Source organism: Staphylococcus simiae (assembly GCF_017357005.1).
Taxonomy (GTDB): domain Bacteria; phylum Bacillota; class Bacilli; order Staphylococcales; family Staphylococcaceae; genus Staphylococcus; species Staphylococcus simiae_A.
Map to the genome: position 1 here is coordinate 2,422,201 of NZ_CP071589.1, position 115,343 is coordinate 2,537,543.

Annotated in this window: 96 protein-coding genes, 3 pseudogenes and 1 riboswitch (2 of these 100 only partly in view); of the genes and pseudogenes, 30 read left to right on the forward strand and 69 right to left on the reverse strand. The window is 33.2% G+C overall.

The window, feature by feature from the left end; all coding sequences use genetic code 11:
- The 5 genes from ptsG to cidR all read right to left on the reverse strand — a co-directional run.
- Positions 1-874, reverse strand: the 5' end (the start) of a protein-coding gene (gene ptsG / locus J3R86_RS11240) for a glucose-specific PTS transporter subunit IIBC (protein WP_207517369.1). Its footprint begins 1,193 nt before the window's first position; the window shows 874 of its 2,067 coding nt (coding positions 1-874); it begins with the start codon at positions 872-874; the stop codon falls past the left edge of the window.
- A gap of 221 nt (positions 875-1,095) precedes the next feature.
- Positions 1,096-2,835, reverse strand: a complete 1,740-nt coding sequence (locus tag J3R86_RS11245) for a pyruvate oxidase (protein ID WP_207517370.1) — start codon at positions 2,833-2,835, stop codon at positions 1,096-1,098.
- A 46-nt stretch (positions 2,836-2,881) separates the two neighbouring features.
- Positions 2,882-3,571, reverse strand: a complete 690-nt coding sequence (locus J3R86_RS11250; RefSeq protein ID WP_207517371.1) for an LrgB family protein — start codon at positions 3,569-3,571, stop codon at positions 2,882-2,884.
- Positions 3,564-3,959, reverse strand: coding sequence for a CidA/LrgA family protein (locus J3R86_RS11255; RefSeq protein ID WP_207517372.1), 396 nt, complete (start codon positions 3,957-3,959; stop codon positions 3,564-3,566). Before J3R86_RS11255 ends, J3R86_RS11250 begins: the two co-directional genes overlap by 8 nt.
- A gap of 283 nt (positions 3,960-4,242) precedes the next feature.
- Positions 4,243-5,121, reverse strand: coding sequence for a cidABC operon transcriptional activator CidR (gene cidR / locus J3R86_RS11260; RefSeq protein WP_207517373.1), 879 nt, complete (start codon positions 5,119-5,121; stop codon positions 4,243-4,245).
- A gap of 163 nt (positions 5,122-5,284) precedes the next feature.
- Here cidR and J3R86_RS11265 point away from each other — a divergent pair, with 163 nt between their 5' ends.
- A complete protein-coding gene (locus J3R86_RS11265) occupies positions 5,285-5,503 on the forward strand; it encodes a sterile alpha motif-like domain-containing protein (RefSeq protein ID WP_207517374.1) in 219 nt (72 codons plus the stop codon).
- A 741-nt stretch (positions 5,504-6,244) separates the two neighbouring features.
- A complete protein-coding gene (locus tag J3R86_RS11270) occupies positions 6,245-6,676 on the forward strand; it encodes a CHAP domain-containing protein (RefSeq protein WP_207517375.1) in 432 nt (143 codons plus the stop codon).
- Positions 6,677-7,113: 437 nt separating this feature from the next.
- Here J3R86_RS11270 and J3R86_RS11275 read toward each other — a convergent pair whose 3' ends face one another.
- Complete coding sequence (locus J3R86_RS11275; RefSeq protein ID WP_207517376.1) at positions 7,114-8,388, reverse strand: hydroxymethylglutaryl-CoA reductase, degradative; 1,275 nt, start codon at positions 8,386-8,388, stop codon at positions 7,114-7,116.
- A gap of 233 nt (positions 8,389-8,621) precedes the next feature.
- Between J3R86_RS11275 and J3R86_RS11280 the strand changes: the two genes are divergently transcribed.
- On the forward strand, positions 8,622-9,788 hold the full coding sequence (locus J3R86_RS11280) for a hydroxymethylglutaryl-CoA synthase (RefSeq protein WP_207517377.1): 1,167 nt from the start codon (positions 8,622-8,624) through the stop codon (positions 9,786-9,788).
- A 252-nt stretch (positions 9,789-10,040) separates the two neighbouring features.
- Here J3R86_RS11280 and J3R86_RS11285 read toward each other — a convergent pair whose 3' ends face one another.
- A complete protein-coding gene (locus J3R86_RS11285; RefSeq protein WP_207517378.1) occupies positions 10,041-10,565 on the reverse strand; it encodes a methylated-DNA--[protein]-cysteine S-methyltransferase in 525 nt (174 codons plus the stop codon).
- A gap of 94 nt (positions 10,566-10,659) precedes the next feature.
- Between J3R86_RS11285 and J3R86_RS11290 the strand changes: the two genes are divergently transcribed.
- On the forward strand, positions 10,660-10,998 hold the full coding sequence (locus J3R86_RS11290; protein ID WP_002461894.1) for a YrhK family protein: 339 nt from the start codon (positions 10,660-10,662) through the stop codon (positions 10,996-10,998).
- Between the two features lie 81 nt (positions 10,999-11,079).
- Here the strand turns inward: J3R86_RS11290 and J3R86_RS11295 are convergent, their stop codons facing one another.
- On the reverse strand, positions 11,080-12,030 hold the full coding sequence (locus J3R86_RS11295) for a CorA metal ion transporter family protein (RefSeq protein WP_207517379.1): 951 nt from the start codon (positions 12,028-12,030) through the stop codon (positions 11,080-11,082).
- Between the two features lie 189 nt (positions 12,031-12,219).
- On the opposite strand from J3R86_RS11295, the gene J3R86_RS11300 reads away from it, so the two are divergent.
- A complete protein-coding gene (locus J3R86_RS11300) occupies positions 12,220-14,319 on the forward strand; it encodes an AAA family ATPase (RefSeq protein ID WP_207517380.1) in 2,100 nt (699 codons plus the stop codon).
- 51 nt (positions 14,320-14,370) lie between these two features.
- On the opposite strand, the gene J3R86_RS11305 is transcribed toward J3R86_RS11300, so the two are convergent.
- From J3R86_RS11305 to farE, 4 genes and pseudogenes are all read right to left on the reverse strand, one after another.
- Positions 14,371-14,553, reverse strand: a complete 183-nt coding sequence (locus J3R86_RS11305; protein WP_207517381.1) for a FeoB-associated Cys-rich membrane protein — start codon at positions 14,551-14,553, stop codon at positions 14,371-14,373.
- A gap of 12 nt (positions 14,554-14,565) precedes the next feature.
- A pseudogene (gene feoB, locus J3R86_RS11310) lies at positions 14,566-16,559 on the reverse strand (ferrous iron transport protein B).
- Positions 16,560-16,569: 10 nt separating this feature from the next.
- Positions 16,570-16,797 (reverse strand): FeoA family protein, encoded by a 228-nt coding sequence (locus J3R86_RS11315; RefSeq protein WP_207517382.1) that lies wholly within the window; start codon positions 16,795-16,797, stop codon positions 16,570-16,572.
- Positions 16,798-16,995: 198 nt separating this feature from the next.
- Positions 16,996-19,494 (reverse strand): MMPL family transporter, encoded by a 2,499-nt coding sequence (farE, locus tag J3R86_RS11320; protein WP_207517383.1) that lies wholly within the window; start codon positions 19,492-19,494, stop codon positions 16,996-16,998.
- A 141-nt stretch (positions 19,495-19,635) separates the two neighbouring features.
- Between farE and J3R86_RS11325 the strand changes: the two genes are divergently transcribed.
- Positions 19,636-20,187 (forward strand): TetR/AcrR family transcriptional regulator, encoded by a 552-nt coding sequence (locus tag J3R86_RS11325; RefSeq protein ID WP_207517384.1) that lies wholly within the window; start codon positions 19,636-19,638, stop codon positions 20,185-20,187.
- Between the two features lie 202 nt (positions 20,188-20,389).
- Here the strand turns inward: J3R86_RS11325 and pruA are convergent, their stop codons facing one another.
- Positions 20,390-21,934 (reverse strand): L-glutamate gamma-semialdehyde dehydrogenase, encoded by a 1,545-nt coding sequence (gene pruA / locus J3R86_RS11330; RefSeq protein WP_207517385.1) that lies wholly within the window; start codon positions 21,932-21,934, stop codon positions 20,390-20,392.
- Positions 21,935-22,220: 286 nt separating this feature from the next.
- On the opposite strand from pruA, the gene J3R86_RS11335 reads away from it, so the two are divergent.
- The gene (locus J3R86_RS11335; RefSeq protein WP_207517386.1) at positions 22,221-23,288 is read left to right on the forward strand and encodes an acyltransferase family protein; all 1,068 of its coding nucleotides are present in this window, start codon (positions 22,221-22,223) and stop codon (positions 23,286-23,288) included.
- Positions 23,289-23,481: 193 nt separating this feature from the next.
- Here J3R86_RS11335 and J3R86_RS11340 read toward each other — a convergent pair whose 3' ends face one another.
- The gene (locus J3R86_RS11340; RefSeq protein ID WP_207517387.1) at positions 23,482-24,048 is read right to left on the reverse strand and encodes a sugar O-acetyltransferase; all 567 of its coding nucleotides are present in this window, start codon (positions 24,046-24,048) and stop codon (positions 23,482-23,484) included.
- A 288-nt stretch (positions 24,049-24,336) separates the two neighbouring features.
- On the opposite strand from J3R86_RS11340, the gene J3R86_RS11345 reads away from it, so the two are divergent.
- The 3 genes from J3R86_RS11345 to copZ all read left to right on the forward strand — a co-directional run bounded on the left by J3R86_RS11345 (position 24,337) and on the right by copZ (position 27,863).
- Entirely contained in the window at positions 24,337-24,528 is a 192-nt protein-coding gene (locus J3R86_RS11345) for a hypothetical protein (protein WP_002464173.1), read from the forward strand.
- Positions 24,529-24,936: 408 nt separating this feature from the next.
- Positions 24,937-27,327: a heavy metal translocating P-type ATPase gene (locus J3R86_RS11350; protein ID WP_207517388.1), complete on the forward strand. Its 2,391-nt coding sequence runs from the start codon at positions 24,937-24,939 to the stop codon at positions 27,325-27,327.
- Between the two features lie 329 nt (positions 27,328-27,656).
- Complete coding sequence (copZ, locus tag J3R86_RS11355) at positions 27,657-27,863, forward strand: copper chaperone CopZ (RefSeq protein ID WP_207517389.1); 207 nt, start codon at positions 27,657-27,659, stop codon at positions 27,861-27,863.
- Positions 27,864-27,962: 99 nt separating this feature from the next.
- Here the strand turns inward: copZ and J3R86_RS11360 are convergent, their stop codons facing one another.
- The 11 genes from J3R86_RS11360 to J3R86_RS11410 form a co-directional block, all read right to left on the reverse strand.
- Positions 27,963-28,961, reverse strand: coding sequence for a D-lactate dehydrogenase (locus tag J3R86_RS11360; RefSeq protein ID WP_207517390.1), 999 nt, complete (start codon positions 28,959-28,961; stop codon positions 27,963-27,965).
- 21 nt (positions 28,962-28,982) lie between these two features.
- Positions 28,983-30,140: an aminotransferase class I/II-fold pyridoxal phosphate-dependent enzyme gene (locus tag J3R86_RS11365; RefSeq protein ID WP_207518557.1), complete on the reverse strand. Its 1,158-nt coding sequence runs from the start codon at positions 30,138-30,140 to the stop codon at positions 28,983-28,985.
- 313 nt (positions 30,141-30,453) lie between these two features.
- Positions 30,454-31,959 (reverse strand): phytoene desaturase family protein, encoded by a 1,506-nt coding sequence (locus J3R86_RS11370; protein WP_207517391.1) that lies wholly within the window; start codon positions 31,957-31,959, stop codon positions 30,454-30,456.
- Between the two features lie 14 nt (positions 31,960-31,973).
- Positions 31,974-32,834, reverse strand: coding sequence for a phytoene/squalene synthase family protein (locus J3R86_RS11375; RefSeq protein WP_207517392.1), 861 nt, complete (start codon positions 32,832-32,834; stop codon positions 31,974-31,976).
- 28 nt (positions 32,835-32,862) lie between these two features.
- Positions 32,863-33,978, reverse strand: a complete 1,116-nt coding sequence (locus J3R86_RS11380; protein WP_207517393.1) for a glycosyltransferase family 2 protein — start codon at positions 33,976-33,978, stop codon at positions 32,863-32,865.
- A gap of 5 nt (positions 33,979-33,983) precedes the next feature.
- On the reverse strand, positions 33,984-35,474 hold the full coding sequence (locus J3R86_RS11385; RefSeq protein WP_207517394.1) for a phytoene desaturase family protein: 1,491 nt from the start codon (positions 35,472-35,474) through the stop codon (positions 33,984-33,986).
- A 2-nt stretch (positions 35,475-35,476) separates the two neighbouring features.
- Entirely contained in the window at positions 35,477-35,965 is a 489-nt protein-coding gene (locus J3R86_RS11390; RefSeq protein WP_207517395.1) for a glycosyl-4,4'-diaponeurosporenoate acyltransferase CrtO family protein, read from the reverse strand.
- Positions 35,966-36,290: 325 nt separating this feature from the next.
- The gene (locus J3R86_RS11395; RefSeq protein ID WP_207517396.1) at positions 36,291-37,139 is read right to left on the reverse strand and encodes a CHAP domain-containing protein; all 849 of its coding nucleotides are present in this window, start codon (positions 37,137-37,139) and stop codon (positions 36,291-36,293) included.
- Between the two features lie 363 nt (positions 37,140-37,502).
- Entirely contained in the window at positions 37,503-39,320 is a 1,818-nt protein-coding gene (locus J3R86_RS11400; protein WP_207517397.1) for an acyltransferase family protein, read from the reverse strand.
- 279 nt (positions 39,321-39,599) lie between these two features.
- On the reverse strand, positions 39,600-40,355 hold the full coding sequence (locus J3R86_RS11405) for a transglycosylase SLT domain-containing protein (RefSeq protein ID WP_207517398.1): 756 nt from the start codon (positions 40,353-40,355) through the stop codon (positions 39,600-39,602).
- Between the two features lie 602 nt (positions 40,356-40,957).
- Positions 40,958-42,013, reverse strand: a complete 1,056-nt coding sequence (locus J3R86_RS11410; protein WP_207517399.1) for a PTS sugar transporter subunit IIC — start codon at positions 42,011-42,013, stop codon at positions 40,958-40,960.
- A 467-nt stretch (positions 42,014-42,480) separates the two neighbouring features.
- Here J3R86_RS11410 and J3R86_RS11415 point away from each other — a divergent pair, with 467 nt between their 5' ends.
- From J3R86_RS11415 to J3R86_RS11425, 3 genes are all read left to right on the forward strand, one after another.
- The gene (locus J3R86_RS11415) at positions 42,481-43,050 is read left to right on the forward strand and encodes a TetR/AcrR family transcriptional regulator (RefSeq protein ID WP_207517400.1); all 570 of its coding nucleotides are present in this window, start codon (positions 42,481-42,483) and stop codon (positions 43,048-43,050) included.
- Between the two features lie 258 nt (positions 43,051-43,308).
- Positions 43,309-44,250: an LLM class oxidoreductase gene (locus tag J3R86_RS11420; RefSeq protein ID WP_207517401.1), complete on the forward strand. Its 942-nt coding sequence runs from the start codon at positions 43,309-43,311 to the stop codon at positions 44,248-44,250.
- Between the two features lie 14 nt (positions 44,251-44,264).
- Positions 44,265-44,495: a DUF896 domain-containing protein gene (locus tag J3R86_RS11425; RefSeq protein WP_207517402.1), complete on the forward strand. Its 231-nt coding sequence runs from the start codon at positions 44,265-44,267 to the stop codon at positions 44,493-44,495.
- A gap of 79 nt (positions 44,496-44,574) precedes the next feature.
- Here J3R86_RS11425 and J3R86_RS11430 read toward each other — a convergent pair whose 3' ends face one another.
- The 3 genes from J3R86_RS11430 to J3R86_RS11440 are packed head-to-tail and all read right to left on the reverse strand — an operon-like array spanning position 44,575 to position 46,098.
- Positions 44,575-44,952 carry a VOC family protein gene (locus J3R86_RS11430; RefSeq protein WP_207518558.1) on the reverse strand — a complete coding sequence of 126 codons (378 nt, stop codon included), beginning with the start codon at positions 44,950-44,952 and terminating at the stop codon, positions 44,575-44,577.
- Between the two features lie 14 nt (positions 44,953-44,966).
- Positions 44,967-45,782 (reverse strand): NmrA/HSCARG family protein, encoded by an 816-nt coding sequence (locus tag J3R86_RS11435; protein WP_207517403.1) that lies wholly within the window; start codon positions 45,780-45,782, stop codon positions 44,967-44,969.
- A gap of 16 nt (positions 45,783-45,798) precedes the next feature.
- Positions 45,799-46,098, reverse strand: coding sequence for a DUF2316 family protein (locus J3R86_RS11440; RefSeq protein ID WP_207517404.1), 300 nt, complete (start codon positions 46,096-46,098; stop codon positions 45,799-45,801).
- Between the two features lie 134 nt (positions 46,099-46,232).
- On the opposite strand from J3R86_RS11440, the gene J3R86_RS11445 reads away from it, so the two are divergent.
- The 6 genes from J3R86_RS11445 to J3R86_RS11470 all read left to right on the forward strand — a co-directional run bounded on the left by J3R86_RS11445 (position 46,233) and on the right by J3R86_RS11470 (position 51,473).
- Positions 46,233-46,793 (forward strand): TetR/AcrR family transcriptional regulator, encoded by a 561-nt coding sequence (locus J3R86_RS11445; protein WP_207517405.1) that lies wholly within the window; start codon positions 46,233-46,235, stop codon positions 46,791-46,793.
- On the forward strand, positions 46,786-47,490 hold the full coding sequence (locus tag J3R86_RS11450; protein ID WP_207517406.1) for an SDR family NAD(P)-dependent oxidoreductase: 705 nt from the start codon (positions 46,786-46,788) through the stop codon (positions 47,488-47,490). Before J3R86_RS11445 ends, J3R86_RS11450 begins: the two co-directional genes overlap by 8 nt.
- A 441-nt stretch (positions 47,491-47,931) precedes the next feature.
- Positions 47,932-48,933, forward strand: coding sequence for an amidohydrolase family protein (locus J3R86_RS11455; protein ID WP_207517407.1), 1,002 nt, complete (start codon positions 47,932-47,934; stop codon positions 48,931-48,933).
- 28 nt (positions 48,934-48,961) lie between these two features.
- Complete coding sequence (locus J3R86_RS11460) at positions 48,962-49,798, forward strand: alpha/beta fold hydrolase (RefSeq protein ID WP_207517408.1); 837 nt, start codon at positions 48,962-48,964, stop codon at positions 49,796-49,798.
- Positions 49,799-49,884: 86 nt separating this feature from the next.
- A complete protein-coding gene (locus J3R86_RS11465) occupies positions 49,885-50,499 on the forward strand; it encodes a nuclear transport factor 2 family protein (RefSeq protein ID WP_207517409.1) in 615 nt (204 codons plus the stop codon).
- 71 nt (positions 50,500-50,570) lie between these two features.
- A complete protein-coding gene (locus J3R86_RS11470; protein WP_207517410.1) occupies positions 50,571-51,473 on the forward strand; it encodes an amidohydrolase family protein in 903 nt (300 codons plus the stop codon).
- 67 nt (positions 51,474-51,540) lie between these two features.
- Here J3R86_RS11470 and ltrA read toward each other — a convergent pair whose 3' ends face one another.
- Together ltrA and J3R86_RS11480 are read right to left on the reverse strand one after the other, a co-directional pair.
- Positions 51,541-52,827, reverse strand: a complete 1,287-nt coding sequence (gene ltrA, locus J3R86_RS11475) for a group II intron reverse transcriptase/maturase (RefSeq protein WP_207518488.1) — start codon at positions 52,825-52,827, stop codon at positions 51,541-51,543.
- A gap of 789 nt (positions 52,828-53,616) precedes the next feature.
- Positions 53,617-54,477, reverse strand: a complete 861-nt coding sequence (locus J3R86_RS11480) for a fructosamine kinase family protein (RefSeq protein ID WP_207517411.1) — start codon at positions 54,475-54,477, stop codon at positions 53,617-53,619.
- Positions 54,478-54,694: 217 nt separating this feature from the next.
- On the opposite strand from J3R86_RS11480, the gene J3R86_RS11485 reads away from it, so the two are divergent.
- Positions 54,695-55,765, forward strand: coding sequence for a quinone-dependent dihydroorotate dehydrogenase (locus J3R86_RS11485; RefSeq protein WP_207517412.1), 1,071 nt, complete (start codon positions 54,695-54,697; stop codon positions 55,763-55,765).
- Between the two features lie 82 nt (positions 55,766-55,847).
- Positions 55,848-56,123 carry a hypothetical protein gene (locus tag J3R86_RS11490; RefSeq protein ID WP_207517413.1) on the forward strand — a complete coding sequence of 92 codons (276 nt, stop codon included), beginning with the start codon at positions 55,848-55,850 and terminating at the stop codon, positions 56,121-56,123.
- Positions 56,124-56,296: 173 nt separating this feature from the next.
- Here the strand turns inward: J3R86_RS11490 and J3R86_RS11495 are convergent, their stop codons facing one another.
- Together J3R86_RS11495 and J3R86_RS11500 are read right to left on the reverse strand one after the other, a co-directional pair.
- Positions 56,297-57,019 (reverse strand): epoxyqueuosine reductase QueH, encoded by a 723-nt coding sequence (locus tag J3R86_RS11495; protein WP_207517414.1) that lies wholly within the window; start codon positions 57,017-57,019, stop codon positions 56,297-56,299.
- Between the two features lie 77 nt (positions 57,020-57,096).
- The gene (locus tag J3R86_RS11500) at positions 57,097-57,576 is read right to left on the reverse strand and encodes a hypothetical protein (protein WP_207517415.1); all 480 of its coding nucleotides are present in this window, start codon (positions 57,574-57,576) and stop codon (positions 57,097-57,099) included.
- 215 nt (positions 57,577-57,791) lie between these two features.
- Here J3R86_RS11500 and J3R86_RS11505 point away from each other — a divergent pair, with 215 nt between their 5' ends.
- Complete coding sequence (locus tag J3R86_RS11505) at positions 57,792-58,238, forward strand: VOC family protein (protein ID WP_207517416.1); 447 nt, start codon at positions 57,792-57,794, stop codon at positions 58,236-58,238.
- A 157-nt stretch (positions 58,239-58,395) separates the two neighbouring features.
- On the opposite strand, the gene panD is transcribed toward J3R86_RS11505, so the two are convergent.
- Genes panD through panB form a run of 3 tightly spaced genes read right to left on the reverse strand, consistent with a single transcriptional unit; the run spans position 58,396 to position 60,444 of the window.
- Positions 58,396-58,779 (reverse strand): aspartate 1-decarboxylase, encoded by a 384-nt coding sequence (gene panD, locus J3R86_RS11510; protein WP_207517417.1) that lies wholly within the window; start codon positions 58,777-58,779, stop codon positions 58,396-58,398.
- On the reverse strand, positions 58,779-59,633 hold the full coding sequence (panC, locus tag J3R86_RS11515; RefSeq protein ID WP_207517418.1) for a pantoate--beta-alanine ligase: 855 nt from the start codon (positions 59,631-59,633) through the stop codon (positions 58,779-58,781). The genes panD and panC overlap by 1 nt, the downstream gene beginning before the upstream one ends.
- Positions 59,626-60,444, reverse strand: a complete 819-nt coding sequence (gene panB / locus J3R86_RS11520; protein ID WP_207517419.1) for a 3-methyl-2-oxobutanoate hydroxymethyltransferase — start codon at positions 60,442-60,444, stop codon at positions 59,626-59,628. Before panB ends, panC begins: the two co-directional genes overlap by 8 nt.
- Positions 60,445-60,516: 72 nt before the next feature.
- On the opposite strand from panB, the gene J3R86_RS11525 reads away from it, so the two are divergent.
- A complete protein-coding gene (locus tag J3R86_RS11525) occupies positions 60,517-61,386 on the forward strand; it encodes an oxidoreductase (RefSeq protein WP_207517420.1) in 870 nt (289 codons plus the stop codon).
- Between the two features lie 137 nt (positions 61,387-61,523).
- Complete coding sequence (locus tag J3R86_RS11530) at positions 61,524-61,619, forward strand: type I toxin-antitoxin system Fst family toxin (protein WP_207517421.1); 96 nt, start codon at positions 61,524-61,526, stop codon at positions 61,617-61,619.
- A 200-nt stretch (positions 61,620-61,819) separates the two neighbouring features.
- Here J3R86_RS11530 and budA read toward each other — a convergent pair whose 3' ends face one another.
- On the reverse strand, positions 61,820-62,524 hold the full coding sequence (budA, locus tag J3R86_RS11535) for an acetolactate decarboxylase (RefSeq protein WP_207517422.1): 705 nt from the start codon (positions 62,522-62,524) through the stop codon (positions 61,820-61,822).
- A gap of 264 nt (positions 62,525-62,788) precedes the next feature.
- Entirely contained in the window at positions 62,789-63,748 is a 960-nt protein-coding gene (locus J3R86_RS11540; protein WP_207517423.1) for an L-lactate dehydrogenase, read from the reverse strand.
- A gap of 543 nt (positions 63,749-64,291) precedes the next feature.
- On the opposite strand from J3R86_RS11540, the gene J3R86_RS11545 reads away from it, so the two are divergent.
- The gene (locus J3R86_RS11545; protein WP_207517424.1) at positions 64,292-65,740 is read left to right on the forward strand and encodes an APC family permease; all 1,449 of its coding nucleotides are present in this window, start codon (positions 64,292-64,294) and stop codon (positions 65,738-65,740) included.
- Between the two features lie 442 nt (positions 65,741-66,182).
- On the opposite strand, the gene J3R86_RS11550 is transcribed toward J3R86_RS11545, so the two are convergent.
- Entirely contained in the window at positions 66,183-67,520 is a 1,338-nt protein-coding gene (locus J3R86_RS11550; RefSeq protein ID WP_207517425.1) for an aspartate aminotransferase family protein, read from the reverse strand.
- Between the two features lie 209 nt (positions 67,521-67,729).
- Positions 67,730-68,548, reverse strand: coding sequence for a MetQ/NlpA family ABC transporter substrate-binding protein (locus tag J3R86_RS11555; RefSeq protein WP_207517426.1), 819 nt, complete (start codon positions 68,546-68,548; stop codon positions 67,730-67,732).
- Positions 68,549-68,646: 98 nt separating this feature from the next.
- A riboswitch (SAM riboswitch) is annotated at positions 68,647-68,756 on the reverse strand.
- Positions 68,757-69,068: 312 nt separating this feature from the next.
- On the opposite strand from J3R86_RS11555, the gene J3R86_RS11560 reads away from it, so the two are divergent.
- Both J3R86_RS11560 and J3R86_RS11565 read left to right on the forward strand, forming a co-directional pair.
- Positions 69,069-70,430, forward strand: a complete 1,362-nt coding sequence (locus J3R86_RS11560; protein WP_207517427.1) for an FAD-dependent oxidoreductase — start codon at positions 69,069-69,071, stop codon at positions 70,428-70,430.
- Between the two features lie 300 nt (positions 70,431-70,730).
- The gene (locus J3R86_RS11565; RefSeq protein WP_207517428.1) at positions 70,731-71,165 is read left to right on the forward strand and encodes a hypothetical protein; all 435 of its coding nucleotides are present in this window, start codon (positions 70,731-70,733) and stop codon (positions 71,163-71,165) included.
- A gap of 32 nt (positions 71,166-71,197) precedes the next feature.
- Here J3R86_RS11565 and J3R86_RS11570 read toward each other — a convergent pair whose 3' ends face one another.
- On the reverse strand, positions 71,198-72,154 hold the full coding sequence (locus J3R86_RS11570) for a hypothetical protein (protein WP_207517429.1): 957 nt from the start codon (positions 72,152-72,154) through the stop codon (positions 71,198-71,200).
- A gap of 157 nt (positions 72,155-72,311) precedes the next feature.
- The gene (locus tag J3R86_RS12250; RefSeq protein WP_278249689.1) at positions 72,312-72,443 is read right to left on the reverse strand and encodes a hypothetical protein; all 132 of its coding nucleotides are present in this window, start codon (positions 72,441-72,443) and stop codon (positions 72,312-72,314) included.
- Positions 72,444-72,581: 138 nt separating this feature from the next.
- Here J3R86_RS12250 and J3R86_RS11575 point away from each other — a divergent pair, with 138 nt between their 5' ends.
- The gene (locus J3R86_RS11575) at positions 72,582-73,472 is read left to right on the forward strand and encodes a fructose bisphosphate aldolase (RefSeq protein ID WP_207517430.1); all 891 of its coding nucleotides are present in this window, start codon (positions 72,582-72,584) and stop codon (positions 73,470-73,472) included.
- A 123-nt stretch (positions 73,473-73,595) separates the two neighbouring features.
- On the opposite strand, the gene J3R86_RS11580 is transcribed toward J3R86_RS11575, so the two are convergent.
- The 9 genes from J3R86_RS11580 to betB all read right to left on the reverse strand — a co-directional run bounded on the left by J3R86_RS11580 (position 73,596) and on the right by betB (position 84,055).
- Complete coding sequence (locus J3R86_RS11580; RefSeq protein WP_207517431.1) at positions 73,596-74,189, reverse strand: PadR family transcriptional regulator; 594 nt, start codon at positions 74,187-74,189, stop codon at positions 73,596-73,598.
- Between the two features lie 255 nt (positions 74,190-74,444).
- Positions 74,445-74,759: a YciI family protein gene (locus J3R86_RS11585; RefSeq protein WP_207517432.1), complete on the reverse strand. Its 315-nt coding sequence runs from the start codon at positions 74,757-74,759 to the stop codon at positions 74,445-74,447.
- Positions 74,752-75,624 (reverse strand): class I SAM-dependent methyltransferase, encoded by an 873-nt coding sequence (locus J3R86_RS11590; protein ID WP_207517433.1) that lies wholly within the window; start codon positions 75,622-75,624, stop codon positions 74,752-74,754. The genes J3R86_RS11585 and J3R86_RS11590 overlap by 8 nt, the downstream gene beginning before the upstream one ends.
- Before the next feature lie 157 nt (positions 75,625-75,781).
- Positions 75,782-77,278: an L-lactate dehydrogenase (quinone) gene (gene lqo / locus J3R86_RS11595; RefSeq protein WP_207517434.1), complete on the reverse strand. Its 1,497-nt coding sequence runs from the start codon at positions 77,276-77,278 to the stop codon at positions 75,782-75,784.
- A 356-nt stretch (positions 77,279-77,634) separates the two neighbouring features.
- A complete protein-coding gene (gene mbcS, locus J3R86_RS11600) occupies positions 77,635-79,230 on the reverse strand; it encodes an acyl-CoA synthetase MbcS (RefSeq protein ID WP_207517435.1) in 1,596 nt (531 codons plus the stop codon).
- A gap of 318 nt (positions 79,231-79,548) precedes the next feature.
- Positions 79,549-80,007, reverse strand: coding sequence for an antibiotic biosynthesis monooxygenase family protein (locus tag J3R86_RS11605; protein WP_207518559.1), 459 nt, complete (start codon positions 80,005-80,007; stop codon positions 79,549-79,551).
- A 157-nt stretch (positions 80,008-80,164) separates the two neighbouring features.
- Positions 80,165-80,374: a sterile alpha motif-like domain-containing protein gene (locus J3R86_RS11610; protein ID WP_207518560.1), complete on the reverse strand. Its 210-nt coding sequence runs from the start codon at positions 80,372-80,374 to the stop codon at positions 80,165-80,167.
- A gap of 335 nt (positions 80,375-80,709) precedes the next feature.
- Entirely contained in the window at positions 80,710-82,416 is a 1,707-nt protein-coding gene (gene betA / locus J3R86_RS11615; protein WP_207517436.1) for a choline dehydrogenase, read from the reverse strand.
- A 148-nt stretch (positions 82,417-82,564) separates the two neighbouring features.
- Positions 82,565-84,055: a betaine-aldehyde dehydrogenase gene (betB, locus tag J3R86_RS11620; protein WP_207517437.1), complete on the reverse strand. Its 1,491-nt coding sequence runs from the start codon at positions 84,053-84,055 to the stop codon at positions 82,565-82,567.
- Positions 84,056-84,309: 254 nt separating this feature from the next.
- Between betB and cudC the strand changes: the two genes are divergently transcribed.
- Positions 84,310-84,876, forward strand: a complete 567-nt coding sequence (gene cudC / locus J3R86_RS11625) for a choline uptake/conversion transcriptional regulator CudC (RefSeq protein ID WP_207518561.1) — start codon at positions 84,310-84,312, stop codon at positions 84,874-84,876.
- A 51-nt stretch (positions 84,877-84,927) separates the two neighbouring features.
- Here the strand turns inward: cudC and J3R86_RS11630 are convergent, their stop codons facing one another.
- The 4 genes from J3R86_RS11630 to J3R86_RS11645 all read right to left on the reverse strand — a co-directional run bounded on the left by J3R86_RS11630 (position 84,928) and on the right by J3R86_RS11645 (position 91,196).
- Positions 84,928-86,550 carry a BCCT family transporter gene (locus J3R86_RS11630; protein ID WP_207517438.1) on the reverse strand — a complete coding sequence of 541 codons (1,623 nt, stop codon included), beginning with the start codon at positions 86,548-86,550 and terminating at the stop codon, positions 84,928-84,930.
- A gap of 660 nt (positions 86,551-87,210) precedes the next feature.
- Positions 87,211-87,747 (reverse strand): anaerobic ribonucleoside-triphosphate reductase activating protein, encoded by a 537-nt coding sequence (nrdG, locus tag J3R86_RS11635; protein ID WP_207517439.1) that lies wholly within the window; start codon positions 87,745-87,747, stop codon positions 87,211-87,213.
- Entirely contained in the window at positions 87,747-89,594 is a 1,848-nt protein-coding gene (gene nrdD / locus J3R86_RS11640) for an anaerobic ribonucleoside-triphosphate reductase (protein ID WP_207517440.1), read from the reverse strand. Before nrdD ends, nrdG begins: the two co-directional genes overlap by 1 nt.
- A gap of 231 nt (positions 89,595-89,825) precedes the next feature.
- Positions 89,826-91,196, reverse strand: a complete 1,371-nt coding sequence (locus J3R86_RS11645; protein ID WP_207517441.1) for a CitMHS family transporter — start codon at positions 91,194-91,196, stop codon at positions 89,826-89,828.
- A gap of 334 nt (positions 91,197-91,530) precedes the next feature.
- Here J3R86_RS11645 and J3R86_RS11650 point away from each other — a divergent pair, with 334 nt between their 5' ends.
- Complete coding sequence (locus J3R86_RS11650) at positions 91,531-91,770, forward strand: hypothetical protein (protein WP_207517442.1); 240 nt, start codon at positions 91,531-91,533, stop codon at positions 91,768-91,770.
- Positions 91,771-91,994: 224 nt separating this feature from the next.
- Here J3R86_RS11650 and J3R86_RS11655 read toward each other — a convergent pair whose 3' ends face one another.
- The 15 genes and pseudogenes from J3R86_RS11655 to J3R86_RS11750 all read right to left on the reverse strand — a co-directional run.
- The gene (locus tag J3R86_RS11655) at positions 91,995-92,603 is read right to left on the reverse strand and encodes an NAD(P)-binding protein (protein WP_207517443.1); all 609 of its coding nucleotides are present in this window, start codon (positions 92,601-92,603) and stop codon (positions 91,995-91,997) included.
- 56 nt (positions 92,604-92,659) lie between these two features.
- Positions 92,660-94,558: an assimilatory sulfite reductase (NADPH) flavoprotein subunit gene (locus tag J3R86_RS11660; protein ID WP_207517444.1), complete on the reverse strand. Its 1,899-nt coding sequence runs from the start codon at positions 94,556-94,558 to the stop codon at positions 92,660-92,662.
- A gap of 437 nt (positions 94,559-94,995) precedes the next feature.
- Positions 94,996-95,478: a glutathione peroxidase gene (locus J3R86_RS11665; protein ID WP_207517445.1), complete on the reverse strand. Its 483-nt coding sequence runs from the start codon at positions 95,476-95,478 to the stop codon at positions 94,996-94,998.
- Positions 95,479-96,452: 974 nt separating this feature from the next.
- On the reverse strand, positions 96,453-105,263 hold the full coding sequence (locus J3R86_RS12200) for an SdrD B-like domain-containing protein (protein ID WP_431607787.1): 8,811 nt from the start codon (positions 105,261-105,263) through the stop codon (positions 96,453-96,455).
- Between the two features lie 749 nt (positions 105,264-106,012).
- Positions 106,013-106,178, reverse strand: a pseudogene (locus J3R86_RS12330) (YSIRK-type signal peptide-containing protein); the annotation flags it as partial.
- Positions 106,179-106,485: 307 nt separating this feature from the next.
- Positions 106,486-107,601 carry a 5,10-methylene-tetrahydrofolate dehydrogenase gene (locus J3R86_RS11705; RefSeq protein WP_431607786.1) on the reverse strand — a complete coding sequence of 372 codons (1,116 nt, stop codon included), beginning with the start codon at positions 107,599-107,601 and terminating at the stop codon, positions 106,486-106,488.
- 26 nt (positions 107,602-107,627) lie between these two features.
- The gene (locus J3R86_RS11710; RefSeq protein WP_207517447.1) at positions 107,628-108,758 is read right to left on the reverse strand and encodes a 5,10-methylene-tetrahydrofolate dehydrogenase; all 1,131 of its coding nucleotides are present in this window, start codon (positions 108,756-108,758) and stop codon (positions 107,628-107,630) included.
- A gap of 261 nt (positions 108,759-109,019) precedes the next feature.
- Positions 109,020-109,610, reverse strand: a complete 591-nt coding sequence (locus J3R86_RS11715) for a DUF4064 domain-containing protein (RefSeq protein WP_207517448.1) — start codon at positions 109,608-109,610, stop codon at positions 109,020-109,022.
- 55 nt (positions 109,611-109,665) lie between these two features.
- Positions 109,666-111,660: an FtsX-like permease family protein gene (locus J3R86_RS11720; protein ID WP_207572179.1), complete on the reverse strand. Its 1,995-nt coding sequence runs from the start codon at positions 111,658-111,660 to the stop codon at positions 109,666-109,668.
- A gap of 1 nt (position 111,661) precedes the next feature.
- Positions 111,662-112,410, reverse strand: a pseudogene (locus J3R86_RS11725) (ABC transporter ATP-binding protein).
- 105 nt (positions 112,411-112,515) lie between these two features.
- Positions 112,516-113,406 carry a sensor histidine kinase gene (locus tag J3R86_RS11730; protein WP_207517450.1) on the reverse strand — a complete coding sequence of 297 codons (891 nt, stop codon included), beginning with the start codon at positions 113,404-113,406 and terminating at the stop codon, positions 112,516-112,518.
- A gap of 5 nt (positions 113,407-113,411) precedes the next feature.
- Positions 113,412-114,077 (reverse strand): response regulator transcription factor, encoded by a 666-nt coding sequence (locus J3R86_RS11735; RefSeq protein WP_207517451.1) that lies wholly within the window; start codon positions 114,075-114,077, stop codon positions 113,412-113,414.
- Between the two features lie 56 nt (positions 114,078-114,133).
- The gene (locus J3R86_RS11740; RefSeq protein WP_207518564.1) at positions 114,134-114,376 is read right to left on the reverse strand and encodes a hypothetical protein; all 243 of its coding nucleotides are present in this window, start codon (positions 114,374-114,376) and stop codon (positions 114,134-114,136) included.
- 513 nt (positions 114,377-114,889) lie between these two features.
- Positions 114,890-114,991: an SE2200 family small protein gene (locus tag J3R86_RS11745; RefSeq protein ID WP_207517452.1), complete on the reverse strand. Its 102-nt coding sequence runs from the start codon at positions 114,989-114,991 to the stop codon at positions 114,890-114,892.
- A gap of 121 nt (positions 114,992-115,112) precedes the next feature.
- Positions 115,113-115,343, reverse strand: the 3' portion of a protein-coding gene (locus J3R86_RS11750; RefSeq protein WP_207517453.1) for a MarR family winged helix-turn-helix transcriptional regulator. It continues 225 nt past the right edge of the window; the window shows 231 of its 456 coding nt (coding positions 226-456); the start codon falls outside the window, past its right edge — the gene reads right to left on this strand; it ends in the stop codon at positions 115,113-115,115.

The window sequence follows — 115,343 nt, forward strand, 5'->3', positions numbered from 1 at the left end:
ATGGATATTTACCTGTTGTGAAAGCTCCTGCTGTAAATGGTACACCATCTTTTAATTGTGCCATCCAGATACGTTGGTCACCACGGACTAACTCTCCTGCATGGTTAGTATAATGTCCGAATTCAAACCAGAATGGTGAATAGAAGATATGATGTAATCCAAATGGAATTAATGAACGTTCAATAATACCGAAAATAAATGTTGTTAATGCTAAATTTTTATTTAATAGAAAATTAGATAGACCATTCAACCCCTCTTGAATTGGTGGCCATGCAAAACTTAATACCACACCTGTTACAATAGCTACAGCTGAAGTAACAATTGGTACGAAACGCTTACCTGCAAAGAATCCTAAGAAAGCAGGTAATGTAATATTATAGTATTTGTTATAACACCATGCTGCCAATGCCCCCATGATAATCCCACCGAACACACCAGTTTGCAACGTTGGAATACCTAAAATTAAAGCATTAGCTGGGTCTTTCGCAGCTTGGCTCAATTCTTTAGCGCCTTTAGCATATGAGAAAATATCATCAATTGTTATGTTCAACACTTTACCCATTGTGGCATTCATAATTAAATAACCAACAAATGCTGCTAATGCTGCAACACCATCTCCACCTGCTAATCCAAGTGCAGTCCCGACTGCAAATAGTAACGGCAAGTTATCAAATACAACTTGTCCTGCTGCTTCCATAATTGATGAAATCATCACAATAACATCATTTTGTAACCATGGTGCGATGGCTACTAATTGTTCATTATGCATCGCATTACCAAATGCTAGTAATATACCTGCAGCTGGTAGAATTGCAACTGGTAACATTAATGCTTTACCGATACGTTGCAATTGTCCAAATAATTTCTTAAACATTTTAAACATCCCTCTCATTATTGCTTTCGCTATACAAAAAGCAGGCATGAACAAACAAGACCATATCATGTCACCATGGTTCAATTGTTTGCTCATGCCTGCTTTACCAGTAACACGCAAAGTTATTTTATTTCATAAGTATTATACATATTTAATAAAGCGTTTTCAATAGTTTTTTCAAAAAAATAACTCGGTCACAATGGACCGAGTCACTTTATTTATTATAAGAAACGTTTTGCTGCTACTGAAATTGGTGGAATTTGATCGAAATCTAAATGTTTATCTTCAGTAATAGATCTATAAGCCCATTTACCATAACCAAGTGCTTCTTCATTAACGATTTTACCTGGTAATGGTGCAGCATTTGGATCAACATGTACATCTACGATAGTTGGGACATCTTGTGCAAATGCTTCTTCAATAACTGCGTCTAATTGACTTGGATCTTTAACAGTGTAACCTACGCCACCTGCTGCTTCAGCAAATTTTGCATGATCCATATCAGAGAAGTCAATTGCATATTCTAATTCACCTGCTGCTTGTTGCTCATATTTAATAAATGCTAATTGTTTATTATTTAATACGAATACAGTTAATGGTAAATCATATTGTACTGCAGTTGCAAAGTCTTGCATAACCATTTGGAATGCACCGTCACCAGCAATTGCAATTGCTTGGCGTTTTGGATAAGCAATTTTAGCAGCCATTGCACCAGGTAGGCCACAACCCATTGTACCTAACCAACTTGAAATGATGAATTTGTTATTTACACCCATGTTAAGGTAACGTGTAGACCAAACTGTTGATGTACCAACATCAGCTGAAACAATTGCATCGTCTTTCATAAATTTATTAATAGATGCCATTAAGCGTTCTGGACGTAATGGTTTACTATTATTGTTTTTATCTTGTTCCATCCATTTATCCCATACTGCTTTACGTTCTAATGTTTTATTTAAGAATGGACGTTCAGCAACATGATTGATACTTTCTGTTAATTGATGGAATGCTACTTTACTATCTCCAACAATGCCTACATTAATATTGAAACGGTGTCCAATATTACGTGGGTTCGTATCGATTTGGATTGCTTTAATATTTTTCTTAGGTAGATAGTCAACATATGGGTAGTTTGTACCAGCCATAATTAATAAATCTGCATCTTGAATTGTTTGATAAGATGTTTTTGTACCTATTTTACCTAAGTTACCAATACTATAAGGATGGTCATCAGGTATAATTGTTTTCGCTGGTAATGTATGGATAACAGGAATTTTTGCTGCTTCAACGAATTCACGTAATTCATCTTTAGCATGTTGTGTTCCTACACCAATAATCATTACTGGTTTTTTACTTTTGTTAATTAATTTTGCAGCTTTTTTGATATCTTTAGCTTTAGGTGATACTGCTTTTGGTTTAGTCGTATCTACTGCTCTATTTGTAGTATCTTTAATTTTGTCAGTTAATAAATCATTTGGACAAACAACAACTGCTACACCTTTTTTCTCATAAGCTGTACGAATTGCTTCATTAACAATTTCAAAGACATTATCGCCTTTTTCAATTTGATGATTATAAACTGCAACATCTTCACATAATTTTGTTAAGTTTGTTTCTTGGAATGCTTTGGTACCTAGAGCTGTACTGTTAGTTTGACCTGATAAAATCAATTGAGGTACATTATCCATTTTAGCGTCGTACATACCATTTAATAAGTGTACTAAACCTGGACCACCAATACTTAGAGCTACTCCAATTTTACCAGTCATTTTTGTATAACTTGCAGCTGCTAAACTTGCTACTTCTTCATGACGAACATGATAAAAAGTTAATTGTTCTCTCACTGTACGTAAACTATCAACTACCGCGTCGATAGAATCTCCTGGAATACCATATAAGTGATCAATATCCCATGCTTGTAATGCTTTAACTAACGCTTCGTTTGCTTTAATTTTTGCCATTATTACTAATAGCCTCCCTTTCTTGTTTCCTAGTAACTTTCCCGAATTAATAGAACAACAAAATTAGTATCGGTAATAATACCGAACTAATTACTGCAGTTAAAATCATTCCAATTGAGCTAAATGCACCTGACTCAATGTCCATTTCTAATGCTTTAGCAGTGCCAAAAGCATGTGACGCATTTCCATACGTCAAACCTTTAGCAATTGAAGATTCAAATCTTCCAAAACGTAATAACATTGACCCCAGAATACTACCAATCAAGCCAGTCGTTATAATAAATAAAACTGTTATAGTATCTGTACCACCTAATTCATTCGATACTTCAATACCGACCGCTGCTGTAATTGAACGTGGTAATATTGAAACTATAATATCTTTAGAATAACCAAAGGCTTTCAATGTTAGAAATACTAACATAAAATTAAGTAGCACACCAGTTAACACACTTGCCAAAATAACTGAAACATTACTCTTTATTTTGTGTCGATTCTTATAAAGTGGGTATGCTAAGCACACTACTGTCGCATTTAAAATGTGATTAATCCAGTTGCCACCTTTCATATACCCGTTATAACTAATTCCAAAGATAAGTAATACAAAAATAATACCTAAAGAAGCAATTAATGCTGGATTTAAAAAGGGATTAGGATATTTTTCCTGTAACCTTTTAGCACCATAATATAAAATAACCGTTAATAAAATCATTAAAAATGCTTGTGTTACATCATTCATAAGCATCTAATCCTTTTTGTTGCTTATGCTTAACACACATTTTCTCAGCAACAAATCCTGAAGATAACGCAACTAAACAAGTTCCGACAATAATGACAGCAAAGAATACAATGTAATTTAAAGTAATGTCTGAAGCAACATCCATAATACCCACAACAGATGGTATAAAGAAAAAGACCATTGTCTTTAATAAAAAGTTTGCACCTTCTTCAATCCATGAAAGTTTAACAATCTTGAATTGTAATAGTAGATAAAATAAAAATAGACCAACAATACTGCCAGCAAGGGGAAGATGTAAGAGCTTTTGAGCCTCTGTGCCAATATACGTAATCACTATGATGAGTCCTAGCTGTAAAATGAGTTTGATTATAAATTGGGCTTTATGCAATGACTCCATCCCTTTCTTAAAATATGTCTAAATTGTTACAAATGATTTTTTGTTACAAGCTCTATTATAAGAATTTTCGATCCATTATAAAAATACTCTTTTGTCATGATTTATATTACTTTTTTCTATGGAAACGCTAACTTATATGCACATATGTCATTAATGCATTTAAAATAAAAAACATTCACTTATTTTTATGTGAGACAACGACAGCCTAGGACAAAGAATGACTACTGTTCCACTCCCGTAGCCTCACTTTATATGGATAAGTAAATGTTTATTGTTATGATAATCGTTGTTTTAAAAATTCAATCCATTTCGTCGTTGCATGACTCAATTGTTTATCTTTTTTCCAGACGACACCTAATTCCCAATGTACGTGTGCATCTTCAATACGTAGTAATTTAACATTTTCATTGAGTTGTTGAGAAATTGCTGTTGGTAAAATGCTAATACCTAGTTCATTCGTAACTAAATCTTCAATGACATGCCATTGAGAAATTTGAGCAACCATATTAGGAATAAATCCAACATTTTTAGCATTTTCAATGATCTTGTCATTCAAATAGAAATCTTCATTAAATAAAATGAAATCTTCGCCAGCTAGATCTTCCATCTTAACTGATTCATATTGAGCTAACTTATGAGAGCGACTCACTATTAAACGTAAATCTTCCTTATCTAAAGATGTATAATCAAATATATGGTGGTCAACAGGTAATGTTGTCACACCTATATCAACTTCATCATTTAATATTTGTTGTTCAATTGTCTTACCACCATTTTCAATGAGATTATAAGTCACATGCGGATATAATTGATGAAAGGCACCAAGGATATTAATAATCGTCTTCATATTCATCACCGCTGACATTCCCATATTAATATGACCTGTTTCTAAATCATATAATCGATCCATCTCTACAGGTAAATTATCATACAGCGCCACAATTTCTTTACTTTTATCATAAAAAATTTGACCAGCATCCGTTAAAATTAAATGCCTTTTACTTCTATCAAATAAAGGTGTAGCCATTTCATTTTCAATATCTTTAATTGCTTTACTAATTGTTGGTTGTGCAATATACAATGATTTGGACGCGTTCGTCATGCCACCTTGTTTAACAACTTCTATAAAATATTTCATATGTTTTATATCCATACGTATCACCTTTATTCTTAAAATCCATTTCCTCTATTATACACAACTTTCACTTTATCATTCATCTAACGTTTCCTTGACACTTAATGATAATTCTATGTATTTCGCAATAAAATTTATGGTATGATAATGATGGCTCAATTAAATTATTCGAGGTGAGGACTTGAGCTTTTACGAATTTATGCAAAATTTTCTTGGTGATGACACACCATTAGGTGAATTGGTTGATTGGATTAATCAAGATAACAGTTTTCCTAAAGAAGTGAAGAGCCATAGTGAAATATTGTCATACTTTCGAACAAATCCATGTGCTGAGAACGTTTCAATGTCTCTTATTAAAAGAGCGTTGTCAGTTTTCAACCAATTCACAAATGTACATTGATACATGAATGACATGGAATGATCATCTCTTACATAACGCCTTTATATAAGGGCGTTTTTGTTTTACCTTTTTTAAACCATCACTCACTTCATTGATTACATCCTTTTATAATGGTTCTCTATTGTTTAGGACTGATAAACAAAAATGAATAATTTAAAATAAAAATCATTTTAAAGCCGAGACTCCTGAGGGAGCAGTGCTAGTCGAAGACCGGGGACCCAACATAAATAAACTGATTAATCAGTTTATACAAACAGTGCAAGTTGGGGTAGGCTGAGACAGCATCCTAGGAAGGGACCCAACACAGAAAAACTGGATAACCTGAAATAGGTTTACAGTTTATTAATTCATAATAAACTGCATAAGATTTTCTAGCTATCAAGATAGCAGAAACTCTAACATGCAATGCAGGGACCCGTCATAGAAAAATTTTAAAAATAAAATTTTTACTATAATGTGCAAGACGGGCAAGGTTGGGCATAGCGAGGCTTAAAAATTTAATTTTGTATCAGTCCAATTTGTTAGAGAACCTTTATAATTCATCTACCCTCTCATAAATATTTTGAATTATTCTTGTATTTTTCATGAATTAGTTTATTTATATTACAAATTCACAATATATGTGTCAGCAACGTTACAGTTAGTTGTATTATTGATTGCTCATATTGTATTAACAGCGTTTTCAGCATATGATAATTAACGTTAAATATCGAATAAACATTTGGGGAGAATACAATTATCATGAAATTTAAAACGCTACTTGGTCGTATACTTATTACTGTCGCAATTTTATTTACTGCTAACCTTGCATATCAATCTGTTGAAGAAACACATCAATCACATGCTGCTGTGAATTATTATGGTAAACATCAGTGTACTTGGTGGGCTTACGAAAGACGCGCAAAACTTGGCAAACCTGTTTCTAACCGCTGGGGGAATGCACGTAACTGGTATACAAATGCACGTAAGTCTGGTTATGCTACTGGTCGTACACCACGTAAATATGCAGTAATGCAATCAACAGCTGGTTATTATGGTCATGTTGCAGTTGTTGAACAAGTATATGCTAACGGTAGTATTAAAGTTTCAGAGTATAACTATAGTCGTCCTCTAAATTACAGTACGCGCTACTTAAGTAAAAATGCTGCACGCGGCTACAATTATATCTATTAAATAATATAAAGACTTCAATTCATACATCCTGTCGTTAAGGCTATGAATTGAAGTCTTTTATTGTTACTACAGTCATTTAAATTATCGGTTCTCTCCCAAATTGGACTGATACATAATTATTTTCTTTTTATTTATCAGTCCTAAAAATAGAGAACCAAATTATCTTACTTGTACTACTCGGTATCAAAGTATGTTTACCGTCATTTGTAGCACCAGTAATATAAGCTCATGTCATACTTAATATAATGTGAATAACAGTAACTGTCTGAATTATAAAATAGTAGTACAACAACGGTTGATCATCTTGACCAATCTTGTTGAGGTAAGATTACAACATAATCTCTAGCCTAAATGATTTCTGTTCCATTTCCTTGGCGATTAAGTACAATGTCATTTTCTTTAAACCTTATATTTTATCCCTAAATACTTGAAGACTCCTACTGACGTATTTGTCTTAATATTTCTTCAGCCGTTGCAGTATTAGCTCTTGGCGCTTGCTTTAATGCGTTAGCTACTTGTTCAATTTCTTCACCTTGAGCACCAACAACAATCGCTAATGATTTATATTGTAAACTCATATGACCTTGTTGTATGCCTTCAGATACTAAGGCACGGCATGCTGCAAAATTTTGAGCTAATCCTACTGCTGCTACAACATGTCCTAATTCTTGCGCACTTGTCACATTCAACATTTCAAGAGCAGCTTTAGCGATAGGTAATACTTTAGTTCCCCCACCAACGATAGCTAATGTCATCGGAACTTCTATTGTACCTACCAAGCGTTGTCTTGATTGATCATATTGCCATGTAGCAATACCTCGATATTGACCATCGCGACTTGCATATGCATGAGCACTTGCCTCTGCACCTCTGGTATCATTCCCTGTTGCTAGAACAACTGCATGAATGCCATTCATCACACCTTTATTATGTGTTGCTGCACGATGAATATCGACTTGAGCCAGTATTGATGCACGTTCCATACGTCTTGCTACTTCTTCACCGCTTCGCTCTCCACGCGCTAAGTGTTTAACATCGATTTCACCCTGAACTTTTACTACAGATGCTGTAGCATGATTAGATAAAATACTCATTAAAATATCACTTTGTGGAAATTCATTTTTTAAATATGCTGTAATAGCTTCTAAAATAGTATTCAACATATTTGCACCCATTGCATCTTTAGTATCAACAAAGACTTTTAACGATAGTAATTGGTGCTGTGGGAAAGTATCTATGGCAATCTTCTGATATCCACCACCACGTGCTTTGATAGATGGGTAGGCATCATCAGCTATTTGATGGATTTGTGCCTCTAATTCACTAATTGACGCTGATAATTCAGCTGTATCTTCTACGCCATCAAAAATAATTTGTCCAATCATAATACGTTCAGACGCCACTGTTTTAAAGCCACCTGTTTGATTGACTAATTTAGCGCCATAACTTGCTGCCGCTACAACTGAAGGTTCTTCTACCATCATAGGTACGACATATTCTTTATCATCAACAACAATGTTGGGTAATAACCCGACAGGCAAAGCCCCTTGCGTAATAACATTTTCAATTAAACTATTAGCTACTTCTTCGTTTATGGTTGCGTAATCTAACAGTACTTCCTGTTGTTCAACAGATAACCAACCATAATCTGTTAATTGTTGTAATTTTTGTTCTCTTGATAAGTGACGAAAATCTTTTCCCAAACTTTGCATATAAATGCTCCTTTATGTTGATAACTTTTTATTGTTCATTAAAATATCTAAATTTAAAACGCATCATTTAATTGAATAATTTTGTCTTTGCCTATAAAATTAAATTAGTTTATGTAAAGGCTTACAAATAACGCATCACAATCATCATGCTAGTCTATTTCTTTGTATAACTTTAACATATTCTGATATGATATTAATGTTGCTTTTATAACTTTGAAAGGATGTAAAACCTTATGACAATAGGTATTGATAAAATAAACTTTTACGTTCCAAAATTCTATGTAGATATGGCTAAATTAGCAGAAGCGCGCCAAGTTGATCCAAACAAATATTTAATTGGTATTGGCCAAACTGAAATGGCTGTTAGTCCAGTAAACCAAGATATTGTTTCTATGGGGGCTAACGCTGCTAAAGATATTATAACAGAAGAAGATAAAAAGAAAATTACTATGGTTATTGTAGCTACTGAATCGGCTACTGATAACGCTAAAGCTGCTGCTGTTCAAATTCATCGTTTATTAGGTATTCAACCATTTGCACGTTGTTTCGAAATGAAAGAAGCATGTTATGCAGCGACACCTGCCATTCAATTAGCTAAAGATTACTTAGCTACACGTGCTAACGAAAAAGTGTTAGTCATCGCATCTGACACTGCGCGTTATGGCTTAAATTCAGGCGGGGAGCCTACACAAGGTGCAGGTGCTGTAGCAATGGTCATTTCACATCACCCTAGCATTGTCACACTTAATGATGACGCTGTAGCATATACAGAAGATGTTTATGATTTCTGGAGACCCACTGGTCATAAATATCCTCTAGTTGACGGTGCTTTGTCTAAAGATGCATACATTCGTTCATTCCAACAAAGCTGGAATGAATATGCAAAACGCCAAGGAAAATCCCTTTCTGATTTTGCATCTTTATGTTTCCATGTACCATTTAGTAAAATGGGTAAAAAAGCATTAGAATCAATTATTGATGAAGCTGACGAAACAACACAAGAACGTTTAAGAGCTGGCTACGAAGATGCCGTTCATTATAACCGTTATGTTGGTAACATTTATACTGGATCATTATATTTAAGTTTAATTTCACTTTTAGCAAATCATGATTTAACTGCTGGTGAAACTATTGGACTATTTAGTTATGGTTCGGGTTCTGTTGGCGAATTCTTCAGTGCAACGTTAGTCGATGGCTATCAAGAACATATCAGTAAAGAAGCTTATCAACAATTACTTGAGGAGCGTACTGAAGTGAGTGTTGCAGACTACGAAACATTCTTTAATCGCTTCGATAATCTAGAGTTTGATAACGTTCAAGACGGCGTCGCTAATGATAGTAATATCTTCTATTTAGAAAGCGTTCAAGATAATATTCGCTATTACCATAGCCCAGAATAAATCTGTCTTACCCTATTAAATATTAAATACCACATTAAGATGTGCCTAACGTGCATCCTAATGTGGTATTTTTTCAAGTTAATTATATATCACGTCCCAGATAATCAACATTGTACATTTCATTACAGACATCTTATGGCAACGATTCCTATTATAAAATAGTCATCAATTGATTTTTGACAAACATGTCAGTCTTGCCACGATAAAATGATGACATCACTGTTAAAAAAGTTTGTTGCTGTAACATTATCTTTAGGGTTTCGTACTAAATTTTGGAATATATAAATGTGTCATATCAACATCTTCAATCTCTAATAACTTAATTTTGTTTTTGATTGTGCCACCAAAGCCAGTTAGGCTACCATTCTTACCTACTACTCTATGACACGGTACAATGATAGATAATGGATTACTTCCTACTGCGCCACCTACTGCTTGAGCAGACATTTTAGGCTTATTTAACAATGAACCAACTTTTTTAGCAATATCACCATATGTTGTTAATTCTCCATATGGAATAGCTTGTAATTCAGACCAAACATGTTGTTGAAACTCGCTACCTTGCGGATTTAATGGTACGATAACATCAGGTTTATGCCCTTGAAAATATTGGTCTAACCAAGCTGTTGTTTGTTTGAAAATAGGAAGCTGTTCATTTTCTTGACGTGTGGTAGTTTCAGTTTGTTGATTGCTAAATAAAATAGCTGTTAACGACTGGCCATCACTAACAAGTTCCAACATGCCAACTGGTGAATCATAATAATATTTATATTCCAAAATGTTACCCCCTTTTTTCATTATCATACTACGAATTGTTTAGATTAGAAAACATAAACTGAGACATATATAAAGTTATGAGGAGGACACAACCATGAAACATAAAAACGATGTTGATTTACATTTTAACCGTAATAATTTTGCTGAAAAAACAGACTATCACGCTAATCAAATCACCAACTTTTACAAAGCGTTATACCAAGTTAACGATATTGTCTTAGGTATCATCTTCTTAATAGGTAGTTTCTTATTTTTTAAAGATACGACAGTATTTACAGGTACGGTACTCTTCGTTATTGGTAGTATACAAATGACAATGAGACCAGTTATATCGTTTATTCATGATATGAAATTAGCACATTACTATAAAAAGCGTTATAAAGAAGAACTAGAAGAAGCTAGAATTCAAAAGTTAGAAAAAGATCCTAAATAACCATAAAAAAGTTGTAACACCTACCGTTAGACATCCTTCCGTCTAACTATAGTGAAGTTACAACTTTTTTGTTAGCTATATTTAAAACCATTGCTTGCGTTTAAAAATAATAATTAATACGACCGCAATAACCAATGAGAATGCTGTAAAAACAAAGTAGCTATAATGCCATTGTAATTCAGGCATATATGAAAAGTTCATACCATACCAACCTGTTAATAACGATAAAGGAAAGAAAATAGAGGACAGTATGGTTAAGACATTCATTACTTTATTAATACGACTGGAACGATATGATTCATTATTGTCTCTAATATCATCTGTCATATGCTCGCATGCATCTAATGTGTCACATTGTCTTTGTAATCTACTATGAATATGCTTCATTAATTGATTATCTTGAAGCTCATTATTATACACACCTTCTTCTATAAAATCGTCTAACAGTTCTTCCATTGGAAAAAGCACACGTTTTAATTTAATAATGGACGAGCGAATGTTAAAAACATCTTTCATCAAACTACGATTATTTGTAGAATCAACATTTTTATTTTCAAAAGAAAAAACAGTATCTTCTACATCATCGATATATTTGAAGTAATTTGCAGTCACTTTATCAATAATTCTAATAGCAATATAATCAATTGATTCAACATTAGTCGTCTTCAATGTTTCTGCAGTAATTTCATTTAACGCTTGGATGTCATTTTGATGTATTGTGATTAACTGATGTTCTTGAACTGTAATACTCATCGGTTCTGCACTAAAATCTTCAGAGTTAATTGAATGCAAAACTAAATACTTTTGCATATTGGTATGATTAATCGCTACTTTAGGTCTTGATACCGTATAAATGGACTCTTCAATACGATGATCTGCTAAATTAAATTTCGATTTCAATAAATCTTTTTCTTCACTTGTTGGTTGGTTAAAATCATACCACACCATTTTGGCATCATTGGGCACATCAGAAATATGATACACATGGTTAAAATGTTGATGTTGATCTTGATAAACAATAGATAATGCCATAATTTTTTCTCCTATTCAAAATATTTAATATTACATATTAAATTAACACAAAATTTTCACAAAAAACAGATAATTGTATGTTTATAAATTTTAAAAAGTGGAATTTTAATATAGTAATAGTTTATATTTTATATAGAATTATTTTATTTCCAAGCAATTAGCAGTTCAAATATATAATGAGGTGAGTATATGAATAACGGTTTTTTCAATAGTGATTTTGACTCAATTTTACGAAGAATGATGCAAGACATGCAAGGTTCAAGTAATAGTGGCAATAAGAAATACTATATCAACGGAAAAGAAGTTTCACCTGAAGAACTTGCTCAATTATCACAACAAAGTGGTAATCATTCTGCTGAGCAAAGTGCACAAGCTTTCCAACAAGCTACTGGACAACAAGGTCAATCAGCAGATGGCAGTTATTTAGATCAAATCGGTCGCAATCTTACACAAGAAGCTCGTGATGGCTTATTAGATCCGGTTATCGGACGTAATAAAGAAATTCAAGAGACAGCTGAAGTTCTAAGTAGAAGAACAAAAAACAATCCTATTCTAGTTGGTGAAGCTGGTGTGGGTAAAACAGCTGTAGTTGAAGGTTTAGCCCAAGCTATTGTTGCAGGTAATGTCCCAGCAGCAATTAAAGATAAAGATATTATTTCAGTAGATATTTCATCTTTAGAAGCAGGAACACAATACCGTGGTGCCTTTGAAGAAAACATTCAGAAATTAGTTGATGCTGTTAAATCAGCTGAAAATGTTGTCTTATTCTTCGATGAAATTCATCAAATCATTGGTTCTGGTTCTACTGGTGGCGATTCAGGAAGCAAAGGATTATCAGACATTTTGAAACCAGCATTAAGTCGTGGTGAAATTTCTATTATCGGTGCAACTACTCAAGATGAATATCGTAACAATATTCTAAAAGATGCTGCCTTAACACGTCGTTTCAATGAAGTGCTTGTCAATGAACCAAGTGCTGAAGATACTGTCGAAATACTTAAAGGTATTCGTGAGAAATTCGAACAGCACCATCAAGTTAAACTTCCAGATGATGTATTGAAAGCATGTGTAGATTTATCTATTCAATATATTCCACAACGTTTATTACCAGACAAAGCTATTGATGTACTAGACATTACAGCAGCTCATTTATCAGCGCAAAGTCCTGCGGTTGATAAAGTAGAAACTGAAAAACGCATTACAGAATTAGAAAATGATAAACGTAAAGCTGTTAGCGCTGAAGAATATAAAGAAGCAGATAATATTCAAAAACAAATCAAAGAACTGCAAGATAAATTGGATAACAGTAACGGTGAACATACAGCAGTTGCTACTGTTCAAGATATTTCAGACACTATCGAGCGCTTAACTGGTATTCCAGTTTCTCAAATGGATGACAATGACATTGAGCGTTTAAAAAATATTAATAATAGACTAAAAAGTAAAATTATCGGGCAGGATAAAGCAGTAGATATGGTTTCTAGAGCTATACGCCGTAATCGTGCTGGCTTTGACGATGGTCACCGTCCTATTGGTAGTTTCTTATTTGTAGGTCCTACTGGTGTTGGTAAAACTGAATTAGCAAAACAACTGGCTATCGATTTATTTGGTAATAAAGAAGCATTAATCCGTTTAGATATGAGTGAATATAGTGATACAACAGCAGTATCTAAAATGATTGGTACAACTGCTGGTTATGTTGGTTACGATGATAATTCCAACACATTAACTGAAAAAGTTCGTCGTAATCCTTATTCAGTTATATTATTTGATGAAATTGAAAAAGCAAATCCACAAATTTTAACATTGTTATTACAAGTTATGGATGATGGTAATTTAACTGATGGACAAGGTAATGTCATTAACTTCAAAAATACAATTATTATATGTACATCTAATGCTGGATTTGGTAACGGTAATGACAGTGAAGAGAAAGAAATCATGGAAGATTTGAAAAAATTCTTCCGTCCTGAGTTCCTTAACCGTTTCAATGGCATAGTAGAATTCTTGCATTTAGACAAAAAAGCATTGCAAGATATCGTCAATTTATTATTAGATGATGTTCAGGTCACTCTTGATAAAAAAGGTATTACGATGACAGTTTCAGACGATGCTAAAAATTGGTTAATTGAAGAAGGCTATGATGAAGAATTAGGTGCACGTCCTTTACGTCGTGTTGTCGAACAACAAGTTCGAGATAAAATTACTGATTACTATTTAGATCATACAGATGTTAAACATGTGAATATCGAATTAGTAGACAATGATATCGTTGTTAAAGGTGAATAAACTTTAATAGTAAAGGGTTAGACTGTGTAAGCAGTCTAACCCTTTTTTCACTTATTGGTGATGTCCTAATTTTTTCGATAATTCTTTTGACATTTCCTGTGATTCACAACAACTACTTCCCGTATCACATGAACCACATTTCCCTTGTTTAGAACGTTTAAAAAATTTAACAATCGTGTAAATGGCATAACCAAAAATCGCAATAAATATTAATGCATTGACAATAATTGACACGTTTATCACTTCCTATATAAATAAATGACCAATTTGATAAAAGATAAATGTTAAAATATAAGCCGTAGATAATGGATAAATCACTGCTAATGCAGTCCATTTCCATGAATATGTTTCATTTCTTATTGCAGCTACAGTTGAAATACATGGTATATATAACAGAATAAAAATCATAAATGCATATGCTGACAATGGTGTAAATTGATTTTGAATGACATGAACTAAACCATTATCACTTGATGAATAAATGATTGCCATAGAGCTTATAATCACTTCTTTAGCCAAGAATCCTGGTATTAGTGTTGCTCCAGCTTGCCAACTACCAAATCCAAGTGGTGTGACTAACATTCCAAAGAAACTACCTACAATGTGCATAAAACTTTGATTAATAGGTACATTAATACCATGCGGTCCAATATAACTTAAGAACCATATAACTACCGATCCACCAAAAATAAATGTCCCTGCCTTACGCACGAAACCTTTTGCTTTCTCCCACGTACTTCTCCATAACGTTTTAAACGAAGGCACTCTATACGTTGGTAGTTCAACAATAAATATCGAATTTTCATTTTTGAGTACAGTTTTTGTCAAAATAGTACTAATGATAAATGCCACTAAAATTCCTAACACATACAAACTTAGTACTACAAGCGATTTATATTGTTTGAAAAATACACCTACAAATAATGCGTAAACAGGTAATCTAGCTGAGCAAGACATGAATGGTGCAATCAATATTGTAGTTAAACGTTCTTTTTCATTTTCAATACTACGTGCAGCCATCACACTAGGTACGTTACAACCAAAACCAATAATCATTGGTATAAATGATTTACCGCTTAGACCGAAAGATTCCATAATACGGTCCATTAACACAGCAATACGAGCCATATAACCCGAATCCTCCAACAGTGAAATAAAGAAGAACAACACTACAATTTGTGGTACAAATACTAAGACTGAACCTACACCAGCAATAATACCGTCAGTAATTAAATCTTGTAAAAATGGCATAACACCTAAAAAATGCATCGCTGCTTTAACCCAATCAGTAAACTGACCACTAAAGAAATCGTCCATGCGGTCTGACAATGGTGTACCAATCCAAGTAAACGTTGTTTGGAATATTAGCCACATAATACCTAAAAATATAGGCATACCCAAATATTTATGCGTTAAAATTTTATCTACTTTTGAAGTGAAATATTGTTTCTCTACATCTGGATATTCAACAACATCGCATAACAATTGCTCAATAAAAATATTACGAATGCGTTCCATTTCACGACGTACAGTAGTATTTGATAAAGTTTGTCTTAACTGTTCGCGAATAGTCAACATATCTTGTAACACTTGCTCATTTAATTCTTGTTCAATTTGTGGATTATCTAATAAAAATTGAATCGCTATAAATCTCGCACGATGTTCTGGATGAGTAGTATGTGCTGTTACTAAGCGACATATTTGATTAATTGCTGCTTCAATCGTATCGCCGTAATTAATCTTAAAGCTTTTATGTTGCTCTTCATTCATATGCTTAATTTCAAATAGTAAGTTATCTGTTCCTTTACCTGTACGTGCTACTACCGGGAAAACTGGTGTTTTTAATTTTCTCATCAATTTTTGATAATCGAAATGGATGCCTCTTTTTGTAGCAACATCAATCATATTCAATCCTATGTATAGTGGTTCATTTAATTCTAATAATTGTACTGTTAATTGCATATTTCTTTTAATTTGACTAGCATCGATGATATTAATCATGCCAGTAAAATCATTATTCAATAAATAATCTGTCACAACTGTCTCATCTTTTGAAATGGGTGATAAATCATATGTTCCTGGTAAGTCTATTAAATTTCCTAAATCATTCTTTAATTTCCCTACCTTTTTTCTACTGTTACACCGCTCCAGTTACCAACATACTCGTATGAACCAGTCAGTGCATTAAACAAAGATGTCTTACCTACATTTGGGTTTCCCAATATACAATAATTATTCATACCCAAACACCTACTCTTCAAGAGCTATACGACAAGCATCACATTGTCTAATACTCACTTGTTGCCCATTTGTTTCAATAATACATGGTCCTTTAAACAGACATTTTTGCTTAATTTTTATTGTTGAGCCATCTGTTAAACCAAATGCACTTAAGCGATAACGCATATTAATATTATCTATATCTATATGTTTAATGTGATATTGTTTATTCTTTTCCCCTGTTTTAATACTTAACATAATACTACACACTTCCTATTAGTAATAATTATCATTATCATTTATTTAAATATTATCTTTATAAATAATGTTTTGCAATACTATATTTTAATTATATAGTTACATTTAATGACTAATTTGTGACTTTATAGGCAGAATTTTTGTTATAAAAAAATACTGCCGACAAAGATTGACTTCGTCGACAGCATTGATACGCTATTATTTATTTTTTAAGTTTTGTTCTAACAGTTCATTTAAACGCTCAATATTGTTATTGAGTTGTTCAACTGTTGTTTGTTGTTGATGCGTGCTTAATTGATGTTTAGTTTGATAATCTATCAAAGCATCATATAGGAAATTAGGATTGACTGATTGTTGTTTAACTTGTTGATATAATTGCATTGTTTCATCATTTAGTCTGATATTATTTGTTGCTTGTGTCATAGTTTTTTGTTCATTGTTACTGTGCTGTTGCTGACTATGATGAATACTAAATGTTTTATCATAGTGTTCTGTACGATGTGATGATGTTGTTGGTGACTTGAAAGTATTCGAAGTCGATTTAGTTTTATAACTTTCTAAAGCATGCCCTTCAATATCAATATGAGGAATAATTCTACTTAACCATCCTGGTAAGTACCATGAACCTCTACCAAACAATTTAGTTAATGCCGGAATCACCATTAATCTTACAATAAAGGCATCAAATAACACACCAAATGCTAATGCCATACCCATAGATTTAATCATGACATCATCTTGGAAGACGAAAGCGAAGAATACACTGAACATGATTAAAGCAGCTGCAATAATAACTCCGCCACTTTCTTTCAAGCCTACTTTAATAGAATAATCATTGTCTTTCGTCTTACTATATTCTTCATGAATTCTAGACATTAAGAATACTTCATAATCCATTGCTAAGCCAAAGAGTATCCCTATTGTAATAACTGGTAAGAAGGCCAACATTGGACCTGTCGTATCAACACCGAACAATCCTTTCATAAAACCATCTTGCATAACTAACGTTGTAAATCCTAAAGTTGCCATTAATGACAACACAAAACCTAGTACTGCTTTTAATGGAATTAAAATAGATCGGAATACAATCATTAATAAGAAGAATGCTAATACAACAATAACACCTGCAAATAATGGAATGGCTTCATTTAATTTCTGTGACATATCAATGTTGATAACACTTTGACCAGAAATTTCTGTTTTAAATCCATATTTATCTTGTGCATCTTTATTATAATCTCTTAGTTTATGAACTAAGTCATTTGTACTTTCTGCATTTGGACCTTTTTCAGGTATAACAACCATCAATGCGTAATCTTTATTTTTACTCATTTGCGGTGGTGTAACCATATCAACATGTTTCTTTTTATCTATATCTTTATAAAGTGATTGTAAATCTTTTTGTAATTCAGCTGGATCATCTTTTTTATCTTTAACATTTATTAGCATTGGGATTTGACCATTAAATCCTTCGCCAAATTTATCAGAGATAATATCATAGGCTTTTTTCTGAGTGGAATCAGCTGGTTTCACACCATCATCTGGAATACCTAATCTCATATGGGTGATTGGAATGGCCGCTGCTACTAAAATAATGAGACCTAATAATACTGCTGCTAAGGAGTTGCCGACTACGAATTTAGACCACGGTGTATCATGATCATTTTTAAATTCTGATTTCATAGTCTTGACTTTAATACGTTTATGGAAAATACTCACTAATGCTGGTAATAACGTCAACGCACTAAAGACAGCGAAGATAACACTAATAGCTGAAGCGAATCCCATAACAGCCAAGAAGTCAATGCCAACTAATGACAGACCACATACAGCGATGACCACTGTGACACCAGCAAAGATAACTGCACTACCTGCTGTACCTACTGCTAGTCCTATACCTTTAATATAATCACTTTCTGTTTTCATAACTTGTCGATATCTAAATAATATAAACAAGGCATAGTCAATACCTACTGCCAATCCTATCATGACAGATAGTGTCAAAGTTACATTAGGAATATCAAAGGCATACGTTAGTAAACTAATAATGCCGACACCAGATGCTAAACCAATCAATGCACTGACGATTGGTAATCCCGCTGCAATTACTGAACCAAATGTAATTAGTAATACTACAAAGGCAACTATGATACCTACTAATTCAGAGTTGCCCCCAATTTCTGAAGATGTCATACCTGTACCAGTTAATTCAGTTTGTACATTATGATCTTCTCTCAAATCTTTCAAATGATCTTTAACATTATCACGAGATTTATCTTTTAATGACGTTTGGCTAACATCATATGTAATATCGGCAAATGCTGTAGATTTATCTTTACTGATTTGTTTATTATCATAAGGATCTGAAATAACATCTACATGTTTATCATCCTTTTTAATGTCTTTAAGTGTTTGTTTAATATCTTTCGTGATACTTGGTTTGACAATCCCATTATCATTGTGACTCTTAAAGACGACACGTATTTGTGCCTTTTCACTATCTTGATTAAAATATTTTTCAATTTTATCGTTTGTATCTAATGACTTTAATCCTGTCATTTTTATATCATTATCGAATTTTGGTGCATTCATTGACATAGGTATAAAAATTGCAGCTAGAATAATTACCCATGCAATCAATGATGCCCATTTATGTTTCGCAATAAATGTTCCCATTTTATATAAAAATTTCGCCAAGGTATTGCCTCCTTTTGATTTCAACGCTATAGTTTAACTGTATAGTGTAGATTATTGTGCGATTATAATATCTTTACCTTCTTTTTAAAAGAAATAAATAATCTATTGTGTATTTTAAACTACATATTAGGAGAAACGTAGATGAAAGAAAATGATTTAAGAGTTATTAAAACTAGAAAAGCTTTATCCTCGAGTTTATATCAACTGTTAGAACAACGCTTATTTCAATCTATTACAGTCAATCAAATTTGTGATAATGCACTTGTGCATCGCACAACATTTTATAAGCATTTTTATGATAAATATGACTTACTCGAGTACTTGTTTAATGAATTGGCAAAAGGTTTCTTTGCTGCTGACATTAAACAACGTCTGCACCATCCATTCCAAACTATGAATGACAATATTAGTAATAAAGAAGAACTACAAAAAATTGCTAATTTACAAGAAGAAGATGCTGAATTTAATAAAGCTCTGAAAAATGTCTGTATTAATGTGATGAAAAAAGACATCAAAAATAACATCTCTCGTATTAAAGTGGATGATACTATTCCAGACAATTTAATTTATTACATTTATGGTGGCTTATTAGATGGCTTTATGGCATGGATTAAAAATGAAGATATTACAATGTCACCACAAGATATTGATTTGATTTTTAATAAATCTATCACTTTAAAAATAGAAGACTAATAGGTTCTCTAACAAATCAGACTGATACATAATTAAATTTTCAAGCATCGCACCCCAGGAGTCTCGTCTTTAAATTAATTTTCGTTTTATATTATTCATTTTTTATTTATCAGTCCTAAAAAATAGAAGATTAATATCATTAAAAAAGCAATGAAAGCCTTGATTCAATCAACACTTTCATTGCTTTTAATTTTCTATATTATTAAAACATTTCTGATACAACTTTCTGTTCTAAGAAATGTAATAGGTAATCTGGACTACCTGTTTTAGCATCTGTGCCTGACATTTTAAAGCCACCGAATGGATGATAACCTACTACAGCTGATGTACAACCTCTATTTAAGTATAAGTTACCAACATCATATTCATTGACTGCTTTAATCCAGTGTTCACGATTATTAGTAATCACTGCACCCGTCAAACCATAATCTGTATCATTCGCCACTTCAATTGCTTCATCAAAGTCATTTACTTTAACAAAACCAACTACTGGACCGAAGATTTCTTCTTGCATAATTCTATCTTTTGATTTCAAGTCAGAGAAAATTGTTGGTTCTACAAAGTAGCCAGTTGAATCATCAGTTCCGCCACCTTGTTCTAATTTACCTTCTTCTTTACCAATTTCAATATAATTTTTAATTTTATCAAATTGCTTTTTATTGATAACTGGACCCATATAAGTGTTATCTTCGGTATTACCTAATGTTAATTCTTTAGTTAGTTTGACAGATTTTTCTAAAATTTCATCATAAACATCTTTGTGTACAATTGCACGTGAACATGCTGAACATTTTTGACCAGAGAAACCAAATGCTGATGTTACAATAGCTTCTGCTGCTAAGTCTGTATCTACATTTTCATCAACAACAATCGCATCTTTACCACCCATTTCGGCGATAACACGTTTTAAGAAGTCCTGTCCTTCATGCACAACAGCACTACGTTCATAGATTCTTGTACCAGTTGCGCGTGAACCGGTGAATGTTACAAAGTGAGTATCGATATGGTCAACTAAATAGTCACCAATCTCTTTTGGATCACCTGGGACAAAGTTAACGACACCTTTAGGTAATCCTGCTTCTTCTAAAATTTCCATTAATTTGTAAGCTGTATATGGTGTATCTTCAGCAGGCTTCAATAATACTGTATTACCAGCAACTACTGGCGCTAATGTAGTACCAGCCATAATTGCGAATGGGAAATTCCATGGCGGAATTGTTACACCTGTTCCAATAGGCTTGTAGAAATATTGATTGTGTTCGCCTTCACGGTCATTCACTTTCTTACCATGTGCTAAATCCATCATTGAACGCGCATAATATTCAATAAAATCAATACCTTCAGCTGCATCACCTACTGCCTCATCCCAAGGCTTGCCTGCTTCATAAACCATCACTGCAGCAATTTCAGCTTTACGATGACGGATAATAGCCGCAATACGTAGCATTAATTCTGCACGATCATTTGCTGACCAAGTCTTCCATGACTTATATGCTTCCTTAGCAGCTTTAAAAGCATCTTCAACGTCGCTTGTTGTAGCTTTTGATGCTTTAGCAATAAGTTGAGATGTATTTGCAGGATTGATTGAATCAATTTTGTCTTCTTTGAAGATCTTCTCTCCATTAATTACCAACGGAATATCTTGACCTAGTTGGCCTTTAACTTTTTTCAATTCTTCTTTAAACATATCTACGTTGTCTTGAACTGAAAAATCGTAACCAGGTTCATTCTTGAATTCTACTACCATGTACACTTACCCCCTGTAAATTATGAAAGTGGATTAACCCTTTGCTTTAATGATGAATCATCATTTAATAACATTCTACTATGTTTAAGGTAGTTTTTGCAATCGCTTTCATTATTAAAAGTTTCTATCTTTTATGATTCATAAGCTATGCAAATGTTCTTTATGTTAATTTACACTTATTTTCATAATTTTAAAATAATTTATACAATATACTTTTAAACAATCAATGAAAAATAAATGTAAATAGTCTACAATATAAATACAGTTATTAAGGGAGGGTGGTTATTTGAAAGTTTATACGGGTGTTATATTTTGGATGCGTGCCATTGCTTGTTTAAGTATTGTCATCATCCATTCTATAACTACAACATTTAGTAAAATGCATCACGTTAATTTTGGTGTACCTATAAGGCTTTTTGAATTAACACTGATGTTTAGTACACCATTGTTTGTCTTTATTTCTGAGTTTTTACTAGCTAAAAATTATGGATCGAAAATTAAAGAAGGTTTTTTCAAAAGTAGATTACTATATTTAGGTATACCTTATGTCATTATTAATTTAGCGTTATCTTTCTTTTATCACAGACCTAATAGTTTTACACAATATTTAGAATATGTCTTTCAAACAATGTTTCACGGTGGTGCAGTAACTTATTTCATCATCATTATTTTTCAATTTTATATTTTACATTGGTTATTCGCTAAATATTTATATGGCTTACATCCGATTAAGATCATTACTTATTCTATTATTATTACTTCATTATATTGGGCGATTAGAACTTTTATTCCTGTACCAAGTAATCCTATTTTAGCAGCAATTTGGGGAAGAGAAGGTTGGATGATATTTGTTGGTTGGTTAAGTTATTTCTTATTAGGATTTTATATTGGTATATACTATGAGGCATTCATGAATAAAATTAAAAATTATACTTGGCACATCATTATTGGCTTATTATTATCTATTTTATTTTTATTCACAAATTATCTCTTACATATTTCAGATTGGGTTGAATCCAAACGTTACGATATGCCTTTTTACGTAACTATGGTTATACTCATGTTTTTCTTATTATCATCTTATTTTAAATATGTTCCAAAATTCATTATTTTTATAAGCAATTATTCTTTTTGTATTTATTTAGTTCATTTCTTTTTTGTACATCGTATTGGATTGTTAAGTCAACATCCTATCAAAAATATTATTTTTAATACTATCATTACATTAGTCTTATCAATATGTCTTAGTTATATTCTTAATTTATTTAAATTCGGCAAATTTGTAGTAGGTAGTATAGGGAAAATTAAGTACGAAGATGTTTACAAAAGTTATCTAAATAAACAAATAGATTAAAGCTTAATACAGTTATTTAACATTGAACAAATAAGAAGTGCGACAGAAAGCATTGTACTGTCAAAATTAAGCATTTGGCAGTAACTGTCTGGTTTTCAAAATGTTGATAAATCAACATTTTAAGAACCTAGTCAGTCTTGCCGGAGTGAGATTGCAATATCAATTTCATTTCTGTCTCACTCCTTATTTTAAATTATGCTTCATTATCAATTTGCTTTATAACTCTACATGGATTTCCTACTGCTAGACTATTTGGTGGGATATCTTTAGTTACAACGCTACTTGCTCCAATCACACTACCTTGTCCTATGGTTACACCTGGCATAACTGCAACGTGTCCACCAAACCACGTATTACTACCAATGACGATTGGCTCTGCTAACTCTAATCCTTCATTACGTCTTTTAAAATCTAATGGGTGTGTCGCAGTATAAAACCCACAATTCGGCCCAATAAATACATTATCACCAATTGTAATACTGCCACCATCCATAAAATAACAATTCGTATTCACAAATACATTTTTACCTAAAGTGACATTCCAACCATAATCAGTATCAAATGGTATCGCAATATCTACATTGTTAGTTTTACTTTGGAACAACTCATCAATCAATTGTTTTCTTTGTTCATTATTACTTGGTCGTGTATGGTTCAAGTCAAAACAGAGTTCTTTTGCTCGCTGTCTGTCTGCTATTAATTCTTGATCAAAGTTGGCATCATACCACTGATGGGCTAACATTTTTTCTTTCTCTGACATCCCAGTTCCTCATTTCTATAATTTAAAATCCTTCAATAGCAATCTTTATTTCATTGTTATAACAACTCACTTAGACGCTTTACTTTATTGTATCAATTACTTACTGTCTATAAGTGTAATTTCTATTATTTAGTTAAACAAATCATCATATACCTTTCAACTTACTATACATAAAATTAGTATTTATCGTACTTAAGTTGTATTTATTTTCAATACTCTGGACGCATGTTTTATCAATGGCAAACCGTTACAATATATACAAGAGAAAAATAAAGGAGTTTGATAGCGATGAAAATGTTAGCAAGAGGTGCCGTAGCTATCTTAATTATTTTAGGATTAGCAAAAACAATCCAAGATTACGATGTTATTAACGAGTTAGATCAGCATTTGAGTGACAGTAATATCTCGAATACAGTCAACCAATTCAATAACTTTAAAGATTTACATGACTCGAAATTCAACCCATCTGATTTCTTTTAAGTCACCTTAGAAAAGCAAATCCAGAAGTCATTTTATGCCTTAACGTTTATTCATACATCCTTTAATAATACTCAAGACTTCTTTTATCATAGATTAATACAGAGTTTGTAGCATGATTAGGTTACAAGCTCTGTTTTTTTGGTTCTTTGTTTTTTAGGACTGATAAATAAAAATTTTATAGTTTAAAATATAAATTATTTTGAAGCCGAGACTCCTGAGGGAGCAGTGCTAGTCGAAGACTACAGGCTGAGACAGCACCCTAGGAACGCGAGGCTTAAAAAATAATTATGCATCAGTCCAATTTGGTAGAGAACCTGTTTTTTGTTGTTAATGTGTTGATAATCTTGAATTGTATACCTATAAGGGGTATATTAGACATGTGAACAATAAGGAACGGAGGCTTTAATGTTGGCTAATCATAATAAAATAACATTAGGTATCACTGGTATGACGTGTGCCGCTTGCTCCAATCGTATCGAAAAGGTACTAAATAAAATGGACGGTGTCGATGCACAAGTTAATTTAACTACTGAAAAAGCAACGATTGATTATGACACTACACAATATCAAGTTAAAGATTTTATTAATAAAATTGATAAATTAGGTTATGGTGTAGCTACAGATACTGTCGAGTTAGATATAACAGGAATGACGTGTGCTGCTTGCTCTAACCGTATCGAAAAGGTCTTAAACAAAACAAGTGGTGTTAAAGATGCAACGGTAAATTTAACAACAGAACAAGCTAACGTTAATTTTTATCCCGAAGAAACTAATACAGATGCTATTATTCAGCGTATTCAAAAGCTCGGTTATAATGCCAGTGTGAAAGCAGATAATCAACATCAAGAATCACGAAAAGAACGTGAACTTAAACATAAATTATTTAAACTAATTATTTCTACACTACTATCTTTACCATTACTCATGTTAATGTTTGTACATTTATTTAATATGTCTATTCCAACACTGTTTATGAATCCGTGGTTTCAATTTGTCCTTGCAACCCCGGTACAATTCATTATCGGTTGGCAATTTTATGTTGGTGCCTATAAAAACTTGAGCAATGGTGCTGCCAATATGGATGTCCTTGTCGCTGTTGGTACAAGCGCTGCTTATTTCTATAGTATTTATGAAATGGTACGCTGGTTAAGTGGCACAACAACAGACCCTCATCTATATTTTGAAACGAGTGCAGTGTTAATCACTTTAATTTTATTTGGTAAATATTTAGAAGCTCGTGCCAAAACACAAACGACGAACGCGCTTGGCGAATTATTAAGTTTACAAGCTAAAGAAGCTCGTGTTATAAGAGATGATCAAGAAATCATGATACCATTAAATGAAGTAAACGTTCATGATACACTCATCGTCAAACCTGGAGAGAAAATCCCTGTTGATGGCACAATTACTAAAGGTATGACCTCCATTGATGAATCGATGTTGACTGGCGAATCTATCCCTGTAGAAAAAAATATTGGTGATAGTGTCATCGGAGCCACTATGAATAAAAATGGTACTATTACCATGTTAGCTACTAAAGTTGGAGAAGATACTGCCTTATCTAACATCATCAAAGTAGTAGAACAAGCCCAAAGTTCTAAAGCGCCCATTCAGCGTTTAGCTGATATTATTTCCGGTTACTTTGTACCCATTGTTGTAGGTATTGCCCTACTGACGTTCATTATTTGGATTACACTTGTAAGACCTGGTGATTTTGAACCCGCTTTAGTTGCAGGTATTTCTGTCTTAGTTATTGCTTGCCCTTGCGCACTAGGATTAGCAACACCTACTTCTATTATGGTTGGTACAGGACGTGCTGCTGAAAATGGTATCCTTTTCAAAGGTGGCGAATTTGTAGAACGTGCACATCAAATTGATACAATTGTCTTAGATAAAACTGGTACAATTACCAATGGACAGCCTATTGTAACTAACTTTACAGGTGATGATGATGCACTAAAATTACTAGCAAGTGCTGAAAAAGATTCAGAGCACCCTTTAGCCGACGCAATCGTTAACTACGCTAAAGGTCAGTCACTACCTTTAATTGAAACATCATCATTTAATGCGATTCCTGGTCATGGTATAGAAGCAACCATTGACAGTCAGCATATCTTAATAGGTAACCGCAAATTAATGTCTAAATATGACATCACTTTACCTGAACAGGCAACTAGTGACCTATTAACATTTGAGAAAGATGGTAAAACTGCAATGTTAATTGCCATCAATCATCAATTTAATAGTATTATTGCTGTTGCTGATACTGTCAAAGCCAATGCTAAAGAAGCCATTACCCAATTGCATCATATGGGTATTGAAGTAGCAATGTTAACAGGCGACAATAGCAATACTGCTAATGCAATTGCAAAACAAGTAGGTATCGATACAGTTATTGCTGATATTTTACCTGAACAAAAATCTGAACAGGTCGCTAAATTGCAACAACAAGGTAAACATGTTGCAATGGTAGGTGATGGTGTCAATGATGCTCCAGCTTTAGTTAAAGCAGATATTGGTATCGCCATAGGTACAGGTACTGAAGTTGCGATAGAAGCAGCTGATATTACCATATTAGGTGGAGACTTACTCCTTATACCAAGAGCTATTAATATCAGTAAAGCAACTATTAGAAATATACGTCAAAACTTATTTTGGGCCTTCGGATATAACATCGCTGGTATCCCAATTGCAGCGATGGGCTTACTTGCACCTTGGGTTGCAGGTGCAGCAATGGCACTTAGCTCTGTCAGTGTGATCACTAATGCGTTAAGATTGAAGAAAACAAAGCTAAGATAATGTAATGGGAGTAGGATAGGGAGTGGGACAGAAATAAATTTTACATAAAATTTATTTCGTAGATGCCCGTCTTGCACATTTAGAACTAGTTAGATTTACAATCTTTACTGGTTCTTGCCCAACTTGCATTGTCCGTAGAATTTCTTGATGAAATTCTCTTTGTTGGGTCCCTATGCAGTTGCACTAATAGTGTCAACTGTAATCCTTGTTAAATTTTTCTCTGTTGGGTCCCTATGCCCAACATATTAACTATAGAAGACTTGTTGTCTGAGACTCATTACTTGAATAGCTCTTGTAATAAACACATTATAAACTAGGAGGTGAAAAAAATGGCTCAAGATATTTTAAAAGTAGAAGGTATGAGTTGTGCTCATTGTAAAAGCGCTGTTGAATCAGCTTTAACTGAGCTTAACGGTGTGGATTCAGCACAAGTTAACCTAGAACAAGGTAATGTTGAAGTTCAATATGATGATAGTCAAGTATCAACAACACAAATGAAAGATGCAATTGAAGATCAAGGTTATGACGTTGTTTAATCATCAATGTTAATCAAATTGCTATTCATTAAAAAATAAAGGCATTTCATGTACCCAATCATTTAATAATAATGAACGGAATACATGAAATGCCTTTATTTAATTGACTCGTAATGCAGTATCACCAGTGTTCAATACATCAAGTGTTGCATCTAACGCATCAACAATTAAATTTTCCACAGCTGCTTCAGTATAAAATGCAATATGTGGTGTCAAAATAATGTCTTGTCTATCAATTAATGTTTGCAATAAATCATCGTTTAATGCGTGGTTACGCTGATCACTAGGGAACAAACCACGTTCGAATTCATAAGTGTCTAATGCTGCACCTTTAATTATGCCTTCATCTAATGATGATAGTAATGCTTCAGTATTAACTAACGAACCACGTGCGCAATTAACAAATATTGCCCCTTTTTTAAACTGCGCAAAGATATGGTCATCGAATAAATAATAATTATATTTTGTTGCTGGAACATGCAAAGTCACAATATCCGCTTCTCTAACAGCTTCCTCTAAAGATGCTTTATAATCAACAAATTGTGCAACATGTTCATTGGGGAATGGATCGTAAGCAACGACTTCACTTTGATATCCTTCAGCAAATATTCTAGCTACCACACTACCAATTCTTCCTGTACCAATCACTGCTACTTTTAAATCTTTAATCGATTGAGATAGAATAGATGGTTCCCATCTAAAGTCATGCGCTATTACTTTTTGTTGAATATCATTAAAATTTCTCACCATATTAATTGCTTGAGTTACTGCAAATTCAGCAATTGAGCTTGGTGAATATGAAGGTACATTAGATACGATTAACTGATATTTGTTTGCTAAATCAAGATCATAGGTATCAAATCCCGCACTACGTTGTGCAATTTGTTTGATTCCAAATTGTTGTAGTTTGCTGTACATGTTTTCAGTTAATGGTAGCTGCTGAGACAGTGATAAACCATCAAAACCTGCCACTGTATCTATATTATCTTCGGTCAAAGGTTCTGTAGTTAACTCAACTACTACGTGATGTTCCTTTGCCCATTTATCAATATATTGTCTGTCTTCATCACGTACACTCATAATTTTAATTTTTGTCATTCTCTTCATCCCCTTAAATTGCTATTTCTGGTATAAATATGCAATGTCGCTTAATCGTTGTGCTGCTTCTGATAGTTGTTCTTCATCTAAAGCTAATGAAATTCTGACATAGTGTTTACCATTGTTCCCAAAAGGTATTCCTGGTGCAACTAAAATGGATTTCTCTGTTACTAAAAATTGTTCGAAACGCTCACTATCAAAGCCAGGTGGTGTTTGCAACCACGAATAAATGCCACCTTTAGAATGCACATATGGTAGTCCAGCTTGTGCTAATTGAGCTTCAAAATAATTCCTGCGTTGTCTAAATGCTTCACTTTGTTGTATTAAAAAGTCATCATAATGATTTAAAGCATAAGTTGCTGCATCTTGGAGTGCGCCAAACATCCCTGCATTCGTATGTGTCTGATATTTTTTCAATGCTTGAATTATGTCCTTATTCCCTACTGCAAAGCCTACTCGAAAACCTGACATATTATATCCTTTAGATAATGAATAGATTTCAATCGCCACATCTTTACCATGCTTTGATGCTAAGATACTTGGATTTTTAGCATCGAAACCAAAGGCACCGTATGCAAAGTCATGAACAATTTTAGTGTTGGTACCATAAATATTATTAATTGCTTCATCAAACACATGCTGTGTGGCTGTAGACCCGGTTGGATTATTCGGATATGTTAAATAAATTAATTTGGTCTTTAGTAACGTCTCTCTATTCACTGTCGACCAGTCAGGTAAATAATGTGGTGGTTCTAAATTTAAAGGTATAGGCTTGGCACCTGCTAATAAGACCCCCGCTAAGTAATCTGTATATCCAGGATCTGGTAACATGACATAGTCTCCTGGATTAACAATACATGTTGGTAAAGCTACTAACCCATTTTTTGTACCATATAAAATGCAAACTTCATCGTCTTTATCTAAAGTTACATTATATTGACGTTGATAAAAGTCTACTATCGCTTGTTTGAAACTCTCTTTTCCATGGAACGCTCCATATTTTTGGTTTTCAGGAAGTTGTAACGCTTGTGTAAAATGGTCAATAATACCTTGTGGTGTTTGACCATCTGGTATACCAACAGCCATATTAATTAATGGTAGTGGCCCATGTTCAATTTGACGTCCCATCGTTTTACCAAAATAACTTTCCGGGATATCGGCAAGTTTCTTAGAAATCATCATAAGTCCCCTCCTTTGATATTGCATCATTACGATTAATGATAAATTAAATCAAATCAATCTATTTATTTAGCTTTCTCTTCAGTAAATTAATTATTATTGTATGTATCCCTAGTAATATTGTCAATATTCACAATATTCTAACATCAAAATGTGACTCGAATTATTTATTACCTTAATACACCTCTAACAGACAACAATCCCTAGCGTCATATCGACAATAGGGATTGCAAGCAATGTTATTCAATATTATTCTCTGCACGTTCGTACTAAGATCTCATTTATGTCATTACCATAACGCTTATACTTAAAACTAAATACCACTATTAATATCTTTAACCATTTCATCGACTGTTATTTTAGCACTTGTTAATACAATGGGAACACCAGCACCTGGATGGGTACTAGCTCCCGCAAAATATAAATCTTTATAGTCTCTAGATACATTGGCTGGTCGATAATAATTACTCTGTGCTAATGTTGGCATCAAACCAAAAGCCGCACCAAATTTAGCATGATATGTTGTTACAAAGTCATTAGGTGTAAATATGGTTTCTGAAATAACATGTTCAGTAATATTCTCTAAAGCTTTAATCGTTGCTACTTTATGATAGATAATATCTTTTACTTGCTTAATAAGTTCTTCATTATTCCAATCTATAGTACCCGTTTTCAGTTCTGGTGTGGGCATTAATATATATAACCCTGTTTGACCTTGAGGTGCTAATGATGGATCTGCTACAGCTGGTACATAGACATAAATAGATGGGTCTTGTGACAAACGACCTCCAAAAATCTCTTCAATATTATTACGGAAATCCTCAGAGAAAATGACATTATGTAGTAAGACATCATTGGTTATATCGATATCAATACCTATATACATTAGAAAAGCAGAACATGAATAATCTAAACGTTCAATTTTTTGAGGTGGATATTTTTTAATCGGTGCATCATTAGGCATTAGATGTTCAGCGACATAAGGAAAATCAGCAGTACATAACACCTTATCGAAATGTTTAATGTCACCATTTACTTTGATGCCATCAGCCCGTTTAAATTTAGGATCTATGATGATTTGTTCAATATTCGCATTTAATTCAATATCAACACCGAGATCTTTATTAAGTTTAGCAAGTCCCTTAGCCATGCCATACATGCCACCTTTAATAAAATGGACACCAAACATCATCTCAATCATTGGAATAATAGAATATAATGATGGTCCACGCTTAGGATCTATACCAATATATAATGTTTGAAATGCTAATAACTTTTGAATCTTTTCATTATCAATATATTGTTCAATTAACTGATCTGCATGATTCAATGTTTTTAGTTTGGCACCTTGAATGAGTGACGTCATATTATAAAAGTCGCTAGGTTTACGATAGGTCTTTTCAAGAAAATACTTACGCGCAATTTCATATCTTTGATACACATCCGTTAAAAATGACATAAACCCGTGTGTTGATCCCGGTTCAATACTTTCAAGCATGTGCTGTAATTCTGCTAGGTCTGTAGGTACTGTGACACGGTCATCTCGATCAAAATAGACATCATATATATAACGTAACTGTTGTATATCAATATAATCTTCAGCTTTTTTACCACAATCTTCAAAGACTGCTTTGTATACTTCTGGCATCATGACAATCGTTGGCCCCATATCAAAAGTAAAGCCATCTTTCTTCAATTGATTCATACGACCACCAACATGACCATTCTTTTCGAAAATGGTTACTTTGTTACCTTGTGCTGCCAAACGTGCTGCCGCCGCTAAACCTGTTACGCCTGCTCCAATTACTGCAATATTCATTATTTAACCACCTATTACTTTTTATATTTACGATTCACTTGTTGATATAACTGTGCCTTCTTACTTTTATCCACATAGACGCGTTCATGTAATGTATAATGTTGCAATCGAACTTCTTCAAGTATTTGTCGATAAAGTCTAGCTGCTAACTCTATAATAGGTTGTGCTTCTTTACTAAAGACATCTATATTTTTCATTACGTCTTGATAATCATTTTGTGCTAAACGTGCATAAGCTTCCCATAAATGAATATAATTTGCATTAACACCATCATTAAATTGACGCTCTATATCCACACTATATTGCTTTAAGCGTTGCTCACTAAAATATATGCGCCCATTTTCAAAGTCTTCTCCAACATCCCTTAAAATATTGATTAACTGTAATGCTTCACCTAATTGTCTCGCAATATCATACGTATGTTCAGTTGGATTATGACTCAAAATGGGTGTCAACACTTCTCCTACCGTTCCTGCAACCCCATAACAATATTCTAATAATGCATCATCCGTCTTAAATTGTGTAAAGTTTTGATCAGCGTATACTGTGTCTATCAAGTTATAAAAAGACTGATAATTGATTGGATAACGTTGTGCTACAGCTTGCAAAGCTAACATCATACGTCGATCACTCTGAAAATAATGATGTCCTTGTGGCTTCACTTCAATACTTTTGATATCATCTTTTATTTGATTTAAAAACTGAATATCCCCGTAAACATCAATGCTGTCATCTATTTTACGGCATACAGCATATATCGCCCATACAGCTTGACGCTGTGCTTTAGGCAGTAAATCAAAGGCATACGAAAAACTTTTTGAATATTTCTTCATAATTTTATGACAATACTCAAAATTTTTATCCATCATTGGCATATTTCGTCCCCCTTGTCTATTGGTATTGTTATATCTTGTATTGACGTCCTTTCCATTCAACAGCTGTAGATACATGCGTTTTCTTCCATGATAAAAGGAAAACTGCAACAAAAAATATAAATAACAGTGGATGGCACATCATTAATAACAATGAAAATTTACCTACTCTGTTATGTATTTTTATAAATTGATATGTGTAAATACTATACACAAATAACATCTTAGTGAGAGATACTTTTCTACTAACTACCCCTAAACATAATGCTGTGAATGACGTCATTGAACCAACTAGCCATATAACAATTGCTAACATTAATTTAGGATTGGTTTGACTAGCACCTGAAGAAAAGTGTTTCGTCCATCCTTGAAGTAACGATGAAAAGCCCTGCTGATACATCCGAAACTGAATGAAAGGCTTACCTTCGTATAAATTTACAGGTAAATGATGCTTAGCAAATGCATGTCCCAATGCAAACCCTTCAATAATTTGATGTTTAGCACATTGATGGCCATTGGTCATAACATAGTCTTGTTTATTTGTTACTGTCATAGGTCCAAACGCCTGATTGGATAGTTGTTTATCCGTTAACGATGAAAATTGATTCATTCCTACGACTGTTAATAAATTAAATATGGCGGATAAACTTTCGACATAGGTCTCAGTACGATGAAATGGTTGCACACTCAACAAACCACGTGACTGCTGTTGATGATATTGTTGTATGACTTGCTCTAAGCTGTCTTTATATGGCAAGTCCACATCTGCATCTATAAAAGTCAGTAATTCTGTTTGTGCATAATTCGCTCCTTGATAACAAGCACGTGATTTACCAAACCATTCTCCACTGCTATCTTCTTCTACTGAATAAACAGTTGCACCATAATGTTTAGCAATGTCTACTGTCTGATCTGTAGAACCGTCATCCATGACAATGATTTCATGAGGGTATGTCTGTTTCTGCAATGATTGGAGTAGCTTACCAATGCGCTCAGCTTCATCTCTAGCTGGGATAATAACAGTTAAAGACTTACTAAAATCTTTGACAAATGCTTTACTTATAACATGTCTTCTATTAAAAATGATTGAGCCGCAAGCGATTGATATCGTAGTTAAAAATGTTAGTATTCGACTAATCCGTTTCATCCACGTCACACCATCTCATTATTTTCAATTTGCATAATTTTATCCGCGACCTGTTGACCACTTAATGTAACCATTGGCATTCCTCCACCAGGATTAACTGAGCCACCAACAAAGTACAAATTGTCAAAATACTGGCTTTCTTTCGGAAATTTAAACCCTTTGTTTTTCTTTTTATCTGCTACAACACCATATATTGCTCCACGATTTGAACGATAGTGTGCTTCAATATCTTCAGGCAGCCACATATCCTCAAAGACAATATGTTGTCTTAAGTCTGTTAATCCCATTTTTTCCAATTTATATAACACTCTATCTCTAAGTTTCAAATAATCTTTTTTGTCAACTGGCTGATCTTGAATATAAGGAATATGAGGTAACACTTTAATATTTTCATAACCTACTGGCGCTTGTGTTGGATCAGTCTTATTAGTATTAACGAGATATATTGTTGGATCATCAGGCAAGACTTTATCATGAAATACCTGCTGATAATTATATTTTGAATCTTGGGAAAAGAAGAAATTATGATGTGCTAACTGTGGATAGTGACAATCAACACCTAAATGTAATACTAATCCTGAACTTGCAGGTTCAAACGTCATTTCTAATTTGTCTATAGCATGTTGATTAAGATGTAATAAGTATTTGTAAGTTGGAATGACTTCCATATTAGAAATAATATAATCCGCATCATATACTTTGCCGTTACTTAACCTCACGCCTGTCACACGTCGGTGATAAGTTTGAATATTATCAACACTCACACCCGTATGAATATCAACACCTTCTTCAAGTGCTAACTTTTCTAAAGCATTGGCTAAATGATGAAGGCCACCATCGACATACCATAAACCTTGTTGTTGTTGCATATGGAACAACATCGATAAGACGGCTGGTGCATCATAGGATGATGAACCTACATATTTAATAAAATAACCTAACATCTCTCTTAAATATGGATTACTGATGCGTTTATCAATCGCTTGTTGCATTGTATGAAAATAGTCATACTCTATTAGTGCATGTAATGGTCCATGATATTTAATAATCTCAGTCAAATTATCTAAACCTACATTAAAATAACCTTTTTCTGTCACTTGATGTATTTTACGACTATATTCTAGATAATCTGACAGTTCTCTTGCGTCTTGTTCAGTTAAATGATTATTATGCATTAATGTATTAGCAATACCTTCATACAAATCAATCACTTGTCCGTCAGGGAAGAAACTTCTCCATTGCAGAGGCATACGACGAATATCCACGTAATCTGACATACGTTTATGACTATAGGTGAAAAGTTGTTCAAAAATATATGGCATTGTCAAAATTGAAGGTCCCAAGTCAAAACCAAAGCCATCTTTGTCCAAACGATTCACTTTACCACCTATATGTTTATTTTGTTCAAATAATTTAACATCAAAACCATTTTGTGCCATGCGAATTGCAGCGGAAATACCACCTAATCCACCACCAATAACAATCACTTTTTTCATTTTTAGTCACCCCTCAATGTTCTCAAACGTAATAAACGTCTTAATCTTGGACGATTATATCGCTGTACTACAATAATCGGTATGTTAACAATTAACACATACAGTACATTAATTATTTTCAAATATTTAGGTGCATAAACAAAAATAACTACAGGTAGTATAGATAGCCAATGTATGAGTTCCGCACGCTCTGTTTCTATAATCATGGTCTCTATAGTATTCGAATCGTACGCTGTTAAATGCTTCTTATTATATATTTTAGAATTAATTTTTTGACCTTCTGGAATCATTTTCTTCCATAGATGCACTTTGAAACGTCCTTGCCAAAACTTTCCTTGCTGTTCAAACTTAAAACTGCTAAACCAATTGTGATGTTTAACAAAAAAGTGACGTGGTATATAAGTTCCAACATTAGCAATAATGAGTTGTACTGAAGACCAATAAATACTATGTAAAACTATTAACTTAATTAATTTGATTGATTTTGTCATTAGTTCAAACAACTTTCTAATATTTAGTTAAATCGTATAACTTTATAATTAATTCCCTAATTAACAGTTATTCAAACCGTCGCTAGCATGATTAGAAGATATTAAAAAAGGTTCTCTAACAAATCGGACTGATACATAATTAATTTTTATTTAAAATTATTCGCTTTTTAGGTTCTTTAATAAATTCGATTCAAAATTTGTACATCAACCGAATTTGACAATGAGCCGCTTTTTATCAGTCCTGAAAAATAGAGAACATTAAAAAACGCCAACATCCTCTGTGAAAAGAGAACATTGACGTTGTCATCATATTATCGATTTCGAATTAGTGAATGTAATTATATGAACCAGCTTGGCTAGCTGAGATAGTACGTGATGTTATAACTCCAGCACCATGACCATAGTTCATTTCTGATACTTTTACTGAACCATTACTATTAACGCTTTCAACATATGCTACGTGACCATACGTACCTTGAGAAGTTTGCATGATTGCACCAGCTTTTGGCGTATTATTTACTGTATAACCAGATCTAGCTGCAGCGTTTGCCCAGTTATTAGCATTGCCCCAAGTAGAACCAATTTTACCACCAACACGGTCGAATACATAATATGTACATTGACCTGAAGTATAAAGGTTGTTAGCTGAGCCGTTACCAGTAGATACTGATTGACCATTTGATGATGGTGCAGAAGTTGATGTAACGTGAACGTTATTACTTGTTGCATTATAGCTTGCACCTAAACCACCAGTACGTTGACTGTTTGAAGATGCTTGATTATTGTATGAATAGTTATAATTGCTGTAATTATTGTAGTTGTTAGTGTTTTGTGAATAATTATTATAGTTGTTAGTGTTTTGTGAATAATTATTATAGTTGTTGTAGTTATTGTAATTATAGCTATAGTTATTATAATTATTGTAATTAGTATAACCATAGTTGTTATAGTAGTAGTTTGTGTTGTTTTGTTCTAATTGACTTGGATCGAAGTTACCAGTCCATTTATAATGATAATTCCCTTGTGCATCAATTGTATAAGTGTAGCTATATGATTGTGCATCATTTGGGTTATAACCTGCGTTATTTTGTTCTGCTGCATGTGCGTCATGTCCTGCAAATGCGATTGTAGCGAATCCTGCTGTTGCGATAGTAGCTGTAGCGATTTTTTTCATAAGTAAATATCCTCCTAATAATTTAAAACAGTTTATATTATCGAAAGTCTCTCAAGACTTTATAATGTTATATTTTATTTTTTCAATTTAATCAAACAACAAAACAATATATTCCGTTGTTTTTTCGACAAGACAAACTATAACAAAAAACAAAGCACTTGTGTGCCTTGTTATCGGATTGTAACTTGATTCTAATAATCACTTTGTCAGTGTAATGTTCATTATCTAAATATTCAAAAATTTTAAAAACGCCACACAGCAGACTTCAAAGTATTAAAAAACACCAAATCATTTAAAATAACTATGCTAATTACAAGAATAAAACTTGTGCATTGTAATATTTTAAATGTTTGGTGTGTAATATTATTTTGCTGTTTTTTCGTGTTCTTCTATCGTTTTGACGATTAAATTAGTTAATGCTTTCGCTCCTGAATATTCTAAATGAATACCATCGTATGCAAAATATTCTGGGTGTCCACCAGATGCTTTATACCAATCTACTAAATGTACGTTTGAACGTTTTTTAGCAGCATCATAAATCAATTTATTGATATTACTCTCATAATTTCTAGGTACCCTGATAGAAACTAAATAAACATCCGCTTTCCCAAAACTATCTAATAAATCATTCAATTGATCCTTTGTAAATTCTCCATTAGTACCTAATTCAACAATGACACTTTGTCCTTTTTTCGAATAGTCTTGATATTGAGACTTAATAATCGGGATAGCATCAACTAATTGACGACCTACTTTACCATCTATTTGTGCATTTGGCACTTTATCAGTAAAGACATCACCAATATCAACCATCACTGAATCCCCAATTAATAATGGAGACATTTTAGAAACGTCTACTTTGCCATTTTTAGTTGGTGTTTGATCTGATTTGGCAGGCGTTTTTTTAGTCACTTTCTTTTTGTTTGTTTTAAATTCTGTTTTCTTTTCTTTCTTTTGAGTTTCATGTTGCTTACCTAACGCATCAAATTGACCGCTTAATACGATTAATGATGGTACTAACAATACAATGACGAGTACAGTCCTGACAAATTTATTAAGGTTCTTAGGTTTAATTGTAAATGCTTTAAAGCCTTTTTTACGTATAGGTGTTTCAATAAAGCGATATGACAATTCAGCCATAGCAAATGTGAGTATAATTTCTAACAGATATACATAGACAGGAATTTGACCTTGTACATAATAACTGTTCATAAAGACAATAATTGGATAATGCCATAAATATAAACTATATGAACGTTTACCTATAAAGATAAATAACCTCATACTTAAAAATTTAGCAAAGATACTTGATGGATGCACTGCTGTAGCAATAATCACCAAGGTAAATCCTGAAATAAGATAGAATCCACCATTGTAAATCCATTGATCTTGATCGCCGACTATAAAGAACAATGTAAGTAAGGCTATAAAACCAATCGTTCCTACTATATCTAATGACACAATCGATTTCTTAGCTACATCCTTTCTCAAAGAGAATGGTGGCCAAACAAATGCTAGAATGCAACCTAGCAATAACGTTTGTAATCGAGTATCGGTACCAAAATACACACGTGAGTTATCACCAGTCAGTAAATGAATGACAATCATCAATACTAATGAGATAACTGAAATAATAAATAAAGTTTGTATAATTTTTCTTGGCTTTAATTTATGTAATAATAACAATAATATAGGCGGGAAAAAGACATAAAATTGTTCTTCAATTGCTAAGGACCATAAGTGTTTTAGTGGTTCAATAGCAAATTGATTGAAATAGTCTACATTTTGAGCAATGTACCACCAGTTAGATACATAAAAGATCGCTGCAATAGCATCTTTTTTCATTTGTATAATGAGCTCAGGTTTAAATAATAATGTAAACATAAGTACTACACTAATTAAGAATAGCACTGCTGGAATTAAGCGTTTTAGTCGTCTCTTCCAAAACTCTATTAAATTAATCGTTCCTGTTCGATAATATTCACTAAGTAATAAACTTGTTATTAGGTAACCAGATATAACAAAAAATGTATCTACACCTAAAAACCCTCCACTCAACCATTGTGCATTCAAATGATAGATAAGAATTCCAATAACTGCAAAGGCTCTCAAACCATCTAAACCTGGTAAGTATCGAGGAGCATATATTTTTTCTAAACGTTTAAAGTCTTTTGTATCCATATATGAACGCTCCATTTACTATTTATCTAATCTGTAGCATATCATAATATTTTAAAAATTAACATATATGTTTTAGATTCATTAATTAAATTAACCAATGTTCATTATTTTTCTAATTTTCAAATAATATAGTAGACAACTGTTTATTCGTTAAGTTTAACTAGATGACAGTTATCTATACACATCCGTACAATATTGTGAATTAAAATTAAACTAAAAAAGCCCTTCCCAATGTTCTTTGGAAAGGACTTTGTCTTGCTAATTAATATGATAGTGGAATTACATTCCCCAAGCACTTAAACCTTGTGCGTTGTATGCTTTAACTGCTGCATTGATTTGTTGATCAACTGTGTTAGTTGCTCCCCAACCTGGCATAGTTTGGAATAAACCTGAAGCACCTGATGGGTTGTAAGCATTTACTTGACCATTTGATTCACGAGCTATGATTGCTTCCCAAGTTGATGCTGGAACACCCGTACGTTGAGCCATGATTTGAGCTGCTGATGAACCAGTTGCTCCTGCAGTGTTACCGTTACTTAATCTAACTGAACTTGATGAAGTTGAAGCAGTTGATGTAGAAACGTTGCTTGATGTTGCTGAAGCAGTGCTTGTTGTGTAGTTAGCTGATGGAGCTGAAACTGTTTCAACGTTAGCATTGCTTGATTGAGCATTGTTACTTACTGCTTGAGTAGTTGTAGCTTCTTGATTGTATGAAGCTGAGTAGTCAGTAGTACCTTGAACTGCTGTAGTTGCGAAGCTTGTAGTTTGACCATTAGCTACATCATAACTCCAAGACCAAGTATGACCGTCTGAAGTAAAGTTATATTGGAATCCGCCTTGTACGAAATGGATATCATATGCACCATCTTGGATTGGAGCTGCATTTAATTGTTCTGGGTGGTTATGTGCTAAGTCTACTAAGTGTGCTTGGTCAACATTAGTTTCCGCTGCATGTGCTTGATGACCTGAAGTTGCTGCATAACCTGTTACGCCTAATGCTACTGCTAATGATGATGCGATAATTGTCTTTTTCATAATAATAAATCCTCCAATAATAATTGTATCTTTTATGTTTGATTGTTATTTTTAATGTTAATTTGTCGTAGTGCTTTAATTAAAATGTGCTCTTATTTCTTTCAACGGTATTCACTATATCATAAAATAAGTCTTTGTAAATTACGCTTGGTTTACAAAACATTACAATATCACAGTCATTTTGTAATGTTGAAATACAATTGTTTTATATCGTAACATGCAAATATTACACCTAAATAGCTTTATTTTCTTTAAAAAGGTTGTCATTTCATAATAAAATAACTATATACCACTCAACTTTTACAACTATGTAATATTACAGATTGTGTTTTTGTTACATCAATGTAATAGTTCTGACTTTTAGCATTATCGATTTTTGTTGTTATTTTTATATTAAATACGCAAAAAACAGCAATCTAGATATTTTAGACTGCTGTTTTATTGAAAACAATTTATTAAAGAGGTATAACTACCATCATTTATCAAAAGATTTATTTAATATCATCCCACTTTGGCAAGGTTAATTAAATTTGTAATTAAAGATAAAACACTTTTTCAAGTTATTACTAATATCACTCTTACTTTTTAAAGTTATTTTTAAATTAGCCCATAAATTTAAAGATATCATTGGTATAAAGTCGGCAAATTTTACGGTAAACAATATCTGCTATGAAGGCAGTAGCAAATGGTACTACAAAAAATGCAATAACGATGAGTAATAAACTTAACCATGCAGAATCAACATGCATAAATTTAAATGCATTGATTGGCCCTACCATACCTATGAAACCAAACCCTGCAGATTCTTTCGTTCCATAAATACCTATTAGTGCTGACATTAGTCCTGAAATAATGGCTGTGGTTAATATAGGTAGCATAATAATTGGATATTTCACCATATTAGGCATCATCATTTTTACGCCACCAAAAAATACTGATAATGGAACACCTAAACGATTCACTCTGCTCGTACCTATAATAAGTACCGCTTCAGTTGCTGCAATTCCTATAGAAGCTGATCCTGCTGCTAGTCCTGCGATACCAATAGCAATCGCTATGGCCACAGTAGACAACGGTGAAATAATAATAAAACTAAATACCATTGAAATTAAAATACTCATTAAAATAGGTTGTAGTTCTGTAAAACTATTAATCATATTACCTATGCCAGTAGTGATTAACCTTACATAAGGTAATATAAGAACACCTATTGTGGCAGATATTCCACCAACAACTGTTGGATAAATAATTAATGCCATACTACCAACACGATGCTGAATCAATAATATGATTAATACTGCAATTGCGGCAGTTATCATTGTGTTAATTAAATCCCCAATACCGGTAATGACCCAAACGCCATTTTTAAATTGTGCAGCACCACTCCCTACATATGCTGCACTAGCTACAACAGCAATCGCTAAAGGTGTCAAATCGAACTTCATTGCTATTAATGCACCAACTAATGCTGGTACTGTAAATTGAATGGCAACAACCACACCTAACAACGTTTTAAAAATTGGATAGTCATGCATAAAATATTTAAATATTTCTCCAAGAATTGCATTGGGAACCAATCCAGCAACAATCCCTATAGCTACACCTGATAACACTCTAAAAACAAAGTCTTTAGGTGTGATGGTTTTGATTGAAGTCATAAGTCATCCCTCCATGTCACTATTAAAAATCTAGTATGTATAAAAAAGAGCCTTAAGTTATTACACTACAAGCATAAATTCTAAGATGTGCATGCCGATGTTGTTATATTTAAGCTTGCAACATTATAAATAACCTAAGACTATGAGCAATAGTATACCACAAAATTCTGAATATTTAGATAATATTTCCAAAAATTTTGTGTCAACGAAATACATAATACTACTAATTATTGTTAATATATTTAATTGCTCTCTAGGGAGAAATGTTGAATTGCTAAAAATACAATATAATATAGAAGAAAGACGATTAATTTTCTGTGACATCATTCAATATTAATGACTGTCTAGCCTCTCCGCATTAGTTTAGTATGTTACGTTAGTCAGTCGTGCATTTATGTTGACTTTCCTTACTAAGCATTCGATAATTTAACTATTAATTAAATCAACATATGTTAGATAGGTGACAAATGATGGAAAGTGAAACAATTGATCCACGTATTATTAGAACAAAGCAATTACTTGTAGATGCCTTTCAAAAGGTTTCTCGACAAAAAAAGATGTCCCAAATCACTGTGAAAAATATTACAGATGAAGCAACTGTCAATCGTGCAACATTTTATGCTCATTTTACCGATAAAGACGATATTCTCGACTACACCTTATCTGTAACTATTCTTAAAGATCTTAATGATAATCTAACCATTTCAGAAGTTATTAATGAAGAGATATTACGTAATATCTTTATTTCAATTGCTAAATACATGATTGATGTACAACAATTTTGCAAACTAAACAGTGAAATCTTTTGCCATAAAGCACAACAACGTATTAATAATGAATTAGAAGATATCTTTGCTATTATGTTAGAAAACAGTTATCCACAACAACCACGAGACATTATTGTTAACAGTGCGAGCTTTCTAGCTGCTGGCATTGCCGGACTAGCACTTCATTACTTGCATACAAGTAAAGACACACCAGAAACTTTTATCAATCATAATTTATCGTTTTTAATTCATCACATTACACAATTATAGTTACTTAGTTAGTTTAAACTTATAAATAATCTAAACTGTGCAACTGATTCATAATTTATTGGAAGAAATTTCCCTTTCATATTATGAGTCAGTTGTTTTTTTATTTCTAAACAACATTTTGTTAATTTTGTTGCTTAGGCAACATGAGTTGTGAGCATGTTAGTTGGCAAACCGTCTTAAAGGTAGTATAGTATATCTAAACAACAAATGTTGTATAAATAACAAGCGTTGTTTAATACTTAAAAAGGAGGGATTGACGTGAGCGACATTGCCGAGCACGAGGGATTCAACAGAACATTTCATAACAATAAATTAACTTTAGGTTTATCTATACCATTCGATCAACAACATGAGGATTTGTCTTTCGAAACACAAGCACGTTTGGCACAACACGCTGAGTCATTAGGTTTCGCTAGTCTATTTGTACGTGATAACCCATTATATAGTCCACATTTAGGCCATATCACACCTAATTATGACCCATTTGTCTTTTTAAGTTACCTAAGTGCTTTTACAAATAACATAGCTTTAGGAACTGCAAGCATTGTTGCTACATTACGTCATCCGATCCACGTAGCAAAGGCTGCTGCTTCGTTAGATTTAATATCTCATGAACGTTTACTATTAGGTATGGCAACTGGAGATCGTTCTTTTGAATTCCCAGCATTTAACATTGATGACAAACAATTAACAACACACTATCAAACTGCTATTGCTTCAATGAGAGCATTATGGCAGGCGCATTCACCACATATTTCAAATTCTCTTTTAGAATTAACAGAAGATGCTGGTTTACAAGTATTACCCAAACATCATAATATCCCTATGTTTGCTACTGGCTATTCACGACAAGATATGTCATGGATTCAACAATATATGGATGGTTGGCTGTTTTATGCTCAACATTTTCAAGATCAAAAGAAATTAGCGACTGAATGGCATAATGGCACAGAACACTTCAAACCATTTATTAATGTATTGGCCATCGATTTATCAACTGATCCTAATGAACGCATTAAACCAATACCTAATGGTTATCGTTTAGGTCGTCACGCCTTATTACAAACATTAAAAGCATACGAATCAATTAATACAAATCATATTATTTTACGATTTGTAAATAACAATAGAACATTGGAAAACATGATGGATGAAGTCGGAACATATATTGTGCCGTCCTTCCAAACACATGATAAATAGGAGGAAATAATAATATGCAAATCTTAGATAGAATTAATGCACTAGCAAATAAAGAAAAAGTACAACCACTAACATCAGCTGAAAAACAAGAACAACATGACTTGAGACAAGACTACTTGAAAATGATCAGAGGACAAGTATTAACAACATTCTCTACTATGAAAGTTGTTGATCCACTTGGACAAGATGTTACACCAGATAAAGTTTACGATTTACGTGAACAATATGGTAATATCCAACATTAATTGATTATGACTTAATACAAAGGCTCGCAAAATGATGACAATAGTCATTTTTTGCGAGCCTTTTCTCATGTTATTTTTATTAACAAACCAAGAAATTATAATGATGTCCGTCTAAATCTTTAAACATCGCACCATAATAACCTTGACTTACCGTAGGTTCTTGCACAACAATGCCTCCAGCTTGCTTAACTTTAGCTACTAATTGATCTACTTCTTCGTTCGTCTTCACACCTAATGAAATCATCACTTCATTTGGCATAGTGTCAACATGTTGTTGACTAACATTTTCAAAGTGCTTATTTTCAATTAATATCACTGTTGTATCGCCGATAGCAATACCTAACATTTTATCCAACATGTCAGGATTCTTCTTAATTTCAAAACCAAGTTCACGATAAAATGCTTCGCTTTCATCAAGATTTGCTACGTGTAGATTAAACCACATTCCTTGAATCATCATCATTTCTCCTTTTAAAATCCAACTTTTTTAATCCATTGCGCTAAAGTAAGTCTATGAGGATTCATGTGAGACATCACTTCAAAATCAACCACATATCCTTTATCTTGCAACCAACTTCTTTCAGCGGTTCCACTGACAAACTCACCTTTAATATGTGTATCTTTACCTGTTACTTCACTAAAAGTATCAACGACTTCATTCAACGTTAATTCATCAGAAGCAATTTCAATCGCTTGATGATTATATTGTTCAGGGTGATTAAACACTGCTGCTGCGATCTTAGCAATATCAATAGAAGATATCATCGCAAATTTAACTTCGGGTGCTATAAATTCAGGTATCGTTATACTATTATTTTCTACTTTAATAATACGTAAGAAATTATCCATAAAAAATGATGGCTTAATTATAGTGTAATTTAATGAAGATTCACTAAGTATATTTTCTATTTGTGCTAAAGCCTCAAAATGTGGTCCCGTACGATCACGATTAACACCGCCAGCTGTACTATAGACGACATGTTGAATGTGTTGCTCTTGGGCTAAATCAATAATCATTTTACCTTGTCTTACTTCTTCTTCAACATTTTCTTTAACAATCGGTTGCACACTATAAAGACCATATTGTCCAATCATCGCTTGTTTTAAACTATCTTCATTACTTAAATCACCTTCAACAATTGTTAATTCAGGGTGATTAATCGTTGTTAATTTATCATTATGTTGATCTCGCGTTAATGCGTTAACATGCCAACCGTCAGTCAATAATTGTTTAACAACTGCATTCCCTTGTTTACCAGTTGCTCCAATAACTAGAATACTTCTCATACAATCCCTTCCCATCTTATCTTAAAAACCAATAATCTTCTTTATTTCCCTTTAAGTACGTATATTCTTCTGGTTGTTGTCCTTGTGCTTTAATATTGTCGTTGATAACGTCTCTGACATCCCAGACAAGATGAATAAAACGTTGCAGTTTATTACCGAAAATACCTTTTGGTGATTCCATTGCTAATACTTGTGCTACTTCAGCTGAAGAAATGTTTAATTGTTGTGCTATATCTTCAGTAGTTAATGTAGAATCACGAAAATGTGCTTGTAACTCATCCTTGGTAATACGAATTTGTTCTTTATTTAATGACATGTGCAATCACTTCTTTCTATTAATCAGTTCACTTCTATACTATGTCATATTAATTGATATCTGTTATAGCACGTTTTATAATAAACGGAGAGTTATCCGTTTGTCAATTTAAACTAATTTAAGAAGGTGATGTTTTGCGTAAAGACGCTATAGAGAACCGGCAACGTATAGAAGAAACTGCCCTTCAACTTTTCAATGAAGAAGGCGTCAATAATGTGAGTATGAATCGTATTGCTAAACAATTAGGTGTTGGCATGGGGACACTTTATCGTCATTTTAAAGATAAAGGTGATTTGTGTTATAGCTTAATCCAAAGAGATGTCGATGATTTTTTAGCTGAATTATATCAAACTAAAGATCAATATCACTCTGAATACGACATTTTAAATGCTTCATTAACATTATTATTGCAATTCAAAGTAGACAACCAATCATTGCTACATTGTATTGAACAAAATAAAAATAAAACACGCTTTTTCCAAAGTAAGTTTTATCAACAATTATTTGATTTTTATTATTCAATTTTTGACAAACTCGATACTCAATTTGCAACATTTAAAGCAGATATGCTGATTCATTCATTATCCACTCAAATTTTTGAGTTTCAAAGAGAAGATAGGAAACTATCAATAGATCAATACAAAGCATTTTTATTACAAATTTACTATACAGATGAGGTGACAAGTAATGACTAAAATCGTGTTAATTACTGGTGGAAATAAAGGTCTAGGCTATGAAAGTGCTAAAGTGCTGAAAGACTTAGGCTATAAAGTATATATTGGTTCACGTAATGACGAACGTGGACAACAAGCCTCACAAGAACTTGGTGTTCACTATGTTCAATTAGATGTTACAAGTGATTATTCAGTCACTAATGCTTACAACATGATAGCCCAAAAAGAAGGTCGCCTTGATATCTTAATTAATAATGCTGGTATTTCAGGACAATTTGCTGCGCCGGCCGACATCACACCGAGAGATATTGAAAAAGTTTATAATACGAACGTCTTCGGTATTGTGCGTATGATGAACACTTTCATTCCACTATTAGAAAAATCTGAACAACCTGTCGTGGTTAATGTAAGTAGTGGCTTAGGTTCCTTTGGTATGGTTACTAACCCTGAGACCGCTGAATCACAAGTGAATTCTCTGGCATATTGCTCATCTAAATCAGCAGTAACAATGTTAACGTTACAGTATGCTAAAGGTTTACCAAACATGCAAATTAATGCTGCTGATCCAGGTTCAACTAATACTGACTTAGTCGGTGATTTCAGTAATAATGCTAAACCAGCGTCTGAGGGTATTAAGCCTATTATTGAACTTGCAACGATTGATGAACATGGGCCAACAGGTACATTCATTGATGGTAACGGTAAGATGCCTTGGTAATTTGTTAGTAGTTGATACTCACTGTACAAAATGATGCAATAATAGCAACAATATTTAGTATCTTTCTAAATATTTATATGCAAATTTCATTCAATTAAACTGCAAGGGAGTGGGATAGAAATAAAATTTATTTCGTATATGCCCGTCTTGCACATTTAAAGCTACTTAGATTTTAATCTTTAGTAGCTCTTGCCCAACCTGCATTGTTTGTAGAAACTGTAAGTACAGTTTCTCTGTGTTGGGTCCCTATGCAATTGTTGCGTTAGCAACCAATTGTAATCCCTATATTTTTCTATGACGGGTCCCTCCCACCTCAACAAGACTGACTAAGTTTTCAAAATGTTGATAAATCAACGTTTTAAAAAACCAGACAGTTACTGCCAAATTTTTTAATTTTAAGTGTGAAACGCCTTATTTCACAGGCTCATAGGAGGATTTTTTATGAAAAGCATTAATTTCGAAGAACATTATGTCGTTAATGACATTCAACAACAAACAATGACATATATGTCACAAGATCCTAATGGCGTGCCAATGCAAACCATGCTTGAAGGTCTAGAACAAAAATCTGGTTTTACGGATGCAGATGACATTACGCATCATGATAAACGTATTAAGTTCATGGATGATCAAGATGTTCAAATGCAAGTATTATCATATGGTAATGGTGCACCATCTAACTTAAAAGGCCAACAAGCCATTGACCTTTGTCGTCAAGCCAATGATACGTTACATGATTATATTACAAAATATCCTGACCGTTTCGTTGGCTTTGCGACGTTACCAATCAACGAACCACAAGCAGCTGTTGATGAATTGAAACGTTGTATGACTGAATTAGGTTTCAAAGGCGCTTTAATTATGGGGCATCCTAATAACGGTTTCTTAGACCAAGATGACTATGACGAATTATTTAAAACAGCTGAAGCACTTAATGCACCAATTTATTTACATCCATCACCTGTCACTAGTGATGTTTATCAAGCTTATTACAAAGGTAACTATCCTGATGTGACAGCAGCAACATTTGCCTGTTTCGGTTATGGTTGGCATATAGATACTGGTATTCATGCTATACATCTCGTATTAGCCGGTATCTTAGATCGCTATCCAAAGCTAAATATTATTCTCGGTCACTGGGGAGAATTTGTGCCATTCTTCTTAGAACGTATGGATGACATTCTGTTTGCAGATCATTTAAAACATCCTATTAGTTATTACTTCAAAAATAATTTCTATGTCACACCGAGTGGTATGTTAACAAAACCACAATTCGACTTAGTTAAACACGAATTTGGTGTTGATCGTATTTTATATGCAGCAGATTATCCATATATTGAACCAAGTAATTTGGGTACTTTCTTAGATACTTTAGGTTTAACTGAGGACGAAAAAGAGAAAATTAGTTATAAGAATGGTGCTAAATTGTTAGGTTTAGAATAAATTTAGCGTCTAAATGGAGGAATCATTTATGGAAGAATTACAATTACAAGGCGCAACATTGCGTTATCATAAAATCGGACAAGGTCCTGTATTAATCTTAATCCCAGGAGCGAATGGTACTGGAGATATTTATGTACCTCTTGCTCAACAATTAAAAGAACATTTCACAGTAGTAGCTGTTGACCGTCGTGGTTATGGTGCAAGCGACTTAACAGCACCTCGACCAGAATCAATTGCTGATCCACATGATGATTATCGCGTTAAACGTGATGCTAAAGACATCGCTGAATTAGCTAAACATTTATCTGATGAACCCGTTTATATTCTTGGTTCAAGTTCAGGTTCTATTGTAGCCATGCATGTCTTAAAAGATTATCCAGACGTCGTTAAAAAAATCGCATTCCACGAGCCACCTATTAATACATTCTTACCAGATGCTAAATATTGGCAAGATAAAAATAATGAGATCATTGATATTGCTGTTAATGACAGTATGCCTGCAGCAATGAAAGTCTTTGGAGAAGCATTGCATATTAGTCCAATCGATCAAGAATCTATGTCTAAACCTGCTCAATCAAGTAGCGATGCAGACAATAAAAAACGTTACGAAGAGATGATTGGTTGGTTTAAATATGAAATTAGTCAATACACATCATCAGATATTACTATAGAAGATTTACGTCAATATAAAGATAGAATTACTTTATTAAATGGTACAGATTCAAAAGGTTCCTTCCCTCAAGAGGTTAACTTCTATATACATGAACAGACTGGTATTCCTATTGTAGATATTCCAGGTGGTCATTTAGGTTACATTCAAAAACCTGAGGGCTTTGCTAAAGTATTATTAAAAATGTGGGATTAATCAACATATAAATTAAGCGAGGTCGCAACTAATATTTTTGTTGCACTACCCTCGCTCTTTATTATTTAATTACGGAGATGATTATAATGTTATTTACTAGAAACCAATTCCATGCAACAGAAGATTTAGTAGATAAAGCAAATGTTGAAGAAGTGATTCAATTCGAACGTTTTTGTCGTGATCATTCACTATGGGATGCTATGACAACGTGTTTTGCTAAAGATTCTTATATTAATATTTCATGGTTTAAAGGTAATGGTGCGCAATTTGTCCAAGCTTCAAAAGAAATGAACCGCTATGCACCACACAAAATTCACAGCACACATATTTGGATTAATGGGACTAAAGCAGTTGCTTTAATGGAAGCTTCTATTCAAATGCGTACGACAATTAAAGATACATTAATGGACTTAAACTCTGATGCTCAACTCGCCTATTGTCTTGAAAAAGATAGTAACGGCAAGTGGTTTATTACACGTTTAGAATGTATTTACGAGAAAGATAGTTTAGTACCTGTAACACCTAGTCAAATTGATATACCTGATAGTGAGTTTCAACAATATCGTTCAAGTTATGCTTGCTTATCTTATATATTAAACTCAATTGGCTATAGCGTTAATCATGACTTACAAGGCATTGATCGTCCTGACGAAGTGAATGCTTATTACAACGAGCTTAATGACTGGTTAACAGCATCGTAATGATAAGCTTACAACTAACAAATGATGAGTTGTTATAATGACAATATTGATAAAGAAAGAAGATTTTACTAATGAAAAAAATTGATTTACATGCACACTACTTATCTCCAGGATTTAATAAATTCTTAGACGATTATTTTGATGGTAAAGGAGACGGTGTAGCTACACCACCATTTTCACCACAAGATTATTTAGCTTTAATGGACAAATTAGATATTGATTATGGTGTTTTATCTATCTCTAGTCCTCATATTAGTGCAGCACCTGATAAAGAAATGCTTGAGTTAGCTGACGAAGTGAACCATTATGCTGCTGATATTGCGCAACAACATGCTGATAAAATTGGCTTTTTTGCTACGTTACCACTACCATTAGTTGACGAAAGTATAGCAATGATAGATGATGCGCTAGATCATCAGCATGCTATCGGCTTTACGTTACCCACTAATGCACGTGGCATTTATCTTGGTGAAGATCAATTAGACGCTGTGATTCACAAATTAAATGAACGTCATGCTGTTGTTGCAATACATCCGAATGAACCAAAGCCTAATATTAAAGTGATGTCCGAGGAAATACTACCACCATTAATGGAATTCATTTTTGATACAACACGTACCATTATTTATATGAGCCAAAAAAATGTGTTTAGTAAATATCCTAATATTAAATGGATTGTACCTCATGGTGGTGCGCTATTACCTGTCATTGCACAACGTATTAACCTAGGAAATAAAATGTTCGCTGTTGGTAAACAACCAGATGATATCGAACAAGTCATGCATAGTTTATATTTTGATTTAGCTGGTAAAGTCATTCCTTATCAACTACAAAATATTTTACAATGTGTCGATCCTAACAAAATTGTTTATGGCTCCGATGCACCTTATACGACAGATCAAGTTGTGACGATGTTAGCTAATGAACTTGAACAAACAGATATGGTTGATGATGCTATGAAGGAAATCGAGTAGGAGGATAACCATTATTTGATTATCCGTCCTCTCACACCACCGAGCGTACGGTTCCGTACTCGGCGGTTCAATATCTTGCGTAAGCCGTCTCTGCGAGTTGGGTTAATGGTTCTAACCCCCACTTGTAGAGACGTTTTGTTGTAAGTGCACGATGAACTTCATGCGTTGATGATAAGCGCCAGTATTTCTTTCTTGAATTGGCAATTTTCATTGCACTCTTATGGTCAAGTCCATACTTACGTAACATCTTATATTTGGTTTTTATTCTTTTCCATCTTTTGAGGATTAGTTGTCTAATGCGTCGGTTTAACCATGATTGTAACTTCGTTACAAAACCTGTAATAAATCCTTTACCAAAGTAATTTATCCACCCTCGTGTTACTTGATTAATTTCTGATATAATCTCTTTAAAGGTACCTGGTCTATTTCGTTTCGTTAGACGTCTTAAGGTGCGTTTTAAATTTCTTCTTGCTTCCATAGTCGGTCTGAAACGATAAGTGCCATTTACTTTGGTCATTAGACAACTCAAGAACTTTAAACGTGTGATAGAACCTACCTTGCTCTTTTCACTATTTACAATAAGTTTAAGGTCTTTTTCGATAAACTTTGTCACACTTTCCATGACACGTTGACCCGCTCGTTTTGTACGTACAAAGATGACGAAGTCATCTGCATAACGAACAAAGCGATGACCACGTTTCTCCAATTCATTATCTAATTCGTGAAGATAAATATTACAAAGTAACGGGGAAATAACACCACCTTGCGGTGCACCTATTTCTCTACTTCGATAATTACCATTGAGGTCGATTGCACCAACCTGTAGGCTTCTACGAATAAATTTAGAAATGGCTTTATCTTGAACATGTCGTTCAAATAGATACATTAATTTATCATGGTTCAACATATCAAAGCACTGTTTTAAATCACAATCAACTGCAACTAAGTAACCTTCTTCATAGTATGTTGCACATTCTTTAAGTGCAGTTCCTGTACTACGATTCGGTCTAAAGCCATGACTGTGTTTTGAGAAAGTACGGTCGATACTAGGTTCAATGACTTGTTTAATGGCTTGTTGGATAACTCTGTCTCTTGCGACAGGGATTCCAAGCACGCGCTTTTTCCCATTTGATTTAGGTATTTCAACCTTTCTTACTGCTTGTGGCTTATACGTGCCATCAAGCAGTTTTTGTTTAATTTGTGGAAAGTATTTTGCGAAATGTGATGTTAATTCACTTACTCGCATGCCATCGATGCCAGGTGCACCGTTGTTTTTCTTCACTTTCTTAATTGCTTTTTGTATATTATTCTCTCTTACAACAAGCTCCATCATAGATGGAGACTCACGATACATTTCTTTCATTTCACCTAAGATTTACTGTACGCACTCATATATCCTTTTTCGTTCCACTACTTATCTTTCTATGAGTTGCCAATCATTAATTGTATTCTGTACGTTGTAAATCTCTAACCTCCATTCTTTACTTTGTATGAATATTGTTCAGTCCTTCAGTATTTCTACCTACTATGACCTCTGCTGACTTCTCATCATTCGTTATTACTACGATTTTTTTTATCGCTGATGAGACCTCCCCGGGTAAGAGTAACCACTTTCCACTCATTCCACTGCATCATTTACTATATAGAACTCGGGTAGTATCGGACTTTATCTTGTATTGCAGATTCATCCATTCCACATAGCCTTGTATGATATTTCTGTTCGTCAGTGCGAGTGTTTGCGTCCGACTTCCTTCAGATTCCATTTCACAATGGACACCCTTGTCTTTCGCTAACAGTTCCTACTACCAAGCCTGTAACGGACTTTCACCGTCTAGTAATTACCCATGCCGGGCGCACAATATGCTTTATAATAATGCCTTAGCATTATTATCTCATTTAAATTAATAATCATGTTGTAACATTGTCACTATAAAATGATGCTATTTCAAACTCTAGCAGCAATAATTTAGTGATTAGTCTGAGGTTGACCATATTATAACTAAACTTTTAGCAACTATAAATAAACACCCTTGTAGTGATGCTTTATAAGCATACTTTCAAGGGTGTTTACTATTTTATCATCTTTATAAGTTACAACAAGCGTACATGAGCTAAGATTTACATTCACTTATTTCATATCCAGTCATGCTTGTTGTAAAATTGTAGCCATTGAACGTTCTACACTTGAACGATACATATCTCCTAATTTTAATAAATGAACCATTAATAAATATAAACGGTAAAATTCTAAACGATATTCCGAGCCTTTTGCTAATGGATAATGCTTGTTATATTCATCATAAAAGTCGTTAGTAAAGCCGCCAAACACTGTAGTAATACCAATATCAAATTCTCTATCTCCATATAATGGTGCTGGATCAAATAAAGCTGGGCTACCATCTGTTAAAAACATATAATTCCCACCCCATAAATCACCGTGCAAGAGTGACGGTTTACTACGATGATTGGCTAATGCTGTGACAATCGCAGCTCTAACTTGTTTATATACTTTATTGTCTTCTTCATTCCATAATCCTTTAGTCATTAGCTCATCTCTCAAATGATCCATACGTTGGTTGACAAATAAGTCACTCCAACTATTTTGCCAATGATTATCAAATGAAATATCTCCACCTTCATAAGGTAAAGAGAAACCAAAGCGCCCTTCCTCTTGTTGTTCGCTATGCATTTTAGCTACTAACTGACCTAATTGACGCTGACTACCTGTTGTACCTTCTTCAAGATAACTTAATACTAAATAAGCATCTCCGTTTACTTCACCACTGGCAATCACTCTAGGTGCTGTAATATTCGCACGTTCAAATTCATTTAAGCCTGCTATTTCTGCGGCATAAAATGATTCTTGTCGTTGACGTTGAACTAACAAGAAAAACGTCTCATCATTAGTCTCAACTCGGTAAGCTTCGTTAACATCTCCACCACTTACTGGAATAATATCCTTCACATCTTCCAATGGCAAATGTTGTAGCCACTGTTTATCCATACAAACACCTTCCTAAATAAATAGTTACTTATATTATATTTCCTAAAATTAATCTTTTAATCCAAAAGATGTGAATCAAACTTGCGTCAATTTTTAAAACTTTTATCTTTTAACTAGGAAATTAACATCTTACATGCTAGTCTATTAAAAGAATATATTTCACATATATTAAGTTGAGGATAGTAAGCCTCAAATATAATGAAATAGGAGCATAAACATGTATAAATTAATTAAACCTTTACTCTTTAAAATCGAACCTGAAAAAGCACACGGATTAACGATCGACGCTTTAAAAACATTACAGAAATTTCCTATGTTGTATCCTGTTGTCGATCAATTATTTACTTATCGTAATCCTATATTAGCGCAAACCATTCAAGAAGTTCATTATGACAATCCAGTTGGCTTAGCTGCAGGATTCGACAAATCTTGTGAGGTTCCTAAAGCATTAGAACATATTGGTTTTGGTGCGATTGAATTAGGAGGTATTACACCTAAACCACAACCTGGTAACCCTCAACCTCGTATGTTCCGCTTATTAGAAGATGATGCTTTAATTAATCGTATGGGCTTTAATAATATTGGTATGAATAAAGCTTTAAGCAATCTAAGACGTCACGCATACAACATACCTGTTGGAATAAATGTTGGTGTTAATAAAGCTACACCTTATGCTGAGCGTTATCAAGATTACATTAAAGTATTAAATACATTTAAAAATGACGTAACATTCTTTACTGTTAATATTAGTTCACCTAATACAGAAAATTTACAAAATTTCCATGATAAAGATGAATTTTCAATGTTATGCCAAGCATTAACAACATTTAAAGATGAACAAGAAGTTAATGTACCTATTTATTTAAAATTAACATCTGATATGACATTGGATAGTTTAAAAACACTGTTGCCTGCTATTACAGCAACATTTGATGGTGTCATGTTAGCAAATACAACACGCCAACGTGACGGTCTAAGTTCTGATAATAAAATTGAAGAAGGCGGATTAAGCGGTAGACCATTATTTGAACGCAACTTAAAATTAATTAACTATGCTTATCAACAAACAAATGGCAAGTTCTTGATTATTGGTACTGGTGGGATATTCAGTGCCGAAGATGCTATCGCTATGATGCGTAATGGTGCTTCACTCCTTCAAATTTATTCTTCAATGGTTATTGAAGGACCCGGTATCGTTAAGAAAATAAATAAGGGTATTGCACGTTACTTACAGGACCATCATTATAAAAATGTAAGTGAAATAATTGGTTTAGACGTTAAAAAGTAATATTTCAAATTAGAATACAACTACAATTTTCATAAACAATTCAAATGAGTATGATATTTCATGAATAATGGGGGCATGGATAATGTCTAAAGAGATAAAAGACAACGAACAAGCTACACAACAAAGTAAGCACGATATAGCCCAGCACGATACTACAACTGAAGACGAACGTCAGGGACTGAATGGCTATCGCAAAACCGATTTAGACTTGGAAATTGAACAAGAACTACGCGACATGATGGATAAAGGTGAACATAATACCGAAAAAGAATATAAAAAATTTAAGCTCTTTTCTTTAATTACAACCATTGTTATCGCTACTCTAGCTATCATGAGATTCGTTCATAAAATGATGTAGGGACCCAGCATAGAGCATCTCATAAAGAGATGCTTCCGGCCATGCAAGCTGGGCAAGGGACGGTCAACACCTTGTCACCAATAATCTAAGTAGGACAAAATAACTCGTAATCTTACAGTAAAAGGTCATGCATTATCGGTTGCATGACCTTTTATTTTTACATTAGAGGCACTCTATTTTGGTAACTGTTCCAAAAATGCTTTAGCTTCTTTATTAACAGTTTTAAAGTCAATCCCTTGTTGCATCGCTGCAAAGACACAACCACAATAACATTGTCTGAAAATATTATAATCATTACACATTTCTATTGAGCGTTCATAACCTTTACTTTTCTTAAAGTCACTAGGTAAATAATTGACATTATATATTTTTTGTACATCCATGCCTAGCTCATTAATTAGCTGGGCATTCTTTTTAGGTGATAGTGTAATCGCACTTCCAAAGTAATCATAACCATATTCAACAGCTGCTTTGGCAACGATATCTAGGCGCATTTCAAAACAGGCTGTGCAACGCAAACCACCTTCTTTTTCGTCAGCTAATTCTTTGTCTTTAACCATTTTCATAAATTTATGTGGTTCATATGGTGCTTCGATATATTTAACATGAGCACCCGTCTTCTGATTAAAATCCTTCACAAATTGTTCTTGAACTTTAGCACGACGTAGATATTCATTTTTAGGATGAATATTAGAATTAGCAAAGTAGATTGCAATATCTGCATATTGTGTTAAAAACTCTAAAGTATACGTACTACAAGGGGCGCAACAACTATGCAATAAAATCTTAGGACGTAGCGCTTGTCTCTCCCACTGCCCTATCAATTTTTTTAATACTTTATCATAATTAATTTTTTGGTTTTTCATTTTGTTAATAATTGGTTCTGCATTGATCACTAGGTTTCCTCCACATACTTTTTCTACTTGTTATTATATAAAATTTTCATAAATTGTGAACGGTTTTTAAAAATATTTTAATATGATTTGCCTATCCTAATTTTAAATATCGCGTACATAATTAGCCCGAAAAATAGTGTCGAGATTAATGTTGTCATAACTCGATTTATAATATGTCCTTCTTTTCCTTGTAACATATCGAAACTTAAACCTAGACAAAGATTAAGTGCTAGAAAGCATACCATCATTACAATGATTGCTAGCAAACTTAGTCTTTTCAATTGACGATAATGTGCTTCATCTTTAGCTGTGATTTCAAATTTGCGATGTTGTTTTGTAGCGAATAGGATATAAAAATTTAACGCCGCAAATAGCAACAACATGATAATGTTTACGATGGACGCATGATCACGAATCATATCCACAATAACTGTTGCAACAGTTAAGATACCTAAAGCTAGATACATCCATAATAGTGTTTCACTTAACTTGTCAAAATATTGCTGTTGTGTCTCTTTGCTCAATTTAAAGGTGTTTGCCAATAGCTTCTTTAACATCTTAAGTCTCTCCTTTTTGATGTCCTATTATGATCAACATATCGAATTCTTTATAATAATTCAAGATAACTTCGCTTAAAATAACTTTTGAAAATTTATTATATTGAAAGTTAAGTAATGAATTGAATGCAATTTATCTTAAAATTATACTTTTTGTCATTTTTGCAGTACGATGTTGTTAAGCAATAAAAATTTATATATTGAGGTGTCTATCTATGACAACATTATTTCCTTATTTAGCTTTTGAAAATTCTAAAGAAGCCATTGCATATTACGAAGAGGTATTTGGAGCAACTAACATTAATCGCTTAGATGTTGGCGAAGAGCAAGCAGCGCATTTTGGTATGTCTAAAGAACAAGCACAAGAAGCAACGATGCATGCTGAATTCGAAATCCTTGGCATTAAAGTACTATGTTCTGATTCATTTGGCAGAGCGGACAAAATAAATAATGGTATCTCCTTATTAGTCGACTATGACGTGAATAATCAAGAAGATGCAGATGCAGTTGAAGCATTCTACAATCAAATTAAAGATCATGATTCAATTGAGGTTGAAATGCCATTAGCTGACCAATTCTGGGGTGGTAAAATGGGTGCTTTCACTGATAAATATGGTGTTCGTTGGATGCTACACGGTCAAGATTACACACAAATGCAATAATATTAGACAATCCAATGTTAAAGTTCGAATAGCAATCATGATGATGTGTTCAAACTGAAACATTGGATTTTAAATTTTCAAACTAACACTTTAACCTATTAAAAAACAGCCCATTAACCTGAATAGATTAACGAACTGTTGAATAGATGAATTATATTTATAGGACTATAGTATTTTCTTTTTCGTGAATCATATCAATAATGACATTGTCTTCATTCATCACGGCAACTTTTGGTGCATGATGTTTAATTTCTTCTTCATTAAGCTCTGCATATGTCATAATAATGACAATATCTCCAACTTCCACTAATCTTGAGGCTGCACCGTTCAAACAAATTTTACCACTACCTTTTTCTCCAGCAATAACATACGTTTCAAAACGTGCACCATTATTATTATTTACAATAGCTACTTTTTCATTGGGCAGGATATCTACAGCTTCTAAGATATCACTATCAATTGTAATACTGCCTACATAATTTAAATTTGATTCCGTCACTCGTGCTCTATGAATCTTAGCATTCATCATTGTTCTATTCACTATTGTTCAGCTCCAATTATTATATTATCTATCAAACGTGCTTGTGAAAACTTAACTGCTAATGATATGAATATTTGTCCAGTTATTTCTGTTTGTTCAACCAGTTGTGGGTAGCTATAAATAGCAACTTCTTCAATACTGCCATTTACATGTTGTTGTAAATAATGTTTTATGGCATCGATAATGATAGCACTTTGACGTTCCCCATTATGATATAACGCTTGTGCTAATTGTAGACTTTTATATAAATGAACCGCTTCTATTCTTTCGTTGTCTGTTAAATAAACATTACGAGAGCTTTTAGCTAAACCATCATGTTCTCTAACAATATCTACACCTATAATTTCTATTGGATGATTAAAATCTGCCACTAATTTTTGAATGATTGCTAGTTGTTGTGCATCTTTTTTCCCAAAATATGCATAATCTGGCATCACAATGTTAAATAATTTATTAACTACTGTCACTACGCCATCAAAATGTCCTGGACGCTGTGCGCCCTCTAATACTTGAGCCAATGGTCCAACTTTAAGTTCAACACCTAAAGATTGTGGATACATTTCTTCGACAGATGGATAAAAAATATAATCTGCTTTTGCTGCTGAAACTAAAGTAGTATCTTGTTCTATTTGTCTTGGATAAGCATCAAAGTCTTCATTCGGTCCAAATTGTAATGGATTTACAAAAATACTGACTACGGTAATATCATTATCTTTAACTGATTGTCTAACCATTGTTAAATGACCATCATGCAATGCACCCATTGTTGGAATAAATCCGATGGTTTGCTGTGCTTTCTTGGCATCTTTAACAATTGTCTGCATGTCCTGTATTGAAGTAACAACTTTAGTCATGAGCTTCAACCTCATTCATAATTTTCTTTTTATATGTATGAGTTTCTGATGGAAATACACCTGATTTAACTTCTTCATTGTATTGTTGCAGTCCTCTAACGCCCTCACTAAAATCTGCAAATTGTTTTACAAATTTAGCTTGATGTTCAACACCGTAATTTAACATATCATGATAAACCAATACCTGACCATCAGTAGCTTTACCAGCACCAATACCGATAACTGGAATAGTTAATTGTTCACTTATTGTTTGGGCTAAGTCTGATGGTATGGCCTCTAATACTAACGCTATTGCACCTGCTTGTTCTACATTTCTAGCATCTTTAATTAATTGTTGTGCTGCTGCTTTAGTACTACCTTGCAGTTTATAACCTATAACACCGACACTTTGTGGCGTTAATCCTAAATGTGCTACAACAGGTATACCAATACGTGTTGCTGCTACAATAAAATCAGCAATGTGTGCCCCTTCTGCTTTAATGGCATTCGCATTCGTTTGTTGATACAACGTTAATGCATTGTTTAAATCTTGAGCTTGATCTATACCCACTGCTCCTATAGGCATATCTACAACTACAAATGTATTTGGTGCACCACGACGAACTGCTCGTCCGTGATGTATCATATCGTCTAACGTCACTTGGACGGTACTCTCATAACCTAATACTGTCATTCCTAATGAATCGCCAACAAGTATCATATCAATGTTAGCTTGCTCAACTTGTTTCGCACTCGGAAAATCATACGCTGTAACCATAGAAATCTTTTCTTTTTGTTGTTTCATATCTAATAATTGACTTACCGTTTTCAATGTTATTCATCCTCTTTTTACAGTATTATTAGAAACAGTATAATTAAACTTTAACTGAAAGGAAAGAATAATATGTCATCTATCGCAATTATCGGAGACGGTGCTATTGGTACAACACTTGCTTATGAACTTAAAAACGTCTTACCTCATACACAACTTATTGGCCGTACAGCAAAAACTTTAACTTATTATTCAAGTCCTAAGAGTAACCCTGCGTCTATTGTTGTTAGCGCATATCATCAAGTGACTATTAAATTTGATTACATCATTATCGCGGTTAAAACACATCAACTTAATCAAGTTATTAAACAGCTATCTCAAATCACTCACGATGATACAATCATCATTTTAGCTCAAAATGGTGCTGGTCAATTAGCACACATACCTTATAGTAATACATTTCAAGCCGTTGTTTATATTAGTGGTCAAAAAAAAGACGATATAGTAACACATTTTCGTGACTATCAACTACAGTTACAATATTGTGCTGAAACTCGCCAATTACAACAATTAATGAAACAAAGTAACATTGATATTACATTAGTACCTCAAATTAATGATGCAATTTGGTATAAATTATTAGTTAATTTAGGTATCAATTCAATCACAGCTGTAGGTAGACAAACTGTCAGCATATTACATACACCAGAAATAGCTACAGTGTGTCGTCAATTGTTGGTAGAAGGTTGCCATGTTGCAGAAGCAGAGGGAATCGTTTTAAGTGATACTATCATAGATGACATTTTAACTATATATCAAGGTTATCCTGATGAAATGGGTACAAGTATGTATTACGATATAGTGAATAACCAGCCTCTTGAAGTCGAAGCAATTCAAGGATATATTCATCAACTTGCTCGCCAACATCAACTCAGTACACCTTACTTAGATAGTGTTTATAGTTTCTTACATGCTTATCAGCAGCAGTTTGGTGATGTGTAGTAGTAATTATGTAGTTATTTTTAATTAATAAAATTATTTTTAAATAAAATATTTAATCAACAGAATGACAGGTGTATAATATAAAAGTCGCCTATCTCTCAGGCGTCAATATAGGCGCAGAGAGGAGGTGCTAACCTATGCTAGAAACCCTTGTCAACACCGCTACCACAGTTATCAGTGGTTGTATTATTGCACTATTTACGCATTGGCTACGTAATCGCAATGATAAATAGGCGACTATAGTCACACCAAAAAGTCCCCTCACTACCGCAAATAGTGAGGGGACTAGGTGCATATATGCTAGATCCTTGTTAGTTAAATTATAACATTATAGTGTATAGGAATGCAAAACCTAAAAGTAATCCTTAAAATCGTTAGCTTGTTGAGCATTTTATTTATATAGATCAAGTAACAAAAATTTTAAAGGTACTAATTATTCAGCTTCTCTAATATCATCTGCTATATTTTTATAATCAATATCTGACTTAATAAACGTCTCGTTATTTACTGGGAAATGCTGTTCAAATGTTTCAAAGTTTTGAATTTCTATAGTGGCATTTTCTACCTCAAAATCTAGAACATGACCACCATATTGTCGTTCATCGTCTGCAAAATGCAAATGAAATCCTGCTGAACCTATACCATGAAATAATTCTGGTGTGAAAAATCCTACTACAGCACCTTCGATATGGTGTCTAGTTTCTTCAGGTTGTCTACGTGCCGAATCGATTAAACGTGTATAAGGAGGTTGTTGTGCTGGCATCATTCTGACATGCATATATTTAAATGTTCCAGCTATTTTTACCGCAGAAAATAAATTTTCACTTAACATTTGTGATTTGATGTCATTAAATACTTGCTCTTGAGTTTGATTCTGCACATCAAATTGCTTGTCAGCTCTAAAGTTCGTAATCGTTGCATAAGGTGTCTTTTCATCACCAGTAAGTTCTACAAACTCTTTATATTCATTTGCATGATAAGCTTTGCCATCTAGAAAAATAACTTCCCCATTTGAACCAGTTAAAGTTGCAATACCCAAATTACCATGTTCTAATAATTCATTAATTGTCGCAGTTCCTTCTAATAATCCAGCCATTAAAGTACCTAATGTGCCATGTTGATATAAGACATTTGTCATGTCATCATTCACTCCCATATCTATTCATCATTGTTAACTATATTTTCATCTTTAGTTATTATTTGAGTTAGTATCATATTTTAACGTGCTATTAAAATATGAATTGTTCAATACTTATTTTACGCTAAAATAGTTATTCCAATCAATGTACAGATACTGAGATACTTTGAATACTATAGTAAAAGAGACCAATACGCTAAAAATAGCGATATTTGGTCTCTGTTTCAATCAGGCAATGCTATCGTTAAATATGACTGTTCATGCTTAATCTTCTAGTAGATATTTAATAGAGTTAAATGTTTCTTCTAACGTTTTAACAGATTGATCAAATAATTGTTGTTCTGTATCACTTAGTGGTGTTTCATAAATCTTAACTGCACCATTCTCATTGACTAAAGTTGGCACACCTAAGTAAACCCCTTTATGTCCACCATATTGACCATCCAAACGTGTTGATACATTTAAGACATTATTTTCATTATTTAAAATGGCTTTTGAAATTCGCATTAAAGCTAATGCAATACCATAATACGTAGAACCTTTAGCTTGAATAATGTCGTATGCTGCATCACGTGTATTCACATAAATTTCTTCTGCTTTCGCTTCACTACCAGTTTGTTCTTTTAATGCTTCAAACACTGGTATACCGGCAATATTGGCTTGTGACCAGACTGCTAATTCTGTATCACCATGTTCACCGATAATGCTTGCATTAACACTTGAAGGTGCAACATCAAATTCTTGGCTAATTAAATATTGTAATCGTGCGCTATCCAATACTGTACCAGAACCAATCACACGTTCTGATGGTAGTCCTGTATATTCTTTAACAAAACGAGTTAAAATATCTACAGGATTCGCAGCGATTAAGAAATAACCATCAAATCCACTATTCATGACACTACTAACAATACTTTTCATGATTTTAGTATTTTTTTCTACCAATTGTAATCTCGTTTCACCTGGCTTTTGAGGTGCACCAGCAGTAATAACAACTAAATCAGCATCTTTACAATCTTCATATTCCCCTGCTTTAACATCTACAGGTGAAGGACAATGAACTGTACCGTGATTCAAGTCTTGGACATCTGCTTTCACTTTGTCTTTAGCAATATCAATAATGACAAATTCATCTGCTACACCTTGAGTTACCATTGCAAAAGCATAACTAGATCCTACAGAGCCATCCCCAATTAATACTACTTTTTTACCAAATGATTTCATAATTCTATCTCCTAACATTTTAAATTTATGTTATACGTGTATTCACGCATCATATCTATTACAAAGTTAAAGGTTAATATTTTTATTTAATTATAATATTATGATAAAAATTTACAATTAAAAAATGCGCAGTGTAATATAGTATTTTCGTGTTTTTAGTTGTTAACTGTTGATATATCAATAGTTTTTTACTACGCTCTATTTGTGACAATTTTAAGCACTTATATTTAAATAAAATGACTTTGATCATTTATTGAGAGGTACTAAAATTACAATATCTAGCTATTTCACTATGTCATTTTCATAAATATCTACCAATAGTTAGAAAATTAGAAAGAAACAGTACTTATTTCTATAATTTCTGTTATAATCGATTTTATCATTTCAAAAAAGGTTGATTTCTCAACATTAAATTTGGGAGCCATATAAAGTTGTGATTTTTCAGAATTTTTAGACAAAAGTCATTCCATTTATGATAATATATAACTTATTAAAAACAACAAATAGGAACTAATGTTACTATAATTTATTGGAGGTAAATCTATGGCTAGTTTTTTTCATAGAATAGTTAGAAAAGAAGATCCAACTGTTTATCAAAATAAGGATGGACATTTGAAACGTACGTTACGTGTACGTGATTTTCTTGCTTTAGGTGTTGGAACAATTGTATCTACATCTATCTTTACTTTACCAGGTGTCGTTGCTGCACAGCATGCAGGTCCTGCTGTTGCTTTATCATTTTTACTTGCAGCCATCGTTGCTGGTTTAGTTGCTTTTACTTATGCTGAAATGGCTTCTGCCATGCCATTTGCCGGCTCTGCATATTCTTGGATTAATGTTTTATTTGGAGAATTTTTCGGATGGGTTGCCGGTTGGGCTTTATTAGCAGAATACTTTATCGCTGTAGCCTTTGTTGCTTCCGGTTTTTCAGCCAATTTGCGTGGATTGTTTAAACCAATAGGTGTTGAATTACCAGCCGCACTATCTAATTCATTTGGTACTAAGGGTGGTGTCATCGATATTGTCGCAGCGATTGTCATCATTTTAACTGCTTTGCTGCTATCACGTGGTATGACACAAGCTGCACGTATGGAAAATATTTTAGTTGTCCTTAAAGTATTAGCCATTATTTTATTTGTAGTTGTTGGTTTAACTGCACTTAACTTTGCAAACTATGTTCCATTCATTCCAGAACATAAGGTGACAGACGCTGGTGACTTTGGTGGTTGGCAAGGTATCTATGCCGGTGTCTCAATGATTTTCTTAGCTTATATCGGTTTTGACTCAATTGCAGCCAACTCAGCAGAAGCTATCAATCCACAAAAAACAATGCCTAGAGGTATTTTAGGTTCATTAATTATTGCTATTGTATTATTCGTTGCAGTGGCACTTGTCTTAGTTGGAATGTTCCATTACTCAGAATATGCTGACAATGCTGAACCTGTTGGTTGGGCTTTACGTCAAAGTGGACATGGCATCATTGCTGCAATTGTTCAAGCTATCTCAGTTATTGGTATGTTTACAGCACTAATCGGTATGATGTTAGCTGGTTCACGTTTACTTTACTCATTTGGTCGAGATGGTCTACTACCTTCTTGGTTAGGTAAATTAAATAATAAACATTTACCAAATCGTGCGTTAATCGTGTTAACAATTATCGGTGTTGTTATTGGTTCAATGTTCCCATTCGCATTCTTAGCACAATTAATCTCAGCCGGTACACTTGTTGCATTTATGTTTGTATCAATTGCTATGTATCGTTTAAGAAAGCGTGAAGGTAAAGACTTGCCTATCCCAGCATTCAAATTACCATTATACCCAGTGTTACCTGCTGTTACCTTTATTCTAGTATTGCTTGTATTCTGGGGATTAGGATTTGAAGCTAAATTATATACGTTAATTTGGTTTGTAGTAGGAATTATTCTTTACTTATCTTATGGTTTAAGACATTCTAAGAAAAATGTCGAAAAAGAATATACACCACCAAAATAATAATATGATAAACATAAAAAGCATTTCCACACGGTTTTTACAATGTGGAAATGCTTTTTATGTTGTCTCTATAATAAATTAGGTTAGGAGTGGGACAGAAATAATTATTTCAAAGAAATTATTTCGTAATCCCACCCCGGCAAGACTGACTAGGTTTGTGAAATGTTGATAAATCACCATTTCACAAACCAGACAGTTACTGCTAAATGCTTAATTTTAAGTGTAAAATGCTTTTTGTCCTAGCCTCAATCGTTTTTTTGAAAAAAAAGGGAACAATACCCTATCATTTAAGTCACCACAACTATAGAAAGAGAGGGATTGCGCCTATATCTGATTGTATTATAAAAACATTTATTTTTCAATATTATACAATCTAGCCAATTATTAACATATGCTTAAAATTAATAATTTAATACATTCGGTGTCATTCTTATTTTACTACTTACCACCCTTGACCAGAAATATCGTATTCTTCTAAGCCTCCATGTTCTAATGCACTAAGGGCATCTTCTAATGTATCTAATGCATAATCTAATTGTTCATATGATATCACTAATGGCGGTTGGAAACGTAACACATTACCTGCAACAGCAATAATAACAATGCCATGTTCAAAACAATAATTGCAGATTTTTAATGCTGCTTCGTTGTCTCTAGACTTATTTGCTTTATCTGACACAATATCAATGCCAATGCTTAATCCAACACCTCTGACATCCCCGACGCTACTAAATCGTTTAGTCCATTGATCCATGCGTTGTCTGACATAATGTCCTTTATCCGTACTTGCTTGTAATAGTTCTTCATCTTCGATCATTTGTAATGTCGCTAATGCCGCTTCACAACTAACTGGATTGGCGCCTGTAGTAAACAAATGTGCTGGTGCATCTAAACTTTCCATAATTTCTTTGCGACCTACAAGTGCAGACATAGGTAATCCACCTGCTAATGATTTTCCAAATGTAATTAAATCTGGCGTGAAATTATAATGTTCAACAGAACTCCACGTTCCTGTTCGTCCTAATCCTTGTTGAATATCATCTACTGCTATTAAAATACCATGTTCGTGACATAGTTTTTCTAATGCTTCAAAATATCCTGGCACTGGTTCTAATAAACCACCATCGCCTTGAATTGTTTCGACAACAACACACGCCACTTCATCTGCAGGTACATACTTAGCAAACATTTCTTTTAAAGGAGCTAAATATTCTTCCACAGTGTTTGGTTGCTGTTGCTCATACATGCCTCGATACTTATCTGGAAAAGGGATATGATAGAATCCATTTAATAGTGGTCCATAGTTTTTACGCATATTTAAGCTAATAGATGACATTGATAACGCACCAAAAGTTGAACCATGATACGCATTAGTAAAGCTAATGACATAAGGTCTACCAGTATAACCTCTAGCAAATTTGACAATACCATCATTTGCATCTGAACCTGACAATCCAAATGTTACACGTTTTTCAAAATCACCTGGTGTAATGTCACAAAGTTTTTTAGCTAATTTAACTAGTGGTTCGTGATACATATATGCTGGTGTATAATGGATAAATTTATCTACTTGATCTTTAATAGCTTCACTCACTTGTTTAGGTGCATGTCCAACATTTTGAGAACTTGCACTTGCTAATAAATCAATATACTCTTTGCCTTCAACATCTACTAATGTTGCACCATAACCATGATCAATCACTAGCGGATAATATTTAATACGACCTGATTTAGCAAAATATTGTTCATCTTCTTCAATTAAATCATAAGCTTTACTCATATTACTTCATCCTCCCATTGCCTTGTTTATTAAAAAACTAGTTTTAATTCCCCATATTTTTCAATTAATGATAGTATTCAATATACTAATAAAATTCTGATTTGTAAATATATTCTGACAATTATAACTTATAGAATAATACTACACTCTTACTTTCACAAAAAAATCTGGACTTATGTGTTGTAGCACCAGTCCAGATAACATTAACTTTATTTAGCTTGGTAAGGAATAACATCCTTGCCATATGTCTTTTTAATGTAGTTTTGTGTGTCTTTAGAACGTAAGACCTCCAATAACGCTTGAATTTTAGCGTCCTTTTTATGACCAGATTTAACAGCGATGATATTAGCAAATGGTGACGATTCACCTTCAAGCTCAATCGCATCTTTAGATGGTATCAAACCATTATCCAATGCATAATTAGAGTTCATAATTACTGCTGCACCTTCCCCACTATTATAGGTCTTTGGAAGAAACTCAGCACCTTGTTGGTGATTAAATTTTAACTTCTTTTTATTTTCTTTGATGTCTTCAAATTTAGCATCTTCTATATTGACACCTGGTTTTAATTTTATTAATCCTTTATTAACAAAAAATGATAAAAAGCGTCCTTCTTCTGCTGGATTATTAGAGACATAAATCGTTGAACCTTGTGGTATGTCTCTAATATCTTTATATTTCTTACTATATACGCCCATTGGTGTTGTAAATACTTTACCTACTTCTTCTATATCGTAACCGTGACTTCTTTTTTCAGCTTTTAAATAAGGAACGTGCTGAAAGAAATTAGCATCAACATCTCCTTTATCTAGTAATTTATTAGGTACTTTATAATCATTAACAATTTTAACTTCTAAGTCATAGCCTTTCTTCTTCATTTGTTCTTTAGCGTACTTTAAGACATCTCCATGTGGTGCTGGTGATGCTGCTACTGTTATCTTTTTATCTTCAGAAGATTTGCCACCACCACAAGCAGCTAAACTTATCACTAATATACTTAATACGACTATAGCCATTATTTTTTTCATATGTAAGCCCACCTTTCTTGTTAACTACTCAATAAAGAAAGTTACTTATCATACAACAAAAAAGCTTCCTCCTGTTTAAGAGAAAGCCCATGTTCTTTCTCTCATCTTCAAAAGTAGTAAGCTACTTTATTGTGATTTAGCACCATGTCTTTGGTAAGACGGTTGCTGGGCTTCATAGGGCACATCCCTCAGCCTCTCTTGATAAGAGTCTCATTTATTGAATTGAATTTATCCTATCACTGCTTCATTTTAAAGTCAATATTAATTCTGAAAATTCCGATAATAATAATACGCGTTCACTTACGATAAGACTGTATAATAGTTTAATTCGACTACTTGGTGAATTGTCTTACTTTTCATTTCAGATCATTTTTTATATTCAATTTTGACATTTTTTTGAAAACTATTAGATTCTCTATATTATTTTGTGTAATAAATATTTTATGTGGTAAATAACTAATATCACTATTTAATTTAAAGGTATATTTTATTATAGATTGAAAATTGGAGGTAACAAATTATGAAATATGTTGTAGTAGGAACATCACATGCAGGTTATGAGGTTATAGAAACACTTTTAAAAGAAGACCCTCAAGCACAAATAGAAGTCTTCGAAAGTGGCGATAAACCTTCGTTCTTATCTTGTGGTATTCAAAGTTATTTAGAAGACGTATCACCTTCACTAGATTCATTACATTATGCTACGACTGCTTCTTATGAGAAACAAGGTGTTAATATTCACGTTAATACGACAGTTGTAGATTTAGATACAGATAATAAAACGATCACCGTAGAACATGATGATACTAAAGAAAATATTAGTTATGACAAACTATTTTTAAGTCCAGGTGGCAGTGCTGTTAAACCACCTATTACAGGCATTGATGATTATAATAATGTCTTCTTTATGCGTGGTCGTGAATGGGCAGATAAAATCAAGCAACGCATGCCTCATGCTAAAAAAGCAGTTGTAGTAGGCGGTGGATATATTGGTATCGAAGCTGCTGAAGCATTTGCTAAAGCTGGCATCGAAACTAAAATTATTGATGTTGCTGAGCGTATTTTAAGCACGTATTTAGATCCTGAATTCACAAATATTTTAGAACAAAATTCAAAACAACATCATTTAGAATTTATTGGTGGTGAATCAGTTAAAGAAATTACTGGTAACGACAATGGCGATGTAACAACAGTAATTACTGATAAAGGTGAATATCAAGCAGACACTGTGTTATTCGCAGTAGGTGTAGCCCCTGCTACTAGTTGGCTTAAAGATAAAATTGACTTAGGCACTAAAGGTATTATTACTATTGATCATCATCAACAAACTTCAGCACCTGATGTATACGCAGGTGGCGATGCAACAATGGTACCATTTGCGCCAATAGAAGAAGATCGCTATATTGCTTTAGCAACAAATTCACGTCGTCAGGGTGTTACTGCAGCGTTAAATATGGTTGGTAAATCTGCTACGATGCCTCGTGTATCTGGTACATCTGGCCTACAGTTATTTGATTATAAATTTGGTCAAACAGGTGTACATGGCACTGAAGCTGATAATTATGACGGTCATCTAGGACAACAATATGTTGAAGAACGTATTAGACCTAAATTTATGCAAGATGATACTACAGTGCATATGAAAATAATATTTGATAAAGATAGTCATCGAATATTAGGTGGTCAAGTGATGTCAACTGAAGATGTCACACAAGCAATCAACACATTGTCAGTAGCGATTTCAGCTGGCTTTACTTTAGAACAGCTTGCAGTTCAAGATTTCTTCTTCCAACCTGATTATGATAGACCATGGCATTATTTAAATGTTCTTGCTCAACAAGCACTAGGACAATCATACGGTAGCGATCAAATGCTATTCTAAACATACTACAAAAAGCTGTGAAGAGATTTTTCTTCACAGCTTTTTTTATAACTATAGCGCCTGGAATAAAACGGATTTGATGCTTAATTTGATGCGTTTGGCAGTAACTGTCTGGAATATAAAGTGTTGAAAAATTAGCGTTTTATAATTCTAGTCAGTCTTGTAGGGTGAGTAAGACCCCAGCAAAGAAAAATTTTATATCTGTTCCATTCCCTCAAGGTGTCGTGCCATCAATAATGACATATTTTTCTCCATTTAGGGAAATATGAGTATATATATATTATTGAGGTGACATTTTTTATGTATTTAAAATGGCTTTATCATAGCTTAGCAGCAATTGTTATCAGTCTTGTATTACTATTGAGTACGGCAATCATCGATCGTTTCAATCAAGGATTTTATCTAAATCAATTATTATTAAATATTGATTTTATTGCTAATCCTGCAGATACACCATATATCATTGAAGTACTTCTACATTTAGCCCTCGGATTATCAATATATGTGATATTTGTCTTCATTTATCGTTATGTTCAACATTTTTATTTATTATGTTATGGCTTCTTGTTCATCGTATTTTTGGTACTATATCCATTACTTATTGTTATAGCTGTACGTCCAATTTTTCAATTTAATATGTTGGCATGGCTATGGTGGGTGGTATGTCATATATTATTTATGTGGTTAATGATGATGGCTATTTCTATGATTGAAAAGCAAAATAAAAGGAACTAGAGACGTTATTTTCGCCCTAATTCCTTTTGCTATTATATTTCGTCGCCATGTTCATCATATTTTGTGACGTTGCCATCACTATCAATAATATATGAACCCGCTAAATCACCATTTTTATCTGTATAAGAGAATCCCCATTTACCATCACCCATTTGTTCAGGTTCTTTATATGTGTATTTATCTGTATTTAAAAGATGACCTTCATAGTCTTCAACTGCATCAATAACATTACTACGTGTAATCTTTTTACTTGATTGATGATTATTTGAAGTATCAGTTGATGAATCATCACTATCAGAATCTGAGTTAGTTGATTGATCACTATCAGTTGTTTGTCCACTTTGGAAGTATTTTTTAACTTGTGTAATTTCACTTTCACTGGCATCATACAACTTCACAGTTTTAGTGTTATTAATAATGTTATTCGTCTCTTTCTCAGAATAATCAGCTTCCGACCATCTTAAATCTTGAAAATGAGATGGCGCAAAATACATCGTTATTGTGCCATCGTTATTATTCTTATAAATAACATGACCTGCTGCATTAGCAGAAGCAGTAATAACTTGTGTACCATCAGGATATTTCGCAGAATGCTCTGGTAACGTTGGATTAATAGCTTCTCCTGAGATGTCTCTATTTTCTAACTTCAAATCGCCAAAAGGTGTATCTTTACCATTTCTATAATCAGGTAAGCCTGTTAACCAAACTTTAGCAATATAATCTTCCGACGTAGTATCTTGTTGACTCTTACTACTTTGTTGGCTTTTGCCACTTTGTTGATCTGAAGACTGGCTTTCATTCGATTGTTTATTATTACTTTGCTCATCATTAGATAGTTTTTTATCTTTATTGGTGTTTTGTGTTTGCTTAGTTGAATCTGTATGTTGTTCTTTACTACCTTGATTTGATGAAGATTCCTGATTATTGTTTTGATTACATCCGACAAGTAAAACTGTTAAACCTAATGTGACTGCTGCTAATTTTTTCATTTAAAATCCCCTTAATGATCTATATAATACTTTTATTATATACTTAATAACTACTTAAAAATAGCTTAAATATGTATTTTACACATATTTTTATTTTAAAATTATATTGCGGTATGTATGAATAGAGTTTATGGCTTATCTTCAATTAAGTCATCGCTCATTGGTAATCATCAATCCGCTTTATATCATCAAGACGATATACAGTCACCTTCCAATCTTTATGTAATTGAACTGCTAATGTCGATTTTCCTGAACCTGGACTCCCTACAATCAGTATTTTATGTGCCATTAGCCACCTCCTGTGTCTTTAATCCTCAACACTAAAATTTTAATTTACATTTTACACTAAAAACAAGCTTAATAACTTGAGAAATTCTAGCATTTTCATCATACTGTAAGTGGATGATATAGTTAAGGAGTGAATTATATGAATAAAGAACAATTAGAAAAAATGAAACATGGTAAAGGTTTTATTGCTGCATTAGACCAAAGTGGTGGTAGTACACCTAAAGCACTTAAAGAATATGGTGTTAACGAAGATCAATATAATACAGAAGATGAAATGTTCAAACTTGTTCATGATATGCGTACTCGTGTCGTAACTTCACCTGCATTTTCACCTGATAAAATTTTAGGTGCTATTCTTTTCGAACAAACAATGGATCGTGAAGTTGAAGGTAAATATACTGCTGATTACTTAGCTGATAAAGGTATCGTTCCTTTCTTAAAAGTAGACAAAGGTCTAGCTGAAGAAAAAAATGGTGTTCAATTAATGAAACCTATCGATAATTTAGACGAAGTATTAGATCGTGCTAATAAACGTCACATTTTCGGTACAAAAATGCGTTCTAACATTTTAGAATTAAATGAAGAAGGTATTAAAGAAGTTGTTGCTCAACAATTTGATATTGCTAAAAAAATTATCGCTAAAGGTTTAGTACCAATTATTGAACCTGAAGTAAATATCAATGCTAAAGATAAAGCTGAAATTGAAAAAGTATTAAAAGCTGAACTTAAAAAAGGCTTAGACAACTTAAATGATGATCAATTAGTAATGTTAAAATTAACTATCCCAACTGAACCAAACTTATACAAAGACTTAGCAGAACATCCAAATGTTGTACGTGTCGTTGTATTATCAGGTGGCTATAGCAGAGACGAAGCAAACAAATTATTGAAAGACAATGATTTATTAATCGCTAGTTTCTCACGTGCCTTAGCTAGTGACTTACGTGCTAGCCAATCAGAAACTGAATTCAATAAAGCATTAAGTGATGCTGTTGATTCAATTTACGATGCATCAGTAAACAAAAACTAATATATAAATGACACAAGCACCAGTAAGAAATATATCTTACTGGTGCTTTTTTTAGTTCTCTAATAAATTGGCTAGCAAGATAACCTTTAAATTATCTTGCTAACTGAACATATTGTAGATTCATTATACTTCTTTATGGTCTTCTTCTGTACCTAAGAAGTCTTTTAGTTGTTGCGTTGTTTGATCGATGATGTGATCAAATTGTTGTTTTTGATCATCATCTTTCATTGCTTGTTGACTTGCTTTGAACATCAATTTAAAGACTTGTTGCAATTGCTCACGAGCTTCATGCATTTTGTCAAAGTCCATATGTTTAAATTGTTCTAAACGTTGCGTAAATTCATCTTTATCAACATTATCTGCCAAGAAATCTTTACCTTCTTGAGTAATACTATACACTTTTTTATTTCCTTGTTGTGAAATAGAAACAAAGTCACGATCTTCTAACATTTGTAAAATTGGATAAACTGATCCTGGGCTTGGTGAATAGAATCCTTTGAAACGTCCTTCTAAATCTTTAATAATTTGATAACCATGTTTTGGTTCTTCTTCCAACATTTGTAAAATAATAAATTGTAAATTACCTTTTTTGAAAAATCGATCTCTGATATTACGTGAGCTAGGTTCACCAAAATCTAAATTTTGAAAACCTTTACCAAATCCAAATCCTTCATGTTTCATCATATGTGCTCTCATATCATGTCTTCTATTAAACATTGTCATCATCCTTTTCTTTTTCGATATATCGATATAATAAACGATATATCGAAAACAGTCAAGCGATATATCGAAAAGAACATAAAAAAGAAGTAGGATTGAAATAAAATTGCTAAAAATTATTTCGTCATCCTACTTCGTAAAGACGTACCAAAATCGTAAAATGTTGATCTGTTAATACTTTATAACTTAGACAGTTGTCACTATATATATCATACACTTTATCTCAGACTCTTGTTGCAACTATATTTGATTTTAGAATGGTCGATTGATAGTTAAATTATTTAAATCGCCAAACATTGGTTTCCACTCTTCTACAGTATACTCTGCTACTAATCCTTGATACCAATAAGGGTCATTTTCTAATAATGTTTGTAACTTTTGTTCATTATCCGCTTTTAAAATCAAATATGCTTCTTTACGTTGCTCATCCTCATTCTCAATAGGTCCTGAAATTGCTAAATAACCTTTTGTCGTAAGTTGATATAAATATTTCACATGTGCTTCTAAATGTTCTTTCCATCCTTGTAAATCTGTATGCACAAATTTCACTATATAATAATTAGTCATGATGATCACCTTCTTTAGCATGTATAAGTACTTTTCCAAATTTACCACCTGTGGTAACAGGTATAGTTGTACCGTACTTATCTTGTAAATAATGTTGAATATCATTCAACATTGCAGTAGATACTTCAATATCAAAGTCAGTAAACCATGTAGGTAATTGATTCATTACATCTTTTAAAGCCATATCTGTTGTTTTAGTATGTCGTTCAATTAGTGTTTGGTACGTATAATTATTTACATATAGCAATTGTAATAGATAGTACATATCTGCTGTTGTGGGTACACTTTGTAAGTTAAATTGTTCTATTAATTCATCTACTAATTTATTTTCTTTAGGACCTGCCATTAAACTGACATAAACATATTTATTAGCAATTTTTAAAGCTTTTTGTACTGCTTCCCAATCAATTACAGCAGGACACATTGAAGCAAATACAAAGTCATGATGTCCTATTTCAGTTGCCGTTTTATTTTCGAAAGCTGCAGTCATAACATTAACGTCTACATCGTATGTTGTGGCGTTTTTGATTAATAATTCGCTTAATAGTGGAGAAGGCTCTACAGCAGTTACTGATGCACCACGCTGTGCGAATGGTACACTAAATACACCGGATGCTGCACCAACATCTAAGATGGACATATGATTGAACGTTGGAATTTGTTGCTCTATCCATTTTATAATACGTTCGGTACGCGCCTTGCCCTCTTCACTAAATGACTGGCAATCATAATTCATGGCCCATTTTTCAAATTCTGGTGAATCATATGAACCTAAGCCTGCACGCTTCATTTTCTTTAGTGACGTATTTGGATCATTACGCCATTGATTTTCCCAAAATTGACTACTAAATATCGACTTTGACATAATTTATCTCCTCTTTTCTATATATATGTATAGTAACGATTGATAAATTCAATGAACAGTATAACGACTTTGCTATTACTATAAACCAATAGATAAATAAAAAAAGACCCACACAAGTATTACTTTGCTTGTGTGGACCCTTATAATTTATGAAGAATTAGTCGTTATAGTAACCTAATTCTAAGTCTTTTGAAGTTTGTTTACGGATTTTTCTCATTAATTTTTCATCTGTAATTAATGATTCACCATAAGATGGTATCATTTTCTTAATTTTTGGTTCCCATTCAGCTTTATATTCAGGGAAGTTACGTTCTAATACTTCTAACGCAACAGATACTGAAGTTGAAGCTCCTGGTGATTCACCTAATAAAGCAATTACAGTATGGTCTTGTGAGTTAACTACCTCTGTACCAAATTGGATATACCCTTTACCGTGCTCAGGTGAATCTTTAATAACTTGAACACGTTTACCAGCAGTGTATAATTGCCAATCTTCATCACGTGCTTCTGGATAGAATGTACGTAAATGATTCATGCAACCTTCTTTAGTCATAATTACTTGATCAAATGAATATTTGATTAAAGGTAAGTTTTTAACTGCTGCTGCTAATAATGTTGTAATGTTATATGGTTTAACTGACTTGAACAAGTCTAAGTTTGAACCATTTTTTAAGAATTTAGGTCCAACATTGGCAAATGGTCCAAATAATAATGTTCTTTGACCATCAATATAACGTGTATCTAAATGAGGTACAGTCATTGGTGGTGTACCAGGTGGTTCTTTACCATAAACTTTGGCATCATGTTGTTCAATAACTTGTGGATTTGTACAAGCTAAGAATTGACCACTAATTGGGAATCCACCTAAATGTTTACTTTCAGGGATACCAGTTTTTTGTAGTAATGGAATTGCTCCACCACCAGCACCAATAAATACATAATCAGTCACTTGTTTAAATGTTTCGCCGTTATTACGGTTTTTAACAGTTACTTCCCATTGTCCATTAGATAATTGTTCAAAATCAACCACTTCATGATTATATTGAACTGTTGCATTTGGATGTTTTTCGATGCTTATAGCCATTTTACGTGTTAATTCACCGAAGTTTACATCTGTACCTTCGTCAATTTTACTAGCCGCCATAATACCAGGATTACTTTCGCGACCTTTCATCATTAATGGAATCCATTTTTTCATTACTTCGATATCTTCTGTATATTCGATATCTTCAAACATTGGGAAAGCTTTCATTGCTTCGTAACGATCTTTTAAGAATTTAACGTTGTTTTTACCTCTTACATAACTAATGTGTGGTAAAGGATTAATAAATTCTCGTGGATTTTCGATACTGCCACTTTTAACTAAATGTCCCCAAAATTGTTTGGAAATTTCAAATTCTTCGTTAATTTCTTTAGCTTTTTCAATGTCGATTGAGCCATCAGGTTGTTGCACTGTATAGTTTAATTCACATAAAGCTGCATGTCCTGTACCAGCATTATTTCTTTCATTTGAACTTTCAATAGCTGGACGATCCAAACGTTCATACATATGAATATTCCAATCTGGTTCAATTTCTTTTAACATTGAACCAAACGTTGTGCTAAGTACACCGGCTCCAATTAAAACGATGTCTTTACTATTAGACTTAGCCATTGGTTTCACCTCTCCAAAATTGTAAAAGTGTATCATCATTATGAAAATGATATCCGACTCACATATTTATTTAAATAATGATTGAATATAGTTTCATTATAACTTTGATACGCTACCAAAATATGATTATTAGTACTTACATCTATATGTTAAATCAGGATGTAGCAAATGTAAATTATAATTATTCGTTAGGTTTAAAATATATTATTTCTGTTATTAATCTTACGTTTATATCTTAATTGTAAATCATTTATTTATCGTAATACGATATCATATGATTAATTCTTCAGATGATTTTATTATTTACTTTAAAGTGAACTAAGCAGTAATATGTTAACTTTAAAATTACTTAAATATTATTGTTCATTGTTTTGTTGTTGATATTTAGCTAGTTCAGCATCACGTAATTCAACACGACGGATTTTACCAGAGTTAGTCTTAGGTAGGTCTTCAACAAATTCTATTTCACGAGGATATTTATATGGTGCTACCTCATTTTTAACAAATTGTTGTAACTCTTTTACTAAAGTATCTTCTGCAGTGTATCCTGGTTGTAAAATAACAAATGCTTTCACAATATTACCTCGAATATCATGTGGTTTAGCCACAACAGCACACTCTTTAACTGCAGGATGGTTAGTTAGAGCATCTTCAACTTCAAAAGGCCCTATAGTATAACCAGAGCTAATAATGATGTCATCACGGCGACCTTCAAACCAGAAATAGCCATCTTCATCGATATGAGCTAAATCTCCTGTGATATAATATGTTCCTGCTTGAGCTTTAGCTGTACGTTCAGGTTCTTTATAATAGCCCTTAAATAGCGCAGGAAGATCAAGTGGTACAGCAATGTTTCCTTTCGTATTAGCAGGTACTTCATTTCCATCATCATCAACCACTGTAACATAACTTCCAGGAATACCTTTACCCATTGAGCCAATTCGTTGTGGTGTATCTTTTAAGAATCCTATTAATAACGTACTTTCAGTTTGACCGTAACCATCTCTAACTGTAATATTAAAATGTTTGTTAAACTGTTCTACAACTTCACGATTCAAAGGTTCACCTGCTGACACAGCACTGTGAAGGTGTGATAAATCATATTGCTCTAAATTTTGTAGTTTAGCCATCATACGATATTCCGTTGGTGTACAACATAAAACATTAATTTCATAACGTTGTAACAATGTTAAGTAGGTTTCCGGACTAAATCTACCATTAAAGACAAAAGCCGTAGCTCCTGAACCTAATACTGATAAAAATGGACTCCATAGCCATTTTTGCCAACCTGGTGCTGCAGTTGCCCATACTAAGTCGTCTTCTTTAATACATAGCCAATGTTTAGGTGCCATTTGTAAATGCGCAAATCCCCATCCATGTGAATGTGTCACCGCTTTAGGATTACCAGTAGTTCCTGAAGTATAAGAAAGAATAGCCATATCATCTCTAGAAGTGTTAGCTGCCTCTAAAGTATCACTAGCTTGTTCTTTTTCTTCATCTAAATTAATCCAATCATTTTTTTGACCAGCTACTACGAATTTAATTAAATCATTGTATTCTTTAATATCTTCAAATTCTTTTGTAAATGGTTCATATACCATAACTGCATCAATTTCACCATGTGTAATACGATATTGTAAATCTTTAGTTCTTAACATTTCTGAACATGGAATAATGGCAATGCCTAATTTTAATGCTGCAATATACAACTCATATGTAGCAATCGTACGTGGCATCATAATGATAATTTTGTCGCCTTTAGATAAACCATGACTTTTTAAGACATTACCAACCTTATTAGCTTGTTGTATTAATTGTTGATACGTTACAGTGATATCTTCACCATCTGTATTATGATATAAAATTGCCTTTTTAGTAGGGTTATTACTATATTTTTCAATTTCTGAGACAATATTATATTGTTCAGGTGCAAATAAATCTGCTTTTTGCATTTTTAACTTCCTTTCATACGTTCACTTAATTCTATAATTAAATCATTATAGATGAATTATGTCTATCATACGCCTAGTTTTGCAGAATTTTCAATTAAATAGGTTAAAAAACACTATCTACAAGTTATTAAATTAGGCAAATTAATTTAAAAACAGCAATCTCTTAAGTAATAATATTTATCACTTAAGATGATTGCTGTTCTTTTGTTTAAATTTAGCTATGCCATTTCAACCTCAAAGCTAATATCTATTAATTGTAATGTCTCAAATCAACTAAGTTAAATCTTTATTAATATCATCATAACGCTTACTTTGATGTTAATGTTGGTGATACAATTCTAAATCTGCAAGTTCTATTCTAACATTATATGATAATTCGCGATTAACAACTTTAAAGTCAACGCCTTTTTTAGTTCCCCTATTTTTATGTGTTTCAGCATATTCAGCAGAATTTTGCCAGTTGTAAAATGCTTGTCGGTCTTGCCATAATGTCACAATAATATAATGTCTTCCCGCTTCTTTAGGTCTTAAAAATCTTAGTGCTCTAAATCCTTCAACATCTTGTAAATGTTTATTTCTCTGCAAGAATTTTTGTTCAAAAACTTCCTCTGTACCACTATTTACATATAAATGATTTAACACACAAAACGTATCATTCGATAACGTGTCTATACTTTCAAGTATTTCATAATATTGTATATCATTATTTTTATTTATCGTTATGTAGTCATCAAATTCCTCAATAACATATGCTTTAAACTTATCATATATTTTCATCATTCATTCCTTCATTTCATTGTAAGATATCATGCTTTAATACTGTATTATTCCCGAATTTAAAAAATAGCAATCATACGACGAACATTAAATGGTGATAATGTGTCTCATACGTTGCTACTTCTATCTGTTCATTTATTTATAATTATAAATCAAGTTATTTAATTTCATCATATAAAGAGAGAGAACGTTTTACTATTTCTAAAAAACTATGATCTAGATTTGTCATTTGATGAAAATAAGATAAAATATTTTCCGCTATTTTCTCTTGTTTAGGAAACTTGTCATCTTGCTTCACCCAAGTTGCTAAATCACCTAATGGGGTCTTATCATTAACAAAGCCCAGTATATATTCATAAAAAGTCATCATATTCCTTCTCTCTAGCTTATTGCTCATTCAATCCTAACATGAAAAAGACTATAAAACATCAAATTTTGACAAATTATTGAATGTTTTTCACGCACAATATTTTCCAACTTCAAGATACATTGCACTAAGCATTCATTTCCATCAATGTTGAGCTTTTTTCACTACATATTCTAACGGTTTAATAATCATTGAATTTGACTAAAATAAGAAAAAGAGAGCCTAAGTTTATTCAACCATGAAGTGTATCCCAAAAGTTAGATTTTAGGTCTATCTTTTGAGGTTCACGTCACCATTTAAACATAGGCTCCCTTGTGATGTTATATTACTATTTATTATGCATAAGGTTTATTGTCTAGCGCACCTTCATGTTCATCATGAACACCATGCTTATAATAATCGACATATTGTGGTGCTAATGGTTTTCTACCACGAATAATGTCTGCTGCTTTTTCAGCTAACATTAATACTGGCGCATGTATATTACCATTCGTTGTACGCGGCATTGCCGAAGCATCAACGACACGTAAATTTTCCATACCATGCACTTTCATTGTTAATGGGTCAACTACAGCCATTGGATCTGATGCTGGGCCCATTTTAGCACTACATGATGGATGTAATGCTGTTTCGCCATCGCGACGTACCCAATCCAATATTTCTTCATCTGTTTGAACTTCAGGTCCTGGTGAAATTTCTCCACCATTAAATGGATCCAAGGCGGGTTGATTTAAAATATTTCTAGCTACTTTAATTGCTTCAACCCATTCACGTTTATCTTCCTCTGTAGATAGATAGTTAAAACGGATACTTGGTTTTTCAAATGGATCTTTAGATTTAATTTTCAAACTACCTCTAGAGTTAGAATACATTGGACCAACATGTACTTGATAGCCATGAGCAACAGGTGCTTTTTGTCCATCATATCTAACTGCTATAGGTAAAAAGTGGAACATTAAGTTTGGATAAGCAACATCATTATTCGATCTCACAAATCCGCCACCTTCAAAATGGTTAGATGCTGCTGCACCTGTGCGAGTGAATATCCACTGTAACCCTATCAATGGCATACGTTTGACATCTAAACTCGGTTGTAAAGACACTGGCTGTTTACATTGATGCTGAATATATACTTCTAGATGATCTTCAAAATTCTCACCAACACCAGGTAAATGCACGCGTGGTTCAATACCTTTCGATTTTAAAAATTCTGAATCACCAATACCTGATAGTTGTAATAATTGTGGTGTGTTAAAAGCACCACCTGACAATATTACTTCTTTAGCATTAACAGTGTGTAATTTACCGTTTTTCTTATATGTAACGCCTGTTGCTCTTCGTCCTTCATAATTAATTTGTGTGACAAAAGCACGTGTTTCCACTGTTAAATTTTTACGCTTCATTGCTGGATGCAAGTAGGCACGCGAAGCCGACATACGACGACCACGATGAACTTGACTGTCAAATGGCCCAAAACCTTCCTGCCTGAAACCATTAACATCTGGCGTCTTATGATAACCTGCTTCGACACCTGCATCAAAGAATGCTTGGAACAAAGGATTTGTGGCAGGACCACGTTTTAATTTAATCGGACCATCATGACCTCTATACTTATCATACGGTGCCGCACCATAAGTCGTTTCCAATTTTTTAAAATATGGAAGACAGTGTGCAAAGTCCCACGTTTCCATACCTTCAGGTTCAGCCCATCCTTCATAATCCATAGGATTACCTCGTTGATATATCATACCATTGATTGAACTTGATCCACCAAGTACCTTACCTCTAGCATGAGCTACTTTACGTCCTCCCATATGTGGTTCTTCATCAGTTGAATAAATCCAATCATAAAATTTATTACCTGAAGGAAACATTAATGCTGCAGGCATTTGTATAAATAAATCCCAAAAGTAATCACTACGCCCAGCTTCTAAAACTAATACTTCTTTATCTTTGTCTTCACTTAGTCGATTGCCTAGCACTGACCCTGCACTTCCGCCACCAATGATGACATAATCATATGATTTATTGTTATTACTCATAGTTATGACCTCCAAAGTTTATATTTAATAAGCGAGCGTTGTTACACTCCTATAACGATCTATATTTCAGACATAAAATAAGGTAAGACATAATAAAGTGAGTGTCTTGTTATTGTTACAATGGCACTCACTTTATCTAGTTTTTTCTTTATTGACCGAACCAATGAATCACTTGTGGATTAGTGTTAGTTAAAATATGTTTAGACACCAAGTACTCTTCTAATCCTTCTTTTCCTAATTCGCGACCAATACCTGATTGTTTATAACCACCCCAAGGTGCTTGAGCAAAATAAGGATGGAAATCATTAATCCATACTGTACCCAATTTCAATTTATTAGCCACGCGTTGTGCTTTGCCAATATCTTGTGAAAAAACAGCACCAGCAAGTCCATAAATTGAATCATTTGCTAACTGAACTGCTTGTTGTTCATCTTCAAATCCTTCAATCGTTACGACTGGACCAAATACTTCTTCTTGAACAATTCTCATAGATGTGTCGCAATTAGTAATGACAGTAGGTTCAAAGAACAATCCTGCTTGTAAATCTTCTCTATCAGGACGTTTACCTCCTATTGCAATTGTGGCACCCTCTCGTTTAGCGATATCCATGTAATTTTCAATCTTTTGACGATGCTCAGTTGAAATCACTGGCCCCATTTCAGTATCTTTGTCGAACCCATTACCCAGTTTTATTTTTTTTACTCGCTCAATCAATGCTTGTTCAAATTGTTCTTTTATACTATTGTGCACTATAATTCTTGAACCTGCTGAGCATACTTGTCCTGCGTGGAAATAACCGCCATTTAATGCTTGGTCGACTGCTAACTCAAAATCTGCATCTTCAAAAATAATATTAGGATTTTTACCGCCGAGTTCTAAAGCTACGTTTGTAACATTGTTAGCTGCATTCTTCATAATATGTTTACCAGTTTCAATACCACCAGTGAATGATACGAGATCTACTTCTTGATGACCTGATAATACATCGCCTACTTCGGAACCAGCACCTAAAATCAAGTTAATACTACCTTTAGGGAAACCAACTTCCTCCATTAATTCAAAAACTCGAATCGTTGTTAATGGTGTGATTTCGCTAGGTTTCATTACTAATGAACATCCTGTTGCTAACGCTGGCGCTATCTTCCATGAAGCCTGTAACAAAGGGTAGTTCCAAGGTGTGATTTGCGTCACTACACCTACAGGTTCTTTCACCACTTTACTTTCTGTATTGGCAATTGGAGAATCAATGATTTCTCCCCCTTCTTTATCTGCCAATCCAGCAAAATACATAAAGACGTTATGAATATCATCCATATCTGCATAGGATTCCTCAAGTGTTTTACCAGTATCTAACGTTTCCAGTTGCGCTAGTTCTTCACGATGTTCTTTAATCTTATCAGCGACGGCTCTTACTTTATTACCTCGAGTTTCAGCTGTCTGTTGCGACCACTCTCCAGACTCAAAAGCACATCTAGCTGCTAAAATTGCACGTTCAGCATCTTCTTTAGTGCCCTCTGCAACTTGAAATATCACTTCTTGATTATAAGGATTGATGATATCTCTCGTGTTGTTATTAGAGCTGTCAACCCACTCTCCATCTATAAATTGACGTTGAGATAATTGTTTTACAAGTTCCATTCAACAACCTCCGTTAAGTTTGTTAAATTTATATTTAACGAATTTTTCAAAGTTATGTTAGCATAGAATTATAAATTGTGTCAATTTACAAAACATTTTTATGTTGATGCTTTTCTTAATTTGCAATATTTATTTTCCTGAAAATTTTATTATGAAAATTATAATTATTTATACTGTCTTTTTAAGTAAAAAGTCTTATAATGTATTAATATTTGCTATAATATGACACAAAATGATGTTAGGTAGGTGCAATGATGACTCGTTCAAATAACAACCAACAGCAATTAGAACAAGCAAAAGATATTGTCATAAATTCTATTGGTCAAACAATGGATTTATACGGTACTAATAGAAGTGTAGGAAATTTATACGGTACAATGGTCTTCGAAGGTAGTATGACGCTTGATGAAATGCGTCATCAATTGCAAATGAGTAAACCCAGTATGAGTGCGGGTGTAAAGAAATTGCAGGAATTTGATATCGTTAGACAACAATTTACACGTGGTAGTCGTAAGCAACATTTTATAGCTGAGAAAGATTTCTTCATCTTTTTTAGAAACTTTTTTGCTAAAAAATTTCAACGTGAAATTGATATTAATGTTGAAGCCGTTCAAGATGCACAAGCAATTATTAACCCTCTGCTACATCGTGAAGATTTAACTGATTCCGAAATAGCAGAAGCACAAAATATCAAAGCACAACTTGATCATACACAAATTTATTATGACTGGTTAGAACAATTAACAACAGCCATTGAAAGTGGAGATATTTTCAAATATTTTCCAATACCAGAGGCCAATTCACAAAGTGATAATAAATAATAAAAGCGAGAAATTGGGACAGGCAGACTGACCAACTTCTCGCTTTTTATCTTATAAATTATCGTCTTGTTCTTTTTCAGAAACTTGAATAATTCTTAATGATCGACGTTCTACTTCTTTTAATTTTTCTGCACGTGTTTCCAATTTAATTCTATCGCGACCTAAAATAATTAAGAACGATATCATCATAAAGATAAATATAACTATCAGAGGCACACTAGCTAACACAGACGCAGTCTTCAATACCTCTAGTGCACGTTCTCCACCAACTAACATTAATGAAAATGGTAATAAACATAACGCAAATGCCCAAAATAGTCTATTAGCTCTTAATGGCTCTCCAACTACTTTTTTCTGTGAAGCAGCTGCCAAAATATATGATCCAGAATCAAAAGTTGTTGCTAAAAATAGAAAAGCAGATATTAAAAATAAGACAATCATTAGTGATGGGAACGGTAAATGATGTACTACTTCAATAATTGTGGCTTCGGTACCGTGCGTATTTAAATAACCTGTCACATTAAATTGTCCAGAAATTTGTAAATATACGGCATAGTTACCGAAGATACCGAAGAACAAGACACAACCTAATGTCCCATAGATAATTGTTCCTAGTATGACTTCTTTCAAACGTCGACCTTTAGAGATTCGAGCAATAAATAAGCCGATAAATGGTGCATAAACAAGCCACCAAGACCAATAGAATATCGTCCAATCTTGTGGGAAATTTGTCTCTTTACGCCCATTAATACCTCCGAAAGGTTCTAACCAAGTGGCCATATGGAAAAAGTCTCTTAACATATTACCGAAACCAGTAACAGTCGTCTCCATTATGAACACAGTTGGTCCTACAATAAAAACAAAAGCTAATAAAATAAACGATAACCAAACATTGACGTCACTTAGCTTTTGAATACCTTTTTTTAGGCCAGTATATGAACTAATGGCGAAAATAACCGTAATAGTTAATAAAATTGCCGAACGTAAAATCATGTTACTACCATCTAAACCTGTTAAACGTTCAATACCAGCAGAAATGAGTGGTACACCTAACGCAAGCGATGTTGCCGCACCGCCTAGCAAGCCGAAAATAAATAATATATCTACAACTTTACCTAACAATTTATCAGTTTGTCCTTTTAAAATTGGTCGACAAGCCTGACTTATTTTGTATACAGGTTGTTTCTTTACAAATACTAAGTAACCAATCGGTAATGCAGGTAACACATATATTGCCCAGGCAATAGGTCCCCAATGGAACATACCGTATTGTGTAGCAAATTGTAATGCTTCATCACTCATACTTTTAGCACCGTTGGGTGGAACTTGATAATAGAAAGCCCACTCTATCACGCCCCAGTACAGAATATCCGAACCAATACCAGCACAAAATAACATTGCTGCCCATGTAAATGTATTAAATTCAGGAGTATCAGTAGCTTTACCAAGCGTTACATTACCATATTTTCCAAATGCGATATACATCACAAAACAGAAGATCGCCAGTCCCATAAATAAATATATCGAACCAATTGAATTAGAAATGGCACTATTAATTCCAGTAATTATATCTTCACTTGCTTTAGGAAATGCCATCATAGGAATAACTGCAAAAAGAAGTACAGCAACTGTACCTATGAAGGTCGTCCAGTCCATAACTCTCTTTTTTTTCAATTGTGCTCCCCCTAATTATTAAATTTGATGAATCTGTCGTTGATTGCTTCCACTATGTAATAATTATCATGATTCACAAAATTGACAATAACGAATATTAAATAATAATGCAAATTACATACAGTTTTAAAATCGTCTTTATTGAATATTTATATAATTTTAAGGGGTATTTAAGAAATTTTTTTAGCTCTAATACAGTTGTGTAAAGTTTGGATTTAACGTATTTAATATATTTTTCTATTGTCGTAATTTGTATATTTATACACAAATAAATTATTTTTATTTATTTTTAGTGAGTAATGATAGGACAGTCTTCCCTCTCACTTAATTGATTTTTTGATAACTTATTTACATTATTTATTAAAAGTAATTTCTTAATTTATCTCGGCATAATTTACACTAATATTGGAACAACATAATCTTATTTGACTGATTTTTGCTTTGATTTTATAACCACATTTTGAATAGGAAATGCACAACAATAAAAAATGAGACGGAATGACAATAATTTTTCTGGAAATTATTGTGTCATTCCATCCCAACAAGACTTAATATGGTGATAAAACGTTGTATTATTTAATGTTTTATAAGTTAGACAGTTATTGCCAACGCAGCATAATAAGTAAAAAGTTTTCATACTACGCCTTCTAATGTGATCGATTAACTAACAATATACTCAACCATCTTGTCAGACATTAATGACTGTTGAACATCAATGATGCGTTGATTTAACGAACCTTTGTAAGGTAAGTTAGGTTGATATAAATGTTGTATAAATAAGCCATCTATTAACACATCTATTAAGCTCAACATATCATATCGCTGATCGTAATCTCGTACTAAATATTCGTATAAGAATCCTGTCCAAACCCAAATCGTTTTAGAATATCCAAAACGTTGTCTAAATGCTTGAACAAGTTTCAAACTAATATCCAAATTACAAAATGGTTCGCCACCAAGTATACTCAATCCTGAAATGTACGATTGATCACAATAATCTAATATTTCTTCCAATATTGCTGGTGAAAATGGCTCTCCATATGTAAATTTTTGTGCAGCTTTGTTATAGCATCCTAAACAGTTAAAAGGGCATCCCGATACATATACACTACAACGTACACCTTCACCATCTACAAAGCTATGCGTTTCTATTTTAGCAATATAGCCTTGTCCAGTTTTAATATCTAATATCGACATTATTTCGGTGCCTTCATGTGTTTAACACGTGCACACATTTCTTGATATCTTCCTTTGATTACAGGACGTTGCACTGGATTGCCCAAATAGCCGCAAGTACGCTTAACGACATCAACTGTTTTAGGATTATGATTGCCACAATGTGGACATTGATAACCTTGTGCTGTGGTATCAAAGTCTCCATCAAAACCACACTCATAACAATGATCTATTGGAATATTAGTACCTAAATAACCCACTTTATCATATGAATAATCCCATACCGCTTCTAGCGCTTTCAAGTTATGGTTCAGTTTAGGATACTCACAATAATGAATAAAACCACCACTGGCATAATATGGATATTCTTTTTCAAAATCTAATTTTTCAAATGGTGTTACATCTTTCCGTACATCATAATGAAATGAATTTTGATAATAACCTTTGTCAGTAATGTCTGGAATATCTCCAAATCGCTGCTGATCTAAACGACAAAAGCGATCAGTTAAAGACTCACTTGGTGTGCTATAAACACTAAACCATACATCATAACGTGACGTCCACATCAACTGATATCGTTTCATTTCTTTTAAAATTTCTAACGTGAAATCTTTAGCTTCTTTAGACGTTTCCCAGTCGGGTCCATAAAAGACTGTTGCTGCTTCATATAAACCAATATACCCCATTGAAATCGTTGCGCGTTGATTGTCAAATAATCTCGACACGCTGTCATCTTCTGACAATTTATATTTAAATGCCCCACTTTTATACAAAATAGGTGCATTATTAGGGACTGCATCTTTAAGTCGTTGAATACGATAAAGTAATGCATCATGTAATACTTCCATACGTTCATAAAAAATTTCCCAAAAGCGTGTCATATCACCTTTTGATTCTATCGCTATTCTCGGTATGTTTAGTGTTACTACACCAAGATTACAACGTCCACTATTTTCAAACTGACCTTTGTCATCTTTCCAACTTGGTAAAAATGAGCGACAACCCATTGGCGCTTTAAAATCACCTAAAATATCTACTAACGTATCGTAGTTTAAAATGTCTGGGTACATTCTTTTAGTCGCACATTCTAATGCTAATTGCTTAATATCATAATTAGGATCTTGCGCACTAAAGTTAATCCCTTTTTTGATTGAAAAAACTAACTTCGGAAAAATTGCTGTCGTACGATCTTTGCCTAAACCTTTAATACGTGTATGTAATATCGCTTGCTGTATTTTACGACTAAGTTTATCAGTACCTAACCCAAATCCTAATGTAACAAATGGCGTTTGACCATTCGATGTATATAACGTATTAATTTCATACTCCAAACTTTCAATAGCATCATTAATATCTTGCGTCACTTGTTGTTCAACATATAATTCTATTTCAGTTTCTTTAACAAATTGTTTAGCTACTTGTCTATGTCTTTGTTCATTATACTTGGCGTATGTACTTAATAGTTCATCAACCCGATCAACTGTACATCCACCATATTGACTACTTGAGACATTGGCAATAATTTGCACGAGTTGTGCTGATGCTGTCTGTATAGATTTAGGTGATGTTACATTGGCATTTCCTATGTTAAATCCATTCTGCAACATATCTTGTGCATCTATTAAACAACAATTAGTGAGCGGTTGAAATGGATGGTAATCTAAATCATGAAAATGTATGTCACCATTTTGATGTGCTTGGGCAACATGTTTAGGTAACAAATAGTTTAGAGCATATGATTTGGAAACAATTCCTGCAGTTAAGTCTCTCATTGTTGAAAATGTGTCACTATCTTTATTGGCATTTTCATTAACAATAGTTGGATCTTTAGAAATCAAACCAGTTAACGCTTCTTCGATTTGATTCAAATTTATCACTTCTTTCTATATATGGTGTCTATATCCAAAATAGAACACAATATATAGTATTTCAAATGAGATTCGACCAGTTAACCAAAACGTCAAAAAGTTATTAACAATTGGTGACTTAATTGTAGAACACAATATTTTAAAGTCATAGTTAAATTCAATATCATAGGTTTGTTGTATGATGCTTTTTAAATTCTAATTATTCAGTAGTCTAAACAGTTAATGACAGCTTTAAATAGCTACAACTCCCATTAACATGGCGATAACCAACATGACGATTGCAAATCCCCAAATCCAGAAAAAGGCATATTTAATATATGTTCCCATATTGGCTTCGGCCAATCCAATAGCAAGCCATAACGCAGGTGAGAACGGACTGACAAAAGTTCCAATAATGTTACCAATGACCATGGCATAAGCAGTTGATACTGCAGGTACCCCAAATTGACTCGCTGTCTGTTCAACAATTGGTAATACTGCAAAATAATATGCATCCGTACTTGTTAATAGATCCAAAGGCACACCGAATAGCCCAACAATGACGTGTATATATGGTCCAACTTCAGCTGGAATGATTTTAATAAAGTCTGTAGCAATCGATTTCAACATACCTGTTTCATTTAGCACACCTAAAAACATACCTGCAGCAATAATAACTGTTGCCATCATCAATGCATTAGGCGCATGTGCTTTTAAACGATCCATTTGTTCGTCTACTGATTTAAAGTTAATAATTAGAGCTAACGACACACCTATCATAAATGCAAATTCCGGAGGTGCGATATTCACCAACATTGCGATAATAACTAATAATGTTAATACTACATTGATCCATTTAATATATGGATTATATTTTGCTCTTCCTCTAACAGGAAACTTAATTTCTTGATCTCGTTCGTAAATTTGCACTAATTTATGTATATCAATATCTTGTGTTTCACTTAATTCTCCTCTAGCAATTGCCTTTTTAATACGTTGTTTTTCTCTATATCCTAAATAAGCAGCAAACAACATAACTAAGACGAAACCTATAATTTGAATGGGTATCAAACCATACCATAATTCATTAACACTTTTAGCTTTTAGTACTGTTGCCACACGTGCCATTGGACCACCCCAAGGCACCATATTCATAATTGCCGCACTTAGAGCTAATAACAATATCAATAGGTATTTATTCATATTTAAGGCTTTATATAATGGTAATAATGCTGGTATAGATAGTAAAAATGTGACTGCTCCAGCACCATCTAATTGTGCCAACGTACCAATTAAAGCTGTCATAACACATACAATAATAACGTTACCACGTGTCATAAGTATTAATCTTTTGACAAGTGGTTTAAACAAACCACTATCTGTCATTATGCCAAAGAAGATAATGGCAAAAATGAACATAATAACTACACTCATGACTTGATCTAATCCTTTAGAAAAGAAAGAAACTAAGTCAGAGACACTATAACCTAATATCATTGCTCCAAGACAAGGAATAAGTGTCATACCAACTATTGGACTAATTTTTTGGGCGATGAGTAGTCCTACAATAGAAATAATGATAATAAGCCCCATGATTGTTAACCATAAATGATCCCCGTGCATAATTCGTGCCCCCCTATAACGTTTAACCTATGAAATTTACATAATATTATGAAATTATTTACACCATTGTAACAAAGAAAGGGTGTTGTGTGGAAGCGTTTTCTTGTTTGTATGTGATTAAGTGAATATATGTTCAAGAGAAACAATAGAATCAATAATCTTCAATTAAATTACCGAAAAGCTATTATTAAGTACTCTAGCTTATACTTTTTAGTATTATTAGTATAATATTCTAATGTTTTTGTTTTTTTAATATCATAAATATTATTTTTTATTAACAAAAACATCAAAATAGTATATATTTGAAATAAATAAAAATAAAGGAGGATGCAATATGGCTGAACAACAAAAAGATAATAACACTTTAGTATTTATCATCCTTGGTTGGGTATTTTCAGTTTTATCATTACTTTTCTTACCTATCGTATTCGGACCTGCAGGGGTTGTTTTTGGTGCCTTAACGATTAGTAAAGGTAAAAAAACACATGGTATCATTATTATTGTCGCTGCAATCGTTTTTGCTTTAATCGGTTTTGCATTAGGATATATGATAGCTTCACAGGCAACTGCATAATTCCAACTAACAGATATAACTTATACAACTTAAAATTTTAATATAATATACAAACTGAGGTTTAACACTATTACGCTTGCCATTCCAATTCATCAGACAATTTTTAAATTTAATTGGATGACAATAGCTATTACTAAAAAGCCGACTAAGTTGATACTTACTATCAAAACTTAGTCGGCTTTTTATATATTTAGTTATACTTCTACAATGCACTATCTATTCCTTTACTTTAAGGTTTTTAGCCACTCTAGAAACTGTTGTTGCTTTGCTATATCTAGATACTCTAACTCCGTTATTTGTGTTAATAAACGTTGTTTTTGTTCGTGAGACATATTAAGGCATTTTATTATTTGTCTACTCGTATATAAAAATTGAATAAATGGCGCATAAGATGACGGATATAACACTTTTAATTGCTCTATAATGTATTTAGTTAGTTTGGGGCTTGCACCATCTGTTGAGACACTAATAGATAATCTATCTCTATTAAACGTACTCGGAAAACTAACATCTCCACTCTCTGCTTCACTAGCATGATTGAATAGCGTATGTTTGGGAATAGCTAGTTGAACTTGCCTATTCACTTCAGGTTGATTGGTAGCTGCTACCACAAAGTCTGCATGTTCAACATCGCCAACTTCAAATTGCTTTCTTTTCCAAACAACCTTATGTTGCTTAACTAATACTTGTATAGCGTCATTAATAGTTGGACTAATGACAATAATGTGTTGGCTATAGTTACTTAATGTTTGTGCTTTACGGCTTGCAACCTTGCCACCACCAACAATGATGACTTCTTTATCTGTTAAATCTATCAATAAGGGCATCTTCATCTAGCCATCTAACCTCCATTAACTCATCTTCCAACACTTATAGCTATATCGTCATTTTAATAAACATCTCGTTGATAACGATGCTGTTGCTTCATTTGTCTTAGTACTGTTTCCGCTTCCTCTTGTGAAATATGACGCTCTTTAACCAATACATCTTTAATAGCTTGATGGACATCTTTGGCCATACACTTTTCATCACCACAAATATAAATAGCGGCACCTTGTTCTAACCATTCATTAAATAAATGACTTTGTTCTAATATTTTATGTTGTACATATTCTTTCTGTTCACTATCTCTTGAAAAGGCTAAATCCAAGCGAGATAGATTACCATTGTCAAGCCATTGTTGTAACTCATCTTCATATAAAAAGTCTGTATGTCGGTGTTGTTCACCAAAGAATAACCAAGTTTGGCCAGTTAATCCTAATTCTTCACGTTCTTGTAAGTAAGATCTAAATGGTGCAATACCCGTACCTGGACCAATCATAATCACTGGTATATCTTCGCTAGTAGGAAATTTAAAATTTGCATTTCTCTTCAAATAAATAGGTACCATATCTCCAGGTTTGACTCTTTCAGCAAATTGTACCGAACATACGCCTTTTCTTTGACGTTGATGTGATTGATAACGAACTGTTCCTACAGTTAAGTGTACCTCATCAGGTGTTGCCATAAAGCTACTTGAAATTGAATACTCTCTAGGAGGCAGTTTTCTTAATATATCGGTTAAATTTTCAGGTTGTAATTCTGTAGTTGGAAAATCTGTTAATAAATCAATGAAGTCTCTACCAACTACATATTCTTTAGCCCAATTCTCTTCTTCCATTTGTTCAGTCAACTCATCATTATCGAAATAAAGTTCAGCACTGATTAATAACGGCAATGTCAAGCGCGTAATTTCAAAATGAGTGGTTAAAGCCTCTTCCACACTTAAAGTATCACCATTTGCATTGATTGGTATTTGTGTTTCTGGGTCCCAACCTAACATACTTATTAGTAAGTCGACCATTTGTGGATCATTTTTGGGTAAGACGCCAATACAATCACCAGGATCATATGATTCTCCAAAGTTATCAAGTAGTAACTCTACATGTCTCGTTTCTTTATTGGAACCTTCACCATTGAGGTTATCATTTGCTAATACTTCTGCATAGTATGGGTTAGACTTAGAATATTTCTTTTCTTTCGCTGACTTAATCGATTCACTTATAATAGGTTCGCTTTGTACGTTATTTGCAGTATTATCTATCGTATTAATGACATTAGCCATCCACTTTTCAGCATTTTCTTCATAATCAATATCACAATCCACACGAGGATAAAGTCGTTGTGCACCTAACTTTTCAAGTGCTGTATCTGCATCTTTTCCTGCTTGGCAAAAGAATTCATAAGTTTGATCTCCTAAAGCTAAAACAGAAAAACTGACATGATCTAAACGCGGTGCTTGTTTACTCTCTAAAAAGTCATAAAAATCCCACGCATTGTCTGGTGGATCTCCTTCACCGTGTGTTGAGGTAATAATAAATAAATTTTCGACTTGTGCTACTTTCGTTGTATCAAAATCATCCATCGCATTTAACGTCACTTGATGACCAATATCAATTAAACGATCAGTAAAAATTTCTGCTAAGTTCATTGCATTACCAGATTCTGTACCGTATAAAACTGTAATATGACTACCATTTGCTTTAATGTGAGGCTCTTTCTTTTCTAACATATGCGCTGTTTCTGATTGTATTGCACTTTGCTGTTGGCTATTCAATGGTGTTACGTTATTGGATAACTCTCCTTCATCAGTTGACGTAGAAGACTGACCATCACCCTCCATTATTTGCTCGTTTAATAAATAGCCACTTAACCAATGTTTTTGTTCACTAGATAATGACTGTATCAATGTATTCAATTCATCAGCTTGTGAAGCTGTAAAAGGACTATTACTAGCATTTAATTTCAATCTTACTCACCTCTATTAAATTGTAACTATCATTTTCTTTTTACAGTGCTCGTCAATAATATGACAGCATTAAGGTCTACTACATCTAGTCCAAGATTAATTTCTATATAGTTGATTATGATTAACGTCAATGACTTTAATATTCATTTTCTCTCTATTGTCATTATGTACCAAATTTCAGATTGAGTAAAATAGGTCGCATGGCCTATTTTGAATATCACTAAATAATAGAGATTCTCTCCCAAATTGGACTGATACATAATTATTTTTTAAACTATTCACTTTTTATTTACCAGTCCTGAAAAACAGAGAACCATAATAAAAAGCATACTGAAGTAAAGGGGATATATCCTTTGCTTCAATATGCTTCACATCAATGGTCATCATGGATAAAAAAGATGTTTAACTGATAAACCATATTATTTTAAATATCTATATTATAGTAGTGATTCAATAAACGACGTCATTTCTAACGGATCATCCATTGGTAAAAAGCGTTTAACTACATTACCTTGTCTATCTATAACAAATTTTGTGAAATTCCATTTAATTTGAGAGCCAAATAGACCCGGTTGTTCCGCTTTTAAATAAGTAAACAATGGATGCTCATTTTTACCATTAACTAATACTTTATCCAAAATTGGAAAACTAACACCAAATTTTTGTCTGTTTAATTGTACAACATCATCGATTGGATCTGGTTCGCGATTATCAAATGTGTTATTTGGAAAACTCAAAATTGTAAATCCTTGTTCTTTATATTTTTGAAATAGCATCTCTAATTCCGTTAACTGCTCATTAAATATACAATTTGTTGCTGTATTAACTATTAAAATAACTTGATTGCGATATTGATCTAGTTTGTAAGTTGAGCCATCATGATCACATACTTCTATATCATAAACATTTCTCCTATTCATAAGGCACCTCTATATTGCGACTTTGTCATTAATTGCATATTTTTTAGAATTTTCAGATAAAATAAACATTAACAAATACTTCAAGTAAACATTATATGGTATTACACTTTTTTTATCCATGCAATTAATAATGTTCGCTTTTAGGTTTTTACCCAACTTATACAAACTAAACTCTAAATAATTTCTGTGTGTTAGTGTAAATTGACTACTTCGTGTGATATTGCTAGTCTCCACACAATGACTTACATTATAACCCCCTCATTATAATCATCCTTGTTCTTTATTTTTTAAAGACAATTAGTAAACCTCTTAATATATACGTTAATCCTGTCTTGATGGTCTTTCTTCTTAGAAGTTTCACTACCTAACATTATTAAAGTAATAATGATATGTTATTAGTGATTTAATACATAGACCTTATGATTACTTCACATCTTTATATAGATTTTGTGTATCCCTCCTTTAGAACTCATGCGTACATATATTACCGATGTTAATATTTCTTATTTATGCAGTTTCACATTATTAATATATGCCATTTTGTATCGTGTGCGACCGAATACATATTAAAACATCAACTCTAATAATTCAATTATAAAAAATAAAAGCGAACATTTATGTTATATTTAGTATTTATTGTTATCATAATATTATGTTTATTCTATTTTCAATTAATTAAACGAGTTGCTAATTATTAATAAAATAAAGCAATTTTTGTGATATTTTCTACTAAATATTCAAAGTAACATTATTATTAAATGACACTTTATCGTATAAGACAATGCGTTTAATAGCAATCAACAGTAAACTTCATAGTTTTAAAATCTCTTCGTATACCGTCTTCAACTATTTATTTTGTTATCACAAAATATTTTAAATCATTTTATATTATTATGCTATATTTTTTTATTTTTATTTTCTGACTAAAAAACCGATAAGAGAATATCCCTTATCGGTTAGATGATTCTATATCTTTATTTACTCTTTTGTTGGCGTCTTCTACCGCCTAATAGTAATAATGAACTTGCTAATGCAAATAATGAGCCAAATAATTCTGTGTTATGAGAATGCGTCATACCACCTGTACTTGGTAATTGTTGCTTAGTTGTGCCGTCATTAGTTACTGTTTGTTTATGCTCAATTTTGTGATATGAAATTGTTGTATTGTATTTGAAATATTGCTCTTTTCCAGTTTTCACTGTGTGTTGTTGATTATGTTGTGTGTTTTCTGGGTTGCTTGGCGTGCCTGGATTGCTTGGTTTATCTGGTGTCCCTGGGTTGCTTGGCTTATCCGGTGTCCCTGGGTTGCTCGGTTTATCTGGCGTGCCTGGGTTGTTCGGTTTATCCGGTGTGCCTGGATTGCTCGGTTTATCTGGCGTTCCTGGATTGCTTGGCTTATCCGGTGTCCCTGGGTTGCTTGGTTTATCTGGTGTCCCTGGGTTACTTGGCTTATCCGGTGTCCCTGGGTTGCTTGGTTTATCTGGTGTCCCTGGGTTGCTCGGCTTATCTGGCGTGCCTGGATTGCTCGGTTTGTCCGGTGTCCCTGGGTTGCTTGGTTTATCCGGTGTCCCTGGGTTGCTTGGTTTATCTGGTGTCCCTGGGTTACTTGGATGACAAGGACATACGATTTTAGTCCCATCATTACAAGTAATTACTAGATTACCTTCTATGTTGATATAAATATTTGTGATATTAGTAATATTAGTATTGCTACTATTTAAGATATCTTGGTGACTTGTTTCTTTACCGTCTCCATCTTTAACTATAATAGTAATGCCAATTTGTTTACCATCTTTATCTTTAATAGGAACTATATCTACAGTTGGTGTCTTACCATCCTTGCCGTCTTTACCATTTTGGCCATTTATACCATTTAAAATAACTTCGCGACTAACCTCTTTACCATTACCATCTTTAATAATAACAACAATACCCACTTGCTTTCCTTCACTATCTTTTAGAGGTTGTTGTTCAATGCTTGGTGTTTTGCCATCTTGGCCATCTTTACCGTTTTTGCCATCAGCAATGAATGTTTCACTAATCAATTTTCCTTGTGTTCCATCTGCATTCTTTTCATAGATTCTAACATAGGAGCCTGTTTGATCATCTTTTGTTCCACGTTCTGTAAGTGCTATTACTGATTGACCATCTTTACCATTAATACCATCTTTGCCGTCTTTTCCATCTTGACCGTTATAAATATTTTGACGACTTATTTCTTTACCATTACCATCTTTGACTATAATAGTTAGCCCAATTTGTTTGCCATCTTTATCTAATATTGGTTGCTGTTCTACACTTGGTGTCTTACCGTCAATACCATCTTTGCCATTCAATACCGTTTGACGATTAATTTCGTTGCCATTACCATCACGTACAATAATAATAATGCCATTTTGCTTACCATCTTTATCGTAAGAAGGTTGTTGTTCTACTGTTGGTGTTTTACCATCTTGACCATTATAGATATTTTGACGACTTATTTCTTTACCATCAATATCTTTAACAATTATTGTTACACCTATTTGCTTACCATCTTTATCGATGATTGGTTGTTGTTCAATACTAGGTGATTTTCCATCCTTACCATCAATACCATTTTGGCCATCTTGACCATTATAAATATCTTGATGACTAATTTCTTGACCATTGCTATCTTTGACAATTACTGTTACACCTATTTGCTTACCATCTTTATCGATGATTGGACGTTGTTCAATACTTGGCGATTTTCCATCTTTGCCATCAATGCCATTTTGACCGTCTTTACCGTTTGTACCATTTTGGCCATCCGCAATAAATGTTTCGCTAATTAATTTTCCTTGTGTTCCATCTGCATTTTGTTCATAAATTCGAATATATGAACCTGATTGGCCATTTTGTTCACCACGTTCAGTGATTGCTGTAACAGATTTACCGTTTTGACCATCTACACCATTTTGGCCATCAGTTCCATTGACAATTGTTTGACGGCTTATTTCATTTCCATCGCCATCTTTGACGATAATTGTCACGCCAATTTGCTTACCTTGATCGTCTGTAATAGGACGTTGCTCAATTGTTGGTGTCTTACCATCTTTACCGTTTTGGCCATTATAAACATTTTGGCGACTAACTTCGTTGCCATTGCCATCTCTAGTAATAACTGTCACACCAATTTGATTGCCATCTTTATCTAGTATTGGTTGTTGTTCAACACTTGGTGTCTTGCCATCTTGGCCATCTACACCATTTTGACCGTTTTGACCATTATAAATGTTTTGACGACTTATTTCTTGGCCATCTCCGTTTTTAACAATCACTGTTACACCAATTTGCTTACCATCTTTATCTAATATTGGTTGTTGTTCAATACTTGGTGTCTTACCGTCTTTACCATCAATGCCATCTTTACCATTCATAATCGTTTGACGATCGATTTCGTGACCATTGCCGTCTTTGACAATCACTGTTACACCAATTTGCTTACCATCTTTATCGATGATTGGTTGTTGTTCAATACTTGGTGTCTTACCGTCTTTACCATCAATGCCATTTTTGCCGTCTTTACCGTCTGCAATAAATGTTTCACTGATTAAATTACCACGACTACCATCTGGATTCACTTCATAAATTTTAATGTAAGAACCTGATTGGCCATTTTGCTCACCACGTTCTGTAACAGAAGTGATTGACTTACCATTTTGGCCATCTACACCATCTTTACCGTTTTGACCATTTTGACCATTTAAAATATTTTGACGGTTAATTTCTTTACCGTCTCCATCTTTAACAATCACTGTCACACCAATTTGGTTGCCATCTTTATCTAATATTGGTTGTTGTTCAATACTTGGTGTCTTACCGTCTTTACCGTCAACACCATTTGTACCATCTGTGCCTTTTTGACCATCTGCTACAAATGATTCGCTAATTAAATTACCACGACTACCATCTGGATTTACTTCGTAAACTCTAACGTAAGAACCTGGTTGGCCATTTTGTTCGCCACGTTCTGTAACAGCTGTAATTGATTTACCATCTATTCCGTTAGTAATTGTTTGACGATTAATCTCTTTACCATCGCCATCACGTGTAATAACAATGATACCTGTTTGCTTACCGCTATCATCTAGTACAGGTCTTGTTTCTATTGAAGGAGATTTACCATCAACACCATTTGTACCATTCATAATATTTTGACGGTTAATTTCTTTACCGTCTCCATCTTTAACGATAATGGTAACACCGATTTGGTTGCCATCTTTATCTAGTATTGGTTGTTGTTCAACACTTGGCGTCTTGCCATCTTTGCCATTAAGCCCATCCTTACCATTAGCTCCGTCTGTGCCTTTTTGACCATTCATGACATCTTGACGACTCAATTCTGTACCGTTACCATCTCTAACAATAATAGTGACACCGATTTGGTTGCCATCTTTATCTAGTATTGGTTGTTGTTCAACACTTGGTGTCTTGCCATCGATACCGTCTTTACCGTCTGCGCCATTCTTACCATTCATGATATTTTGTGTATCTGTAACTTTACCATCACCATCAATAGTAATAATCTTCACACCAATTTGATTGCCATCTTTGTCTAATATTGGTTCTTGTTTCACTTGAGGTGATTTGCCATCTTGACCATTTAAGATATCTTGACGACTGATTTCTTTACCGTCTCCATCTTTAACGATAATGGTTGTACCTATTGTATTGCCTTGTGCGTCTTTAATTGGCGTTTGCTCTACTGTTGGTGTTTTACCATCTTTGCCGTCTACACCATTCGTGCCGTCCTTACCGTCGGCTCCTGTATCGCCCTTATCGCCTTTGTCACCTTTATCGCCTTTAGCACCTGTATCGCCCTTATCTCCTTTTTCACCTTTGGCGCCATCTTTGCCGTCTACACCATCAGTTCCATCTTTACCATTCAAGACATCTTGGCGGCTGATTTCTTTGCCATCTCCATCTTTAACGATAATGGTTGTACCTATTGTATTACCTTGTGCATCTTTAATTGGTGTTTGCTCTACTGTCGGTGTTTTACCATCTTTACCGTCTGCTCCATCAGCTCCATCTTTACCATTCAAGACATCTTGGCGGCTAATTTCTTTACCGTCTCCATCTTTAACGATAATAGTTGTACCTATTGTATTACCTTGTGCATCTTTAATTGGTGTTTGTTCTACCGTTGGTGATTTACCATCTTTTCCATCGATACCATTTGTGCCGTCTTTACCGTTGGCTCCTGTATCGCCCTTAGCGCCATCTTTGATGAACGTTTCACTAATTAAGTTGCCACGACTGCCATCTGGATTTACTTCATAGATTCTAATGTATGAACCGTTATTACCATCGCTATCTATTCCAGGTGTAGTTTCAGCTGTAATCGATGTACCATCTATCCCATTGATTCCATCTTTACCATCTTTAATAAACGTTTCACTGATTAAATTACCGCGACTGCCATCTGGATTAATTTCATAAGTTCTAACATAAGAACCGTTTTGACCATCTTTTGTACCGGCTTCAGTAATTGTTGTTACAGATGTACCATTTGTACCGTCCTTACCGTTGGCTCCTGTATCACCCTTATCACCTTTGTCGCCTTTAGCACCTGTATCTCCTTTGTCACCTTTGGCGCCATCTTTGCCGTCTACACCATCAGTTCCATCTTTACCATTTAAGATATCTTGACGACTAATTTCTTTACCGTCTCCATCTTTAACGATAATGGTTGTACCTATTGTGTTACCTTGTGCATCTTTGATTGGTGTTTGTTCTACTGTTGGTGTTTTACCATCTTTACCGTCTGCACCATTAGCTCCATCTTTACCATTTAAGATATCTTGACGACTAATTTCTTTGCCGTCTCCGTCTTTAACAATAATGGTTGTACCTATTGTGTTGCCTTGTGCATCTTTGATTGGTGTTTGTTCTACTGTTGGTGATTTACCATCTTTACCGTCTGCACCATTAGCTCCATCTTTACCATTTAAGATATCTTGACGACTAATTTCTTTGCCGTCTCCGTCTTTAACAATAATGGTTGTACCTATTGTGTTGCCTTGTGCGTCTTTGATTGGTGTTTGTTCTACACTTGGCGTCTTACCGTCTTTTCCATCGATACCATTTGTGCCGTCCTTACCGTCGGCTCCTGTATCACCTTTGGCTCCATCTTTACCATTCAAGACATCTTGGCGGCTAATTTCTTTACCGTCTCCATCTTTAACAATAATGGTTGTACCTATTGTGTTGCCTTGTGCGTCTTTGATTGGCGTTTGTTCTACCGTTGGTGATTTACCGTCTTTTCCATCGATACCATTTGTGCCGTCCTTACCGTCGGCTCCTGTATCGCCTTTGTCGCCTTTAGCACCTGTATCGCCCTTATCTCCTTTTTCACCTTTGGCTCCATCTTTGCCGTCTACACCATCAGTTCCATCTTTACCATTCAAGATATCTTGACGACTAATTTCTTTACCGTCTCCATCTTTAACGATAATGGTTGTACCTATTGTGTTACCTTGTGCATCTTTGATTGGTGTTTGTTCTACTGTTGGTGTTTTACCATCTTTACCGTCTGCACCATTAGCTCCATCTTTACCATTTAAGATATCTTGACGACTAATTTCTTTGCCGTCTCCGTCTTTAACAATAATGGTTGTACCTATTGTGTTGCCTTGTGCGTCTTTGATTGGCGTTTGTTCTACCGTTGGTGATTTACCGTCTTTTCCATCGATACCATTTGTGCCGTCCTTACCGTCGGCACCTGTATCACCTTTATCACCTTTGGCTCCATCTTTACCATTCAAGACATCTTGGCGGCTAATTTCTTTACCGTCTCCATCTTTAACGATAATAGTTGTACCTATTGTATTACCTTGTGCATCTTTAATTGGTGTTTGCTCTACCGTTGGTGATTTACCGTCTGCACCATTAGCTCCATCTTTACCATTCAAAATATCTTGACGACTAATTTCTTTACCGTCTCCATCTTTAACGATAATGGTTGTACCTATTGTGTTGCCTTGTGCGTCTTTGATTGGCGTTTGTTCTACCGTTGGTGATTTACCGTCTTTTCCATCGATCCCATTTGTGCCGTCCTTACCGTCGGCACCTGTATCACCTTTATCACCTTTAGCACCTGTATCGCCCTTATCTCCTTTGTCACCTTTGGCTCCATCTTTACCATCAGTTCCATTCTTTCCGTTCAAGACATCTTGAGTACTTACAACGTTACCATTACCATCTTTAACAATAATCGTAACACCAGTTTGTTCTCCTTTGTCATTTGTAATTGGTGTTTGCTCTACTGTCGGTGTTTTACCATCAACTCCTGGTTTACCATCGACACCATCTTTACCTTTTGGAATAGTTATTGTTGAACCATCACTGAAATTAACTACAGTATCTCCATTATTGTTTATATAACTATTGTCTATTGTTAAACCTTTAGGTTGTTGTCCAGGTAATTCTTTAGTCGAACCATCATTATATGTCACAGTATACGTATTATTGCCAGGGTTATACGTAATGTTTGTCACTCCAGCATTATCATCTAAATTATATTCAAAAATGGCATTTTTAGAAGTATAAAGATGATCTCGTCGCACTTCTTCAAAATAATAACCATTTACTTGTAATAATTTACTTTGATCTTTACCTGTTAAATCTGGGTTATAGCCTAGTTGTTTATAAAATACGCGATCGCGTCCATCTTCACCTTGTTGCGCTAATTGAATAGTATTTTTTGGAAGTGATTTATTCTCACGCACTTCATTTTTGTAGCTTACATCTTCAACAGTAATTTCATATTCATCCAAACTTGGCGCTGTGTTTTTGTATAAACCTAAATCATTTGAATAATCATTGTTTTGCAATACTAATTTTACAACCGGTCCATTTGAATCGATATTCGTATTACTTCCAACATTTGTTGGTGCCAATGTATATCCGTCTGGTTCTATAAATTGAATAGTATAAGTACCTTCTTCAATATCATAAAATCCATATTTACCATCTCTATCAGTTACCGTATTGGCAATTGTACGTCCTTGGTCATTTTTCAATAATACTGTTACGCCACCAATACCAGTTTCTCCAGCATCTTGAATACCATTTTTATTACTATCGTTCCAAACGAAATCGCCAATATTATATTTATCTTTTTTAATAAATCCACTATCTATCGTGTTGTTGTCTGCAAAATTAATAGTTGCTGTTGATTCTAAACCATTTGAATCTAAAGCATTGTTTGTCCCTTGATTGACTAATGTTGCTTTATAACCAGCTGGCGGTTGGAACGTTACTGTATATGTGCCATTTTTTAAGTTAGTAAATAAATATTTACCATCACCATCTGTTGTTGTTTGATCAATAACTTGGCCCTTACTGTCTTTTAAAGCAACAGATACACCAGCAATGCCTTTTTCATTTGCATCTTGAATACCATTTTTATTAGTATCTTCCCAAACATAATCTCCAAGTTTATATTGGTCATTGCGGAAAAAGCCACTATCAATCGTATAATTATTAGCATTATTAACAACTACTGTTGTTGTTTGACCATTTGAATCCAAAGCAGTATCTGATCCTGCTGAAACAGGTGATGCAGTATAGTTACTTGGTGCAGTAAAGTCAACTTTGTATGTACCATTTGGCACGTTTTTGAACAGATATTTACCATTCGCATCTGTAGTTACACGATCAATAACAGTACCAGTTGTAGTATCTGTTAATTTGACATAAACGCCTGCAATACCTTTGCCACCGTCATTTTGAATACCATCTTGATTTGTATCTTCCCAAACATAATCTCCGATTTCATATGTTAATTCAGTACCATTAGCAGTAGATGTACCGCTTGATGTACTATAACTATTCACTTTTTTTACACTCTCTGATTTATTATTTTTATCTAAACCTGCTAAAGTATATGAAATAGTATCTGAAGTTGTGTTTCCAGTTCTTGTCATTACTTGAGATACAATATAGCGTTTATTTTGAGCTATAGTTCCAAAGTTGATTGTAGCTTGTGTATTGTCATTGTTTGTTGTTATAGCAGATGTAAATGATGACGTCACATCTTTTAGTTTGCTAGTATCACTATAATTTGGTGTGAAACTATCAACCATTGCAGAAGTATCCAATACTTCATATATTTTGAAATTATTTTTATCTAATGTGAAACCATTAAGATCTGTCGTTAATTTAGTATTATAATGAATTGATCCTGGTTGGTTAACATAGGTAACCATATTATATTGTTTGTTATTAGAGTAGCTTGTTGCAGAAACAAGTACATCCGATTTATTATTGCCATATTCTACCGCTATATTTTTAGTAACTGATTGATTACCATACGTTACAACCATAGGATACACTGTCTTATCAGTTGTGGCATTTTCACGTTTAGCAGAATTGATGCTGGTAAATGAACCTTTAATATCCTTATATTGATCTACATAATTGGTGAACGTGTATTTAATGGTATTAGATGCCTTATCATAATCACCACGTGCAACGATATCTCCATCAACACTTTTCAAATCTACATTTCCTGGTAAATAATCAATTCCTCCACCTGGTCTAATATAGTCTCCGTATTTTACAGTAAAGTAGTCTCCCTCTTTAACTGTATTATCAATTTGATAATTCCCTTTAATAATAATATTATCAGCTGATGTTATCCACACATCTGGATTACCATTTAGCGTACGACCTTGTGTCGTAGTCATTGTTAAATTAGTAAAATTCACTTTATCATTGACATTGGTACCTGAAGTTGTCGGTGTTGTCAATAACATTCTAGTTTTGAATTTTGGACTAACAGGTGTTGGTGTCGTTGAAGCTGATGCTGGTGTTGCCGCTAGTGATATAAAAGGATCTAAGCCAAGTTTAGAATTAGGATTCTGTAGATCTTTTTGAATTGTTGTAGCTAAAATAATTTGATCTAACTGTTCTTTAGATAAATTAGAAATATCATTTTGAGATTTCACATTTTGAGCAACATCAGTTTGTACAGTTTTATCAACACCTAAATCAGCTACTTTATTGGTTGCGTATTGTTCTTTTTTAGTTGTTGTGTTATTCGATTTAGCTGTTTTAGTACTGTCTGATGTGTTCTGTTGATTTGTGTTACTTTGATTAGTTTTCACAGTTTTATTTTGTGCTTTTTGACTATTATTGACTTTTTTGTTACTTTGTTGATTTTGGTCAGCATGTTGGTCATTAGATGAATTTGCAGTGTCTGGTTGAGTAGTTGCTTTGTCATGAGACGAAGTCTCTGCTTTGTTATTAGTTGTCGGTATGTCATTATTCGTATTGACATTATCTTTATTTGTTATCTCTTTGTCTTCGTTTAACTTTGTATCATTTTTATTAGTTGTTTCTACTTTTTCATTAACTGTGGATGCTGTTGTGTTAGAAGTTGGTGACTTAGTTGTAGTATTTTGAGTATCTGAAGTAGTAGCTTGCGTTGCATTGTTTGATTGTACATTAGAAGTCGTGTTATCCGTGGATTGATTAGTTGAATCAGTATTTGGAGAACTCTCTGATTGAGTCGTTTCTGCTGCTTTGGCTTCTTGGTGACCTAAAATAAGTGATGCTCCTACCAATATTGAAGCAGTACCTACCGTGAACTTTCTGATTGAATATTTATTCAATCTATTGGGCATAAAATCTAAGCGTGATCCTACATTGTTCTTCTTTTTGTTTGACATATGTTTCCTCCTAAATAACAAATTATTACTTATATGTAATTTTCATTATTTGTTAATATAGTTATTATAATGTCTTTTATTATTTTGCGCAAGATAATTTTATAAAATTATTTTTCGGATAGTAACATAATATACTTCAATAAAGTTTAGCTTTATTTAAAAAATTATAAATTCAAGTCTTTTATAATTAATAAAGGATATAGTTGATTTCATTTCTCTTTTAAAAAATAAAAAATACTTCTGAATATATTTGAATTCAAATAAGTATTCAGAAGCATTCATTTAAATTATAAACTTATATGTCCTTTTATAGGTCGTGTTGTTTATTATTATATCTTAACCGTTGTCTATAGCCATATGTACTTTCTTTAACTCTTTGGTCATCCAGCAACCCTGCTCCAATTGCACCGGCAACAGTTGAAATCGATGTAGCAAACCACGGAATGCTTAAATATAAATCCAGTCCAGCTGCATGTCCTAGTTTGACTTGTTGACCTAAAAAATCAGCTGGCAATAAAATAACTTCTGCCGTTAAAAATAGCATATAAAGTACACAATAGTAGATGATGATTGCTACTAGTAACGTCATAATTGTTGTAAGATTATATAACCAAATGATTCTCTTGTGACGACTGTTGTTGTTGGGTTCCCATAATTGATGTGCCATAACTATCCACAATAGCATGCCTAAAATAGCTATTACCGAAATACTAAATAGTCTTATCATTGAAAATTCATTAGCCAGTTGCCACATTGTTGAAAATACCATACCAAATGCTCCGGTTGTAAAAGCAATTGCAACAATATTACTAAAACTAATCATCATTTTAAGTGGATTATTAGCAAACGTCATACCACTAATTAATCTAAACATACCCATAATGCTTGAATTAGCGATATATCTGGTATGCTTAGACTCTGTTTCATCTAAATATTGTTTAGCTTTAGTAACCTTGGCTAACGGAAATTGTTTATTCATTGTATGTTTAATATGATTATTAGCATCATAATCTTGATCAGCTAAATTAGATTGATGTACATTCCTTATGATACTGACAATTGTATTTGTCATTCTTTTTTTGATTGGTCTCCAACCAAATGACGGATAAGATATAACGGCAACTCCCTGTTCATTATTTATATCTAATGCCATAACATGACCATTAACAAACATTGGTAAATCTGTTATCGCTATGACATACTGCCACGATTTTTCTTGGTAATAGTTAGTAATTTCGTTATAAATATCATCGACAGTTTCAGCAAATCCTGTTAACGGATCAACGACTAAATCAGTTTCCCAAGAGATGTTACTATCAATTTCATCAATAAAAATATCTGGTAACTCAGCTGTTAACTGCTGTCCTAATTTCTCAGTCACACCTGGTGCCACAACGAGCCCTACTATTATTTTTTGAGCCACAACACCCCTCCTTATCCTGATACTCATTAATCACTTTGATCATTACTACTAGTGTTTTTCTGTTTTATTTGCTTTTTATTATAATCAAACTGTTGTTGTTCATCTTCTTCTGCTTGCTTATAGCGATAATATTGACGATATGAATATGTTAAACGTCTCACCTTCTCTTCACTTTCAACTGTAGACCCCATAGCACCTGCTAATAAACCTAATGATGAGACAAACCATATTAATTTTAAATAATTGCTAAAAGTGTGTGCGGAGGTCGCAGTAGTCCAAGCATTAAACAAACGATTAGGAACAAATAATGTAACGCTAATCGATAATAATATATATAAAATTGCGTAACTAATAAATGTAATTACCATTAATGTTAATAACGTGGTGATATTATAAATTGTTCGATATATCTTTTGTGAATCGCTCGTCTGCCTCTCAAATAATTGATGTGCATACAATAACCAACATGACATACCAACAATTGCAATAATCATCAATATGATAAATCTGATAGGTGAGTATATCACACTTAGTTGCCACGGCATTGAAAATATAGCCACATAGGTACCCGTTGCAAAAGCCACTGAAATGATTTTTTTAAAATTTGTGATGGCTTTCCATGGCTCATTTGCTCTCGTTAAGCCGCAAATCAATTGAATCCAAGCAATAATAAATGTCGCATTAATATATCTATATTGGCTGTCATTATTTTGCGTTGTATCTTGAACTTTTTTAATATACGCCAGAGGATGAATCTTTAAATGGTGGTCACTTTCGTTATTCACAAATTGTGTCATTAACGAACTAATCATCTTCGTTAATTTATGTGTGATATTTAAAAATCCTAATGAAGGTAAAGAAATATACGCGGTTGCTCGACTATGATTAACATCACTCACAACAATCTGACCATCACTAATATTAGGCAAATCAATGATACCAATAGCAAAGTCCCATTGTTTATTTGCTTTAATATTGGCAATTTTATCCATCCCTTTGTCAATATCTTCTGCGGTACCGATCATCATATCGACAACAACTTCAAAATGCCAATCGTCATTTTGTAACTGATTCAGTTTACGTTTAACTTTTGGAATGATTCGCTCTGCATAGCGATGTGCTACGCCAGGTGATGATATAATTCCAATTCTATACATTACATACCTCTTTCTAGAAAATACTTAATTAGCATACTTATTTGTAACAGGTGTGGAACGGCAATATTTTTCAAAAAATTATTTCGTAGATACCCGTCTTACATATTTAGAGCTAGTTAGATTTTTAATCTTTACTAGCTCTTGCCCAACCTTGCCCGTCTTGCATATTAAAGTAAAAATTTTAGTTATAAAATTTTTCTATGACGGGTCCCTGCATTGCTTTATCACTTATGATTTTGAGTCATTTTTAAATCGATAGTATTAATATTTATAAGGATCTTGTTCTTTTTTCTCTTTTAAGCGTTGGCGTTCCATTTCAATAAAGTCATCGTGGTTCTCATGTGAACCTTGGTCGTTATCTTGATTCATATATGTTGACTCACTACTTGAATAACTATCAGTTTTATTGTCGCTATCACTATGCCAACTGTTATTATTAATATTTCTAAATTGTTGTTTAGTTTTTTTAACAACCAACATAATACCCGCAACAATATAGAGAATGCCTGCAATAAATGACGTTAAAAATGTTATGACACCAGCTATGATTAATAACGAACCTGACATTCTAACCTTTTTATTGATAACAGAGATGCTAATGATTGCTAGAATGCAAGAAACGATTGATAGAACCAGTGCTACAATAACTGTTATCGTTATAATTTGACTTAACTGTTCCATTGAAAATATATCAGTGACGTTAGGTTGTTGCTGTTTAACCTGTTCTAAAATTTCATTTTTTTGTTCGCCTGATAAGATTTTAGGCATAGTTAAAATTGTTGTGATGATGGACAATAGTTGAATTACAATACCTATCCAAACCATCACACGTTCTTTTGTGCGATTTAACATATGATGACCTCCTTAACTTCAATATATGATTTATTTTTACGTGATATCATCATTTTCACTTATGTTGTTTAAGCATAGCTACATAAATTCTTGATGTTAGCCAATAAATCAGTGAGTACAACAAACTTACAGTTATTATAACGATGATGTAGCTTGTTATTAAATGATTAATATTGGAAATGCCTATCATGATTAGTACTGTATGAATAATTTTAAGAGCAAATACGCTATGACAGACCGCCATAATCATTGGTATTGAAAAAAACCACCTGATTTGGCTATGTATCATTGGTTTAATTTTATCCCTTGCCAATCCAACTTGTTGCATGATTTGATATTTTTTTTGATCTTCATAGCCTTCAGATACCTGTTTATAATAAATCATTAAAAATATTCCTATCATTAAAACGATTGATACTAGACCACCCATAAATATAAGACCACTACTTAAATTATTCCACAGCATTGTAATTTCATTTTTCGATGTAATGCTAATTTTATATTTGTCTTCTAATCGATTGATAGTTGCTTGAAATATAGGTTCATGATTAGCAGTATTAAAGTTTATCGTCGTTGATATGTCATTATCTGCTTGATTAAAATACTTCAATATCTGATGACGTTGTTTGTCATTTTTGACAATTAATGCCATGCTGTCTTGAAAAAGCACAATATTTAAATTGTTATTTGTGACAGGTTTAATACTATACTTGCGATGATTTAGACTGACTTCAGTCTTACTTTTAAATACTGGAATATATGTTATCATACCCAATTCATTGTTTTTTAAATCAATAGGTTGATGATATTTATTATAATCTTGCATAGTCAATACTGTTACCATCACAGTTTTGTTGCCAAATATGACATCGTCAAATTTAATATAGTTTGCTGGATATGTATTATGCTTGGGTTGCATAATCATCAACTGATTATCAAACTTGAAGTTACTCCTAAATAAACTGGATTGATATATTTTAGGTTGCTCAACATTTACATGTTTCTTAATATCCTTTAATAATAAATAAGCTGTATGCTGACTATGTGTATGTGACTGCTGTTTACTATCTAATTTCACATCATAATCATTCGTCAATAATTTATTCATGCCATTATCAATATCTCTATATGTTGTCATCGTCATTGTTAAAGTCACAATTAAAAATGTACACAACAACGCTATCGTCGCTAAACTAACTGCATTGACCTTTAAGCGCTGTCTCAAACCAATTAATACTATGAAATATTTAGGATGATAAAATAGCGACGTTATTTTCTGGAAAATATGAATGATTCTATCACTTAATCCTATAAACAAGGTATAAGTGCCAACAATGACACACAACAAAAGAAACCATAATTTCATAAATGAATCAAATGTTGTGTGGTCTTGCAAAGCAATCCAATAACTGATAACCAATAACAGACTGCCAATAGTAATTAAGATATAGCTTAACCATCGTGATAATGTCTGTTGTCCAGTATCTTGTTGCTGTACCATCGGACTTTGAAATCTAATTTTAATTAAATTAAATACTAAAACAATGACCATAGTTATGGCGATAATAATTACTGTAATCATCATCGCAGTTGTATTAAATGGATAAGCTGCTAACGATACATCTCGTTCTCCCATTAGTTTTTGAAATATTAAAAAGAATAATGCACCAAATAAATAACCACCCATAATACTAATTAATGTAATAATACAAAATTGTATAAACATTTCGATAATGACTATACTATGAAGGTCTCTCCTACGCATTCCTAACATCATGTATACAGAGAACTCTTGCTTTCTATATGTCATAACAAAGTGATTAGCATAAGTTATAAAAACAAGTGCTAAAAATGCCAAAAATATGTTGCTAATAACAATAAAGACAACTAGTAAATAATTAATTCTTTGAATGTAGTCATTAAATATGACAGAAAGTAAAATATATTCAATCATGAATAAACAACTCGTCGCCATAACAAATGGAATAACAATATGACGCTGTGATTTAAAATAGCTTCGTATAATTTTACTCAGCAATTGCACCTTCATATTATTCACTTCTCCCATTGATAAGTGCTAAACTATCGGCAATCTTTTGTCGGAACGTCAGCTGTGCTTCATCACCACGATATATTTCATGAAAGAGTCTGCCGTCTTTAATAAAAATAACTCTACGAGCATAAGAAGCATCGATATTGGAATGTGTCACCATTAAAATGGTTTGCCCATCACCATTAATGCGTTGTAATAATCCCATTACTGTTTTAGACGTTTTAGAATCTAAAGCACCTGTAGGTTCGTCAGCTAATAACAACATAGGTTGTGTAATTAAAGCTCTAGCAATCGCTATACGTTGTTGTTGTCCACCTGAAATCTCTGTAGGATATTTAGCTAAAATATCAGTAATATGTAGTTGATTACTTAAATGTTTTAAGTCTTTAATGATTGATTTGTACGGTTTATTAGCTAAAATCAATGGCATGATAATATTTTCTTTATTCGTCATATTGGGTAAAAGATTAAAATCTTGAAAAACAAAACCGATTTTATGTTGACGATATCGTGCAATATCTTTACTTTTCAACTTACTTAGATAAATATCATCTACAATAATATCTCCCTCAGTTAAGTTATCGTATGATGCAATCATATTTAATAATGTAGACTTTCCTGAGCCAGACTCACCCATAATGGCAACAAATTCACCTTGTTCAACACTTAAATTCATATGATTGAGTGCAATGTTAGTATTCAAGCCTTTGCCGTATATTTTTTAACGTTATTAATTTCTAATAACATATGAGCACCTCATTTCTATGCTACCTTTATCTTAAAACAAAAAAATACTAATAACATTTAAAATCATAAAAAAATGTTATTAGTATCCTTACAAAAATGAAAGATTTACTTATATGGAAATTGAATTGTAAATGTCGTACCTACGTCGACAACCGAATCAACAGTTACTTTATGGTTTGTATGAGTTGCAATATTTTTGACAATAAACAAACCTATGCCACTAGCATTTGTTTGCGACTGGCCATTATAGCCAGAGTAGCCTTTATCAAATATTTTAGGTAAATCTGCTTCGCTAATACCTATACCATTATCTTTAATATGTAATTGCTGTTCTTGTTGATCAAAATCAATCCAAATATCTTTACCTCTAGCATATTTTAATGCGTTATTAATGATTTGTTCAATCATAATAGCAATCCATCTGATATCAGTTAATACCTTGTCATTACAAGGTTGATAGTGTATCTTTGTTTGTTGTTCAATAAATTGTACAGAGTATTTCATAATTATAGGTCTCACTAAATCGTTAACTGATATTTGTGATAGTGAAATATCAGCCTCTTCATTTAACAATTTCAAATAACTCAAAGTTAAACTTGTATAATTATCTATTTGTATAAGTTCTTGTCGCACACGATTAATAACTTTAGGATCATCTCGCTCAAGTAATAGTTGTGCCGCAGTAATTGGTGTTTTCATTTGATGCACCCATGTTAAAAAATAACTTTCTATATTATCTTTATACTCGATTTGTGCATTTTTCAATTGATAAAGGGTTTCTTCCAATGCTTCATTGCGCTTTTTTAAATCTTCTCGCTTAACAAAATTTAAATACTTAATACCTAGATAAATAACCATTAATAATATAATAATGCTTGTCGTGAGTATATATGCTTCACTAGGTAAACGATATAAATAAAAAATCAAACCAAATAAAGCTAATATGCTCAATATAATAACAAGTTGCTGTGTTACAGATTTTAAGAAAACTCTCATAAATTCTATACCTTATATCCAATATTTTTCTTTGTTTTTATAAAGTCATCAATTCCAATAGCTTTCATTTTCTTACGCAATCGTGTCATATTAACTGCCAATGTATTATCATCGATAAAATTTTCAGATTCCCAACACTTTTCGATAAGTGTCGTTCTACTAACATATTTACCTTCATTTTGAAAAAGTAACTTTAATATATGCAACTCAGTTAATGATAAATTGATACTATCATTGTTGTAACTTATTTTTGCTTCGTCAACGAATAATACACAACCTTTAACTTCTAGCTGATGGTTGATGATTGAAAAATCATAAGTACGTCGCAGTAGCGCTTGAATCTTCGCTATTGTCAGTGATAAATTGAAAGGTTTTTCAATAAAATCATCGCCACCCATTTGGATAGCCATGATTTGATCCATCTCATCCACCCTTGAACTAATAAATTTAATAGGTACACTAGAAAATTTTCGTATTTCTTGGCACCAATGAAAGCCATTAAATGATGGTAGATTAATATCTAATAAAATTAATTGTGGTTGATAATCTTTAACTACTTCTGTTATATGGTTGAATTCTTCTACTATGTTGACTTCATAATGCCATTTTTCTAATTCAATCGCTAAGCTTTCAGCAATGACAAAATCATCTTCAATTATTAAAATCTTCATAGATTTTTTCATTCCTTTATCAAATATGCCGTTTTTGATTATACCAAAATGAACTTTTAGTTTTTATCGCTATTAGACTCTTGATGATGCAGTGCTTTAGCGTCTACATCTTGGGGATTGTTTAAATGATCATTAGGTACTTCTTGTTGCATTTCTTTACTATCAATATCTTGAGGATTTTGCATGTATTGCGTCTGCTCTTTTTCTTGTTGTTTCTTTTTGTTACGTCGACGTTCTTCAATAATCGACATTACTATAAATAATATAATTAATAATGGAGATAACATTACTAAAATCATTTTATACACCTCATTCATCTATTATTTTTAATAATTGGTATTACTTACTATTTTACATCTTTCTGAATGGAGTTGTCATATATATCCCTTTTTCTTAATTTATATTTTTACCGAAAACACATATCTTCTCAAATATGGATATTTACATTTGAATTATAAATGGATGAGCAGAATGATGAGTATTTTATGACTTAAGACATGTTCTAAAATAATTATTACATATCTCTTTGTTGTGACTAGTGTATGTTTGATAGCTACATCCGAACAATAAAAAATAGCACTTGACATAACTTGGTGTTAACATAATACATCTCATATTGATAGACAACACAGAGAAACACTAAGGTTGAGTAATGGGCTTTCTGCAAAGAAAAATTAGCTTAACAGAATTTTTACTATACTATACAAACACGGGTTTGAATTTATTAACAATTATCAGTCCAATTTGTTAGAGAACCATATAAATAAAGTCCTGAGATTCAATTGCATCGTCTCAGGACTTTATTCGTCTTCTTAATATTCAATATTTGGAGCTTGGTTAACATGTGCTTGATACTTTTTAAATGCATAAAATCCTGCACCAACTATAGTTAAAATAACTGCAAATTTTTTCATATTCTTCAACCTTTCTCATCAATCTCTTAGGATTATGATTAAATTATATGACTTTATTATACACTTTTTTAAATATAATTTAAATTTAAGCCTTAACATGCCGACCAAATCGTTAGATATATCAGTTGTCACTTTCATTCTTAATATGCTTGATATAATCAAACCCTGGTCTTCCCATAGCTAGAGCTTCCATCACATCATACCAATCTGTACCTACTTCTTGATATATTTGTTGTAACAACTCGTCTTGCGCCTTGTTCAACTTAGAGATTAATTGTTGACCTTTCGCCGTTGTATATAATTTTTTTACACGTCTATCTGTTTCCAATACTTCTTCAACAATTAATCCTTG

Excerpts from the sequence above, each read along its gene's own strand:
- J3R86_RS11245 (WP_207517370.1), bottom strand. The coding sequence starts at position 2,835 with ATGGCAAAAATTAAAGCAAACGAAGCGTTAGTTAAAGCATTACAAGCA.
- J3R86_RS11250 (WP_207517371.1), bottom strand. The coding sequence starts at position 3,571 with ATGAATGATGTAACACAAGCATTTTTAATGATTTTATTAACGGTTATT.
- cidR (WP_207517373.1), bottom strand. The coding sequence starts at position 5,121 with ATGGATATAAAACATATGAAATATTTTATAGAAGTTGTTAAACAAGGT.
- J3R86_RS11270 (WP_207517375.1), top strand. The coding sequence starts at position 6,245 with ATGAAATTTAAAACGCTACTTGGTCGTATACTTATTACTGTCGCAATT.
- J3R86_RS11275 (WP_207517376.1), bottom strand. The coding sequence starts at position 8,388 with ATGCAAAGTTTGGGAAAAGATTTTCGTCACTTATCAAGAGAACAAAAA.
- J3R86_RS11280 (WP_207517377.1), top strand. The coding sequence starts at position 8,622 with ATGACAATAGGTATTGATAAAATAAACTTTTACGTTCCAAAATTCTAT.
- J3R86_RS11290 (WP_002461894.1), top strand. The coding sequence starts at position 10,660 with ATGAAACATAAAAACGATGTTGATTTACATTTTAACCGTAATAATTTT.
- J3R86_RS11295 (WP_207517379.1), bottom strand. The coding sequence starts at position 12,030 with ATGGCATTATCTATTGTTTATCAAGATCAACATCAACATTTTAACCAT.
- J3R86_RS11300 (WP_207517380.1), top strand. The coding sequence starts at position 12,220 with ATGAATAACGGTTTTTTCAATAGTGATTTTGACTCAATTTTACGAAGA.
- J3R86_RS11315 (WP_207517382.1), bottom strand. The coding sequence starts at position 16,797 with ATGTTAAGTATTAAAACAGGGGAAAAGAATAAACAATATCACATTAAA.
- J3R86_RS11325 (WP_207517384.1), top strand. The coding sequence starts at position 19,636 with ATGAAAGAAAATGATTTAAGAGTTATTAAAACTAGAAAAGCTTTATCC.
- pruA (WP_207517385.1), bottom strand. The coding sequence starts at position 21,934 with ATGGTAGTAGAATTCAAGAATGAACCTGGTTACGATTTTTCAGTTCAA.
- J3R86_RS11340 (WP_207517387.1), bottom strand. The coding sequence starts at position 24,048 with ATGTCAGAGAAAGAAAAAATGTTAGCCCATCAGTGGTATGATGCCAAC.
- J3R86_RS11345 (WP_002464173.1), top strand. The coding sequence starts at position 24,337 with ATGAAAATGTTAGCAAGAGGTGCCGTAGCTATCTTAATTATTTTAGGA.
- copZ (WP_207517389.1), top strand. The coding sequence starts at position 27,657 with ATGGCTCAAGATATTTTAAAAGTAGAAGGTATGAGTTGTGCTCATTGT.
- J3R86_RS11360 (WP_207517390.1), bottom strand. The coding sequence starts at position 28,961 with ATGACAAAAATTAAAATTATGAGTGTACGTGATGAAGACAGACAATAT.
- J3R86_RS11365 (WP_207518557.1), bottom strand. The coding sequence starts at position 30,140 with ATGATTTCTAAGAAACTTGCCGATATCCCGGAAAGTTATTTTGGTAAA.
- J3R86_RS11370 (WP_207517391.1), bottom strand. The coding sequence starts at position 31,959 with ATGAATATTGCAGTAATTGGAGCAGGCGTAACAGGTTTAGCGGCGGCA.
- J3R86_RS11375 (WP_207517392.1), bottom strand. The coding sequence starts at position 32,834 with ATGCCAATGATGGATAAAAATTTTGAGTATTGTCATAAAATTATGAAG.
- J3R86_RS11380 (WP_207517393.1), bottom strand. The coding sequence starts at position 33,978 with ATGAAACGGATTAGTCGAATACTAACATTTTTAACTACGATATCAATC.
- J3R86_RS11385 (WP_207517394.1), bottom strand. The coding sequence starts at position 35,474 with ATGAAAAAAGTGATTGTTATTGGTGGTGGATTAGGTGGTATTTCCGCT.
- J3R86_RS11390 (WP_207517395.1), bottom strand. The coding sequence starts at position 35,965 with ATGACAAAATCAATCAAATTAATTAAGTTAATAGTTTTACATAGTATT.
- J3R86_RS11395 (WP_207517396.1), bottom strand. The coding sequence starts at position 37,139 with ATGAAAAAAATCGCTACAGCTACTATCGCAACAGCAGGATTCGCTACA.
- J3R86_RS11400 (WP_207517397.1), bottom strand. The coding sequence starts at position 39,320 with ATGGATACAAAAGACTTTAAACGTTTAGAAAAAATATATGCTCCTCGA.
- J3R86_RS11405 (WP_207517398.1), bottom strand. The coding sequence starts at position 40,355 with ATGAAAAAGACAATTATCGCATCATCATTAGCAGTAGCATTAGGCGTA.
- J3R86_RS11410 (WP_207517399.1), bottom strand. The coding sequence starts at position 42,013 with ATGACTTCAATCAAAACCATCACACCTAAAGACTTTGTTTTTAGAGTG.
- J3R86_RS11415 (WP_207517400.1), top strand. The coding sequence starts at position 42,481 with ATGATGGAAAGTGAAACAATTGATCCACGTATTATTAGAACAAAGCAA.
- J3R86_RS11425 (WP_207517402.1), top strand. The coding sequence starts at position 44,265 with ATGCAAATCTTAGATAGAATTAATGCACTAGCAAATAAAGAAAAAGTA.
- J3R86_RS11430 (WP_207518558.1), bottom strand. The coding sequence starts at position 44,952 with ATGATTCAAGGAATGTGGTTTAATCTACACGTAGCAAATCTTGATGAA.
- J3R86_RS11435 (WP_207517403.1), bottom strand. The coding sequence starts at position 45,782 with ATGAGAAGTATTCTAGTTATTGGAGCAACTGGTAAACAAGGGAATGCA.
- J3R86_RS11440 (WP_207517404.1), bottom strand. The coding sequence starts at position 46,098 with ATGTCATTAAATAAAGAACAAATTCGTATTACCAAGGATGAGTTACAA.
- J3R86_RS11450 (WP_207517406.1), top strand. The coding sequence starts at position 46,786 with ATGACTAAAATCGTGTTAATTACTGGTGGAAATAAAGGTCTAGGCTAT.
- J3R86_RS11455 (WP_207517407.1), top strand. The coding sequence starts at position 47,932 with ATGAAAAGCATTAATTTCGAAGAACATTATGTCGTTAATGACATTCAA.
- J3R86_RS11460 (WP_207517408.1), top strand. The coding sequence starts at position 48,962 with ATGGAAGAATTACAATTACAAGGCGCAACATTGCGTTATCATAAAATC.
- J3R86_RS11465 (WP_207517409.1), top strand. The coding sequence starts at position 49,885 with ATGTTATTTACTAGAAACCAATTCCATGCAACAGAAGATTTAGTAGAT.
- J3R86_RS11470 (WP_207517410.1), top strand. The coding sequence starts at position 50,571 with ATGAAAAAAATTGATTTACATGCACACTACTTATCTCCAGGATTTAAT.
- ltrA (WP_207518488.1), bottom strand. The coding sequence starts at position 52,827 with ATGTATCGTGAGTCTCCATCTATGATGGAGCTTGTTGTAAGAGAGAAT.
- J3R86_RS11480 (WP_207517411.1), bottom strand. The coding sequence starts at position 54,477 with ATGGATAAACAGTGGCTACAACATTTGCCATTGGAAGATGTGAAGGAT.
- J3R86_RS11485 (WP_207517412.1), top strand. The coding sequence starts at position 54,695 with ATGTATAAATTAATTAAACCTTTACTCTTTAAAATCGAACCTGAAAAA.
- J3R86_RS11490 (WP_207517413.1), top strand. The coding sequence starts at position 55,848 with ATGTCTAAAGAGATAAAAGACAACGAACAAGCTACACAACAAAGTAAG.
- J3R86_RS11500 (WP_207517415.1), bottom strand. The coding sequence starts at position 57,576 with ATGTTAAAGAAGCTATTGGCAAACACCTTTAAATTGAGCAAAGAGACA.
- J3R86_RS11505 (WP_207517416.1), top strand. The coding sequence starts at position 57,792 with ATGACAACATTATTTCCTTATTTAGCTTTTGAAAATTCTAAAGAAGCC.
- panC (WP_207517418.1), bottom strand. The coding sequence starts at position 59,633 with ATGACTAAAGTTGTTACTTCAATACAGGACATGCAGACAATTGTTAAA.
- J3R86_RS11525 (WP_207517420.1), top strand. The coding sequence starts at position 60,517 with ATGTCATCTATCGCAATTATCGGAGACGGTGCTATTGGTACAACACTT.
- J3R86_RS11530 (WP_207517421.1), top strand. The coding sequence starts at position 61,524 with ATGCTAGAAACCCTTGTCAACACCGCTACCACAGTTATCAGTGGTTGT.
- budA (WP_207517422.1), bottom strand. The coding sequence starts at position 62,524 with ATGACAAATGTCTTATATCAACATGGCACATTAGGTACTTTAATGGCT.
- J3R86_RS11540 (WP_207517423.1), bottom strand. The coding sequence starts at position 63,748 with ATGAAATCATTTGGTAAAAAAGTAGTATTAATTGGGGATGGCTCTGTA.
- J3R86_RS11545 (WP_207517424.1), top strand. The coding sequence starts at position 64,292 with ATGGCTAGTTTTTTTCATAGAATAGTTAGAAAAGAAGATCCAACTGTT.
- J3R86_RS11550 (WP_207517425.1), bottom strand. The coding sequence starts at position 67,520 with ATGAGTAAAGCTTATGATTTAATTGAAGAAGATGAACAATATTTTGCT.
- J3R86_RS11555 (WP_207517426.1), bottom strand. The coding sequence starts at position 68,548 with ATGAAAAAAATAATGGCTATAGTCGTATTAAGTATATTAGTGATAAGT.
- J3R86_RS11560 (WP_207517427.1), top strand. The coding sequence starts at position 69,069 with ATGAAATATGTTGTAGTAGGAACATCACATGCAGGTTATGAGGTTATA.
- J3R86_RS11565 (WP_207517428.1), top strand. The coding sequence starts at position 70,731 with ATGTATTTAAAATGGCTTTATCATAGCTTAGCAGCAATTGTTATCAGT.
- J3R86_RS11570 (WP_207517429.1), bottom strand. The coding sequence starts at position 72,154 with ATGAAAAAATTAGCAGCAGTCACATTAGGTTTAACAGTTTTACTTGTC.
- J3R86_RS12250 (WP_278249689.1), bottom strand. The coding sequence starts at position 72,443 with ATGGCACATAAAATACTGATTGTAGGGAGTCCAGGTTCAGGAAAATCG.
- J3R86_RS11575 (WP_207517430.1), top strand. The coding sequence starts at position 72,582 with ATGAATAAAGAACAATTAGAAAAAATGAAACATGGTAAAGGTTTTATT.
- J3R86_RS11580 (WP_207517431.1), bottom strand. The coding sequence starts at position 74,189 with ATGTTTAATAGAAGACATGATATGAGAGCACATATGATGAAACATGAA.
- J3R86_RS11585 (WP_207517432.1), bottom strand. The coding sequence starts at position 74,759 with ATGACTAATTATTATATAGTGAAATTTGTGCATACAGATTTACAAGGA.
- J3R86_RS11590 (WP_207517433.1), bottom strand. The coding sequence starts at position 75,624 with ATGTCAAAGTCGATATTTAGTAGTCAATTTTGGGAAAATCAATGGCGT.
- lqo (WP_207517434.1), bottom strand. The coding sequence starts at position 77,278 with ATGGCTAAGTCTAATAGTAAAGACATCGTTTTAATTGGAGCCGGTGTA.
- mbcS (WP_207517435.1), bottom strand. The coding sequence starts at position 79,230 with ATGCAAAAAGCAGATTTATTTGCACCTGAACAATATAATATTGTCTCA.
- J3R86_RS11605 (WP_207518559.1), bottom strand. The coding sequence starts at position 80,007 with ATGAAAATATATGATAAGTTTAAAGCATATGTTATTGAGGAATTTGAT.
- J3R86_RS11610 (WP_207518560.1), bottom strand. The coding sequence starts at position 80,374 with ATGACTTTTTATGAATATATACTGGGCTTTGTTAATGATAAGACCCCA.
- betA (WP_207517436.1), bottom strand. The coding sequence starts at position 82,416 with ATGAGTAATAACAATAAATCATATGATTATGTCATCATTGGTGGCGGA.
- betB (WP_207517437.1), bottom strand. The coding sequence starts at position 84,055 with ATGGAACTTGTAAAACAATTATCTCAACGTCAATTTATAGATGGAGAG.
- cudC (WP_207518561.1), top strand. The coding sequence starts at position 84,310 with ATGACTCGTTCAAATAACAACCAACAGCAATTAGAACAAGCAAAAGAT.
- nrdG (WP_207517439.1), bottom strand. The coding sequence starts at position 87,747 with ATGTCGATATTAGATATTAAAACTGGACAAGGCTATATTGCTAAAATA.
- J3R86_RS11645 (WP_207517441.1), bottom strand. The coding sequence starts at position 91,196 with ATGCACGGGGATCATTTATGGTTAACAATCATGGGGCTTATTATCATT.
- J3R86_RS11650 (WP_207517442.1), top strand. The coding sequence starts at position 91,531 with ATGGCTGAACAACAAAAAGATAATAACACTTTAGTATTTATCATCCTT.
- J3R86_RS11655 (WP_207517443.1), bottom strand. The coding sequence starts at position 92,603 with ATGAAGATGCCCTTATTGATAGATTTAACAGATAAAGAAGTCATCATT.
- J3R86_RS11665 (WP_207517445.1), bottom strand. The coding sequence starts at position 95,478 with ATGAATAGGAGAAATGTTTATGATATAGAAGTATGTGATCATGATGGC.
- J3R86_RS12200 (WP_431607787.1), bottom strand. The coding sequence starts at position 105,263 with ATGTTATTGACAACACCGACAACTTCAGGTACCAATGTCAATGATAAA.
- J3R86_RS11710 (WP_207517447.1), bottom strand. The coding sequence starts at position 108,758 with ATGTATAGAATTGGAATTATATCATCACCTGGCGTAGCACATCGCTAT.
- J3R86_RS11715 (WP_207517448.1), bottom strand. The coding sequence starts at position 109,610 with ATGTTAAATCGCACAAAAGAACGTGTGATGGTTTGGATAGGTATTGTA.
- J3R86_RS11720 (WP_207572179.1), bottom strand. The coding sequence starts at position 111,660 with ATGAAGGTGCAATTGCTGAGTAAAATTATACGAAGCTATTTTAAATCA.
- J3R86_RS11730 (WP_207517450.1), bottom strand. The coding sequence starts at position 113,406 with ATGAGAGTTTTCTTAAAATCTGTAACACAGCAACTTGTTATTATATTG.
- J3R86_RS11735 (WP_207517451.1), bottom strand. The coding sequence starts at position 114,077 with ATGAAGATTTTAATAATTGAAGATGATTTTGTCATTGCTGAAAGCTTA.
- J3R86_RS11740 (WP_207518564.1), bottom strand. The coding sequence starts at position 114,376 with ATGATTTTAGTAATGTTATCTCCATTATTAATTATATTATTTATAGTA.
- J3R86_RS11745 (WP_207517452.1), bottom strand. The coding sequence starts at position 114,991 with ATGAAAAAATTTGCAGTTATTTTAACTATAGTTGGTGCAGGATTTTAT.